Genomic DNA, 111619 nt, shown 5'->3' with positions numbered 1-111619 from the left:
GGAGGCGGCCGAGGCCACCCGGACGGCGACGATCAGCGGGTCCTCGTCCACGAAGATCAGGGTCACGCCGAGCCGTTCCGCCAGCACCTCGCCCGACCCCTCGCTCAGCCCGCCCGCCGGCGCGATCACGCACGCCGCCGCCTGTTCCCAGGCCCGGCGCATGGCCATCTCCACCGCCCAGCCGCCGCTGGCCGCCGGGCCGATCAGCACCACCGCCGTGTGCGGGGCGACCGTGGCGAACACCGACAGCTCGTCCACGATCCGCACGCCGCGCACGGGGTTCTCGCCCGCGCCGTACATGCGCGCGCCGGCCAGCGGCCCCGCGTCGACCAGCTCCGCCACCGTGACCGGCGCCTCCCACCCGGACGCCCGCACCGCACTCATCACAGCGGGAGGCCGAACGCGCGGGGGCCGCCCAGGGCCAGGCCCCGCTCCGTGTGCCACACCGGTGCCGCGCTGACCACCATGATGTCCACCTCCAGGCCCGGCTCGGCCTTGTCCACGTCCACGACCATCCCGTCGCCGGTCGAGATCATGCAGATCTGGTCCGGAACCGTCGCCACCACCGCCCCGTCGGCCAGGGCCAGGACGATCTCGTTGTGCGCCTCCAGCCGTACCAGCCGCCGCAGTCCCTCCGACTCGCGCAGCACGATGCTGGACGGCAGGGACGGCAACGACGGCAGGGCCGGCGACCCCGGGTCGGCGCCGTGCCCGGTGCTTCCCTCGACGCTCATGATCCGGGCCCGGCACAACGTGCGCACCCCGTACGGCGCCGCCGCCGACCGGGGCACGCCCGGCTCGCCCGCCCGCATGAGCAGGCTCACCGTCTCCGGCACCAGCACCCGCGCCAGCTCGCCCGCCGTCATCGGATAGCACGCCGCCACCGCCCAGCCGCCGACCGACAGCACCACGGGACGCAGCAGCTCCTCCACCCGGCCGGCCGCCGTCTCCAGCAGCACCAGCTCGCCCGATCCGCCAGCCAGCGCCAGCGGCGCCGGGCTGATTCCGCCCAGCGTGTACGTGGTCTGCTCCACCAGCGGGAACACCCTCCCGGTACCGTCTCCGTCCACCAGCGGCACCCCCAGGGCCGCCGCCGCGATCAGCGGGATGAGCGCGTTCTCCGCCGCCAGGTTGAGTCCCACGACCGCGCCCGCCCGCTCGCCCAGCCGGCGTTCCAGTGCCCGGACGGCCCGCTCTGGCTCGTCGCCGGCGGGCAGTTGCTCGCCCAGGGCCGTCGTCGAGCCGACCAGGCTGACCGCCACGCAGCGCGTCTCCGGCGCCAACTCGTCCGCCCGCACCAGCTCGACGCCCCGCCCGAGCACCGAGCGGGCCCAGTCGAGCGCCAGGTTGTACGACGACTCCGCGGCCCCCGTCGCGAACACCCGCGACCCCGCCGACAGCCGGTCGAGCCCGCCGGGGTCGATCAGCCGGCCCATGGCCGCCCGTCCGCCGTCACGCGCACCCGGTACAGCCCGTCCGGCAGGTACGACAGCGGGTTCACCGTGGTCTCCGTGATCGTCGCCGCGCCCGGGGCCGCGCCGGCGCTGACCGCCCGGGTCAGCGCCTCGTCCCTGGCGTCCTGGAGCGCCCGGTCCAGCTCGGCCCGGCCACGCGCCTGCACGATCCGCTCGACCTGCGCCCGCGGCCGCCCGAGCGCCGCCCCGTACGCGGCGACCACCCCGTCCGGCACCTCTCCGCCGCCCGACTCCACCCCGCCAAAACCCCCGCCGGGACCGCCGCACGAGCGCAGCCGTTCGAGTGCCGCGCGGCCGTGGGCCAGGCTCGCCGTCGCCCCCAGGTCGCAGGCCAGCGGATACCGCCGGAAGTAGTGGGCCGACACCACTCCGCTGTCCGACCTGGCGAAGTACACCGGCACCCCGGGCAGCTCGCCGGCCACCTCGTCGGCGATCCGCCCCGCCGCCGGCCCGAGCGCCGCGTTGCGGATCGCCTCCGTCTCCCGTTCGCGCAGCCCGGGATGCCCGAACTCGTACGACAACGTGATGCGCGCCCCCGGCACCTCGGCCGCGATGATCGCCGCCACGGCCAGCTCGTGATCGGTCAGCATCGGCGACCCGGTCGCCGTCACCGCGAAGTCCATCAGCCCGCACGTGCCCGCGAACCGGCGCACCGCCTCGGTGTCCAGTGGCGCCAGCGGCCGGCCCGTCACGCTGTGGCCGCCGCGCACGATGGTGGCGACCCCCGGACCGGCGGCCGGGCGCAGCACCTCTGGACACGGCCCGCCGACCCGGACGGCCGCGACCGCCGCCAGGGGCGCCCCGCTCAGGTCCACCGCCACGAAGGCCCGCTCGGCCGTACGGGCCGCGGTGCGGGGCACCGGCCAGGTGGGCGTGCCGTCACTGACCGCCACCATCGGCGGCGGTGACTCCCCGAGGGCGACGCCGAGGATCACTCCAGCTCGCGTCCTTCCGTCTCCGGCAGCGGCACCGCCAGCAGCGCCGTGGCCACCATGAACGCGTTGATGATCAGCATGGTAGCGGTGAAGCCCGTGGCGTTCGCGAGCAGCGCGCCCACCGCCGACGGCGCGACGGTGGTGGCGACGAGCTGCGCGGCCGTGGCCCACGAGTAGCCGGTGCCGCGCAGCGCGGTGGGGTAGAACTCGCCGTTCCAGGTGTTCCAGACGCCCCACGCGCCCAGGCTGAAGAACGACAGGACGAAGTTGCCCAGGTACAGCCCCGTCATGGAGTCGGCGGTGGCGAACCAGAGCCCGCCCAGCGCCGCCGCGACCACGTACACGAGGAAGACCTTCTTGCGGCCGAACCGGCCGGTCAGGAAGGAGGCGCTGACGTACCCGGGGATCATCATCAGGGCGCTCAGCGCGGCGAAGCCGAGCGAGGCCGACAACGTCAGCCCCTTCTCCTGCAGCAGCGTCGGCAGCCACGTCTGCAGGCCCCAGTAGCCCCAGTTGAAGACGAAGTTCAGCAGCAGCATGACGACGGTGATGCGGGCCAGCCCGCCCTTGAAGAGGTCCAGCGGCCGGCCCGCGCGGCCGCGCGCCACCGTGAACGTGGCCTGCGCGTCCGGGCTGCCCAGCGAGCGCAGCACCGCCCGCGCCTCCTCCTGCCGGCCGCGCCCGGCCAGCCAGTACGGCGACTCGGGCACCCACGCCCTGATCGCGAACGCCCACAGCCCCGCCGCCGCGCTGGCGACCACGACCACGTGCCAGCCCAGATCGCCGAGCGTCACCGACGCCCCGATCGCGGCCAGCATGCCGATCGGCCAGCCGATCGACAGGTAGACGGCGGCCCGCCCCCGGTGCCGGGTCGGCAGCAGTTCGAGGAAGAAGGGGAACGTGATCGTGTAGACGCCGGCCAGCGCCAGCCCCGAGACCACCCGTAGCGCCACCAGCACCTCCGCGTTCGGGGCGAACGCGGAGGCGAGGGCGACGATCCCGTACGCCAGCAGCGACCAGAACGCCGTGGGCCTGCGCCCGAGCCGGTCGGCCACCGGCCCCCACACCAGCACGCCGGGGATCATGCCGAACGCGACCGCCGACAGCACCAGGCCGACGCCCGCCTCGTCGATGCCCAGCTCGGCGCCGAGGTCGCCGGAGACGTAGACGAGGGCGAGCTGCTCCCACGACTCGATGACGAACGCGATGAACAGCGCGAGCGCGATGAGCACGTGCCGGCGGGTGAACGGCATGCGGTCGAACGCCTGGCCGATGGGCATCGTGCCGGAGTCGATGGCGGTCATGGCTGCTCCTCGGAGGGGGCGGAATCTGGGCCGCACCCTACGGCGGGCCCGCGGCGGCGCCCCTGTGCGGAGCGCCCGGCCCGGCCTCCCGCCCTGTGCGGCCCGCCCTGCTCCCCTGCGGGGCCGCCCTGTCCCTGCGGGGCCGCCCTGTCCCGGCGCGCCCTGTCCCGGCGAGGCCTGTCCCGGCGAGGCCGCCCCCACCGGCCCGGGGTCCTGCCCCGGGCCGGTGCAGGGCGCGGGGTAATAACGGTCCCAGCGGGGCGAGCCGCCTCGCCGCCCGCTCGGGCACGGTGGTCATGGCGATCCCCCGATCACTCGGCGCACACCTGCCTTGAGGTGTTCCTGCCTGAACTGCCGTCCAGGGGATCGCCCGAACACGTCAAATGTCGGCCAATGTCACTCGCGTTCGAGCTCGTGGGCCAGTTCCTCCAGCTCCGCCCCGCCCGCCATGAGCGCGGTCAGCTCCTGCGTGGTGATGTCGGCCTTGGCGTACTCACCCACGCTCGTGCCCCGGTTGAGCAGCAGGAACCGGTCCCCAACGGGGTAGGCGTGGTGGGGGTTGTGGGTGATGAAGACCACGCCGAGCCCCCGGTCGCGGGCGCGGGCGATGTAGCGCAGGACCACGCCCGCCTGCTTGACGCCGAGCGCCGACGTGGGCTCGTCGAGGATGAGGACCCGGGCGCCGAAGTGCACGGCCCTGGCGATGGCCACCGACTGGCGCTCGCCGCCGGACAGCGTGCCGACCGGCTGGTCCACGTCGCGGATGTCGATGCCCATCGCGCGCAGCTCCTCCCTGGCCACCCGCCTGGCCTTGGCCACGTCGAAGGCCAGGCCCTTGCGCGGCTCGGAGCCGAGGAAGAAGTTCCGCCAGACGGACATGAGCGGGATCATCGCCAGGTCCTGGTAGACGGTGGCGATGCCGCGGTCGAGCGCGTCGCGGGGGCTGGACAGGCGCACCTCCTGCCCGTCCACCAGGTAGCTGCCGGCGTCGTGCTGGTGCACTCCGGACAGGATCTTGATGAGCGTGGACTTGCCCGCGCCGTTGTCGCCGAGCACGCAGGTGACCTGCCCGGCCGCGACGCCCATCGACACGTCCCGCAGCGCCAGCACCGAGCCGAACGTCTTGCCGATGCCCCTGGTCTCCAGGATCAATGCTTCACCTCCTCGGCGTATCGCCTGACCAGGCGGTTGGCCAGCGTCGCCAGCAGCAGCATCGCGCCCAGGAAGAACTTGAACCAGTCGGCGTCCCAGCCCAGGAAGACGATGCCCTTGTCGGCCATGCCGAAGATGACCGCGCCGATGGCGGCCCCGATGGCGGAGCCGTACCCGCCGGTGAGCAGGCAGCCGCCGATCACGGCGGCGATGATGTAGATGAACTCCTGCCCGATGCCGATGTTGGCCTGCACGGACGTGTAGCGCAGCGCCAGGATCGAGCCGACCAGCCAGGCGGCGAACGCCGTCGTCATGAACAGCGCGATCTTCGTACGGGCCGCGGGCACGCCCACCGCCCGCGCGGCCTGCTCGTTGCCGCCCACCGCGAAGATCCAGTTGCCCACCCTCGACCGCATGAGCACCCACGTGGCCACGGCCGTCACCAGAATCCACCACAGGATGGCGATCCGGAACGAGGTGCCGCCGATCTCGATCGTCCCGGCCAGCACGGCGCTCGCGCCCTCGAACCCCTCAGCCCGGCGCAGCCCGCTGACCTGCACCGTCCCGGTGATGGCCTTGGTGACGCCGAGGTTGACGCCCTGCAGCATGAGGAACGTGCCCAGCGTCACGATGAAGCTGGGCAGCCTCGTCCTGGTCACGATCAGCCCGTTGGCCAGCCCGACGGCCAGCGCGACCACCAGCCCGGCCAGCATGGCCAGCCAGACGTTGAACCCGAACCGGGTGGCCAGCGTCACCAGGATCAGCCCGCTGGTGCCCGTGAGCACGCCCGCCGACAGGTCGAACTCCCCGCCGATCATCAGCAGCGCCACCGCGACCGCCATGATGCCGAGCGTGGCGGCCGGGTCGAGCCAGTTGGCGATGCCGGCCGGCGAGCGGAAGACCGGGGACTGCGCGGAGAAGAAGACGAACACCACCACGAGCCCGACGACCGCGCCGAGCTCCGGCCTGATGAGCAGGCGCCGGGCCATCCCGACGTCGGCGACCCGCTCATCCGCCGTCATCGTCATCGTGTGCCCGCCTCGGCCAGCTGGGCCACCTGCGCGGCGTTGTCCTTGGTGACGAAGCCGGGCCCGGTGTTGACGGGCAGGCCGCCGCCGACGGTGTTGAGGTTGGCCTTGTACAGGTTGAGGAAGGTGATCGGCAGGTAGCCCTGGAGGTACTGCTGCTGGTCCACCGCGAAGAGGATCTCGCCGTCGTTGATCGCGGTGACCACGTCGGCCGACAGGTCGAACGTGGCCAGCTTCGCCTGCGAGCCGGCGTCCTTGATCGCGTCCCTGGCGGCCACGGCGACGGCCGGGTTGAGCGCCAGCACGCCGTTGACCGCCTGGTCGGACTGGAGCTTGGCGGTGACCTTCGAGGTGACGTCGGCCAGGTTGCTCACGTCCACCTGCAGCCGTTCGACCGTGCCGCCCAGGGTCTCCTCGGCGCCCTTGCAGCGCTGGTCGAGGCCGACGTTGCCGGCCTCGTGGATGACGCACAGCAGTTTGCTGACGCCGGCCGTCTTGAGCTGCTCGCCGGCGCCGCGCCCGGCCACGTCCTCCGACTGGCCGACGTGGGTGATCGCGCCCAGCGCCTTGGAGGAGTCGGCGCCCGAGTTGATGGTGACGACGGGGATCTTGGCCGCGACGGCCTTGCCGATGGCCTCCTTCAGCGCGTCGGGGTTGGCCAGGGAGACCACGATGCCGTCCACCTTCTCGGAGACGGCCTGGTCGATGAGCTGCGACTGTTTGGCCGGGTCGCCGTCGCCCTGGTACGTCACGCTCACGCCGTACTGCTTGCCGGCGGCCTCCGCGCCGTTCTTGACCACGTCCCAGAAGGAGTCGCCAGGGGCTCCGTGGGTGATGACGGCGAAATCGCCCCCGCCTCCGGAGGCGGAGGCGGCGGCGGAGGTCGCGGGAGGGGCGCTCTGCCCGCTCTGACCTCCCGAGGATGAGCAGCCGGTCAGGGCCAGCGCGCCCAGCAGGGCCAGCACGATCGGGGTACGTCTCACAGGACACCTCCAAGACCAACGAGCTAGCCCTGGTTGTACCTCAATGTCATCTCTTTGTATAGACATGCTGACCTATGCCCGTCACGACCACCGATGCCCCGGTGAACGTGCCGTGTGTGCTTACCTATCCGCACCTCCCGCCCTTGTAACCCCGGCGGCCCCTTCCGTCACAACCCGGCGACGGCCACGCAGGGCGGTTCCGATCGTGCCCCGGCAGGGCGATGAACGTGATGACGCGGGGTAGGATGCACTCCCCCTGCAGCTTTCTCACAACGGCGCGGTGAGCCATTTTCGCTGACACGACCACGGCGGGCGATCACGCCCACGTCCCGCCGGCGTACCGGCTCCGGCCATGAACGCCGCCCGGCGCTGGGCCGGCCGGATGGCGGCGGGCTGGAAGCGGGCGAGGAGCCGGCACGGCTGGCTGGATCACACGGTGCGCGCCCTGATCCGCTACGACAAGTCCGACGCCGGCCGGCTCTCGGCCGCCCTCACCTACTACTCCTTCTTCGCCACGTTCGCCCTGGCCCTGCTCGGCTTCGCCATCCTCAGCCACTTCCTGGACTATCCGCCAGCGCTGGCCCAGGTGCAGCGCTACCTGAGCGACACCTTCCCGCGCCTCGACGTGCGGGCGCTGCGCGACGCCGGCGGGACGGCCGGGGCGGTGGCCTGCGTGGTGCTCCCGCTGACGGGCCTGTTCTGGATGGACACGCTGCGCTCGGCGACCAGGGCCATCTGGCGGCTGGAGGAGTATCCGGGCAACTTCTTCCTGCGTCAGGTCATCGACCTGGGCGTGGTGGCGGGGCTCGGGGTGCTGCTGTCGCTGTCGCTCAGCGTCGCCTTCGCCGCCGAATGGGTGCTGACCTGGATCGCGGTCAACACCGTCGGCGTGGAGGCCACCCCCGCCCGCGGGGTGCTGTCGGTGGCGGCGTTCGTGCTGGGCATCGGCGTCAACATGCTGCTGGCCATGGCGCTGCTGACCGCGCCCCCGCGGCTGCACCTGCCGCTGCGCCGGGTGGTCGGGCCGGCCCTCGTCATCACGATCGGCCTGGAGATCCTCAAGACCGTCGGCCAGGCCCTGCTCAACGTCACCGCCTCCAACCCCGCCTACCAGGTCGTGGCCGGAGCGGTGGCGATGCTGCTCTTCCTCAAGGTGCTCAACCAGCTCATCCTGTTCGCCACGGCGCTGGCGGCCACCAGCCTGACCGGCGACGTCAGGGATCTGGCCGGCCGCCCCGGCTGAACCCCGGGACGGCCGCCGCCGGACATCGGCGGTGACGTGTCCACGGGGGCGGCGTAACGTGAGGTGGTGGCAGACGATCTCGAGGTCCAGCGGGCCCTCACAGACCTCAACCTGGCGATCAAGGTCCTGCAGCAGTCTCCGGCGGACCTGAGGACGAAACGGCGTGCCGTCAAACGGGTGATGTGGGCGGCGTGGCGGGTGCAGCGCAGGTTGAAGCGGATCCGGCGGCGGCGCGACGAACGGGCACGGGAGCCGGCCGCCTAGCGGCGTTCCTGTCGAGAAGAAGGGTGACGGCCGATGCGTTCCCCCCTCGCGGTCGTCCTGGCCGCCGCGATGTGCGTGGTTTTGCCCCCGTCCGCCGCGTCGGCGACCCCCGGCGACCGGCCCTTACCGGGGTACACCATCGACAACCCGCCCCTGGCTCCGGCGCTCGTGGGCGGCCGGCCCAGCCGGGTCCACCAGGGCGTGCACGAGCACGCCGCCTTCACCGCCGAGGTGCCGCCGCGCTGGAACGGCGACCTGGTGATGTGGGCGCACGGCTACCGCGGCGACACGCGGGTGCTCACCGTGGACGGGCCCGCCTACGGGCTGCGGCAGCGGCTGCTCGACCAGGGCTACGCCTGGGCCGCCTCCTCCTACTACGCCAACGGGTACGACGTGCGCTCGGGCGTGCTCAGCACGCACGCGCTCACCGAACGCTTCGCGCGGACGGTGGGCCGGCCGCGCCGGACGTACCTCATGGGCGTGTCGATGGGCGGTCACGTCACCGCCCGCTCCATCGAGCAGTACCCCGGCCGGTACGCCGCCGCGCTGCCCATGTGCGGGGTGCTCGGCGACCACGAGCTGTTCGACTTCTTCCTCGACTTCCACCTCGTCGCGCAGGACCTGGCCGACATGCCCGCCTATCCGATCCCGGCCGACTACGCGGCCTCGGTCGTGCCCCGGATCAAGGAGCGGCTGGGGCTCACCGGCGGGGCCGATCCGTCCGGTGAGCTCGGCGGGCAGTTCCGCTCGATCGTCGTCGGCCTCGGCGGCGGGGAGCGTCCCGGGGCCGCGGCGGCGTTCGCGTACTGGCAGGACTTCCTGTTCGGGCTGGCCGGGCCGGACGAGGGCGGCGGCCTGGCGGAGGAGCCCGGCAGGGTGGCGACCAACCGCGGCACCGTCTACCGGCCCGCCACGCCCGTGAACGTCAACGCGACCGTCCAGCGGGTGGATCCGGCGGATCCGGTGGCCCGCCGCACGCGGGCGCTGAGCGCGGTGCCCGCCGTCTCGGGCCGGATCGACGTGCCCGTGCTGTCGCTGCACGGCCTGGGCGACAACTTCGTGCCGTTCTCGATGGAGCAGTACTATCGCGCCGACGTGGCCGCGCACGGCCGGTCCGAGCTGCTGGTGCAGCGGGCGATCCGCACGGCGGGGCACTGCGAGTTCAGCGCGGCCGAGGCCGGCGCGGCCTGGGACGACCTCGTACGCTGGCAGCGCACCGGCCGGCGGCCCGCGGGCGACGACGTGACCACCCCCGCCACGCTGGCCGCCCCCGCCTACGGCTGCCGCTTCACCGACGCCACCGCCTACCCCACCGGCACCCGGCCGCTCTATCCGCCCTGCCCGGCCTGATCGACGCGGACAGGGTTTCCGGCGTCACTCGTGTGAGGTCTTGGCGGGCGGGCCCGATCTGGCGTGCTCGCCGTCGTGGTGCCCGTCGTGCTCGCCGTCCAGGGGGATCTTCTCCCCGCCGTAGGCGCGGCTCATCCTGAGGCGGAGCCTGCCGAGCGGGCCCCTGGCGGTCTTCGGCGGGACGCCGGCCCCGTCCTGGGTGCTGCCCGGCAGCATCGGCACCGGGGTCTTGCCCTCCAGGTGGGCCTCGATGTCCTCCGATGGCGCCGCGTGGATCTCGACGAACTCGCCGTGCGGCAGGCGCTTGATCACGCCCGACTCGACGCCGTGGCCGATCGTGGCGGCGTCGGAGCGCTGCAGGCCCAGGCACATCCGGTAGGTGATCAGGTAGGCGAGGGCCGGGCCGAGGAAGATGAGCACCCGCCCGATGTACGTCGTCCAGTTGAGGCTGATGTGGAAGTTGGCCGCGATCAGGTCGTTGGCGCCCATCAGCCAGAGCAGGCCGTAGAAGGTGATGGCGGTGATGCCGATCGCGGTGCGGTGCGGGTTGTTGCGCGGGCGGTCGGCGATGTGGTGCTCGCGCCGGTCGCCGGTGACCCACTGTTCCAGGAACGGGAAGAGCACCAGCCCGGTGATGATCAGCCCCAGGGGCAGCAGCGCCGGGATGAGCACGCTCAGCGGCACCGTGCCGGCGTGGGCGGTGCCGAAGAGGTTGATCTCCCAGGACGGCATGAGCCGCAGCGAGCCTTCCAGGAAGCCCATGTACCAGTCCGGCTGGGAGCCGGCGGAGATGTCGGCCGGGGTGTAGGGGCCGAACAGCCAGATCGGGTTGATCTGGGCGAAGGTCGCGAGCCCGGCCGTGACGGCGGCCGTGAACATCAGGTACGCCCCCGACTTGGCCATGAAGGCCGGCAGCAGCGGGGCGCCCACCACGTTCTTCTCCGTGCGCCCCTTGCCCGGCATCTGCGTGTGCTTCTGCACCCACATCAGCACGAGGTGCGCGGTGATCAGCGCCAGCAGGATCCCCGGGATCAGCAGGATGTGCAGCGTGAAGAAGCGCGGGATGACGTCCTCGCCGGGGTACTCGCCGCCGAAGAGGAAGAACGACAGGTACGTGCCGATCAGCGGGATCGACAGCAGCACGCCCTGGGTGATGCGCAGGCCCGCGCCCGACAGCAGGTCGTCGGGCAGCGAGTAGCCGGTGAGCCCCTCGAACAGCGACAGCGCGAACAGCGCGATGCCGATCAGCCAGTTGATCTCGCGCGGCCTGCGGTAGGCGCCGGTGAAGAAGATCCGCAGCATGTGCACGACCAGGCCGGCGGTGAACAGCAGCGCGGCCCAGTGGTGGATCTGCCGGATCAGCAGGCCGCCGCGCACGTCGAAGCTGATCCGCAGCGCCGAGGCGTACGCGTCGGACATCTCCACGCCTTGGAGCGGAGCGTATGAGCCGTCGTACACCACGTGCCCCATGCCCGGCTCGAACCAGAAGGTGAGGAACGTTCCAGTCAGCAGCAGGATGATGAACGAGTAGAGCGCGATCTCGCCCAGCAGGAACGTCCAGTGGTCCGGGAAGATCTTGCGCAGGTTGCGCTTGAAGAAGCCGGCCGCCCCCAGGCGGTCGTCGAGATACCTGCTCGGCCCGCTGATGAATCTCGGCGGTGTGCTCATGCGTGACCTTCCGCGGGACGGCCCCGCGGCGCGGACAACCCCCCTTGTCCGCGCCGCGAACCGGCGTTTCCCGTGCGTGCTGAGATGGCGATGATCACCGGGACGCCGCCTCCCCGGCGAGGAGGCGGGTCGGGGCCGGCTGGGTCAGCGGTTGGCGGCCAGGCTGTGGACCGGGTGCTCGCCCTCGGTCTGCAGCCGGTACTCGTGGCCGGAGACAGCCCGGTTGTCGTCGATGACCCGCTCCGAGGGGGCCACTTCGCCGCCCATGAGGGCTTCCTGCATCTTCTCAAAGCGTTCGTGGGCCTCCTGCACGTAACCGGTGCCCAGCGTGGTGATGTCGATCTGAGTGGACAGCAGCTCACGCAGATAGGCCTTGTTCGGCTCGAACGTCACGGGCGCCGGCAGCTCCGGCGCGCAGACCTGCTCCGGGTCGCGGCCGTCGAGCCGCTTGAACAGCTCGGCGGCCAGGCGCAGGTGCTCCAGCTCCATGTTCAGGTGCAGCTCCCAGATCGCCTTGACCTTGGGATCGGACTCGGTCTCCATGAACGAGTGGTACAGGTAGCACTCGTTGTACTCGTGGTTGAGCAGCATCTCCCACCAGCTCTCGCCCGGGTCGACCAGCGACTCGTAGTGGGTGACGTGCTCCTCCTCGATCAGCCCGATCTCCTGGTACAGCTGCCGGGCGATCGGCTCCATCGCGGTCGGGCCGACGTTCATGTAGAAGTTCATCGTCTGCTGCTCGGCCGACATGATGGTCAGCGCGTGCAGCTTGGAGATCGGCGCCGTGCTGGAGCGGTCGTAGGGCTCGCGCACGTTGTCGATGGGGTTGCGGTGATGCAGGTACGTCGGCCGGCCCGGCATCACCTCGGTCAGCCCGTCGACGATCTTCTCCGCCTTGCGGTGCTCGATCATCTCGTACAGGTTGGCGTACCGGTAGAGGTGGTCGAAGTCCTCCAGCACGCCGAACTGGTAGGCCTGCTTGAGGTAGGAGTCCGGCTCCATCCGCGCCACCCAGGCGGTCAGGTCGACGGCCACCTGCTCGTAGGCGATCGTGGTCTCCAGCACCGAGGAAACCCCGGGCAGCAGCCAGTTGACCACCTTCTGCTGCTGCGCCTCGATGTAGCGAACCCGGGCCAGTTGCTGCTTGATCTCCAGATCCGGGCAGTGGCGGGCCAGGTGGTGGCTGAACATGATCGCCTCCACCTCGATCCCGTTCATCGTGATGATCCGGCACCTGGTGTACGGATCGGCGTGATCGGGATCGATCGGGACGACGTTCAGCTCGCGCCAGTTCCGTAGCTGCTTGTCCAGCGGGATGCCTCGTTCCCGCAACGGGTTGAAGGTCATGTGCATGCGCTCCTTCGCGCTCGTCCGGAAAATCGCGGTCCGCCCGCCTACCCGAGACTTCCCGGACGAACCTCTGCCCGCTCTCGCCGAAAGCTCCGCATTCGGTAAGGATCACGGCATGCCCCGGTTTCCGCCCGGTTCCGCTCATCGGTGCACGCGGAGTCCGAGCGGGCGCGGGAGACGGGCCTGAGCGCGGGCATCGGCGCCAGGGCGTGGCTCGGCGCGGGCACGCGCTGCGGCGCGGGAGCGCGGGCGCCGCCGGCGGACAGGACCAGGAGCACGGCCAGCGCGGCCAGGGCGAGGGCCAGCAGCAGCACGCACCAGAGCTCGCGCCAGGTGGTGTGGGCGGCGTAGCGTTGCGCCCCTGTCCGGCGGCAGGCGGCGTTGAGCGACTCGATGCGGCGGACGAAGGCACGGTCGCCGCGGCGGAGTTCCTGTTCGATCTCGCCCAGGATCCGGCGTTCGCGGTCCGACAGGTCCATCGCCCGGCACCCGCGTCAGCTGAACGAGGGGGACGGCGGCCGGTCGCCGGGTCTGGTCGTCGTCACATCAGGCTCCGTCCCATCAGGCCCAGTCGTATCGGGCTCAATCCGATCGGGCTCAGTCCGATCAGGCTCGGTCACCGGCGACGAACGGGGGTGAGGGCACGGATCATCGTCGATCAGTGCGTTCTCCTCACCGGGATGAATGCTGCATACCCAGCGATCCCGGGTTCATCCCCTGGGCCCGCCCTGCCCGGTGCTCGTGCGGCGGTCAGGCGGCTTCCGCGCTGAGTGCCCGCGCCACGGGGCGGCGGGCCGCCAGGCGGGCGGGCAGGGCGGTGAGCGCGGCCGTGGCCACGAGGGTCGCGAGCACCGCCGCGAGCAGCCAGGACGAGGGCGCCTCCACCGCGTTCCTGGCGGCGAAGAGGGAGAGCAGGCCGTCGCCCAGCGGGACGCCGAGGACGGCGCCGGGCAGGGTGGGCAGGAGCTGGGCGGCCGACAGCCCGGCCGAGATCTGACCGGGGGTGGCGCCGAGCGTGCGCGCGACGGCCATGTTCGCCTCGGCCTCCATGGCGGTGGTCCAGGTGAACGTGACGGTGTTCACCACGGCGAGCGTGATGAGCAGCACGGCGACGGCGAGCATGAGCCGGCGGTCGTGCTCGCCCCGCAGGTTGGGCAGGACGGAGGAGCCGCCCAGGCCGTACCCCCGCTCCGTCTGGGCGTGGAGGGTGAGCAGGGCGACGATCGCGATCACCGTGGTGGCGGTGGAGCACGCCTGCAGCACGGCGCGGCCCAGCCGGCGGGCGGTCAGCCGCAGCCCGAGCAGGAGCGGCGTGGGCAGCAGCGCGGACAGCGCGGTGAGGCGGGGACGGTGGCGGGGCTGATGGGTAGTGGCGGTCAGCGCCGTGACGGTCGCCGTGCGCATGGCCCGCAGCGTCGGGCGCAGCGTGGACAGCACCGCCACCGCCACGGCGAGCAGCGTCGCGGTGACGACGGCGGCCGTGCCCGGCCCGGCCGCGTCGCCGATCCGGCTGTCGGTGGGGCTGGCGATGGCGGGCACGCTCAGCCGGGCGATCAGCAGCCCCAGCGCGTCGCCGGCCAGCGCCAGGGCCAGGTATTCGGTGAGCAGCACGGTGGCGATCAGGCCGGGGCCGGCGCCGACGGCCTTGAGCAGCCCGGCCCTGCGTGTCTGCTCGGCGGCGCGCCCGGCGGCCAGCGCCGCCACCCCGGTGATCGCCAGGAAGCCGATCAGCCAGCTTCCGACGATGAGGATCGGCTGGCTGTCCTTGAGCAGGTTCAGGTCCTGGGCGGCGGTGAACCGCCAGGAGCGGAAGGAGAGCCGCAGATCGGGGTCGCGGTGGGCCTCGCGGAAGGCGTCGGCGCGGGCGGGGTCGCGCAGCGTGAGGTCGAGGGCGACGGTCACCGGCAGGTCATGGGCCGAGGCCAGCGCCTTGGCGTCCGACCGGGTCATCCAGGCCAGGCCGCTGTAGTCGCTGCCCGCGCCGCCGGGGCCGATCTGGGCCGCGCCCGGGTAGACGGAGGTTGCCGCGGTGACGGCGACCCCGACGACGGGGTACGGGCGGCCGGCGATGGTGACGCGGTCGCCCACGCCGACGCCGAGCGCGGTGGCGAAACCGCGTTCGAGTACGGTGCCGCCGGGGCGTACCCAGTGGCCCGAGGTCGTCAGCGGGCGGTTGACCGCACCCGGCTTCTCGGCGAAGCCGTGCACCACCACGTTGGAGGTGCGGCCGTGGACGGCGAGGTCGGCGTAGACGATGCGGTAGGGGCCGTGGTGGGCGGTGACCTCGGGGGCCCGCGCCAGGGAGGACAGGGCCGAGGTCGCGGCGGGACCCGGCTCGCCGGAGAGCACCACCACGTCCGGTCCGGCAGTGGCCGCGCGGGTCTGCTCGTACAGCGCGTCGCTGACGCCGTTCAGCGACAGGCCGAGGGCCATCGTGGCGGTGGCCACGGTCACCGCGAGCAGCAGCATCGCCGCCTGGAGCCGATGCCGGCGCACGTCGGCCAGGACCAGGCGCGGGACGAGCACGAGGGAGCCCATGACGTTCAGTCCCCCAGCCCGATCAGCCCGCCGAGCCCGCGCGGGCGGGCGGCGGCCATCCTGAGGTCGTCGACGAACATCCCGTCGCGCATCGAGATCAGCCGATCCGCCGTGGCGGCCACCCGCTCGTCGTGGGTGACGATCACGAACGTCTGCCCGGCGGAACGCAGCTCCCCGAAGATCCGCAGCACGTCGTGGGTGGCCGCGGTGTCGAGGTTGCCGGTGGGCTCGTCGGCCAGGACGACCAGGGGATCGTTGACCAGGGCGCGGGCGACGGCGACCCGCTGGCGCTGCCCGCCCGACAGCTGGGAGGGCAGGTGCCGGGCACGGGCGGTGAGCCCGACCTGCTCCAGCAGCCGGCCCGCGCGCCGTCTGGCCTGGCGGCGCGAGCGGCCGGCCAGCAGCGCGGGGAGTTCCACGTTCTCGGCCGCGGTCAGTTCCTCCATCAGGTGGAAGCCCTGGAAGACGAATCCCACCGACCGGCGGCGCATGCGCGCCAGGGCTCGTTCGCTCAGCGTGTCGATGCGCCGCCCGGCCAGCCACACCTCGCCGCCGTCGGGCCGCTCCAGGCCGCCCAGCAGGTGCAGCAGTGTGGACTTGCCGCAGCCGCTGGGACCCATGACCGCGAGCGTCTGCCCCTGGGGCACCTCCAGGTCGATCTCGTCGACCGCGCGGACCCCGCCGTGCCCCTGACCGTGCTGCTTCACCAGGCCGCGGGTCACGACCGCGGCGGCACTCGACCCGTTCATCCACCCTCGATCTCGTCGTCGGCCCTGGACCAGGCCCGTTCGCAGGCGTCCAGCCAGCGCAGGTCGGCGCGCAGCCGGAGCATGACCCCTTCCAGCAGCAGCCCGGCTCCCGGCCCCGCCGGTCCTGCGCCCGAATGTCCTGTTCGCGGGGGCCCTGTCACCGCCGGTTCTGGTTCCGCCGGTTCGGCCAGCGCCGCCTGCTGCGCCTCGCGCAGGCGGCGCAGCAGCTCGCGGCGCTGTGCCGCGATCAGTTCCACCGGGTCGGCCAGCCGTCCCGCCGCGGCGGCGGCGAGCTTGAGATGGAACTCCGCCAGGTCGGGTTTCGGCCAGCCCACCTCGGCCAGCCAGGCGGTCACCCGCTGCTGCCCGGCCGGCGTCAGCGCGTGGACCTTGCGCTCGGGCCGCTCGGGCAGGCCGTCCTCGCGCTCGGAGGTCACCAGGCCCGCTCGCTCCAGCCGGGCCAGCGTGACGTAGATCTGCCCCCGGTTCATCGACTCGCCCAGCGGACCGAGGCTGCGCCGCAGCCGCGCGTGCAGCTCGTAGCCGTGCGACGGCTCCTTGGCGAGCATCGCCAGCACCGCGTCCTGCATGACACCCCCTAACGGTTGGCCAATAGATAGCGGTTACCCATAGAAAGTGTCAAAACAGAGCGATTCGGAACGCTCCAAGAAGCCCTCAGGCGGGCGGCCACTGCCGCAGGGACAGGTCGGCCACCGACTGGAGCTCGTCGCGGGCGGCGCCGCCCGCGGCCTGGACGGCGATGCCGTTGGCCACGGTCATGAGATAGCGGGCGAGCAGCCCCGGACCGGACCCGGTAGGCAGGTCGCCCTCGTCCACGGCCCGCTGGAACCGTTCCCTGAGCAGCGTGACCCCGTTGTCGCGCCAGGCCGCCAGCGTGTCGCGGGCGGCGCGGCCCGGCTCTCCCGCCGCCAGCGAACCCTGGACGCCGAAGCAGCCTGCGGGGCAGTCGGGGCGGGTGGTGGCCTCGACCGCGCCGCCGAGGAACGCGGCGGCGACCTGCCGTGCGGCCGGCTGCTCCAGGGCCCGGAAGACGTACGCGGCGGGGCCGTCGCTGTAGCGCCGCAGGGCCAGGTGGAACAGGTTCTCCTTGCTGCCGAAGGCGGCGTACATGCTGGTGCGGCTGATGCCCATGGCCTGGGTCAGGTCGGTGAGGCTGGCGCCTTCGTAACCCTGCGCCCAGAAGACGCGCATGGCCCGGTCGAGCGCCTCGTCCGGGTCGAAGCCGCGCGGCCGGCCGATCGGCGCCTTCCCCTGCGTTTCCATGGGGCCGAGTCTACCGTCTTTTGTACCGGACGGTGCGGAACTGCTATCGTCGCATTCCGTACCGATCGATGCATAAATCTGACGAGGTGAAAGCCATGGGACAGCTGGAGAACAAGACCGCCGTCGTCACCGGCGGCGGCACGGGCATCGGCCTGGCCGCGACCCGGCGGCTGGTGGCCGAGGGCGCGCACGTGTTCATCACCGGACGCAGGAAGACCGTCCTCGACGCGGTGGTGGAGAGCCTGGGCCCCGCGGCGGTGACGGCTGTGCCCGGCGACATCGCGGCGCCGGGCGACCTGGACCGGCTCTACGCCGCCGTCGCGGACCGGGGCCGGGGCCTGGACGTGCTGTTCGCCAACGCCGCCGCCGCCTCGTTCGCGACCCTGGAGCAGACCACCGGGGAGCACCTCGAGCGCGTCTTCGGCGTCAACGTCCGCGGCACCCTGTTCACGGTGCAGAAGGCGCTGCCGCTGCTCAACGACGGCGCGTCGGTGATACTCAACTCCTCGGTACGGGCCGGCGACGGCGTCGCGGAGTTCGGCGCGTACGCGGCCTCCAAAGCGGCCATCCGCTCCTTCGCCAGGACCTGGGCCAACGAGCTCAAGGACCGCGGCATCCGGGTCAACGCGATCTCCCCCGGCACCATCGACACCCCCGGGCTCGACGGCGTGGCCGGCGGGGACGCCGGCGCCAAGGCGCGGTTCACCGAGGCCGTCCCGCTCGGCCGGATCGGCCGCCCGGAGGAGGTCGCCAACGTGGTGGCCTTCCTCGCCTCCGACCAGTCCGCCTTCTTCCTCGGCGCCGACCTGGTCGTGGACGGTGGCGAGGTGCACCTCTAGCATTACCTCACCTGAAATTGACGAATCCTCTTTCCTGTAACATAGTTCGGGCGTACTCTCGACAGTGACGGTGAAAGGCCGTCCGCATCAAGCCGACCTACTCCCCCAGGGACCCTCATGCCCGTCAACCTCGCACTCGCCGACCTGCTGAGGACAGCGGCCATGCCTACCGCGCTCAGCGTGACCTGCCACCCCTCCCCCGCCGGTGTGCTCGTCACCGTGGCGGGTGAGATCGACACCACCAACGCCGGCCTCCTGGAGTCCGCCATCGCCCGCGCGCTGCGGCCCGGCCGGCCGCTGATCCTGGATCTGCACGGGCTCACCTTCATGGACAGCAGCGGGCTGCACGTGCTGCTGCGGGTGCGGGCCGAGGTCCTGGCGCGGGCGGGCAGCCTGCACCTGGTCTCCGTACGGGAACGGCCGGCCCGGCTCCTCCGGATCACCGGCGTCTGGGACACCCTGGACATCCACGACAGCGTGGCGGAGGCCGTCGCCGCGCTCGTCCCGCCCCTGGCCGCCGACCTCGCCTGAGCCCTTCGCGCTCGACCTGGCCCGAGCCCCTCGCGCCGGTGGCCTTCAAGCCTCGTCCAGGCCGGTGCAGTGGGTGATCGTCGCGTCGTCCGGCCGGACGGCGTGACGGGCCTCCGCCCGCCGGACGCGGCGGATGATCTCGGCGGGCCCGCTCGACGCCAGGACGGCCAGGACCTCCGGCCAGCCGATCGGCTCAAGCTCGCCGGCGATGCGGGCGGCGCCGTTGCTGAGCAGGACGGCGCCGGACAGCTCCGGGATCGGACGGCTCCCGGTGACCGCCTCGCCGGCCGCCCGCGGGTCGTCCTTGGCCAGCCAGAAGCCGCCCGGCGCGTTCCGGTGGGCGCGCAGTTCGCCCAGGATCCGCTGGTATTCGTCGGTTCCCTGGCCCGCGGCCTCCAGGGCGGGCACGTACGAGCGGCTGATGACCACCTCGCGCGGGTCGGTGACGACGACCGGCGCGCCGTCCGCCCGGTCGAGCACGAGGTAGCAGTCGCCGAGCACGAGGTGGTCGAGGACGCCGCCGGACACGCGCAGCATGGCGACGGTCGCCGACGGGCCGATGGGGTCGGCGACGTCGCAGGTGCCGCGGTGGGCGTCCGTCACCTGCTCGATGGCCTCGGCGAGCAGGTCGCGCAGATCGCGGCCCGGCCCCGGCGCGAGGAGGGCGAGGAGGGCGCCGCCCAGGCGCGAGGCGTACCAGGCGACGCCGTGACGGCAGGTCGCCTCCCCGCCGGGGATGCCGGCGCCGTCGACCAGCACCGCTCCGGCCGGGACCGCGCCGGTGAAGTCCTCGTTGACGCGGCCGGCCCGCGCCGCGACGCTCGCCGTCGACACCCGCATGCCCACCACTCTCCCACCGCTCGACGTGCGGACCATCGGTGCAGGCCGTCGCCGGCGGTCAGCCGAGCATGCCGACGACGTACGCGCCCGGCACCAGGGCGACGGTGAGGGCGACGGCCCACCAGCGGGGGGCCGGGCCGTTGCGCAGCAGCCCGAGCCCGAAGGGCACCAGGGCGGCGGCGAGCCCGGCCAGGGCGAGCAGCGAGATCGGGTCGCTGCTGCCCTTCAGCACGCCCAGCGGCAGCGCGCACCCCAGCGCCAGCGCCCCGCACCTGGCCACGCCGAGCGGGCCCGCGCCGAACGCCCTGGCGCGGAAGGCGCCGGCGGCGAGCACGATCCAGCCGGCCATGATGCAGACGGAGGCCGCCTTGAAGACGTGGAAGGCGCCGTAGGTGTCCGCGACGGCCCGCCGCGCCGCCTCCAGCCCGAGCTCGTCCACCAGCTGGAACGCCAGGTGGCTCACGCCGGCGTGGAAGATCCGCCCGAACAGCCCGAGCACGACCAGCGTGGCGCCCCACCCGGCCCAGCCGGGACGCGTCACGGCGATGCGCCGGGCCAGCGCCGTGACGGCCGGCCAGAGCAGCACCACGCCGGCGGCGAACACCCCGTACGACACGGCCATCCGTCCCGGTTCGGCGGCGTAGGCGGCGAGCTGGCCGGGGAAGAAGTCGTCCGCGCCGATCCGGGTGAGGACCGCCGCGATGAGCAGCAGGGGCCCCAGCACCGCGCCGGCGCCTTCGACCCAACGGCCGGGAATCGAACGTGTGTCTGTCATGCCGACCATCCAAGTGCCGGCCGGGCCCGCGCACACGGGCGCGCGGGCGAGACCTGGAGGTACACCTGGCACTACCACGGCGCCTCACCAGGGGATGTTCGGGCCGTTTCGACGGGGTAGGCCCCAGGGTTTGCCCACGCGGCCGGAGCGGCTCCGGCCCACGGCATCCACCTCCGGGATGTCCGCGACTCGCCGGGCGTCCCGGTACGACCGCTCGAGGAGGAATTCCGATCTCGGCACTCGCTCGACGTCCGCTCAGGAAGATCGTCAACGCGGGCGCATGCACTCTCCTGTTCGCCACCGCCGCGATCGGCCTCACCGCGGGCCAGTGCGTACGCTTCTACGGGGCCGTCAGCAGCGGCGGCCACGGCGGCCCGCCGGCCGAGGGCGCCCGCGACAGCTGGGGCAACTGCCGCTGAGCACGGGTCCGGGCCTAGACGGGGTCTCCCCGGGTTTCCACCGTCCAGGCGGAGGGCCGTCAGCGCTTGGGGGCGGGAGGCAGGCGGAGGCCTCCCTTCTCCGGGTCCAGCTTCGTGGTCACCGCCGACCTGGGCGGCGCCTTGATGGACACCCTGGCGCCCCAGCCGGAGTAGGTGGTCTTCATCCCGGTCGCGCTCATGCCGACCTTCGCACTGGCCAGCTTGGTGGTCAGCGTACGGGGCAGGCCGGACGGGCTCACCACGAGCGTCCAGTGCACCTTGACGCCGGCGGCGAGCTGCCACCACAGGGTGTCCCTGGTCCACGCCGAGACGCGGCGCAAGTCCTTGACGCTCATGCTGCCCGTGTACGTCGTCCCCTTGCGGGCGGAACGGGCCAGCAGCGCCTTGAGGGTGCTCGGCTCGGCGGCGTTGACGAAGTCGCCGTACATGGCGGTCATGCCGCACGTCCAGCCCGGCGACTGCTTGAACCAGGATTTGCCCTTGGGCAGGGCCGGGCCGATGGGGCCGCCCTTGACGTAGGAGGTGCGGCCGACGCGCAGGGTGCGCTCCGGCTTGGTGATCGCCGCGGCCTGGCCGCCGTCGTCCTGTTCCGCGCCGTCGCCACCGGGCACGCTCAGCTTGCCGGTGAGGTCGGAGGCGGCGATGCCGCGCCGGTCGAACTGCACCCGCCCGGAGCGGGCCAGGGTGGAGGGCGACTTGCCGACGGTCTTCTGCTTGAGCGTCACGCCTCTGCCGGGCGAGAGCTGGGCGCGCAGGGCGGCGAGGGGGTCCTTGGGGGCGGCCAGCGCCGGCGTGCCGGTCGCCAGGACGACGCCGCCGGCGACGATGCATAAGATCACATGTTTCACGGCGATGATCATGCTGGTCCCGGATCACGAAGGGACAACGCTCCACGTCACGGCGACCGGCCGCGCTCGCTAAGGAGGCCTTTTCCGGAAACCGAGATTTACATGCAATTTTGTCTGATTTGTGGTGATTATCGCTAATTTGAGATATGTACGGCGATTTTCACATCCGCAATGATCCGACACCGGAGCGTGGTGGTCGGCTTCGGGTGACCTCCCGCGGGATGTCACTTCACGCAGAGGGGAAGTCCCATGGCGAAGCTTCTGTTCGTGATGACCGGTACGGCGTACTGGACGCTCAAGGACGGCACCAGGCACGCGACGGGGTACTGGGCCGAGGAGTTCGCGGCCCCGTACCGTGCGCTCACCGATGCCGGGCACGAGATCGTGGTCGCCACTCCGGGCGGGGTGGTGCCGTACGTGGACATGATGAGCCTGCAGCCCGACATGGCCGGCGGCGCGCAGGCGGCACTCGACCTGGAGGAGACGATCCGCTCGGCGGAGGTGCTGCGGCGGCCGCTCAGGCTGCCGGACGCCCGCCTCGACGACTACGACGCCGTCTACCTGCCCGGCGGCCACGGCCCCATGGAGGACCTGTGGCAGGACGCGGACGCCGGCCGGCTGCTGACGGCGGCGCTGGCCTCTGGCAGGCCGCTGGCCATCGTCTGCCACGCCCCGGCCGCGATGCTGGCCACCCGGATCCACGGCCGGTCGCCGTTCGCCGGCCGCCAGGTGACCGGGTTCACCAACGAGGAGGAGAACGCGGTCGGGCTGGCGCCGAAGGCGCGCTGGCTGCTGGAGGACGAGCTCGTCGCCCTCGGCGTGGACTTCGCCAAGGGCGAGATGTGGCAGCCGTACACGGTGGTCGACGGCAACCTGTTCACCGGGCAGAACCCCGCCTCGGCGGCGGAACTGGCCGGGCGGCTGCTCAAGGTGCTGTGAGCCGCCGCTGAGCGCCGCCGACCGGCCGCCGCCGCTATCCGTCCATCCTGGCCTGCCGGGTGCGCTGGTAGTGCCGGCGGGCCTTCATGCGGTTGCCGCAGCCGGCCATCGAGCACCAGCGGGCGTTGTTCGGCCTGCTGTGGTCGATCAGGAAGAGCCGGCACTCGTCGTTGGCGCAGGCGCGCAGCCGCCCCGGGCCGGAGACGCGCAGCGCGTCCCAGGTCAGCACGGCGCGTGCGGCCGCGACGCGGCCCTCCGGCAGTCGCGGGGTCCACTCGATCCCCTCCTCGCCGAGCGAGGCCAGGCGCAGCACGCCCTCGACGAAACGCGCGAGCGCGGCCGGTGGCGCGTCGCCGCGTACGACGTCCTGGAGCACCGCGCGGGCGTCACGCGCGGCGCGCCACTCCTCCGCCGACGCCGGCTGGCCGTGCTCGGCGAGCCAGCGCAGCCCGTCGTCGCGGTCGGCCAGCAGGTCGGAAGGCCGCCCGTCGTGCACGGGCGTGGTGTTCAGCAGGTCGAGCAGCAGCTTCTCGTCGACATCGAGCTCCATGACGAACCTAACCTCCAAAGTCTGTTTGACAGGTTACACCAAGCCGTGCTTTGGTCTAACCATCAAAACGAGTCGTAGGAGTTAGACATGACTGCCGTTCACCATCGCTACGCCACCGTCCAGGGCCGGCGGCTGTTCTACCGGGAGGCCGGTCCCGCGGACGCGCCGGCCGTCGTGCTCCTGCACGGCTACCCGACCAGCTCGTTCATGTTCCGCCACCTGATTCCGGCGCTCGCCGACCGCTACCACGTCATCGCTCCCGACCACCTCGGGTTCGGGCTGTCGGACGCCCCGCCGGCCGACGAGTTCGACTACACCTTCGACGCCCTCACCGGCCTCACCGCCGGCCTGCTCGACCAGCTGGGCGTGCGGCGCTACGCCGTCTACGTGCAGGACTACGGCGCCCCGATCGGCTGGCGGCTGGCCCTGGCCGGCCCTGAGGCCGTCACGGCGATCATCACGCAGAACGGCAACGGGTACGACGCCGGCTTCGTGCCGGGCTTCTGGCAGACCGTGTGGGACTACCACCGGGAGCAGACGCCCGAGACCGAGCGCGCGATCCGCACCGCGCTGAGCCTCGACGCCATCCGCTGGCAGTACCTCACCGGCGTCCCGGACGAGAGCCTGGTCAGCCCCGACACCTGGCACCACGACCACGCGCTGGTGTCCCGTCCCGGCAACGACGCGATCCAGCTCGCGCTGTTCCGCGACTACGCGACCAACCCGCCGCTGTACAAGGAGCTGCACGCCTACCTGCGGGCGAACCAGCCGCCGCTGCTCGCCGTGTGGGGCAGGGGCGATGAGATCTTCGGGCCGGACGGGGCCCGCGCGTTCTCCCAGGACGTCCCGAACGCGGAGATCCACCTGCTGGACGGCGGGCACTTCCTGCTGGAGAGCGCGGGCGACGAGGTGGCCGGCCTGATTCGCGACTTCCTGGCCCGCGCGACGAGCGCCCGCTGACGCGGGCGTTCGATGCCTGATCCGTCCGGTGTCACCTCGGCCTCCGCGACCCGCCGCGCGGGGCGGTCGTGGGGTCAGTTTCCGGCCGAGCGTTCCCGTTCGTACGCGGCGTTGATGCGCAGCGCCTCGGCGAGCTGGTCCTCCAGGATGATGATCCGGCAGGCGGCCTCGACGGGCGTGCCCTGGTCGACGAGCTCCCTGGCGCGGGCCGCCAGGCGCAGCTGATAGCGGGAGTAGCGGCGGTGGCCGCCGCTTGAGCGTCTCGGCTCGATCAGTTTGGCGGCGCCCAGGGCCCGCAAAAACGTCGGGGTGACGCCGAGCATCTCCGCCGCCGCGCCCATGCTGTAGGCGGGGTAGTCGTCATCGTCGAACCGGTCCTCGGCGCTGGGCGCACCGCTGAGACCGTCATCGTCGGCACCGGCGGGCGAAGCCTGCATGGCGCCGGGTATGTGCCCTTGACCCATAAATACCTTTCTTCACGCCAACAGGGGGCCCCGGCGCCATGTGCGCCGGGGCCCCGAAGAGGTTCAACACCATCTGCCGGCCTGGGGCCGGCTTGTTGTCATCCGCATCCGCCGCCCTGTTCGGCGGCGATGCGGGGATCGCGGATGCGTGACCGTAGACCACCTTCCAATCCTGTGGAACTGCGGTACCCGAGCGGCGAACGTCAGCCGGCGACGGGCGATCCTTCGATGGCGTTCAACGCTCCCTTCCCTATTCCTCTGGACGTGACGTCCACTTACATCAACGGCAGCGCGTCCACGATCTGGGCCCTTACCAACCGCGCTGGCCCTTCACGTCCGACCTTCTGCCTGACCCAACTGACTTCATCCTCATTCCGGGCAGTTCATCGTGTTGCCGGTGTTTCCGCTGCCCGGTGGATCCGTTCCTTGCGATGTCAGAAACTCTAGTACCCGAGCGCGCGAATGTCTACTACGGCGAACACAGATTTTCGCCTCCGCCCGTCGCAGCCTTCATCCCCCGCACGATCTCGGGCGATAGGTTCTGTCCCGATCATGACGGTCGAGGGCTGGGGAACGGTGTCGATGGACTTCGACGAGAAGGTGACAGCGCGGTCGGTCGTGGACGGTGTCCTGCCGCTGCGTCCGGGCGTGCCGCTCGGCCAGGCCACGTACTTCCATCGGGCGCTGCGGCGGTTCGGCGGCGAGCACGAGTTCGTCGCCTATCCGCGGGAAGGACACGTGATCCGGGAACGCCGGCACCAGATCGACGTGCTGGAACGCACCCGCGCCTGGTTCGACCGGTGGCTCGCCGGCCCCGCTCCCGCACCAGGGCGAAAAACGCGTTGCCCCCGATAGCTCGCGAAACGTAGAGTCTTGCGCTCGTGATCTCAGTGGTGGAGCGAGTCCTGCCGGCTCGATTGGGGACGGGATTCCGATGGTTGCTGGCGTCGAGCTGGCTGACGAATCTCGGTGACGGAGTCGCGGCCGCGGCGGGCCCGCTGCTGATCGCGTCGCTGACCCGCGACCCGCTGCTGATCTCGCTGTCGGCGCTGGTCAGCTGGGGGCCGCCGCTGCTGTTCGGCCTGTACGCGGGCGTCCTGTCCGACCGGTACGACCGGCGCAAGATCGTGATCGTCGCGAACGTGGCACGCGCCCTGGTGCTGGCGGCCCTCGTCGCGCTCATGGTGACCGGCACCGTGACGGTGGCGACGGCACTGGTGGCCCTTTCGCTGCGGTCCATCGCCGAGGTGTTCGCCGACAACACGACGGCCACGCTGACGCCCACGCTGGTCGACAGGGACGATCTCGTCATCGCCAACGCCCGCCTGGGCACCGGGTTCATCACGCTCAACCAGCTGGCCGGCCCGCCGCTCGGCGCGGCGCTGTTCGGGCTGGGCGTGACCTGGCCGTTCGCCGGGCAGTTGCTGCTGGTGCTGGCCGGGATCGTCCTGGTCTCCCGGATCACCCTGCCGCCGCGGGTCCGGCCGGACGGCGATCAGGCGCCCAACGCCGTACGGGAGCTGATCGCCGGGTTCAAGTGGACCATCCGGCACGCCGCCGTCCGTACGCTGGCGCTGACCATCCTGATCTTCAACTTCACGTTCGGCGCGGCCTGGTCGGTGCTCGTCCTCTACACCCAGGAGCAGCTCGGCCTCGGCGCCGTGGGTTTCGGCCTGATGACCACCATCGGCGGGATCGGCGGCCTGATCGGCACCGGTCTGTACGGGTACATCACCCGCAAGGTGAGCCTCGGCGCCCTGATGCGGATCGGACTCGTCATCGAGACGCTCACCCACCTCGGCCTGGCCCTGACGCATTCGCCGTGGGTGGCCGGCGGGATCTTCCTGGTCTTCGGCGCGCACGCGTTCATCTGGGGCACGACCTCGGTCACCATCCGCCAGCGTGCGGTTCCCAGTGAGCTGCAGGGGCGGGTGGGCAGCGTCAACACCGTCTGTGTCTACGCCGGTCTGGTGGTCGGCTCCCTGATCGGCGGCACCCTGGCCACGGCATTCGGGGTGGCGGCGCCGTTCTGGTTCGCCTTCGCCGGGTCCGCGGTGTTCGTGGTGCTGTTGTGGCGGCAGCTCATGCACATCGCCCACGACTGAGCCCGCCGGGAGCTGGTGCGCTCTATGTGCTGACTTGGTACGAAATTTCAGGCAAGGTCGGGCAAGATCGCTACGCTGCCCCCATGGACCGCGCAATCGCCGCCGTCGCGGTGCTCGTGCTGCTCGCGGGTCTGGCCGGCGGTCAGGAGGATCCGCGCGTCCCGTACCGGCCGTATGACGCGAGCTGCCCCGCGTGGACGGAGCGCGAGCGAGGGTTCGGCGACACGCGGGCGGAGCATCGGGAGCGCGCCTTCCTCTGTCTGGTACGGGACGCGGGCGGCCCCATGTTCCCCGCCGTCAGGTCGGACGCGGAACTGCTCGCGTACGGCAGGAGATTGTGCGCCCTGCCGTACTGGCGGCTGACCGAGGACTGGCTGCGCAGCGAGGACCGGACGATCAACCTGCGCGGGCTGGAGGAGGCCCTCGTCTTCCTGTGCCCCGATGCCATCAGGGGCCCGGACCAGGAGCCTTCCGACGACCATATGGTGAAGGCGAACGCCGAGTACTACGCCGCGAGCAACGCCACCTGCCGTGACCCCTGGCCCAAGATGCGGGGCCGCAGGCAGGGAACGGCCGCGGTGTTCACGTCCGAGGGCGGCGTCTACCACATCACCGACAGCGATAACCCGTACGCCGAGCCCAGGACCGGGCGGGCCCACGGGCTGATCACCGCCGAGGGAACCGGGGTGAGCGTCGACACGATCCTCCAGGGGAACGTCTGCGTGACCGTCAAGGCGTTCGACCACGCTCCGCCGCTGCGACTCAAGGGGTGGACGGAGGTGGCCGAAGTCGGGGTCACCAGCCGGACCGGCCGCCTGGTCATGCCCACCGTGGATCCGGGCGGCATGGAGGGCGCCGGGCGGCCCCTGCCCAACCTGGCATCGAGGGGCCGGGCCGCTACCGGGTGCGGGTCTACGCACGGGCCGAGGAGAACTTCCGCACCATCCTGCCCACCGAGTGGCACCTGGTCGTGGTCCATCCGGGACGGTCGAGGAAGGCGATCGTCCATCGGACCCGCGACTGACGTACAGCGCCGCCTCCCCTGGCGCCCGAACGGCGCCGACCTCGAAGGCCCGGGATCAGCCGGAGGCGGTGGAAGGGCCGGTGTGATCGAGCTCCGCCCGCAACTGCCCGAGCCACTCCGTGCCCAGCCGCCGCCCGTCAGGGAACTGGTCGGCGCGGTCCCAGCGCCACGCCGTGATCATCGCCAGGACGAGGATCCGGCACTGGCGCAGCAGCTCCCGATCGACGTCCGGATAGTGCTCGCCGACCTCCTCGGGCTGATGGGCGAGGTCGAACTCGACCGGCCCTCGGCAGCACGTCTCGAAGTCGATGAACAGCAGCCCGTCCTTCGTACTGAGCACGTTGCCGGGGTGCGGCTCGCCGTGCAGGAACTGCTCGGGGGCGCCGCGCTCGGTGATCGTCCGCCTCAGGTCGCGCAACGCGCCGGCGAGGACTTCGCGGTCGTCGTCGCCGAGCGCCGGGGAACGGTCGCGGTCCGCCACCAGGACCTGGGCCTCCTCGATCCGTTCCGTGAAGCGCCGCGCCGGGATGTCCGCCGCGCGCATGCCGGCGTGCAGCCGCCCGAGCGCGTCGGCGACCTCGGCCGCTGGGACGTCGCCGGACCCCACGGGCTCGTAGTAGGTCCACAGCGTGATCACGAAGCCGTCGCGTTCGTGGACGCGTGGCTCGGCCCGCGGCTCCAGTGCGGCCACCGGGCTGCCGCATTCGCCGAACCGCCGCGCCACCTCGATCTCGAAGGAGGCCATCGTCCCTTCGGCCGCGGGCGCCACCCTGGCCAGGACGTCACCGGGCAGCAGGCGCAGGGCGAGCTTGTTCGAGTCGTGCAGGACGATCGCGTCGTCCGCCGCCAGTCCGAGTGACGATGCGGTCGCCATGGCCGCGGCCATCGCCCGTTCGCGCTCCGCTGCCTGCATCGCCACCTGTCCCCTCTTCCGTACGCACCGTGCGCACGACAGGGGATTCTCCGAGATCGTCCACCCGCCCGGCAACCGGATATCCGCCCGGAGCCTTCGTACATAGAGACCGAACGTTCTATCCGGTATAGTGTTCGCATGGGGCGAAGTGAACCGCTGAGCCGGACCTCCGAAGCGCGGTCGCGGCTGCTCGCGACGGCGACCAGGATCTTCTACACCGAGGGCATCCACTCGGTCGGCATCGACCGGATCGTCACGGAAGCGCAGGTGACCAGGGCGACCCTCTATCGGCATTTTCCCGGCAAGGAAGAGCTCGTCCTCTCCTACCTCGACGGCGTCGACCAGGCGATCCGCGGCCAGGTGAACGGGGCTCTGGCCGAGGGCCGGCCGGCCGGGGAAAGCCTGCTGGCCATCGGCCGGTCCATCGCCGGTGACATCCGGTCCCCCGGATTCCGCGGCTGCGCCTTCCTCAACGCCGCGGCCGAATACCCCGACCCCGCGCATCCCGCCCACCAGGCGGTTCTCGCTCACCGCCAGTGGTTCCTCGAGACCGTCACCGGGCTGCTGGAGCAGGCCGGCCACACGCCGCCCGAGCCCGCCGGCCGGCACTTCGTCATGCTGCGGGACGGCGCCATGGCGGCCGGCTGCCTCTTCGACCCGGAGCTGATCGGCGAGACCTTCTTGCACGGGGTCGAAGGGCTCCTGCGCAACCCCGCCGGCGTGGCCGGATCACCGGCGTAGGGCCGCTCAGGTCGCCGTCGCCCAGAAGCCGCAGTGGTGGGTGGCGCCCGCGTCGACGCGGGAGATCCCCCAGCCGGCGTCCGTCCCCACGGCGAGTCACCTCGCGGGGGCGCAGGACGAGATCGTCCCGGCCGTCCCGGCCGCCGATCACGAGGCGGCCGTCGTACAGCGTTTTCGGCCGGTCCCGGCGTGCCGCAGTGGGCCGAAGTAGTCGCAGGGCGCGACCTCGGTCGGAGCCGGGCCGGGTTTTCGGATATCGGGGCAGGGTAGGCGGTCCGCCATGAGATTCGGGGGCTGGGACGTCAGACCGCTGGGCGGCTGGACGGGCTGCCTGATCATGATCGCCATCTCGGTGGTGCTGTCGATCCTGCTGACGGTCATCATCAACCTGCTCCTCTGAACGCAGGTCGCGGGCGTGCTCGTTCTGGCCGGGCAGCTGGTGGCGGCCGCCCTGCGCCTGCGACCGGCCCGGGTCGTGGGTGGCCCGTCCGGAGGCCGTGGGTGACGGGCCTCCGGACGTCCGGGTCAACGGTCAGAGCGCCAGCAGGTCGAATCCGCCGTCGGCCAGGCGGCCCGTGTTGGTGTCGTACACGTTGACGGTGATCGTGTTGTGGTGGTCGCAGGTCGCGGACGGGTTGCGGTAGGCGATGTGCGGCAGGCGCCGCGGGTCGCGCGGCGTGAGCTGGATGAGCGCGTCGGGCGCCTCCACCGAGTGGGAGAGCTGGACGCAGTACCGGCCGGTGGCCGCCAGCCACGACCTGACGACGTTCGTGCCCTTGTTCAGGCTGCCGTCGGCGTTGACGATGGCGGCGGCGCTGTCGTAGAACGTCGCCGGGCGCTGGTGCGCGCCACTCTGCTCGGCGTGCGCGGGCGAAACCGCTGCCGTGATGAGGCCGGCGACCGTCAGGGCGAAGGCCCCTGACACAGTACGACGAAGCATGAAAATTCCTTTCGATCGGGCCCTTACAGGGAGCAAGATTGAAAGTAATTCCGCATTCGACAGCACGCCGCGCGCCACCCCGGCAGGGACAATCAAGAAACTTTGATCGATCGAACCCGAACCCGTGACCGCGTGACGAGCGCCGCATCCGGGCCTGGTCACCGCCGGAAAAGCACGGAGAAATGCACCACCGAACCGCCGAGTCATCGGAAATGGTGGCCTTTACCGCGAAAGGCGGATAGACGGCCGGACGGCTGAAGATCTTATGGCCAAAGCCCTTTCCCGCGACCCGCTTCGGCCGTAGCGTCAACGGTGACGGCGTCGCCGACGTCACCATGAGGCCGGCCTACTGTGGGGATCGCTCGTGTTCATCTCTCTCGCGCACTCGTCGATCAGCTGAACGCCCGCGACGAGACCTCCATGTCTCCTCCCTTCGGTGTCCGCTGCCGCTCGGTGGCCGCCGGCGCGCTGATCGTCGTGTCGGGCGAGCTCGACGCCACCAACGTCGGCCGGCTCGAGTCCTTCATCAGCCGGGAGCGGCGGCGCGGCCGTCCCCTGATCCTCGATCTGGCCGGGCTGACGTTCATGGACAGCATGGGCCTGCAGGTGCTGCTGCTGGTGCACGCCGACATCCGCCGGGAGGGCGGCACGCTGCACCTGGCCGCCGTCCAGGATCTTCCGGCGCGGATCCTGCAGCTCACCGGCGTGTGGGACGCCCTGAACATCCACGCCGACGTGACGCAGGCCGTCGCGGCCGTACGCGACCTCGAAGCCGGCTCGAAACGGCTGCGGTCGTAGTCGGGCCGGAAACGCGATCGTCACCTGATGCCCGGCGCGAGCGTGCTGTGGGACAGTGTCGTGCACTGACGACAAGATCGAAAGGTGCGTGCTGTGGCAGTCCCCCTCGCCGCGTTCCTGCTGGCCTCGTTACTCACCGCCCCGTCGGCCGCGCTGCCCGCGTGCCCGCAGATCTTCGGGCACGGCGGCTACCCCACCGGCGCCGACGCCTGGGAACGGGACCAGATCCGCCAGCCCAACAACCCGGCCGCCATCCGCCAGTACAAGGCGTGGGGCGCGGCGGGCGTCGAGGCCGACCTGCAGCTCACCAGGGACGGCACCAAGGCCGTCATGTGGCACAACACATCGACCTGGGGGTTGACCGGCACGAAGAAGAACATCACCGAGATCTGGTGGGCCAGCGGCGACACCCGGCTCGACGGGCGCACCATCACGCGCGGCCCGTTCGAGGGCGAAAGGGTGCACACGTTCCGCCAGTGGCTGGCCGCGATGAGGTCGGCCGGCATGATCGGGATGGTGGAGGTCAAGCCGGAGGGCAAGCAGTCGCTGTTCCACGCGGACGCCGCGATCAAGGCGCGGGCCTGGGCCGAGGTGCTCGACCCCGTCAGGGAGAACTACCGGTCGCAGGAGATCATCCTGTATTCCCACGACAGCGGCGTCTCCGCCGAGCTGCGGCGGCGGGTGACCGCCGCGGGCATGACGCAGGTGCTGAGCGGCGGCCCCGTCTGGCCCGACGTCACCATGTGGGAGGAGCCGCCGCCCTCCTGGCGGCTGAACGAGAGCGCGTGGAACCAGGCGCTCCAGAGCGGCGCCAAGCGGATCGCCACCGACTACCCGTCCCAGCTGCGTTCATGGCTCGCGGGCAAGTGCCAGTGACGGGCCCGTCCGGTCACTGGCGGGTGGTGAGCGGGTAGCCGTCCTGGGCCGGTCGCGGGTCGGCCGTGGACAGGCGGTCGAGGCCCTGAGCGACGATCAGGCAGACGAACGCCGTGAGGGCGAGTGCCGTACGGACGAGGTGCAGGCTGGACCACCGGCGGCGGATCTCCTCCCAGCCGGCGGGCAGCAGGTCGGGATTCCAGCCGTCCACGATCCGGTTGACGGGCTCCAGGCCCGCCAGGGTGAGGGCGACCGTGAGGATCACCAGGACCAGGGCGGCCACGCTGAGGCCGAAGACGAGCCGGCCGCGAGACCACGACAGGGCCGACACGACGAGCGACGCGGCGATGCCGGCCAGCAGGAGCGGCGGCATGGCCCGGCCGTAGTCGACGTTGAGCGCCTGCCAGTACCTGACGTATGCGGGCCCCGGCAGCCGGCCCACGGACGGGGCCAGCACCACGAAGGCGACGCCGCCCGCGTACGAGCCGACCAGCAGCAACGCGATCATCCTGGACGCCGTGAGAACCGAGGACACCGTGGGCCCCTTTCGCGACGAAGGCTTGGTTAGATTGGACCATATTCATTAGAGAAGACTCTAGTCAATATGGTTCTGGAATCATGGCCTCCGATGACCGAGCAGAGAAAGCGCCGCCGCTACTCCAGCGCCCTGCGCCAGGAGCACGCCCAGGCCACCCGGCAGAAGATCGCGACGGCGGCGCACGAGCTGATGATCGGCAAGGGCTACGCCGCCACGACCATGGCCGACGTGGCCCGCGAGGCCGGGGTGGCCGTCCAGACGCTGTACACGTCGTGCCCCGGCGGCAAACCCGCGCTGGCCAAGCTCGTCTACGACGTCACGCTCGCCGGGGACGCCCGGCCCCTGCCGCAGAGCGACCGTCCCGAGGTGCGGGCGATCATCGACGAGCCGGATCCCGTACGCAAGCTGGCCCGCTACGCCGCCATGGCCACCGCGATCCTGCGGCGCGTCACGTCCGTGCACCGCGTCCTGCGCGACGCCGCAGCCGCGTCGCCGGGCGACCACGGGCTTCGGGACGTGCTGGACGGCATCGAACGTGAGCGGCTGACAGGCAGCCACGGCCCCGCCGCCCACCTCCACGAGCTCGGCGCGTTGCGTCCCGGCCTTTCCCCCGCCAGGGCGGCGGAGCAGATCTACGTCCTCACCGCGACGGAGAACTTCGAGAAGCTGACCGAGGTGTGCCGGTGGAGCGAGGCCGAGTACGAGGAGTGGCTCGCCACGATGCTCGCGTCCGCCCTCCTCGCCCGCCCGGACGGCGAGCGGGCGCCCGGACACTGACCCGGCCCGGCGCGGGCGCGGCCGGGCTCAGGCCGTCGGCGCGTCGGGGCCGCCGTCGAAGACCGCCGTGACGAGCTGCCGCTTCACCTGCTCCATCGCCTCGGCCATGGCGACCCAGCCCACCTGGGCGTCCCCGAACGTCAGCGAGCCGGTCATGGTCCTGCTGCCGTCAGGCGTGGCGTACATGAGCGTCGCCCAGCCCCAGAAGCCGCCGTTGTGCTGGACGATCGTGCCGCCGCCGTCCGTGCGCTCCACGAACACCCCGAGGCCGTAGCCCATGGTGGGGTCCGGCGTGCACATCTCGGCCAGCAGCGGCGCCGGCAGCAGCCGGCCGCCCATCAGCGCCGAGAAGAACGTGTGCAGGTCCTGGGTGGTCGAGATCATGTCGCCGGCGGCGGAGATCCACGAGGGGTTGAAGCGGGTGGTGTCGGCCACGTGCCAGCCGTCGCCGTCCTCGTACGGGTAGTAGCCGTGCGCGTGCGGCTCGGGGAGCTCCGGCGAGTCCTCGGGCACCACGGTGCCGATCAGCCCGAGCGGGTCGAGGATGCGCCGCCGCATCTCCTCCCCGTACGGGCGGCCGGTGACCTGCTCGATCAGCAGCCTGGCCAGCACGTAGTTGGTGTTGGAGTAGCTCCAGCCCGTTCCCGGCTCGAACCTGGCCGGCTTGGACAGCGCCATCCGTACCAGCTCTTCCGGCCGGTAGGTCCGGTCCCGGTTGTCCAGCCACTCCTTGCCCAGGCCGGCGACGCCGCCGGCCACCTGCGTCCCGTCCGGGTAGATCTCGCCGGTGAAGCTGAACAGGCCGCTGGTGTGCTGGAGCAGCATCCGCACCGTGATCCGCGGGTCCAGCTCGAACTCGGGCAGGTGGCCGGCCACCGGGGTGTCCAGCCCGATCCTGTCCTCGGCGACCAGCTGCAGCATCAGGGCGGCGGTGAAGGTCTTGGTGACGCTGCCGATCCTGAAGTGACCGTCGATCGGCGGCGCGGCGCTCCCGCCCAGCTCGCTCACCCCGGCGCTGCCGGCCCAGTGACCGCGCTCGTCGTGCACGCGCAGCTGCACGCCGGCGAAACCGTGGTCGACGATGGACTCGATCGCCTTGCGCAGGTCCGGGCGGTCCTGTGCGGCGGCGGTGTTCTCGACGGTACGGAGGGACTCGTTCATGATCAATCCTTGGCTGGTGGTAGTGGTGTCCGGCGCGGGCGGGAAGTGTGGCAGCGACCCCGGCCCTGTGCCGGCGGCCCCGTGGAGGCGGCCTGCGATCAGCGTGGGCCTTGACCTAGGGTCAAGGTCAACCGCCTCGCGCTCTGGCCTCCGGCGACGACGTGATGAAGCGGGCGGAAGCGGGCTATTCTCGACCCTGTGACCTGCCGCGACCCGTACTCGATGGCCCGCTGATGACCGGCGGGCTCACCATCGGCCAGGCGGCCGCGTTCGCCGGCGTCACGATCAAGACGGTGCGGCACTATCACCGGCTCGGCCTGGTCGCCGAGCCGGAACGCGACGGCTCCGGCTACCGGCGCTACCGGTCGGCCGACCTGCTCCGGCTGGTCCAGGCCCGCACCCTGGCCGGGGCGGGGGTGCCGCTGGCCGAGATCGGCGACCTGCTCGACGCCGATCCCGTACGGTTCACCGCCGCCCTGGACGACGTGGACCGGCGGCTCACCGAACGCATCGAGGACCTGATCGCGCGCCGCGACACGCTGCGCCGGCTCGACCAGGGCGACCGGGCCCTGCTGCCCGACCGGGCCTGCGCGCTCCTCGACCGGCTGACCGCCCTCGGCTTCGCCGCCGACTACGTGGACACGCAGCGCGAGGCCATGGTGCTGACGCGGGCGCTGATCCCGGAGATCTTCGACAGCTTCCTGTCCCGGCTCGAGGACTGGCTCGGCGATCCCGAGTTCGCCGAGCTGACCAAGCAGGGCTGGGACGCGAAATCCTGGGATCCCGAGGATCCGCGGATCGAGGAGCTGGCGGCCGCGATGGCGGGCCGGCTGCTGGCCGATCCCGCGCGGCTGGCGATGCCCGCCGAGCTGCGGCGGCGGCCCGACGCGGACGCCCGGTACGGGGTGATCGACCACCACGGGGAGGACCGGAAGCCGTCCCTCGCCCGGCTGAACGCGCTGATCGAGGCGCACCTGCGCGCGGCCGGCGTGGACGTTCCGCGCCCTCCGCACCAGTAGGCGGCCGCGGAGCGGCCGGCGGTGGCCTCGATACGATGGCGGGGTGATGATGTCCGCCGGCGAGACTCCCGCCCCCGCACCGCTGCGCCTGACGTCGTCCACGGCCGGCGACATCGCCGTGATCGCCGTGGAGGGAGTGCTGGACGCCACCACCCGCCAGCAGTTCGCCGACCACCTCGACCAGGCCGGCACCTCCATCATCCTCGACCTCGCCGGCGCCGTCTTCATGGACTCCCGCGCCCTCGGCCTGATCATCCACCACTGGTAGGCCAGCCAGGCCGCAGGCGGCAAGTTCGCCCTCATCGGCGTCGACTACCGCCGCGCGAAAATCATGTGGATCACCGGCCTGGCCAAGGTCCTGCCCCTCTACGACGACCTCGACGCAGCACTCGCCGCCCTCGCCTGACCGGAGCGAACGGCGTCCGCCACCTCGCGAGTGACTGCATACTGTTGCCATGAAAATACTCACAGTGATCGCCGCCGGCGCTCTCGCCATCCTGTTCACGTCGGCGGCTCCGGTCGACACCCGCTCCCTCAAGCGGCCCGCCCTCTGCTCGGTCACCTCCCTGGCGGTGGGTGAGCTGGTCGACAGTTGCCGTCTGGTGAAGTCGGCCGGTCTCTGACCGGAGGGGCCGAGGTGCGGCGCCGGCTCCGCTCAGCGCGATGAGCGCCGGCCGGCGTCCGCACGGCCCGTGGGGTGCCCAGCCGGACGGGCGGCGGGGCGTCTGAGGGGAACGAGTCCGGGCGGCGCGGCAGGACGTTCGTACCAGGGGAATCGCGGGCATGAGCTGCGAGGCAGCGACGGTAATTCGGGTGACATTTCCCACTTCATGCCTCATCGTTGGGCGCGGCCGATGAGTTTTGTCGGTGGGGCCGGTCAGTCTGTACATGACGACCACTTCTTGTGAAACCGAAGCCCGGCTCCCCGGCGACCACCGGTTCTCCCCCGACGACCCCGAACGAGGTTCCGTGACCATCTCAGAGCTCGACTCACCCGCCAAGCCCGCGGCCGCCGCGTCCGGCCGCACGCCGCCCGTGATCCGGCTGCTGGTGCTGGCCACGTTCGTGGTCATCCTCAACGAGACGATCATGATCAACGCCATTCCCGGGCTGATGGCGGCGTTGCACATCACCGAGCAGACCGCGCAGTGGCTTTCCACCGCCTTCATGCTGACCATGGCCGCGGTCATCCCGATCACCGGCTGGTTCCTCCAGCGGGTGTCCACCCGGGCCGCCTACGCCACCGCGATGGGGCTGTTCCTGCTCGGCACCGCGCTGGCCATGGCGGCGCCGTCGTTCGCCGTGCTGCTGGTCGCCCGGATCGTCCAGGCGTCCGGGACGGCCGTGATGATGCCGCTGCTGATGACCACCCTGATGCGCGTGGTGCCCGAGGAGGACCGCGGCCGGGTGATGGGCAACGTCACCCTGGCCATGTCGGTCGCGCCCGCGATGGGCCCGACGGTCTCCGGCGTGATCCTGCAGTTCGGGTCCTGGCGCCTGCTGTTCGCCGCGGTGCTGCCCATCGCCGCCCTGATCGCGTGGGGCGGCCTGAAGCGGCTGGAGAATGTCGGCGAGACCGAGCGCGGCAGCATCGACTGGTTCAGCGTGGTGACCGCCGCGGCCGGTTTCGGCGGCCTGGTCTACGGGCTCAGCCGGTTCGAGGGCGGCGACGCCGGTGTGGCCGTCGCGATCGTGGTGGGCGGGCTGGTCACCATCCTCGGCTTCGTCCTGCGCCAGCTGTGGCTGCAGAAGCACGGTGTGCCGCTGCTCGACCTGCGCACGCTGCGCCAGCGCACCTACACCGTCTCGCTGATCCTGCTGTCGGTGGCCTTCATGGCGATGCTCGGCTCGATGATCCTGCTGCCGCTCTACCTGCAGAGCCTGCGCGGGCTCAGCGCCCTGGAGACCGGGCTCCTGGTGATGCCGGGCGGCCTGGCGATGGGGCTGCTCGGCCCGACGGTCGGCCGCCTGTTCGACCGGTTCGGCGGCCGGGTGCTGGTGGTGCCCGGCGCGATCGGCATCATGCTCGCGCTCACCGGCTTCACCCAGGTGTCGATGACGATGCCGTTCTGGCAGATCCTGGGCCTGCACGCGCTGCTGATGGTGAGCCTGGCCGCGACCTTCACCCCCGTCTTCACCCTCGGGCTCGGCGCGGTCCCGCCGCGGCTCTACTCCCACGGCAGCTCGATCCTGAGCACGCTGCAGCAGGTGGCGGCGGCCTTCGGCACCGCGCTCGTGATCACCGTGATGAGCGCGCGAGCCGAGGCCCTGACCTCCGCCGGAGTCAGCGAGGGCCTGGCCGACCTGGGCGGCATGCGGCTGGCGTTCATCATCGGCGCGGCGCTGTCCGTGGCCGTGGTCGTCGCCGCCCTGCTCCTTCCGGCCCGCGCGTCGGACACCGGCGAACACGACGGACCCGCCTGGCCCGCCCACTGATCCGGCGAGCCCTCCCCCGCGGTCTTCGCACCGGCCGTCACCGCCACTCCAGGGCGGTGGCGGCCGTCGTCGTTCAGCGGCGCACGAGGGTTGCCGGGTGCTGGCCGGTACGCCAGGGCAACCAGCAGCGGTGCCACGTCCGGGCGCCCGTGTTTGACTTGCTGCATGGATCAGCGCCGGTACTTGGACCTCATCGAGCTGGACTACGCGCGGCTGCGCGACACCGCCACCCGTGATCTCGCCGCCCCGGTGCCCCACTGCCCCGGGTGGACCACCGCCGACCTGCTCAAACATGTCGGCGACACGTTCCTGCACAAGGTCGAGACGATGCGCCGGGGCGCCTGGCCGAAGCCCTGGCCACCCGAGCCGGATCCGAAGGGGCCGGCGGCATACCTGAACCGCGCCATGGCCGAGCTGCGTGGCGAGCTCGCCTCCCGGCCGCCGGAGGAGCCGGCACTGACGTGGTACGACCCCGACCAGACCGTCGGCTTCTGGGCCCGCAGGATGGCGCTGGAGACGGCGGTGCACCGGGTGGACGCCGAGCTGGCGGCCGGCGAACCCCTCATGCCGATCCCGGCCGACCTGGCGGTGGACGGCATCGACGAGATCCTCGTGACCTTCCTCGCCTTCGCCTCCCGCCAGTGGCCGGAGGACTTCGGCGATGCCCTGGCCGGCGCGGACGGTCGCGCGGTGTCGATCACCACGGGAGCGAACGGCTGGCTCGTCCGCCTGGCCGCCTCAGGCGTCGAGGTCGCCGGGGACGACGCGCCGGGAGAGGCGTCGATCTCGGGCGCGCCCCAGGATGTGCTGCTGTGGCTGTGGCGGCGGGCGGACGACGCGACGCTGACCTTCGACGGCGATCCCGGACTGGTGCGACGGCTGCGCGACCTGCTGAAGGAGGCGACGCAGTAGGCCGGACGCCGGGTTCCGTTCTCACGCGGGTCCGCCGACGGGGCGGGCGGCGTTGCGGGCGGTTTGCGGGCCGCGTTGCGGGCGGCGTTGCGGGCGGTTTGCGTGGTGCTGCGAATTTCTTGGGGCCGCGATTTTCTTGGTGCTGCGATGGACAGGGCGCGGGTTGGCGTCGAGATTGGTCGGCAGGCGCCGTCCTCTTCCGGGCGGCGCCGATCGGACGATGTGAGGAGCGCGCATGAGGATCGTGGAGCTCGCCTCGGTGGACGGGTACATCGCCTTCGACCTTGACTGCCCGACCAGCGCGGGCGGCACCCGGCTGGCCCCCGACGTGACCCCCGGCGAGGCGGGGCTGCTGGCGCGGGCGATGACGTACAAGCTGGCCGTGCTGGGCGAACGGATCGGCGGTGCCAAGGCGGTGCTGCGGGCCGAGCCCGCGGACCGGGAGGCCACCGTGGCCCGTTACTGCCGGGAGATCACCCCGCTGGTCGAGAAGGGGGACTTCCTGACGGCTTCCGACCTGGGCACGCGTACGCAGGACTTCGCGCCGCTGCCCGGTTACCGTCCCGACGCGGTGATGCACCAGGAGGTCGGCGGCGAGCTGGTGGACACGATGGTGACCGGGCTGGGGGTGGTGGTCGCGGCGGAGACGGCGCTCGGCGGTCTGGACGAGCGGACGCTCGCGGTCGAGGGGTTCGGCAAGGTGGGCGGCGCCGTCGTGCGGGAGGCCGTGCGGCGGGGCGCGCGGATCGTGGCGCTGTCGACGCTGCGCGGGTGCGTGACCGACCCGGCGGGGCTGGACGTGGCCGTTCTGGAGGACCTGCGGGCCGAGCACGGCGACGCCTGCGTGGAGCGGCTCGGGCTGCCCGTGCATCCGGCCGAGGCACTGTACGAGGTGGCGGCGGACGTGCTGGTGCCCGGCGCGCGCACCGGCACCCTGACCGCCGGGCGAGCCGCCGGGGTCCGCGCCCGTGTCGTCGCCCCGGCGGCGAACGTCCCGTACACGGACGGCGGCCTGCGTACGCTTCGGGAGCGTGGCGTCGTGACGCTGGCGGACTTCGTCTGCGGGGCCGGCGCCACGATCGGCTACATCTCGGAACGCACCCGCGAGGTCACCGACGCCACCTCCGCCCGTGCCCTGGTGGAGAAGCGGGTCGCCGGGCTCACCAGCACGGCGCTTGAGCATCCTGACGGGCCGTTCGCGGGTTCGTGCGCCGTGGCCGAGGGCTTCCTCGCCACCTGGCGCGCCCCTGACGGCCTCCCCGACGGCCCACCCCTCGCCCCCGAACCCGCCCCCCGCTAAGACACGCCACTCGGCGGGCCGGCGCGGCAGGGCGTCGCACCCCACCGCTCTCCGCACCGGCGCGCCGGCTGACCGTTTCTGTCGCTCCCGGCTGGCACCATGCCGGCATGATCGCGACTGCCGCCGACTACGCCTGGTTCACCTTCCGCCGGTTCACCTACGACGAATACACCGATCTGCGGGAGGCATACTGCTTCACCCTCGTTCGCGGCCTGACACCGGAGCAGGTCATCACCCGGACCGGGGCCGAGGCCGGCGATTTTCCGCCGATGGGGCTCAAGGAGCTGATCAGGACAGCGTTCTCCAGCTCCGTCAGACCCGATTCCGGGTACGGCCATTTCTTCGGGGTGGTCGCCGTCGATGACTGGGCGTTCATCGTCGAACCCAATGGCTTCATGGGCGTATGCCCGGACATCGCCGGGCGGCTGTCGGCGGGCACCCTGCTGGTCTCCCATTTTCTCAATGTCAACGGAGTGGAGGACTTCCTCTGTATGGAAGACGGCCGCGAGCGCATGGCCTTGGAGTCGAGCTCTCCTGACGCCGACTCCTCCATCAGATCAGCCGAGGAATTCGACGAGATCGCGCGGCTGGTCGGTTTCGACCTCGCGCACAGCAGTGAGTCGTTCTTGGCGATGGCCGAGTACCTGACCGGAGTCAAAGTAACGCCCGAATTGCTGGAACAGTCGCTCTACCTGTGCGGAGTCGCGCCCCCATCGCCGTGACCAGCGCTTTCAGGGGCGGTGGACGCGGTAGTGGAGGTGGGTGACGTCGGGGGTGGTCAGCTGGCGGACCTGCTCCAGCTCGACGACCTCGGCCGGCAGGTGGTCGAAGAGGCGGCGGCCCGCCCCCAGCAGGACCGGAACGACGTGCAGCTCCATCTCGTCCAGTTCCCCGGCCCGCAGCAGGGCCTGCGCCGCCCCGGCCCCGTGCACCAGCACGGTTCCGTCGCCGGCGGCGGCGCGGGCCTGGGCGGCGCATTCGGCGGCGTCGGTGACGTAGCGGACGCTGCCGGGCGGCGCCTCGCCGGGCACGTCGTGGGTCAGGACGAAGATCGGTACGCCGTCGTGGTGGTCACCCTGCCAGCGGCCGGCCAGCTCGTACGTACGACGTCCGGCGATGACCGCCCGGGTGGCCATCGCCTCGGCGTACACCTCCCCGCTGGGCCCCGGGTCGTTGCGCCGATCGAGCCAGTTGAACAGCCGGAACCCGCCGATGCCCATCGGCGCGTCCACGCTGTCGTCGGGCCCGGCCACGTAGCCGTCCAGCGACACGGTCATGTAGAGGACGATCTTGGCCATGGGTTCGTTCCCTTCGGGGGTGCGGGATGTCACCCGTACTTGACCTACCTGACGGGGAGAACTCATCGGTCCGCGGGCGGCGGTTCCCCGGTCGTCATGCGGTGCCGTACGTCGAGGGTGAGCCTTTCGAGGAGGGTCGCGAGCGTGGCCCGTTCCGCCGCCCTCAACCCCGTGACCAGGGAGGCCTCGCGGCCGAGCACCGAGTCGACGGAGCGCTCGATGAGCGCGTGCCCCTCGTCCGTCAGCGAGACCGCGACGCTCCTGCGGCCCGGCACGCCGGGCGACATCGCCGAGACCGTCTTCTTCCTCGCCTCACCCGGCGCCCGGCACATCAACGGCCAGACCGTCCACGTGAACGGCGGCGCGTTCACCACCCGGTGAGCGGGCGTCTGGGTCAGAACGCCGCCGGCCAAGGGGCGGCGGGGTCACTTGCCGCGCATCACCGCCGGCTCGTGGCGGCGCAGCATGCGGGCCACCAGGAAGGCGCAGACGACCGCGAGCGCGGCCAGCGCGCTCATGTCCAGGATCCACGTGCCGAAGTCCTGGCTCCACAGGGGGTCCGGCGGGTCCTGGATGTGCGGGATGAGCTGCCCCACGTCGAGCGTGGCCGCCAGCGCGGCGAGCGCCCAGCGCGCCGGTACGAGCCACGACAGCTGCTCCATCACCGGCTTGTCGTCCAGGTGCACCAGCGCCCCGCAGAAGACCAGCTGGACCAGGGTGACGAGGACGAGCAAGGGCATGGTGGTCTCGCTGGTCTTGGCCAGCGCGGAGATGAGCAGCCCCACGGTCATCGCGGTGAACGACAGCAGCGCGACGGCGAGCGAGAGTTCGATCATCGGCGCCGTGAACACGCCCGTGTCGTACGTCTTGACGTTCAGCATCGCCACGTACGTCAGCACCACGCCCTGCGCCACGGTGATCACGCCGAGGACGAGCATCTTGGAGCAGAGATAGGCCGAGCGGGACAGCCCGACCGCCCGTTCTCGCTGGTAGATGGCGCGTTCCTTGACCAGTTCGCGGACGGCGTTGGCGGAGCCGGTCAGGCAGCCGCCGATGCACAGGATCAGCAGCAGGTTCGCCGAGTTGCCGTTGCTGTTCGGCGGGCCCATCAGGTTGCCCGTCGGGACGACGCGGGCCAGCAGGCCCATCACGATGGGCAGCGCGACGGTGATGCCGAGGAAGAGGCGGTCGGCCACGATGCCGCGGCAGTAGCGGCGGACCAGCGTGCTGAGCTGCTCCGGCCAGCTCTGCTGCTTCGGCGGCAGCTCGCGCTGGACGGGCTGCCGCGCCGCGACCGGCTGGATCAGGTCGGCGGCGATGTACTGCTGGTACTGCGGGGACCGCGCGTACTCGCCGGCCCAGTCCCTGGCCGGGTCGTCGAAGGCGATGAACACGTCCGCCCAGTCGGTGAAGCCGAGGAACGGCAGCGCCTCGTCGGGCGGGCCGAAGTAGGCGATCTTCCCGCCGGGCGCCATCACGAGGAGCCGGTCGCAGATGTCCAGGTTGGCGACGCTGTGGGTGACGACGGCGACGGTACGGCCCTCGTCGGCCAGGCCGCGCAGCATCTGCATCACCGACTTGTCCAGCCCCGGGTCCAGGCCGGAGGTGGGCTCGTCGAGGAAGAGCAGGGACGGCTTGGTCAGCAGTTCGAGGGCGACGCTGACGCGCTTGCGCTGGCCGCCGGACAGCGACGAGATGCGGTTGTCCTTGCGGTTGGCCAGGCCGAGCTGCTGGAGCACCTCGTCGACGCGGGCCTTGCGCTCGTGCTGCCGGGTGTCGTCGGGGAAGCGCAGCTCGGCGGCGTAGATGAGGGCGCGGCGGACGGTGAGCTGGCTGTGCAGGATGTCGTCCTGCGGCACGAGGCCGATGCGGGAGCGCAGCTCGGCGTAGTCGCGGTAGAGGTCGCGCCCGTCGTACGTGACGACGCCCTGGTCGGCGGGGCGCAGGCCGGTGAGGGCGCGCAGCAGGGTGGACTTGCCCGAGCCGCTGGGGCCGATCACGGCCAGCAGGCACTTCTCGCCCACCGGGAACGACGCGTGGTCGAGCAGCACCTTGCCGTCCCCCACGGTGACGGTGAGGTCGTGGGCCTGGAGGCAGACCTCGCCCGTGTCGGCGTACTCCATGAGCGTGTCGCCCACGAGCTGGAACGACGAGGGACCGATGCCGATGAGATCGTCGGGCGTGACGCGGGCCCGCCGCACACGCTGTCCGTTGACGTAGGTGCCCATCCTGCTGCCCACGTCGACGATCTCGTGGCCGCCGGCGTCGATGCGCAGCTCGGCGTGCCGCCGAGACACCCTCAGGTCGGTGAGGACGATGTCGTTCTCGGGCGCCCGGCCGATGCTGACGATCTGCGCCCCGCCGAGGTCCCTGACCGTGGCCGGCTGACGCCACTGTCCGGAACGGGGCAGGCGGAGCGTCGGCGTGGGCCCGGCGCCGCCCGGCTGCGAGGGCCCTGAGGAGGGCGCGGCCAGCCGGAGCGTGGGTGTGGGCGTGGCCATGGGCACCGCACCGCCCGGCTGCGCGGGCTGCCGGCCGGACACGTAGGGCGCGGGCCGAGGCGGAGGAATGGGCGCCGGCGCGGACGCGGGCGGAGGGACGGCGGCGGGCGCGGACGCGGGCGGAGGCGGGGTCCAGGCGGCCGGCTGCGGCGGTGGGATCCGTGCGCCAGGCTGCGGGGACGGGGTCCGCGCACCGGGCTGAGGCGGGGGCTGTGCGCCTGGCGGCGAAGTCCGTGCGTCCGGCTGTGGCGGCGAGAGTCGTGCGCCCGGCGGTGGTGGCGGGGTCCAGGCGCCCGGTCGCCATGGGGTCTCCTGGGGCGGGGGCGCGGTCGGGGCCGCGGTGGGGGCGCGGAAGGTGATGGTGCCGCCGTCCGTCGGGTGGCCGAGGTCGATCCTGCTGCCCGGGGCGACGACGACCCGCTGCACCCGCCGGCCGCCCAGGTACGTGCCGCCGCGACTGCCCACGTCCTCCAGCATCCACTGGCCGCCCTCGAACCGCAGCTCGGCATGCGTCCGTGAGACCCGCTCGTCGCTGACGACGACGTCCGACCTCGGGTCGCGGCCCAGCCGGTACGCCCGGCCGGGATCGAGGGTCACGGACACGCCATGGCCTTCGACGACAAGCTGCGTCACGGAAGCGCCTTTCTCACGGAGAACCAGAGGCGACGATAGCCCCGAACAGCCGACCGTAGACAGACTTTTCCCGCTAAGAAGGACGTTTCAAAAATGCTCGTACCGACGGCGGGAGGCGGGCGGGCCCCTCCGACCTGGCCGGAGACGCCCGGCGTACACTCGCCGGAGAGATCACCGACTGGAACGGGCACGCGCATGACCGCTACCACCGACGCCGTCCTGGCCGGGCTCGACGACGCCACGTGCGACGAGCTCGCCGGCCTCTACCGTGACCTGCACCGCCACCCCGAGCTGTCCTTCCAGGAGGAGCGCACGGCGGGCGTCGCCGCCGACCGGCTGCGCGCGGCCGGGTTCGAGGTGCGCACCGGGGTCGGGGGCACGGGCGTCGTGGGCGTGCTGCGCAACGGCGACGGGCCTGCGGTGGTACTGCGCGCCGACATGGACGGGCTGCCGGTGGCCGAGGCGACCGGCCTGCCGTACGCGAGCACCGCGACCACCCAGGACGCCGAGGGCCGGCGGGTGCCGCTCATGCACGCCTGCGGCCACGACGTGCACGTGACCTGCCTGGCGGGCTCGGCCGCCGCGCTGGCCGCCGGGCGCGAGCGGTGGCGGGGCACGCTGGTGGCGGTGTTCCAGCCGGCGGAGGAGGTGGCGGGCGGGGCGCGGGCCATGGTGGACGACGGGCTGCTCGACCTGATCGGCCGCCCCGACGTCGTGCTCGGCCAGCACGTCTTCCCGCGGCCGGCGGGCAAGGTGCTGGTCAGCCCGGGCGAGGTCATGGCCGCCGCCGACAGCCTGGAGATCCGCCTGTACGGCCGGGGCGGCCACGGCTCGCAGCCCGAGCACACGGTGGACCCGGTGGTGCTGGCCGCGGCCACCGTGATGCGGCTGCAGACCGTCGTGTCGCGCGAGGTGTCGCCGTTCGACCGCGCCGTGCTGACCGTGGCCCAGATCCACGCGGGTCACAAGGAGAATGTCATCGCCGACGAGGCGAGCATCACCGTCAACCTCCGCTCGTTCTCGCCCGAGGTCAGGCGCAGGCTGCTGGACGGGGTGGAGCGGGTGGTGCGCGCCGAGGCCGCGGCGTCGGGGGCGCCCCGCCCGCCCGAGCTGCGCACCCTCAACTCCTTCCCGCTGACCGTGAACGATCCGGGCGCCACCGCCGTCGTCCGGCAGGCGTTCACCGCACGGTTCGGGGCGGAGCGGGTGACGGATCTGGCGCCGCTGATGGGCAGCGAGGACTTCGGCGTCATCGGCGCCGGGGCCGGGGCGCCCTCGGTCTTCTGGGGGCTGGGCTGCGCCGACCCTGAGACGTACGAGCGGGCGGTGCGGGAGGACCGGCTGGCCGAGGACGTGCCGGGCAATCACTCCCCCGCGTTCGCACCGGTGATCTCGCCGACGCTGCGCATGGGCGCCGAGGCGCTGGTCACGGCGGCACTGGCCTGGCTCACGCCCGGCGACCCGGCCTGACTCTCCCGGCCCGGCGCGACGCACCCGGACCGGCCCGGCGCGACGCTTCCGGACCCGGCCTCGATCCACGGCCGGGGTGATCGGAGCATGGGGGGGTATCGTCCCGTGTTGTGGCAGCTGAGAGCACGAAGCCGGTCGAATACCGGCAGGGCGGGTTCCGCACCCCGCCAGGGGCGACCGAGGTTCTCCTCGTCCGGCACGGCGAGTCCGAGCCCGCCCGCCCCGACCGCCCGTTCGCCCTGGTGGACGGCCAGGGCGATCCGGAGCTCGCGCCCGAGGGCCACGAGCACGCGCGCCAGGTGGGCCGGCGGCTGGCGACCGAGCGCGTGGACGCGATCTACGTGAGCCCGCTGCGGCGTACGTCCCAGACGGCCGCGCCGCTGGCCGCCCGGCTCGGCCTGACGCCGGTGGTGGATCCGGACCTGCGCGAGGTGCATCTCGGCGAGTGGGAGGGCGGGCTGTTCCGGCGCCTGGTCGCGGAGGGGCATCCGACCGCGAAACGCATGGCGGCCGAGGAGCGCTGGGACGTGATCCCGGGCGCCGAGCCCGCCGCGGACTTCTCCGACCGGGTGCGCAAGGCGCTCGGCAGGCTGGCCGCCGCCCACCCCGGCCGGCGGATCGTGGTCGTCACCCACGGCGGCGTGATCGCCGAGGCGCTGGCGGCGGCCACGGGGTCGCGGCCGTTCGCGTTCCTGGGCGCGGACAACGGGTCGGTGTCACATCTGGTGCTGACCGAGGCCCGGTGGATCCTGCGGCGCTTCAACGACACCGCGCACCTCGACCCCGCCTTCTCCACCACGGCCGCGCTGCCCACCTGACGCCTCGATCAGCAGGCGGTGCGACTCCAGCAGCCCTTCGGGCAGGTCGCCGGGGGCGCACCAGCGGGCCTCCAGGATCTCCGTCGGGTTGAGCCGCAGGGTGCCGCCGCCGGCGTAGCGGGCCTCGTACGCCACGTCCACCCGCAGCTGGAATCCGCTCCTGAGCTGCACCAGCCTGCCAACGGCGACCTCCAGCCCGGTCTCCTCCCGCACCTCGCGGGCGACCGTCTGCTCGAACGTCTCCCCGCGCTTCGCCCCGCCCGTCGGCAGCCCCCACGGCCGCCGCTCGGTCCAGAAGCGGTGCCGCAGCAGCAGCACGTTGCCGTCAGGGTCGCGTACGACGCCGGTCACCCCGATCATGAAGGTGGCCTGGGACAGGTAGAGCAGCCGCCATCGCAGCCGCGCGCCGAGGACGTGCCAGAGCCGGGCGAGCAGCCGCCTCACCGCCCGCTCCCCCGGCGGGCGCGGGCCGTCAGTCCCACCAGCCCTCGACCACCTCGACGTCCTCGCTCTCGATGGCGCCGTGCCACACCGGGTCACGCAGCAGCCGCGCCTCCCATGATCGTACGACGCCGTCCGGCCCTTCGACCGCGTCCTCGCGGGACGGGTGCAGGAACAGTTCACTGGTTCCCTCGGGCAGGGCGGCGAGCCGGCGGAGGTAGTCGTCCCTGAGCGTCTCGTACGTGCCCAGTTCGGCGGCCGTGTGCCGGTTGGTGGCGATCGTCTCCGGGATGGCCACGCCCAGCGCGTCGGCGTGGGCGACGGCGCGCTCGTGCGCCCCCGCGAACGGCGGCGGGAGCGGCCCGCCGAAATACGGCTCGGGGTCACGGGGCAGCCGGAAGGCCAGGCCGTGGCGCGCGCACCATTCGAGCGTCTCGGCCAGCCACGACCTGCCGTGCAGGCCGTACAGGGTGCCGGCGTGGGAGTCGGCCGCCACGGGCGCGAGGTCGCGCTCGCGCATCCAGCGCAGCTGCGCCTCCGCCTCCTCCATGACGTCGGGAGCCTCGCCGCGGGCGCCGAGGACCATCGGGTCGGCGCTGAGGGTCCCGTCCTGATCGGCGAGGCTGCCGGTGACGGCGAGCGGCTGCCAGCGCGGGAGGCCGCGCTCGCTGGTGAGCGTCACGTGCAGCCGGGGCAGCACGCCGAGCTCCCTGACCTGCTTCGCGGCCGCCTCCGCGACCGGTGAGACGCAGATGAGCGTGGTCGCGGAGACGTTCCCCTCGGCCAGCAGCTCGGCGATGACCTCCGTGGTCCCCTGCTCACGGCCGAGGTCGTCGGCCGTGATGACGAGCCGGCGGCTCATAGAGGCCGCTCCGCAGCCGGTCCCGCAGGCTCTGGACGCTCCTCGGCCGGTCCCGCGAGCTCATCCATCGGTTCCTCCTCAGCGCTGTTCGCCGGCCCGTCCTCGGGGCCCGGGTCAGGCGGCGGGACCGGGTCGGTCGCCTCGGGCGGCGTCTCGATCGGGACCGAGACGATCCGCGCCGCGATCGCGCCGATCGCCGTCAGCACGAACGGATACACGCACAGGTACATCCGGAACGCGAGCCCCGGGTCGGCGCCGGGGTCGGCGCCCGAGTTGTAGCCGAAGAACACGCCCAGCGAGGTGAGCGCGAGCCCGGTCACGATCCCGTTGAGCCGCCCGAAGAAGCCGAACGCCGACAGGAACAGCCCTTCGCGGTGCTCCCCGTTGCGGACCGCGTCCGCGTCCAGGACACGCGCGACGATCAGGTCGTTCGTCGCCAGCATGCCCGACCAGCCGGCGCCGACGAGCATGCCCGCCGCGATCGCGGTGACCAGGCCGGTGGCGAAGAACAGGGCGGCGAAGCCGGCCGCGAGGACCGCGAAGGCGATCCGCCAGGCCCACAGCGCGCCCCGCCGGGCGACCAGGCGGGTCCACACGACGAGGCCGCCCGCGGTGACGAGGATGACGATGCCCTGGAGGTAGAGGGCGTTCACGACCGGGAGCCCGAGCGAGTAGCGCACGTACAGCTGGATGCCCGACAGCACCAGCGCCATGGCGATGCCGTAGCAGGCGCCGATGAGCCCGACCGACCAGAACATCGGGTTGCGCACGATCGACCACAGGCTCGGCAGCAGCCGCGGCCGCTCGCGCGTGGAGTAGCGCGGCCGCTCGCGCGCGCTGAGCGCCATGAACGCGATCACGACGAGCGCGACCGCGCCGTAGATGATCGCCGTGGTGCGGAAGCCCTCGGTGGACTCCTCGGTGCCGAACACGCTCGTCGTGAGCAGCGGGGTGACCGCCAGCGAGAGCACGAGCGCCACCAGCTGAAAGCCCTGGCGCAGGCCGTTGGCGACCGCGCGGTCGCGCTCGCGCGGGTAGAGCTCGGGCAGCAGCGCGCCGTAGTTGGCGTTGATCATCGAGTCGAAGGCCTCGCACAGGATCGCGAACACCGCGAACCACAGGACGAGCCCCATGCCCCGCAGCGAGGACGGCGCGGAGAAGAACGCGATCATGCAGGCCACCAGCATCGGCGCGCCGACGAGCAGCCACGGGCGGCGCCTGCCGAAGCGGCTGCGGGTGCGGTCGGACAGATGGCCGAGCAGCGGGTTGTCGACCGCGTCGATGACCGCGTAGATCACCATGACCACGCCGTAGGCGCGTACGTCGAGCCCGAGGATGTCGACGTAGTAAAGGATCATCGATCCTTTGATCATGTTGATCGGGATGGAGGTGCCCAGCATCCCGATGGCGTAGCGCCACGCGGGGGTCCGCCCCGGGGCGGGGGTCGTACGGGGCTCGGACACGCGATCACTACCTTTCCCTGAGCTTCCCTGAGCCTGGGGGCGGGGGGGTCAGCTCGCCCAGGACTCCGTACCCGTGGTGACCGGGCCGCCGGTCTTGGTGGACTCGCCGATGGCGAGCCCGATGAGGTGGTCCTGGCAGGCCTCGGCCAGCGGGTACGGCGCCGGCCCCTCCTGCCGTGCCCAGGCGCCCGTGCGTTCGAGCAGGTCCGCGACCGCGATGTCGTCGTCGGACAGGCCCGACCCGGCGAACGGGTTGCGATAGATCACCCGCCCGTCGAAGCTGATGTGCCGCAGGTCGCGTGCCTCCAGGTCGAGGTCCACGCCGGTGTCGCGGCGGATCAGCCGTGACTCCACCGGCGTGACCGGGTCGGCCAGCCGGACCACCCGGTCGTCGGCCAGCTCACCGGTCGAGCCGCGCACGACGATGCGCCGCGACAGCAGCGGGTTCCACCACTGGTTGTCGGTGAAGTCGTACAGGCCCATCCGGCCGCCGAAGCCGATCGTGGCGATGGTGGTGGACATCTGGCGGGGCGTGCCGTCCCCGCGCCAGCCGGCGGAGGTCAGCGGGTCGGCCAGCGGCGCCTCGAACGCTCCCGCGCGGACCTCGGCGGGCTCGAACCCGACGCCGAGCAGGCCGCGGATCATCGACACCGCGTGGTAGAGGTGCGTGGAGGAGACCTGGACCGAGGTCGGCTCGCCGATCACGCCGTCGCGCACGATCGCCAGCCGGGCCGCGTGCCCGGGCATCAGCAGGTACTGCTCGGCCACCTGCACCAGCCCGGTGCCGCCGACGTCGGCCCAGAGCGAGCGCAGCCCGGCCAGGTCGGGCGCGGGCGGCGTCTCGGCGAGCACGGGCAGCCCGAGCGCGGCCACCTCGCGGACGGCGCCCGGCATCGCGTCCCAGGTCACCGCCGCGGCGAGGTAGTCGGGCCGCTCGTGAGCGAGCAACTCGCCGATCGAGCCGAAGGCAGGCACGCCCCACTCCGCGGTGATCGCGGCGCCCCGGCCGGTGCTGCGGGTCACGATGCCGGCCACCCGCAGCCGGTCCGGCATCGCCTTCGCCAGCCGCAGGAAGAACCGGGTCCGCCGCCCGCTGCCGATCACACCGAACGTCGTGGTCATCGAAGCCGGACCTCCCTGGGGGAACGCTGGAACGATTCCGCGTGGGGCGAAACCGGCAACAGCGTACTTCGCCGGAGATCAGGACGGGAGGGAGGGGACGGGACGGGTCACAAGGTGCGGCGGAAGTCCCGCACCTTCGTCCAGACCGCCTTGTGCTCCGCCCGGCGCACGGTCCCGATCTCCTTCGCGTTGACGGCGGTCGTCGTATTGGTGCGCACCTTGCTCCGCATGGCCTTCAGCCGCCCGATCGAGGCGCGGGCGGCGTTGGCCAGCGCGGAGTTCGACGCCCATCCGGACGGCGGCTTCCCGGCGAGGAACGCCTCCAGTTCCTGGATGGCCGCCGTCAGCTTCCTGTCGGCGTCGTGGTGCTGCGGGTCGGCCGGCTCGTCGCCTTCGAGGCCGATCGCGTGCTGGAGCGAGGCGGTGCCGAAGGTGTCGCTCTCCTTGCCGTTCTCGTCCTCCCCGTGGAAGGTGCGGTCGCCGGCGTCGACGGTCGCGTACGGCAGGGCGTTGCGGAAGGTGAGGTAGGCCGTGGTCGCCTGCTCGCCGTTCTCGTCGTGTGCGAGCCCATTCCCCGATGCCGGCCGGAGTGGCCGGCCGGCCGTCGGTCTTCACCTCCGGTTTGGCCTGCGGCTTGAACTCGACGGTCAGTTCCGTGCGGGCGGCGTGCGCGGCCCAGTCGTTGGGCGGCGGGACCACGATCGGGGGGTTTGCCCCTTCTGGGCAGCGACGCGCGGGTCTTGGGCGGCGTCCTCACCTCGACATCGGATCCCGGCTCCGGCGCCGAGAGGTCCGGCTTCTTTCCTCTCGGGCCGGGTGACCTCTGCTTCTTCGTCGGGCTCTTCTGCCTGTCGCGCTTGCTCATCGCTCCCCCTCAGGTCGGCGTACCGGGAAGGCCAGAGGGTCGGAGGCCGCCCCGGGGCGTTAAATACGTTGCGCCCGCACGAGTGGCCGAGCAGCATCTAGATCGGACGCTGCGAAGGGGAACCCATGAACACGGTCCTGCTCGACACGATCCGCCACAACGCCTGGGCGACCGGGCGGCTCATCGAGTTCTGCCGGGATCAGCGGCTCTCGGCGGAGCAGCTGGAGGTGCGCGGGGTCGGCACGTTCGGCGGCATCCTCTCCACGCTGCGGCACATCGTCGACGCCGACGGGAGCTACGTGCGGCGCCTGGCCGCGACCGAGATCCCCTGGGTGGACGACGAGCGCGAGGCCGACCTGGACGAGCTGCTGAAACGGGCGTCGGAGGCCGCGCGGCTGTGGGAGGAGGTGCTGGCCCGGCCGATCGACGTCGAGGCCGTGCTCGTCATCGACGAGGGCACGCGCGAGACCCGCACGGGCATCTTCCTGGCCCAGGCCGTCAACCACGCCAACCACCACCGCGAGCAGGTCTGCGCCATCCTGACCGGCCTCGGCATCCAGCCGCCTGACATCCAGGCCTGGGAGTACGCCTGGGTCACCGGGCGCATCTGGGACCGTCCCGCCGGCTCGTAGCCATCCGGGGCCGGAGAGACGACCATGTGAATACGGCGGAGCTGATCCGCCAGCCGCCGAGCGCGACGACCAGGAGCAGGCGAACGGCCATCGGAGGCCTCATGACGACGCGACCCCCGCGCGTGATCATCGCAGGAGCCGGCATCGCCGGGCTGACGGCGGCCCTGAGCCTGCACGCGGCGGGCATCACGGACGTGACCGTCCACGAGGCGGTGGCGGAGCCGCACCCGCTCGGGGTCGGCATCAACATCCTCCCGCACGCCGTGCGCGAACTCATCGAGCTCGGCCTGGGCGAGCGGCTGGCCGCGATCGGCGTGGCGACCGCCGACCTGACCTTCCTCACCCACCGCGGGCAGCGGATCTGGTCCGAGCCGCGCGGGCTGCGGGCCGGCTACCGGTGGCCGCAGTACTCGATCCATCGCGGCCGGCTGCAGATGATGCTGCTGGAGGCGGTACGCGAGCGCCTCGGCCCGGAGTCGGTCGTCCTCGGCTCCCCCGTCACCGGCCTCGACCATGACGCCGACCTGCTCGTCGGCGCCGACGGCATCCGCTCCAGCGTCAGGCAGGCCCTGTTCCCCGGTGAGGGCGAGCCGGTGCCGGGCGGCGACGTGCTGTGGCGCGGCACCACGTACGCCAAGCCGTTCCTGACCGGCGGCTCCATGCTGATGATCGGCGACAGCACGCAGAAGCTGGTCATCTACCCCGTCGCGCCGCCCGGCGACGACGGCACCCAGCTGATCAACTGGGCCGTCCAGCACCGGGCGCGGGTCGAGGGCGTGCCCACGGGCGACTGGAACCAGCCCGTCGAGGTGGAGCGCGTGCTGCCCCACGTGCGCGGCTGGCACTGCGACGAGCTGGACGTGCAGGCGCTCATCGAGGGCGCGGAGCAGGTGTTCCAGTACCCGCTGGTCGATCGTGACCCGTTACCCCGCTGGTCGGCGGAGCGGGTGACGCTGATGGGCGACGCGGCGCACCCGATGTACCCGACCGGCTCCAACGGCGGCACCCAGGCCGTCATCGACGCCCGCGTCCTGGCGTACGCGCTGGCCCACGGCCTGGGCCTGGAGTTCTACGAGGAGCAGCGCCGGCCGGTCACGAACAACATCGTGCTGGCCAACCGGAAGGACGGGCCCGAGGTCATCCTGCGGCTGGCCTGCGAACGCGCCCCGGGCGGCTTCGCCGACGTCGAGCAGGTCCTGCCGCTGGCCGAGCGCGAGGAGATCGCCCTGCGCTACAAGCAACTGGCCGGTTTCGAGCCCGCCACCCTGAACGCCCGCCGCAGCTGGACGGTGCACCCGTAACCCCTCCCCTGAGCTTCGGTGATCGAACCGCGCGGGCGGGCGCCGCGTATCCCCTGCCGTAACGCAGGCGCCTTTTCAACGAGCGGGAAGAGAGCCACGCCCATGTCTGATGCCACCGTCACCCGGATCGCGATCAAGGACGTGACCCCGGACGTCTCCAGCGCGATGAGCGCGCTGCACGAGGCGGCCCTGGCCGCGGCGCGGGCCGCCGGCATCGAGCCGGAGTTGCTGCAGCTGGTCAGGATCCGCGCGTCCCAGATCAACGGTTGCTCCCTCTCGCTCACCCGGCACCTCCGGGACGCGCGCGCCATGGGCCAGAGTGAGCAGCGCATCCGCGACGTGCGGGCCTGGCGCAACAGCAAGGTGCTCACTCCCCGGGAGCGGGCCGCGTTGTCGCTGACGGAGGCGATCACGCTGGTCTTCGCCGGTCAGGTGCCGAACTCCGTGTACGCCGAGGCGGCGAGCCTCTTCGACGAGACCCAGCTGGCGGCGCTGATCTGGGCCGCGACCGTGATCAACACGCACAACCGGATCGCGATCACCACCCGGCTGGAGGGCAGCGGCGCGCCACCGATCGCGGCCGCCGGATGAACCGCGGGTTCCGGGCGGCGTCCCGGGCCGTGGCCGGGACGCCGCTTCCTGACGCGTCAGCCGTACACGCCGAACTCCCACAGCGAGTAGCCGTACGCGGTGCCGCGCCGGGTGAGGTTCAGCCGGACGTAGCGGGCGGAGGTGTTCAGCGCGATCTCGTCGAAGCCGCCGTCACCGCTCGCGGTGCTGTACGCGGTCGTCCAGCCGGCCCCGTCGACCGAGGTCTGCACCTCGTAGGCCGCGCCGTAGGCGTCCTCCCAGCCGAGCTGGACGTGCTTGATCGCGGCGGTCCGCCCCAGGTCCACCTGTATCCACTGCGGATCGGCCCACTCGCTGGCCCAGCGGGTGGTGAAGCTGCCGTCGGTGGCCCGGTCAGGGGTGAACGGGCCGCCGTCGCCGTTCGCCTGGTAGGTCGAGGCGGTGGTCGGCCGGCCCCTGGCCAGGTCGGTGCCCGGGACGACCGGCGGCACCACGCGGAACGAGCGCTGCTCGATGCCGGCGTTGCCGTGGCCGTCGTAGGCGTAGACGTACACCTTCCACACGCCCATCCGCTCCGGCGCCGTCACCGCGAACCTGCCCGGGCCCGTCTCGGTGAAGCGCGCCTGGGTCAGGCCGCGGTTGCCGGTGATGTGCTTGTCGCCGACCATGACGTTGTAGCGGATCAGGTCGCCGTCCGGGTCGGACGCGGCGACCTCGACGGCGAACTCCTTGCCCGCCTGCACGGCGGTCTGCGAGCCGACCGTCATCGAGGTGATCGCCGGTGGTGTGTTGCCGGTGGCCTGGCCGGTGTAGGCGCGTTTGAGCGCGTGGTAGCCGTGCCGGCGCCAGCCCCCGGTCGTGGTGTTGAGCCAGACGCCGCCGAAGTCGTTCTCCAGGCCGTAGTGGAACTCGGTGGCGCCGAGCGCGACGCCGGCGTGGCCCGTGACGGCGTTCCAGCTCGCCAGGTACATGTCCCGTTTCTCCAGGTCGCCCGGCTCGTCGGGCACGCCGTTGACGTCGTCCGGGACCTCCCACTCGCCGTCGGGTCCCGCCTCGGTGACGATGTACGGCCGGGTGTGCCCGCCGGCGATCCAGTCCTGCCTGACGGTGTGGATGGCGCCGTAGGAGTTGACCGCCAGCAGGTCGAGGGCAGGGGCGTGCGCCTTGTAGGTAGGTCCAGGCGTGCGTGTAGGCGTCGGTCGAGGTGACCGGGTGGTTCGGGTCGGCGGCGTGGATCGCCTGCGCCACCTCGTTGACGAATGTCGCGTAGGCGACCCGCCGCTGCTCGACCACGTCGGCCGGCAGGCCGTGGTCCTGCATGGTGAGGATCACCTCGTTGCCGACGTCCCACATCAGCACGCCCTGGCGGTTCTTCAGCGCGTTGACGCGGGCCACGATCTCGTTCTTCACGCTCGTCTTGTACGCGGTGTCGCCGACGTAGTCGGCACCCTGGTTCAGCCAGTGCCCGACGATGACCTTGACGCCGTGCCGGGCCGCGGTGTCCAGCAGCGCGGGGGTGTGCGCGTCGTCGACGCCCCAGGTGCGGATCGTGTTGACCCCCATGGCCTTCAGGTCGCGCATGTACCCGTCGGCCGCGGCCTGCGGCGGGCCGTAGGTCACCCCCTTGATCAGGTACGGCGAGCCGTTCACGGTCAGCCGCCAGTCGCCCTGCGAGCCGGTCACCCGCACGACGCTCGGCCCGGCGGGGACGGGCGGGTCGCTCATCTCGGCGGGGACGGAGCCGGCCTGCCGGGAGACCGCGACCCAGTCCACACTGAGCTCGCCGCCGGAGGTGGTGGCGGCGGTGGGCGTGGTGACGCCGGCCAGGGTGTTCGGCAGCGAGCCGCCGACGGCCAGGTCGAGGCGGAGGTAGAAGCCGTGGTGCACGGCGGCCTTCCAGGCGGCCACGCCGACCTGGCTCTCGCGGACGACCCAGGTCTGCCTGCCGTCGAGGTAGAAGCGGATCTCCTCGTCGGTCTTCGTCCGGTCGACGACCTGGGTGTACTCGTGGTAGCCGGTGCGGCAGCCGGCACAACTGGCGAAGCCGCTGGTGCGGCCGTTGTACTCGTTGCACACGCCGTCGGGGGCGGTGCCGCAGTGCAGGGTGTTGGCGAGCTGGTCGCGGCCGTTGACGGCGGTCATGATGTCGGTCTCGCCGATGCCCGGCCAGTTCGTGTGGTCGCCGCGGAAGGCGGCGCCGGTCGCCCGGAAGCCGGGCCAGTAGCCGAGCCCGTTCGCGACGTCCGGCTGTTTGATCATCGCGCTGAACTTCAGCAGCTCGCCCGGCCTCGGCTCGAAGTCGGCGCGCCGGGTCTCGATCCGGGCGGAGGTCCAGCGGCCCGCGCCGTCCCTGATCGCCTTGATGGTCAGGCGGCCGTCGCCGAGGTGCACGTTGGCCGGCGCGTCGGTCATGGTCTCGACCTCGCCGGTGCCCCAGTCGGCCGGGCCACCGGGGTAGGAGGTGCCGGTGCGCGGGATCCAGTTCGCGGCCGACGGCGGGCTGCCGGCCGGGCCGGTGAAGTCGTCCCGCCAGACCTCGCTCCACGTGCCCGGGTCTGTTCCGGTTTCGCCATAGATTTGCATCTCCCAGAGGGAGTAGCCGTAGCCGGTCGCGCGGGTCGTGCCGTGCAGGCGGACGTGGCGTCCGGTGGCGGTGAGGTCGATGGTCTGGGTCCCGCCGGTGCCGGTGGTGGTGGTGTGGGCGTCGGTCCAGGTGCTGCCGTCGTTCGAGGTCTGGATCTTGAACGCGGTGGCGTACGCGCTCTCCCAGGTCAGCACGACGCGGCTGATGCGGGCGGAGGCGCCCAGATCGACCCGCAACCACTGCGGATCGCTGAACGAGCTGGACCACCGGGTGCCGGTCAGGTCCCCGTCGAACGCGGCCGCCGCGGCGTAGGCGGCCCCTTCCTGCGAGGAGGCGGTCGCCGGACGGCCCTGGGACAGCAGGCTGTCGGCCGCCGCCGGAGCGGGGAAGCCCAGCAGGGACACGATCAGGCCCGCCAGGGCGACGGCGACCGCCGTCAACCGGCGCGGGCCCGGACTGCGAGTGGGGTGCACGAGCTCTCCTACCGACGGGGGTGCCGGGCCGCGGGCACGGCTCAGGTGGGAGAGCGCTCTCCGTAGTGGAGAGTCCTCCCGCCCGGCCACGGAGTCAAGACCCATTTCTTCACCGGAGTGAAACACCCTGCTCATCCACCGGAAACGCGGCAGGCCAGGACACCCGCGGCCCCTCCCCCGCTTGACAACGGGTCACCGCGACGGTCACTCTTTTGGAGAGCGCTCTCCTACGTGTCGTGCCCGACCCGTCGGAGGAGAGACCCATGCCCCCTTCCCGCAGTCCCGCCACGTTCCCTCTCAGAGCGTTGTGCGTCGCACTCGCCGCAGTGGCCGCGCTGGTCGCGGCCGGCCTGACCACGCTCGTCCCCGCCTCCGCCGCCGACGGCCTGCTCTCGCAGGGGCGGCCGGCGACCGCCTCCTCCGTCGAGGGCACGGGTTACAGCGCCGGCGCCGCCGTGGACGGCAGCACCACCACGCGCTGGTCGAGCGCCGTCGCCGATCCGCAGTGGCTGCGGGTGGACCTCGGCGCCCCCGCCGCCATCAGCCGCGTCGTGCTCATCTGGGAGAACGCGTACGCCACCGCGTTCAGGATCCAGACCTCGAACGACGGCACCAGCTGGACCGACGCCTACGCCACCACCACCGGCACCGGCGGCGCCCAGACCATCGACCTCACCGCCACCGGACGCCACGTCCGCATGTACGGCACCAGCAGAGGCACCGGCTACGGCTACTCCCTGTGGGAGATGCGCGCCTACGGCACCGGCGGCTCGCCTGCCACGCCGAGACCCAGCCCGACGTACACCGACGAGGTGACCCACCACGAGTTCCAGGCCAACTGCTCGTGGACGGCGAACCGGCCCGACGACCCCATCGTCTACCCCGGCCTGCCCGGCGCCTCGCACATGCACACGTTCGTCGGCAACCGGACCACCCACGCGGGCAGCACGGCCGCCTCGCTGCTCGGCGGCGGCACCTCGTGCACCAATCCGCACGACCGGTCGGCGTACTGGTTCCCCAGCTTCTACAAGGGCGACCAGCTGATCCAGCCGACCGGCGACCAGGTCATCTACTACAAGTCGGGCATCCTGGAGTACTGGCGGGTGCAGCCGTTCCCGCAGGGCCTGCGCTTCGTCGTCGGCAGCCCGTACGCGAGCCTGGAGGAGTTCCGCGACGCGCCCGGCGCCGTGGAGGGCTTCGAATGCGGCGACCTGTCGCGCAGCTGGGACATCCCCCGCTCGTGCGCGACCGGCACCCAGGTCAACGTCCGCTATCAGGCGCCGAGCTGCTGGGACGGGGTCAACCTGGACAGCGCCGACCACAAGAGCCACATGGCCTACCCCGTCGGCGGCTACTGCCCGGCCGGGCATCCGGTGGCGGTGCCGATGCTGGAGTTCAAGATCGCCTTCCCGGCGGACGGCGACCTGTCCCAGGCCCGGCTGTCCAGCGGGCGCGGCTACACCTGGCACTACGACTTCTTCAACGCCTGGGACGACCCGGCGATCCTCGACGCGCTGGTGACCCACTGCATCAACGGCGGCCTCCAGTGCAACCCGCGCGGCTACGACCTGTACAAACCGCATCGCGGCGCCGCGCTGACCGAGGACTTCCAGCTTCCCCGGCCATGAGAGGAGAGTCCGGAGAGCGCTCTCCGAGCGCTGTGCTATAAAGGGCGGATGAGGCAAGATCCCTCGCCGTCATCAGGCTCGTCCATCACGCTGGAAGACGTGGCCCGCGCGGCGGGAGTCTCGCGGTCCACGGTCTCCCGGGTGATCAACGGCATCCGCAACGTCGACCCGGCGATCCAGGAGACCGTCAGACAGGCCATCGCCACCACCGGCTACGTGCCCAACCACGCCGCCCGTTCCCTCGTCACCCGGCGCACCGGCGCGATCGCGCTCGTCGTCTCGGGGGCGGGCGGCGAGGGCGCCGACGCCCCCTTTCCCGGCCAGGTCTTCGCCGACCCGTTCTTCGGCCGCGTCGTCGGCGGCATCGTGCGTTTCCTGCGGCCCCGGGGCATCCATCCGATCCTGATGTTCGCCGAGACCGCCGAGATCCACGCCCAGGTCCTCACCCACCTGCGTCACGGCAACGCCGACGGGGCGCTGCTGGTCTCCACCCACGCGGCCGACCCACTGCCCCGGCTGCTGGTCGAGGCGCGGGTGCCGGCCGTGCTGTTCGCCAGGCCGGCCGAGCCGATCCCGATCAGCTACGTCGACGTCGACCATCGGGCCGGGGCCAAGCTCGCCGCCGACCACCTCGTCGCCCGCGGCCGCCGCCGCGTCGCGACCGTCTCCGGCCCACTCGACGTGCTGGCCGGGCAGTCCCGGCTGACCGGCTTCCTGGACGCGATGGCCGCCCACGGCCACGCCTACGTGCCCCACGCCGAGGGCGGCTTCACCCATCACAGCGGCGAGGCGGCCATGGAGCGGCTGCTGACCGAGCAGCCCGGTCTCGACGGCGTGTTCGTGGCCAACGACCTGATGGCCCAGGGCGCGCTGGTCGCCCTGCGCCACCACGGGCGCCGGGTGCCCGAGGACGTGGCCGTGGTCGGCTTCGACGACAGCAGCGCGGCGACCGCGTGCCGGCCGCCGCTCACCACCGTCCGCCATCCGGTGGAGGACATGGCCGGGGCGATGGCGCGGATGTTGCTGGCCCACGTCGAACAGCCCGGACGCCCCGCCACCGCGAAGATCTTCGACCCCGTCCTCGTCGTCCGAGACTCCGCCTGACCCGCCCTCCCAGAGCTCGCCGCCGGGTTCTCCGGAACGGCCGGCCGCGCGCCGGGGATCCGGGAGAGCGAGCGCCGGGCGGAGGGCGGGTCGCTAGACTTGGCGATCTTCGTTGACGACGGGAGCGCTCCCTTGAGACTGGAGATCAGGTGCCTCGGGCCCTGGGAGGTCGAGGCGGACGGCGAACCGGTGCAGGTCGCCGGGGCCCGGCGGGTGGGGGTGCTGGCCCGGCTCGCGCTGGCCGCGGGGCGGTCCGTACCCGCCGAGCGGCTGCTGTCCGACGTGTGGGAGAGCAGTTCCGCCGCGACCGCGGGCAAGCAGGTGCACATCGTGATCTCCAAGCTCCGTGAGGCGTTCGCCGCCCACGGCGGCGCGGAGCTCATCGAGACCGTGCCCGGCGGCTACCGGCTGGCGATCGAGCCCGACCACGTGGACGCGCACGCCTTCACCAGCCTGGCCGGGCGGGCCAGGGCCGCTCACGCCGAAGGCTCTCTCGCCACCGCGGACGCGTTGTTCCGCGGGGCGCTCGGGCTGTGGCGCGGCACGGCGCTGGCCGAGGTGGACGCGACCTGGGCGCGGATCGAGTCCGCCCGCCTGGGGGCGGAGCGGCTGGCCGTCCTGGAGGACCACGCCGACCTGCGCCTGTCCGCCGGTGAGCACCGCGCCCTGGCCGGCGAGCTCGCCGCGTACGTCAGTACGCACCCGCTCCGGGAACGGCCGGCCGCCCAGCTCATGCTCGCCCTCTACCGCGACGGCCGGGCGCCCGAGGCGCTCGAGGTCTACCAGCGCCTGCGCCGGATCATGGTCGAGGAACTGGGCATCGAGCCCGGCACCGAGATCCGCGAGCTCCAGCAGGCCGTACTCGTCAAGGATCCCGAGCTCGACCTGCCACCGGAGCACCGGGCCGCGACGGGCCGGCCCGTCGCCCCCGCCGAACTGCCCGCCCGCACCCAGGCGTTCACGGCGCGCGCGGCCGAGATCGCCCGGCTCAGAACCGACCTGACCGGCGACTCCGAGACCGAGCAGCCGGGATCGGGCCCGACCGGCGGCTTCAAGGCCGAGCCGCCTGGAACGGCCCCGACCGGCCCCGCCCGGGGCGAGCCGCCCAGGGCCGGTGCGGCGGGTGGGGGTGCGGTCACCGTGATCAGCGGGCCGGGCGGCATCGGCAAGTCCGCCCTCGCCGTCCACGTCGCCCACGCCGTCGCCGGACGTTTCACCGACGGTGTCATCTACGTCGACCTGCACGGATCCACCGCCGGGCTCACCCCCTTGACGCCCGTCGAAGCCCTCCGCCACCTGCTGCGCTCCCTGGGCCTGGACGGCACCGCCGTTCCCGTGGACGCCGAGGAGGCGGCCGCCCGCTACCGCTCGCTCACCGCGGCGGGTCACCTGCTGGTGATCCTCGACAACGCCCGCGACGCCCGCCAGGTCCGCTCGCTGCTGCCCGCGGGGCCGGGCTGCCGCGTCCTGGTCACCAGCCGCGATCCGCTGGTCACCCTGGACAACGCCCGGCACCTGCGGCTCGGCCGGCTCGACGACACCGAAGCCGTCGCGCTGCTCGCCCGGGTCGCCGGAGCCGGCCGGGTGGAGGCCGAGCCGGAGGCGGCGCTGGAGATCGCCCGGCTCTGCGGCGGTTTCCCGCTCGCCCTGCGCATCATGGGAGCCCGCCTGGCGGCCCGGCCCGACTGGTCGCCGGCCGATCTCGCGGGCCGGCTGGCCGACGCCACCCGGCGGCTCGACCTGCTGGAGTACGCCGACCTGGCCGTACGCGCCAGTATCGCGGTCAGCCACGAGCAGTTGCGCGAGGAACCAGGAAGGCGGGACGCGGCGCGGCTGCTCGCCCTGCTGGGGCTGGTGGACCTGCCCACGCACACCCCGGCCACCACCGCCGCGCTGACGGACTGGACCGAGCACCGCGCCGAGACGGCACTGGAGCACCTGACGGACGCCCGCCTGCTCGAACCCGCCGAAGCCGGCCGTTACCGGATGCACGACCTCGTCCGGCTGTACGCCCGCGAACAGCGGCCCCCCGACGACGACCCGGCCGGCGCGGCCCACCGTGTGCTGGACCACTACCTGGCCACCGCGCAGCAGGCGTGCACCCTGCTCTTCGGCGGAGGTGTGGTCAATGGCGTGGTTCCCACCGAGCGGCCCGGGGAGGAACTCACCACGCTGGCGGACGCCAACGACTGGGTGCGGCGCGAGCGGGACAACCTCCTGGCGGCGGCACGGCAGGCGGTGCGCGACTCCGACCCCTCGACGGCGGGCCTCGCGAACGCCATCATCTGGCTGTTCGAGAGCCGGGGCTGGTTCCCCGAGCTCATCGAGGTGACCGAGGAGGCGTTGCGGCTGACCGAGGAAGAGCAGGACTGGACGGCCCGCGCGTACCTGTTGCAGGGGCTCGGCAGCATCCACCAGCAACTCGGGGGCTTCCAGACGGGGGTGACCTACCTGGAGGAGGGGCTGGCCTGCTGGGACCGGGCGGGACAGCCGGACAACAAGGCGGGGATGCTCAACGACCTCGGCATCACCTACACCGTGATGGGCCGCTACGACGACGCGCACGCCGCTCTGGAGGAGGCTCTCGCCATCATCGAGCGGACGAAGCGCAAGGTCCACGAGTCCTATGTGCGCAACAACCGGGTACACGTCTTCTGCCGTCAGGGGAGACACGAGGAGGCCGTGAGCGAGGCGCGGCACGCCCTGGCGCTGACAGAGGAAACGGGCGACACCGGCCAGCTCGGCATCAACTACGACACCCTGGCCGACGCCTACCGGGCCTGCGGGATGGCGCAGGAGGCCGTCGAGAAGTACCGGCGGGCGATCGAACTCCAGCGCACGGCCGGGTTCACGATGGGCGTCGCGGTGTCGTGCTGGTGGCTCGGCCACACGCTGTACGACCTCGGGCGGCACGAGGAGGCACGGCGGTCCTGGCAGGAGTCGCTGGAGGTCCTGCGCGAGGCGCGCCTGCTCACCCCGGCCGAGGTGGCAGGATACCTCGCCCAGCCGATCCCGGACACGCCCGTGCCGATCAGGAACCAGCTGTGACCATGCGCGGCCACGACGACGTACCGGACGGCGTCCTGCGGGAACGGCTGCGCCACGTCCACTGGATCGGCGGCGGCAGCGGGGCCGGCAAGTCCACCGCGGCCCGCCGCCTCGCCGGCCGCCACGGGATGCGCCTGTACGACACCGACGCGGCCATGCCCGATCATGCCCGCCGCCTGCCCCCGGACCGGGCTCCGCACCTGGGCCGGTTCGCCGCCATGGACATGGACGAGCGCTGGGTGACCAGGAGCCCGGCCGAGATGCTGGACACCTTCCACTGGTACCGCGGCGAAGGCTTCGAGCTGATCGTCGAGGACCTGCTCGCCCTGCCCGCCGACCGCCCGCTGCTCGCCGAGGGCTTCCGGCTGCTCCCGGCCCTGGTCCGGCCGCTGCTCGCCGACGTGAGCCGGGCGGTGTGGCTGCTGCCGACGCCCGCTTTCCGCCGGGCGGTGTTCGACGGCCGCGGCGGGCCGGACTGGAGCTTCCTGGCCAGGACCGGCGATCCGCGGCGGGCGCTGCGGAACGTGCTGGAGCGCGACGCCCTCTTCACCGACCGGCTCGCCGGGCAGCTCCGGCGCCTGGGGCTGCACGGGATCGAGGTCGCGGTCGGCGACGCCGAGGACGACCTCGTCCGGCGGGTGGCCGTGACTTTCGGCCTGGAGCGCTAGAGGGTTCCCGCTCCACCGCCCGTCCTCCACCGCCCATCCTCCACCGCCCGTTCCCCGCCGCGCGCTCCGCCGATCCGGCGTGCTAACTTGGTCGTATGACCAACTTGGCCGATCGACCAACTTCGTCGCGAGGCGACCGACGGCGCGAGCAACTGGTGCTCACCGGCATCGCGCTGCTGGGCCAGGAAGGATGGCAGGGGGTCACCACGCGCGCCGTGGCCGAGCGGGCGGGCACCAACCCGGGGCTGATCCACTACCACTTCGGCGGGCTGGCCGGGCTGCACACCGCGATCTTCCGCCGGGCCACCGACCTGGTCATCAGCCCGCTGCTCGCCGAGCTGCTCGGCGTCGAGGACGAACGGGCGGCGCTGCGCATGATGCGCGACACGCTGCCGCACGCGAGCGGCGACGAGCGGACGACCCGCCTGGCCGCGGAGCTGATCGTGGGAGCCACCCGCGACCCCGCGCTCGGCGCGGTGCTGCGCGACGAGCTGCGTCTGGTGCGCGCCCAGGTGGCCGACCGGCTCGGCCTGCTGCATCCCGGCTGGCCCGCTGCCCGGCGGGAGGGCGCGGCCACCCTGATCGTCGCCGCGATCGACGGGCTGATGCTGCACCGCATGGTCGACGCGGACCTGCCCATGGACCAGGCGCTGTCCGCGGCGGAAGACCTGCTGGGGGACGACGCCCCCTGAGGCCCTCCCCCATCCCCCCACGAGAAAGGCCGACACCATGGAGATCGTCAACCGCCCCGCACCGCCGACCGGGCTGCGCCGCAGGCTGTGGCGCCTGCCCATCCTGCTCTACCGCCTGCGCCTGGGGCGGCTGCTGGGCGGCCGGGTCATGCTGCTCACCCACACCGGCCGCGTCTCGGGCCTGCCCCGCCGGGCCGTCATCGAGGTCGTCCAGCACGACGAACAGGGTTACGTCGCCGCCTCGGGCTTCGGGGTGCGAGCGGACTGGTACCGCAACGTCATGGCCGCCCCCGAGGTGGTCCTCCAGGTGGGCGGGAAGACGCTCAGGGCGACCGCGGCGCCGATCTCCGCCGACGACGGCGCGGAGCTCATGGCCCGGTACGCGCCCCGTCATCCGGTCGCCGCCCGCCGGCTCTGCCAGATCATGGGCTTCGCCGTGGACGGCAGCGAGGCCGACTACCGCGAAGTTGGGCGGCGCATCCCCTTCGTCCGCTTCACCCCGGCCTGATCAGCCACCCCGCCAGAGTTCACCCACCTGAAAGGCGGTCTCCGGCGCGCCGGAGGACGGCTTTCCCGATGAACGATTCGCGGCCACACGGTGAGGGGCCGGAAACTTTCAGGCGACAGGCATTGATGAAGAGAAGTTTCGGATATATCTTCACGATCAATCCGCCCGGGCGCCCGACCTCCACCCCCCTGTTCAGAGGTGAGCATGCCTATGCCCGCAAAGCCGGCACGATCGACGGCCATGAAGCCCACGATCCTCGCCCTCTCCGTCATCCTGGCGGCGGCGTCGTTCCCGCAGGCCGCCTCGGCTGCCTCGTCCGCTGCCGGCTCCACGCAGGTGATGGCCTCGCACAAGAGCCCGTTCAACTGCGGCAAGACGTTCTACGCCAACAACTGGATCGACACTCCGCCGCACAACCCTGAGGGCTCCATCGACTGGCAGACGTACGGGAGCGACGCCATCGACGGCGAGCCCGTGCGCGCCACCGCGGCCGGCACCGCGTACTTCAACGACGCGGGCAGCACGAGCTACGGCAAGTGGGTCGAGGTCCGGCACGGTGACGGCACCAGGACCCGCTACGCCCACCTGGCGACCATGGTGCGGGCGGCCGGCGGCTCGATGAGCGTCAGCCAGGGCACCCAGATCGGCACGGTCGGCTCCACGGGCGGCTCCAACGCGCCCCACCTGCACTACGAGCAGCGCACCTCCGGCGGAGCGGTCGACACCAGCCCCACGGTCGAGGGCGTGACCGTGTCCCTGGGCCAGAAGAAGGCCGTGACCAGCACGAACGCCTGCGGTGGCAACCCGTACACGCCTGAAGAGGTCTGCGGCAGCGGCTACGCGACCATCGACTCGGCCGCCGTGACCGGCGGGCGCGTCTATCTGCTCTTCAACTCCGGCAACGGCTACAACTGCGTCACCACGCTGAAGACGACGAACGTCGGGTCGCCGTCGTCGATGTCGGCCTTCCTGGAGCCGGAGGGCTCCAACCGGACGACGAACTCGGGCAGCTTCGGTTACTACGCCGGGCCGGTGAAGCGGTCCGCGCCCGGGACGTGCGTCAAGTGGGGCGGCTCCATCGGGAGCGACTCGTACACCAGTCCCTTCGAGCACTGCGGCTCCTGACGGCCGGGCCCCCGCACCAGCACCGGTGCGGGGGCTCGCCGCCGGCCGGCACGCGCACGACCGGCAGCACGACCGGCGCCGCGGCACGACCGGCGCGGCCGGTCAGGTGAAGGCGGGCATGATGCGGTCGTGGATCAGCCGGAGCTGGGTGTCCACGTCCGCCACCTCGGGCAGCTCCCGTCCCATGAACTGCCTGACCAGCGTCGCGTCCGTGACGGCGAGGATCATGTGGTTCACGCCGGACGGCTCGATCTCGCGCTTGATCTTGGCCACGCACTCCTCCGGCGTGCCGGAGATCGACAGCCGCTCCCCCAGCTCGGGCGTGGTCAGCTCGACCGCCCTGGCCAGGTCGCCGGCGCCGAGGGCGTCCACGATCGGCTTCATCGCGCCCGGATCGACGCCGTTGCGTTCGAGCTGCTCGGCGGGCATGGACGAGGCGTACAGGCCGACCATGCTGCGGGCGGCCTCCTTGGCCACGGCCGAGTCGGGGCCGGTGGCGAAGACGACCCAGGCGCCGATGTCCATCGACGAGGGGTCCTTGCCCGCCTTCTCCGCGCCGGCCCGGAAGTTCTCGACCAGGTAGTCGTAGGCCTCGCGGGTGTAGCTGAGCGCGTGGTGCACGCCGTCGGAGAGTTCGCCGGCCGCGCGGAAGGAGCGCGGGCCGCGCATCGCGCCGAGCTTGACCGGCACCCGTTCCTGGACCGGGCGGGCGAAGGTGAACAGGCCGCTGTACCGGAAGAACTCGCCGTCGAAGGTGATCGCGCCGTCGTCCAGCAGCGTACGGACGACGTGCGCCGCCTCCTTGACCCGCGACAGCGGCTTGGTGACCGCCCAGTCGATGCCGTACTGGGCGAGCAGCCCGAAGTTGCCGCTGGACAGGACCACCTCGGCCCGGCCGTCGCTGAGCTCGTCGAGCGTGGCCGCCGCCTGGGCGATCAGGGTCGGCTCGCGCAGCACCACCGAGGAGACGCTGGGCCCGAACCTGATCCGCGACGTCTGCTGCGCGGCGGCGGCGAACAGCAGCCACAGGTCCTTGTGCCAGGTCTCGTCGGCGGCGTAGCAGGCGTGGAAGCCGAGTTCGTCGGCCAGGCGGATGGAAGCCAGCGACTCGCGCAGCGGGTAGTCGGGCAGCATCACGTAGCTGAACTTCATTGGGGGACCTCCTGTGGGATGGCGTCGCCCGAGGGGGCTCCGCCCTTGTCGTACGGCCGGGCGGCCAGCAGGTAGGCCAGCCCGGCGGCGATCACCACCAGCCCGGACAGGGCGACCAGGTAGTCGTCGTACCAGGGGGCGTCGGGCGTTCTCGGCCAAGCCATGTTGACGATGGCGAGCACCCCGTAGACCAGCGCGGCCACGTTGACGGCCAGGCCCGCGCGGCCCAGCGTGAACGGGCCGGACGGGCGCCAGCCGCGCAGCCTGGCCCGCAGCGCCGCCAGCACCACCATCTGGAAACCCAGGTAGATGCCGAGCACCGCGAATGAGATGATCTTGATGAGGGCGTCCTCCGACACGATCGAGCCGAGCACGACCACGGCGGGGACGACCGCGGCGACCAGCAGCGCGTTCGGCGGGATGCGCCTGGCCCGGGAGAACCTCCTGAACACGCGGCTGCCCGCGATCATGTCGTCGCGGGCGTAGGAGTACAGCAGCCGGCTCGCCGCCGCCTGCAGGCTGAGCGCGCACGACAGGAACGACAGCAGCACCACGCCGAACACGACCTTGAGACCGACCGGGCCGAAGGCGGCGGTCAGCACGTTCGTGACCGGGTCGGGGTCGGCGCCGGAGACGACGGCGGCGAAGTCGGGCACGGCCAGCAGCAGCGCCAGGCAGACGAACGTGGCGGCGGCGCCGCCCACGTAGATGGTCATGCGCATGGCCTTGGGGATGCGCCGGGTGGGGTCGGGCACCTCCTCGGCCACGTCACCGCACGCCTCGAACCCGTAGTACTGAAAAATCCCGATAAGTCCGGCAGCCAGGAAGGCCACGAAATAGCCGGACTCCGACCCGGCGCCGAACGAGTCGAACAGCGCCCCGAGCCCGTGGTGCCGCTCGGTGAGCAGCAGCCACCCGCCCACCGCCAGCGCCCCGACCAGCTCGGCGGCGAACCCGATGATCGCCGCCACCGCCAGCGCCCTGGTCCCGGCCAGGTTGATCGCCAGCGCCACGGCCAGGATGACCAGCGCGCACAGGATCGTGTTGCCGGTGCTCACCCCGATCCCGAGGAAGGCCGACAGGTACGGCCCCGCCCCGTACGCCACGCTCGCGATCGTCACCAGCAGCGCGACCAGGTACACCCAGCCCGTCATCCAGGCCCAGCGCCGCCCCCACAGCCGCCTGGCCCACGGGTAGATGCCGCCGGTCAGCGGATACTGAGAGACGATCTCGCCGAAGACGAGCGCCACCAGGAACTGCCCGGCGCCCACGAGGACCAGGCTCCAGATCATCGGCGGCCCGCCGACGGCCAGCGACGAGGCGAACAGGGTGTAGACGCCGACCACGGGCGACAGGTACGTGAACCCGAGCGAGAAGTTGGCCCACAGGCTCATGTCCCTGCGGAACTCCGAGGTGTAGCCGAGGTCGGCCAGCCTGGTGTCGTCGCCCCGGCTCACCGGCACGTCATTCGTCGAGGTCATGGAGCAGCTCCTCGCCGGAGATCACCTTGCCGGCGAAGTGCCGGTGCATCCAGGCCAGGTGGTCAGCCCGGGACCGGACCAGGCGCAGCGTGTCCCAGTTGGGGAAGCTCTGCTGGGTCACGTGCTCGGTCATGAGCGCGGGCTCGACCTCGTAGACGTGCTCGAAGCGGGTGATCGCCACGTCGGTCACCCGCCGGGCGGGTGGCGGCGACATCTCCTCCTGATGGCGATAGGTCATGGCTCCTCCGCGTACGCCTGGTCGAGCAGGTACTTGCCGGGGTTCATGATGTTGTTCGGGTCGATGGCCCGCTTGACCGCGAGCATCACGTCGTACCCGCCGCCGAGCTCGTCCGGGACCAGGTCCACCTCGCCCTCGCGGCAGGAGCCGTGGCAGGCGCTGATCGAGCCCCCGTACTCCAGCGTCACCGCGGCGAGATCGCGCTTGGCCCGCACCCACGCCGCCCAGGCGGTGTCGTCGAGCCGCTGCTCCCAGATGCCGATGTCGATCTCGGTGAGGTAGTCGGCGCCGGTCGCGCCGTTGGTGTAGGCGAACATGCCCCAGTCGTCGAACACGTCGCTCTCCCGCCTGAGCCGGGCGGCGATCTCGTGCCAGGCCAGCCGGACGGCGGGCAGGCGGGTGTAGTTGATCGAGGCGTCCTCGCAGTGCCAGCTCATCGGCACGACCTGCCCCGACTTGGTACGGCCGTGCAGCGGCGTGGCGTACCTGTCGTGCCGGGCCGCCCAGTCGCCCTTGGAGATCTCGTCGCCCAGGTAGCGGGCGCCGAGCGAGCGGGCGATGCGCAGCAGCCGCCGGCCGCCGGCCCTGACCTCGTCCTCGTAGCCGTACAGCGCGGCGCACACCAGCGCCTTCACCGACGACGGCTGCGGGATGTAGGCCTCGTCGTCGCGCCGCAGGTAGTCGACCTTCCACTCGTCGAACAGCACGGCCCCGGCGAACGTGGCCACACCCGCCCGCGCCAGCGCCCCCACCGCGCGGTAGGCGCTGTCGTAGTCCTCGAACGCCCAGAACGGCGAGAACTCCGCCTCCGGCTTCGGGAACAGCTTCAGCGTCGCCTCGGTGGCGATCCCCAGCGTGCCCTGATGGCCCATGAACAGGTGCTTGAGCTGGTACCCGCTGGAACTCTTGGTGATCTTCCCGCCGATGCCGTCGCCGACGTGGATGACCCGGCCGCCCGGCAGCACGTGGTCGAAGCTGAGCACCAGGTCGCGGGTGTGGCCGTACCGGGAGCCGATCAGGGACCAGCCGCTGGTGCCGATCCGGCCGCCGACGAGCGAGCACGGGTAGGACGCCGGGTCGTCGGGGTAGATCAGGCCGTGCCGGGCCAGGACCTCGTTCAGCTTGAGCGCGTTGATGCCGGTGCCGACCGTGCAGGTGCGGTTGCCGAGGTCGATCTCCTTGATCTGGTTGATCCGCTTGACGTCCACGACGATGCCGCCGCGCAGCGGCACCGCGCCGTCGGTCAGCCCCGTGCCGCCGTCGCGCGGCACGACCGGGATGCGCAGGGCGTCGGCCAGCCTGAGCACCTCCGCGACCTCCTCGGTGGAGGCCGGCAGCACCACCAGGTCGGGCATGCGCTCCGCCCACCGGTGCACGGGGAACGGGGCGGGCACGCGGGCCCGGTTGAGCCGGTCGGCCTTGCCGGTCAGCACGTGCTCGGGGCCGAGGATCCCTCTGAGCTCCTCCAGTACGGGATCGCCGATCAGCACCGTCATGACGTCACCTCCGGCTCCCTGTCACCGGCCACGGGGCTGGTCATGGGGCTGGTCATGGGGCTGGTCATGGGGCCGGTCATGGGGCCGGTCATGGGGCCGGTCATGGGGCCGGTCATGGGGCCGGTCATGGGGCCACCCCCAGCGACTCGGCCAGCAGCTCGTGCAGGTCCACGACGTCGATCGAGCGCACCCGGCCCGCCTCCGACAGCGGCCGCTCCGCCCACGGACAGGCGCTGACCAGCGTGTCCACGCCCAGCTCGGCCGCCTTGCCGACCCGCTGCTCGCTGATCTTCGCGGTCAGCTCCGGCTTCTCGACGGGCAGCCCGCCGCCCCCGCCCGAGCAGTACGACCACTGCGAAACCCGGTCCACGTCGTGGAAGGTCAGCCCCGGGATCGCGCGCAGGATCTCCCGCGGCTCCCGCCAGACGCCCTTGCGCTTGTTGAGCCGGCACGGGTCGTGGTAGGTCACCGTGCGCTCGACCGGGACGTGCGGCGTCAGCCTGCCCTCCCTGATCAGCTCCGCCAGCAGCTCCACGACCAGCACGATCTCGATGTCGTAGGCGTCGCCGAAGTAGCGGGGATAGTCCTCGGTGAACGTGATGTAGTCGTGCGGGTCGAGCACCAGCACCCGCCGCACCCCGGCCGCCCGCCAGTCGTCCAGGTTGTGCCGGGCGAAGCGGCGGGCCTGCTCGTCGTAGCCCATCTCGGCCGCCGGGCCGCCGCAGCACCACTGCTCGTTCATCAGCCCGAACTTGTAGCCGGCCAGGCTGAGGATCCGGGCCACCGAGCGCGGCACCGAAGTCCGGACGAAGGCCGCCTCGCAGTCCACGAACAGGATGCTCTCCCCGCCGATCGGCAGGTCGAGCCCTTCGGCCCAGTCGCGTACCCGCGCCTGGTCCACGGGGGTGCCGTCGAGCACCGGCTCGTGCCGGCGCTCGTCGGTCAGCTGGTTCCAGCGCCGCCAGCCCGGCTGGTGCACGCCCTGCTCGACGGCGAGGCCGCGCACGGCCTTGACCAGATCGACCGTACGGGTGCGGAAGCGGTAGAAGTCGCCGGTGAACAGCGAGTTGGGGCAGCGGACCTCGCACGCGCCGCATCCGGTGCAGTTGACGTAGTCGGCCGCGACGTCCGCGACCTCCAGCTCCCCCTTCTCCATCGCCACGACGTTGGCGTGGAAGGCGGTGGGGCTCCAGGACTCGTTCCGCGTGACCTGCATGACGGGGCAGACCTCGCGGCAGAACTTGTGGCCTGAGGAGAAGCAGTTGTAGGCGGCGTCGCGCCACTCCTCGGCGAACTCTTTCTCGGGCCTCTCGTCGGGATCCGGCATGTGGCCTCCCAGGCAAGCGGGATCGCGCGTTGCGCTTAAAAATATGAGTTCATATTTCATAAGGCAATATGCTGGAGCGCGTGAGTCAGCTTCCCAGGGCGGCCGTCTTCGCCCCGCTCGACGACGGTTCCGGCCGGGTGGAGGTCGTGGTGCGCCGGCTGGCCGAGGCCATCGCGCTCGGCCTCATCGCCGACGGCGACCAGCTGCCCGCCGAGCTGGAGCTGGCCAACGCGCTCAAGGTCTCCACCGTGACGTTGCGCGCCGCGCTGGCCGCCCTGCGCGAGCGCGGCCTGGTCGAGACCCGCAGGGGGCGGGGCGGCGGCACGTTCGTGCTCGCGCCCGCCGACCCGTCCACGGCCCGGCTCCGGCGCCGCCTGCGCGAGCTCAGCACGTCCGAGCTGCGCGAGATCGGCGACTACCGCTGCGCCATCGCCGGCACCGCCGCCCGGCTGGCCGCCCTGCGCGCCTCCGCCGACAACGTCGCCCGCCTGCGGCAGCTCGTCGGCCGCCTCGACGCGGCCACTTCCGTGGGCGAGCGCCGCCGGGCCGACGGCCGCTTCCACATCGAGGTCGCCGCCGCCGCCCAGTCCGTACGGCTGACCCGCGCCGAGATCGACATCCAGTCCGAGGTGGGCGAGCTGCTCTGGCTCCCGTACGGCGAGGCCGTCGATCCGCGTGACGTCGTACGCAGCCACACCCGGGTGATCGACGCCATAGAGGCCCGCGACCCGCACACGGCCAGGGCGCTCACCGAGGAACACCTCGACAAGGGGACGACGCGTCTGATGGAGTTCCATTGGCGGCTCGTCGCATCCGAATGAGGAGGCAACGATGAGCGATCGGCACGTCGACCAGGTGGCCGACCGGGTGCACACGATCGTCGCGGACATCTTCGACTCGCTGGATCGCATCCTCGGCAGCGTCGTGGCCTGCTACCGCGCCTCCGGCTCGTTCGCCTGCGCCGACCTGGCCGGGGTCCGGCCGGAGATCTTCGCCTGCCTGAGCAGGGCGCACGACGTGGTCGCGGGGGCCGGGGTGATCGTCGCGCCCGGCGTGCTGGCCGACCGGCGGCGGTGGCTGGAGTGGTGGCAGGCGCCGCCCGAGCAGGATCCGATCTTCCTCGACGTGGACCTCGACCCGGAGAGTCTCGACTTCTACGACTACACGCACGCCGAATGGTTCGCCGTGCCCGAGCGCACCCGCCGCCGTCACATCGTCGGCCCGTACGTCGACTACGGCGGCACGGACACGTACATGCTGACCTTCACCGCGCCCGCCGAGGTGAACGGCCGCTTCCTCGGCGTGGTCGGCGCCGACGTGCGAGCGGCCACGTTCGAGGCGCTGCTGCTCGGGGTGCTGGCCGCGAGCCCGACCACGATCACGCTGGTGAACGGCGAGGACCGGGTGGTGGCGACCAACTCACCCCGCCTGCCGGCCGGCTCCCTGCTCCCGCAGCCGGCCCCGCACCGGCTCCCGCTGACCGGCTCACCGTGGAGCATCGTCACGACCACCGGGGACCGCGCGATCAGCACTTTGTGACGGCTCGGACCGCGTATCCGGCCCACCGGCTCGAGCCGGGCACCTGGTCCTGCCGGGGTTCGGCCGGTGTGCAGGGCCGGGAGGGTCCTCAGCCCGTGGGCTCGGGTTCGGCGGCGCCGGTCGCCGCGTCCTCTTCGGGGGTTTCGGCCGCCTCGCGTCGTTCCTCCTCGACCTTCTGCTCCGGGTCCGGTGGCGGCTCGACCGGTTCCAACGGGATCGGGCGGGGTGTCTGCCTGATCTCCACGCCGGCACGCTCGGCGATCGTGTCGCTCTCTCCGTTGACCCGTCCCACGGCCTCAGGCATGTCCTCGGGGGTTTCGTCCTGTCCGTTCATGCCCCGCACCTGCCCGCAGTTCGCCGTCCGATGCGGCCGCCACCGTTTCGACGACGGTTTCCACGACTGTTTCGGCGACCGGATCGGCACCCGGGTCGGACACCGGATCGGTGAGTGGATCGGCGCCGGGTTCCTCGGCCGGTTCCGCGTCGGCCGGCAGCCGCATGCTCAGCCGGACGACCGTCCCGCCGGGACCGGTGGAGAAGCGCACCTCGTCGCTCAGACGGCGCATCAGCCAGATCCCCCGGCCGCCGGGAGCCGCGCACGGGGGCAGGCTCTCCGTGTCGAGCACGAGGTCGGGGATGCCCGGCCCGGTGTCACGGACCTCGCACAGCAGCGCGCCGTCCGCCCGCCACATGCGCAGCCTGCCCCGCCCGCCGCCGTGCTGGACGGCGTTGACCACGCCCTCGTTGACCGCCGCGAGGAAGTCCTCGAGCCGCTCGCCCGCCAGCCCCTGCCCCCGGGCCCGGCCGGAGACGGCATGGCGCGTGGCCTGCAGGCGAGCTCCGTCGAACCCCATGCTGAGCAGGGGAAGGGTCTCCATGATCGCGCCCCTTCGGGAAGCGGTTCTCGTAGGACAGGACACTCCTCGCATAGAGAGCCGCCAGGTACGTCCGGTGATCAGGCCCGTCCGCCGTCGCAGGCGAACGAGGCATCGTGACCACCGGCCCCCGCGATCCGCGGTTCCGTGATCCGCGGCCCCCCGGTCCGCCGCGTCTGATCCGCCGCAGGGGAATCCGGCACCGCAAGCCCTCGCCGAGCCAGTGCGCGCACACCCGCATGCCCGAACTTTAGGCGGACGCCTCTGGGGCGTCGAGACACAATCCCGGACCTGCGGCGGCCGGCTCGAAAACGCCGCAGCTGATCGTTAATATGCGGGAATGACGCGTACGGACGCCATGCCGGTCTCGCCGGTGGGCACACTGTTCGGAGTCCCCGCCGGTCAGGACCTGTCCGCGAGCAGCCTCGTGGTGATGGGCGTGCCGTTCGACATGGGCTACCACCCCACCCGCGTCGGCGCGCGCTCCGGCCCCGCGCACGTGCGGGCGCACTCCGCCCTGGTCGCCGAGCACCTTGACGGGTTCGGCACGGACCTGCTGCGCGAGCTCGGCGTGATCGACGCGGGCGACGCGGACGTCCTGCCGGGCGACGCCGGGAAGAGTTTTCCCGCCATCGAAGCCGCTGTGTCGCGCATCCTCGCGGCCGGCGCGGTGCCGCTGACCCTGGGCGGCGACGGGGCGGTGACGTTGCCCCAGCTCCGGGCGCTGAAGCGGCATCGGGACGGCTTCGCCGTGCTCCACTTCGACGCCCACACCGACGCGTACGAGGGCATCTACCCCTACGAGTACAACAACGCCAACACGTTCGTGCACGCCGTGACCGAGGGGCTGATCGACCCGGCGGCGTCGCTGCACGTGGGGATGCGCGACACCGACCACCGGGGCCGTCCCGGGATCGTGGGCGTGGCCAGGGACCTCGGCTACGAGGTCGTCACCATGGACGAGTTCACCGCCATGGGCGTGCCCGCGCTCGTCGAGCGGATCCGCACCCGGTTGGCCGGCGTCCCGGTCTACCTCTGCTGGGACATGGACGTGTTCGACCCGTCCGCGGCGCCCGGTGTGGTCACCCCTTCCTGGGGCGGGATCACGGTGCGGGAGGGGCTGAGCATCCTGCGCGGGCTGCGCGGGCTCGACTTCGCCGCCTTCGACGTCAACACCGTGAGCCCGCCGCACGACCACGCGGGCCTGACCGGCAGTCTCGCCGCGCAGGTCGCGATGGAGTGCGTGTTCCTCCTCGACGCCTGCCGTCCGCAGCCGGGCTGAGCGGCCCGCTCCCGGCGGCGGATGCGGCGACCGCGAGCAGAAGGATCAGAAGCCTCGTGGGCGTAGGCGCCGGGTCTACAGTGCGCAGAACGGGAGATTTCCAGACTCACGGGGGTGAAGTCTTGTGACGGTCTCGACCATAGTGGCAGCCGTGATGGTGCTCGCGATCGCGGTCATCATCGTACGGACGGTGTTGTCGCTGCTCAGCGGCTCACCCGCCCTGCGCAGAGGATCCGGTAACCCCGGCAATCCGTTCATCCACGGCTCGTCGACACCCGGCGCCGGCTCCTACAGCGGCGACAACTGCTCGGGCGGCGACGGGGGTGGCGGGGGCGGCGGGGGCGGCGGGGGCGGCGACGGGTGCTCCTGACGACCACCGGCCCCCCTGCGACGGGCCCGGCCGGCAGCTGAGGCCAGGCGATCAGGACCGGTCCCCGCGCTGGTGAAAGTGCCAAGCGTTGGGGACCGGCCCCCACGCGCTGGTGGAAGTACCGCAACCGAGCGGGACCGGTCCCCGCGCGGGTGCGGTTGAGTGCCCGCATGGACTGCTCGCGCCCGCTGGCCCGCGTTCTGCTCGGTACGGCCGCCGCCGTCGTGCTCGTCTCGTGCTCCGCGCAGGAGCCGCCACCCGGCGACGCCGCCGCGTCCGGGACGCCCGCCACCGCCTCCCCCACGTCCTCCGGCGGCTCCCCCGCCACGTCCACCACCTCGTCCGCGACCGTGACCGCATCCCCGTCCGCGTCTCCGTCCGCGTCTCCGTCCGCGACCCCGTCGCCGCGGCCGTCGCTGCCCGACGCGGCCGACGGTGGCAATCGCCGGGCGTGTGCGGACGGCAGGTGCGAGATCCGGGTGAAGCGGCGGGCCCAGATCCCGCTGCCGGCGCGCTACGGCATCGGCCCGATCCAGGTGACCGGCGTCAACTCCCGCGAAGTCACGTTGTTCGCACCGCTGAACACCTCGAAATTCTCCAGTGACGGCGGCTGCTCGCCCACCATCACGGGACCGTCGCTGGGCGCCCCCGGCTACGTCAGCCTGACCTGCCCCGTCAGCGCGAAGGCGGTCATCAACAAAATGCGCCTGGAGGTGCTCGGCGCCGTCGGCAAGACCGCCGTCCTCCGCATCCGCCCCGCGAAGTGACCACGGGCGACCGCAGGCGAACGCGAAACGACCGCGGGCGACCGTGTGAGAACGCAAGCCGACCGCGAGCAACCCGCGACGGCGCCGCGCCCGCCACGCGCGCGATGGCCACGCGATGGCCGGGGCGGGGACGGCGTGGCCGGCGGCCCGCCCCGGCTCTGGGGTGGGCTAGCCGCCGGTGATCACGAAGCCGGTGCCCGGTTCTCTGACGATGTCGCCGGTCGCCGAGTTGGTGATGGTGACGCCGCTCAGGGTCGCGCTGCCCCGGGCGCCGCCGTGGGCCAGGATGCCCGCGCCGTTGTTGGACTTGTCGATGCGGACGTTCGTGATGACGACGCCGGGCATGTTGCCGCCGCCCGCCTTGAATTGGATGCCGTCATAGGTCGAGTCGTGGATGTCGGTGTCGCGGATGGTCACGCCGGTGATGTCGCGGTTCTGGGCGAACAGGGTGATGGCGCCGAACTTCTGCGCCTCGCCCCAGAAGACGCCGCCGCAGCGGTACAGCGCGTTGCCGGCGATCAGTGTCTGGCCGGAGAACGGCAGCGGGTTGTGGTCGGTGGCGAGCATGATGCCGGGGTAGTTCATGGTGTCGTACACCAGATTGTTCTCGATCTTGTTGCCGTAGCCGCCGTAGATCGCGATGCCGTTGGCCCGCCACGGCAGCTGGACGGTGTTGTTGACGAACGTGTTGTCGTGGGCGATGTCCACCGACGGGTCCTTGACGAACGGGTTGGCCCAGACGGCCAGGGAGTCGTCCCCGGTGGTGCGGAAGCTGGAGTTGACCACGCGCGAGTTCCGCGTCCCGTTGCTGAAGTTGATGCCGTCGGCGTAGGTGTCGCGGATGCGCATGCCGCTGAACTGCAGCCCGTCGGCCGGCCCCCACAGGTCGGGGATGTTGTCGTAGTCGCGGCCGACCCAGACGCCCACGTTGGCGTGCTCGATCCACACGTTGCTGATCTTCGTGTTGCGGCCGAAGCGGCCGTTCAGCCCGACTCCGCCCTCCGCGCCGCCGGGGCCGCCGCGGATCCGGCCGGAGCCGAAGACGGCCAGGTCGGAGATCTGCACGTTGTCGTCGATGTCGAAACCGAAGTTGCCCTCGTGCGGATGGTTGATGCCGCCCGTGGCCAGGTGCGGCTCGGTCAGGGTGTAGAACTGCGAGTGCCACATGCCCGCGCCGCGGATCGTCACGTTCCTGATGCCGACCTGGTTGTACTGGCCGCGGTTCAGCGGGTCGTCGGTGAGGATCTTCTTCTCCTGCCGCCACTGCCCCGGCGGGATCCAGACGCAGGCGATGACGCCGTTCTGGTCGTCGGTGACGGCGCGCTGGATCGCGTCCGTGTCGTCGCCGCCGTCGTCGGGGACGGCGCCGTACGCGGTGATGGAGGTGCACTCGGCCGGTTTGCCCGCCGCGGGCGCGACCTGCTCCAGGTCGATCAGGTCGATGATGTAGAACGCGGCGTCGTCGCCGGCGTCGCGCTGGAGGCGGAACTTGGTGCCGGCCGGGTAAGAGCGCGCCAGCAGCGCGTGCGACTCGTCGAACAGCCGGCGCGCGTCGGCCTGCGGGGTGTTGGTCAGCGACTCCGGGTCGTCGCCGCTGCCGTACAGCCAGCTGTGCTTGGAGGAGAGGGTGAGCTTCCGGACGAAGACGCCGTCGGCGTACAGGCTGATCGTGGCCTCGATGCCGCCGCCGCCCGGCGCGTCCGGGATGGAGTTGCGCACCACGATCGAGTTGGCCTGGTTCACGGAGGTGAACTCGACGTACTGGCCGGTCGAGTTGAGCCGGACCGACGCGCGGCCGGACGACTCGGTGGCGAAGTTGGTGTGCCCGAACGTGCGCAGCGGGTCCGTCCGCAGCAGGGTGCCCTGGTAGGAGGCCGCTTCGGCCTCGTACTCGATGTACGGCAGCGAGGCGCCGCGGCCGACGGTGATCGGCTGCGACAGCGTGTTGTTGCCCTCGTCGGTCTCGGCCACGACGCCGGTCGCGTCCGCGGTGGCGACGGCGGTGGCGCCGCCGCTGGTGGCGGTCCAGCCGCCGGTCACGGCCACGTCGGCCGTCGCGCCCGCGGCGATGGGCGGGGTCGGGGTGTCGAGCGTGGTGCCGCCGATGGCGACCCGGGTGACCGTGGTGGCGCCGGTCGTGGTGGTGCCGCGGTTCCTGACGGCCACGGCGAAGGTGACGCGGGTGCCGGCGGCGGGGTTCGGCGGGGTGGCGGTCAGGCTGAGGATCTGCAGGTCGGGGCCGGGCGCGTCGGCGACGACCAGGGGTGCGGGCGCGGTGTGGCCGTTGTTGGCCTCGTTCTGCTCGGGGACGGCGTTCTGCTCGTCCACTCTGGCTTCGAGCTGGTACGTGCCCGCGCTCCTGGTGCCGATGTTCGCCGACACGGTCGCGGTGGCTCCGGCGGCCAGCGCGCCGACGGCGGCGGTGCCGACCTTGGTCCCGCCGGCGTAGAAGGCGACCGAGGTGGCGGCGGAGGCGGCGGTGCCGGCGTTACTGACCGTGGCCGACAGCGTGATCGCGCTCGCCGCGGTCGGCGCGGCGGGCGTCCAGCCGAGTGCCGTCACCGTGAGGTCGGGGTTGGGGGCCGGGGTGCCGGAGATCTGGAACTCGGCGACCTGGCCGCCGGGGGCGCCGGTGTTGGCGGTGAACTGCAGGCGGACGTCGGCTGCGGTGGCGGTGAGCGGGATGGTGACGGTGTTGCCGGTGGCGGGCTCGAAGGTGTAGGTCGTGCTGGGGACGAGGGTGGTGTAGGTGGTGGCGTTCTGGGTGCGGCCGAGGACCTGGAGGGTTTGGGTGCGGCGGGTCCAGGCGGGGTCGGGGTTGAGTTTGAGGGTGATGGCGGTGAGGGTGGCGTCGGCGCCGAGGGGGGCGGTCAGGGTGGCGGGGTAGGCGGCGCTTTCCCAGTAGGTCTGGGTGGTGTCGTCGTTGGCGTTGGCGGCGACGTAGGTGTGGGTGTGGGAGGAGGCGGTGAGGGTTTTGCCGAGGGCGAGGTTGGTGGTGTCGCCGGGGGTGTCTGGGGCGGGGCCCCAGAGTTCGGCTTCGGACAGCTGGGCGGCGGGCCAGCCGGTGTTGGCGGTGATGGTGATGCGGACGTGGCGGGTGGTGGCGGGGCTGGCGAGGGTGAGGGTGGCGGCCGGGTTGAAGGTGTGGGTGGCGGAGGGGAGCAGGGTGGTGAAGGTGGTGCCGTTGGTGCTGCCTTGGACGGTCAGGGTCTGGGTGCGGGTGGGCCAGCCGGTGGGGAGTTTGAGGACGATCTTGTTGATGGTGTGGGTGGCGCCGAGGTCGATCTGGACCCATTGGGGGAAGGCGTTGCTGGTGGATTCCCAGTAGGTGGCCTGGTTGGCGTCGGTGACGTGGGCGGCGCGGTAGACGTCGTGGACGCTGCTGGCGGTGGCGTTCTTGCCGGCGGCCAGGTTGGTGTCGGCCGCTGCGTGGGCGGGTGGTGGGGTGATGAGGACTCCGGCGAGTAACGCAAGGGCGGCAAGCAGTGCTCTCATGGGGGTGGCCCTTCGGGTCAGGCGGATGGCCGAACCATAAGATGTCGGGCAGATAGCCGCAATATTTCGACGAGATTGCGCAAGGAAATAACTATCAGGCCGCACGCGGTCGGCGTCTTTCGCCTGTTCGGCGCAGGTGGCATGGCCTCTGTGCAGGAGTCGCCGTACGCAAGGGACGACGTCGGCTGAGCGCAAACGGCCGCAAGACTTACGTTCGGCCACGGTCCGATCTTGCGCGCGAATACGAGCCCCACTCCGTACGGTGGAGGCATGTTCTTCGAACCGCCACCCGCGCAAGAGGAGGACGCCTCCGCGGCACCACCCGGATTACCGATCTGGTATGCCCCGCCCGCCGCCCAGGCCGGCACGATGACGCTGACGGGACTGGAGCTGGCCCGCACCCCCAACGTCGTCGTCACCCTGCCGTCGATCACGGCCTACCGCGCCGGCTGCCTGCTCAACGTGGAGGTCGCCATGCGGCGGCACACGCTGTCGGCCGACGACTACCAGGCCCTGCAGATGTCCGTCTTCCCGGTCATGGTGCCGGGGGTGACCTCCGGCCGGCCGTTGCCGGACACCCTGCTGCGCTTCGGCGTCCGCTTCGCCGACGGCACCAAGACCACCACCGTCGGGCAACGGTTCGAGCGGCTCAACATCCCGCAGGAGGCGCCGCCGGGACCGCGCATGTCCTGGCTGCTCGGCGGCATGTCGATGCGCAGCGGCGGCGAGGACGCCGGCATCGTCACCCCGGTGGGACTGTGGCTGTGGCCGCTGCCACCCAGGGAACCCTTCGAGCTCGCCCTGGAGTGGCCGGCCGGCGGGATCGAGCTGGGCTTCACCTCCCTGGACGGCTCGGCCATCGGCTCCGCCGCCGACCGGTCGGCCCCGCACTGGCCCCAGCAACCCTGACGGTGACCGCCCGCACCGGCGTGTGGCAGGGTGTCCCGATGCTGCGAATCACCGGACCGGCGAAGCGGGGCCCGGCGTGAACGTGGGAGTCGCCGGGCAGGCGGCGGGCCTGTTCGCGGTCACCAACGTGGACGACCTGCTGATCCTGGCCCTCTTCTTCGCCCAGGGCGCCGGACGCCGGGGTGCGGCGGCGCGGGTGGTCGCCGGCCAGTACCTCGGGTTCCTGGCCATCCTCGCGGTGGCCGCGGCCGCCGCCTTCGGCGCGAGCTTCCTGCCCGACCCGGTCCTGCCCTACCTGGGCCTGCTCCCGCTCGCGCTGGGACTCAAGGCGGCCTGGCAGGCGTGGCGGAACCATCGCGACGGCGACGAGGACGCGCCCGCGGGCGACCGTGCCGGCGGGCCGAAGGCGCTGGAGGTCGCCGCGGTCACCTTCGCCAACGGCGGCGACAACCTCGGCGTGTACGTGCCGGTGTTCGCCACCGCGGGCGCAGGCGCGATGAGCGTCTACGTCGCCGTGTTCCTCGCCCTGGTCGGCGTGTGGTGCGCCGCGGGCAGGTACTTCGCCACCCGCCCGGTCGTCGCCAGGGTGCTGGGCCGGTGGGGGCACCTGCTGCTGCCGTTCGTCCTGATCGGCGTCGGAGCCCTCATCCTCGTCGAGGGCGGCGCCTTCGGCCTGTGAGCATGGACGCGCTCATCCGCGTGGTTGGACAGCGCCGCCGACCTGAGCACGTGCCGCGCCCCTTCGAGCAGGCGTTCGCGGCGGCCCCGGCCTTCGGGGGCCTGTCACCCCCGGAGGCGCCGGAACCCGATGTAGGTGATGACCAGCGCGACGACGACCACCAACGGACCGACGACGGCCCAGGTGGTGACGCCGCTCATCGCGCTGCCGCCGACGATGCCCAGCCCTTGGAGCGTCCACAGGACGCCGGTCGCGGCGAGGAGCAACCCGATCGCGACGATGATCCGTGCCTTCATGTCCCTACTCCCAGCTCGCCGATCACCTGTGCGGTGCTCGATACCGGCCACCGGAGCCGTAAGGTACAGCCTGCACCACCGCCCCGGCGCCCGTCCGGCCGCGGGACGAATTCACCGTTAGGAGATCTTCCCGCGGTTGCGGGGCCTCCCAGCTCGAACTCCGCCGGTTCACCGGGTCAGGGGCCGCGGAACGTGGCGCGGTAGGCGCTGGGTGAGACCCCCAGTTCGTCTTTCAGATGCAGGCGCATCGAGCCGGCGGTGCCGAAGCCCGCGGTGACGGCGATCTCGTCGATGGGCAGGTCGGTGCGCTCCAGCAGGGTGCGGGCCCGCTCGATGCGCTGCTGGGTGAGCCACCGCCCCGGCGAGGTGCCGATCTCGTCTCGGAAGCGCCGGGTGAACGTCCGCGTGCTGGTCGATTCCTGGGCCGCCAGTTCCTGGAGCGTGACGGGCCGGTGCAGGTTCTCCAGTGCCCATCGGCGGGCCCTGCCGGTCGAGGAGGTCCTCGGGTCCGGCATCGGGCGCTTCACGTATTGCGCCTGCCCGCCCTCGCGGTGCGGCGGGACGACGGAGCCGCGCGCCACCTCGTTGGCGACCGCCGCGCCGTGGTCGGTGCGGATCATGTGCAGGCACAGGTCGATGCCCGAGGCCCCGCCGGCGGAGGTGAGGACGCCGTCGTCGTCGGTGTAGAGGACGTCCGGGTCGAAGGCGACGTCCGGGAATCGCTCGCGGAACCGGGCGGACGAGCGCCAGTGCGCGGTCGCCCGCCGCCCGGCGAGCAGGCCGGCCGCGGCCAGCACGAACGATCCCGAGCAGATCGAGGCGATCCGCGTGCCGGGCCGGATCCGCGCCAGCGCGGCGGCGAGCGAGGGGTCGAGCGGCTCGTTCCGGGGCTCGAAGTCGTCCGCCGAAGCCGGGACGACGACGGTTTCGGCCTCGGCCAGCGCCTCGGGGCCGTGCGCGACGGCGAGGGTGAAGTCGGCGTCGGTGCGGACGTCCCCGGGCTCGGGCGCGCAGGTCACGACCTCGTAGAGGGCGGCGCCGGCGGCCGAGCGCGCCTGACCGAAGATCCGGTGCACGATGCTGAGCTCGAAGGACAGAACCCGGTCACGGGCCAGGACCGCCACTCGGTGGCGCGCGTCACCGCTGAAAGCAGCCATGGCCCGATCTTCGCACATGTTGTCCATCAGGCCAGTCGTCGGGGCGGTGCCGCCCGGAGCAGCCTTGACGTCATGAACGTGCTCTGGATTCTCGCCCACCCCGAACCGCGCTCGCTCAACGGCTTTCTGGCCACGGAGGGGCGGCGCACGCTCCGTGGCGAAGGTCACCGGGTCGAGGTGTCGGACCTGTACGCGATGGGCTGGAACCCCGTCGTCGACGCCGCCGGCTACGCCCACCCCCCGGCGGAGCGGTTCCAGGTCGCCGCCGCCGCGAAGCAGGCGTACGAGAGCGGCGCGCTGGGCGCCGACATCCGGGCCGAGCAGGAGAAGATCGACCGGGCGGACACCATCGTCGTCCAGTTCCCGATGTGGTGGTTCGGCATGCCCGCCATCCTCAAGGGCTGGTTCGACCGGGTCTGGCACCAGGGTTACGCGTACGGGTCACGCGGCCCGAACGGCGAGTGGATCGGCTACGGGGACGGGTTCCTCGCGGGCAAGCGTGCGCTGGCGGTGGTGACCATGGGCGGCCCGGCGTGGTTCTACGGCGAGCGGGGCATCCACGGAGCCGTCGGCGAACTGCTCTTCCCGTTGCAGCACGGCACCCTGTTCTACGCGGGCGCGGAGGTGCTGCCCCCGGTGCTGATCACGGGTGCCGACAGGTTCACACCCGAGGAGGGCGAGGCGGCGGCCAAGGAGCTGCGTGAGCGCCTGCTCGCGATTCCGGCGACCCGGCCGATCGCGTACCGGAGGCAGAACGGCGGGGACTACGACGACGACTTCGTGCTGCGACCGGACGTGGCACCGGGCCTGACCGGGCTGGGAGCGCATGTGGCCTGACGCCCGGCAGGGGTGTGCGGGCGCCCGTCCCCTGGGCGGGCGCCCGCGGTCCCAGGGGTCAGCAGTTGGTCTTCTTCTTGGTCAGGACGACCTTGTCCGGCATGGAGTAGCCGACCTTCTTCTTGCCGCTGGTCTTCGCGTTGACCCCGACGCACTTCCAGAAGAAGTCGTGGTTCTGCTTGACGAACTTCAGCTCGATCCACCGCTTCTGGTTGCAGTGGTTGTTGAAGTACACGGTGGTGGAGACGTTGCCGTCGCCCCAGGAGACGTTGATCTTGTTTCCCTTGGGCGAGGTGCACGAGGCCGACTTGCGGTGCACGCTGAGCGTCCCCGCCTCGGCCGTCGCGGCGGGCGAGGACGGGGCGGCGGCGTTCGCCGGGGCGGACACGGTCAGCATCGCGAGGGCGGCGCCGGCTCCGGCCAGCGCGGGAACGAGCTTCGAGTACCTCATGATCCTCTTCCTGTCTCGGTGACGTGGCGATCCGGGCCCCGGACCGGCTTCGCCTGCCGCTCCCGTCGGGCGGCGACCTCGGCGCCGGGGCTCGTTCACCACGCTGACCGCCGGCTCCGCGAGACGGCAAGGGATCTTTGTCCGGAGTACGTCCAGCGAAGTCTGGACGAACTCCGGACATTGGATCAGCGCACGTCAGCGGGTTCCGGCTCCGGCGAAGGGCATGTGGGTGCCCGGCACGTACGCGGGGAAGGGCTGGTAGACGTTCACGCCCGGGTCGCCGCGCAGCAGCGGGGCGGAGACGAACGGCTGCTCCCGCTGGTGATCCTGGTCGAGGTCGGGATGTAGCGGATGGTCAGGCCGCAGCGGCGCCTGGGCGAGGTGTCGGCGTCGGAGGCGTGCAGGATGTTGCTGCACCTCCACGTCACCCGGCGCCGGCACCAGGCCCACGGTCTTCGACTCGTCCACCGTCACCGCGCTCTCCGAGCCGAGCACGTTGTCGACGTCGTCGCGCTCTGGACGGCGGTGGTCCCGGTGCTGGAGCGGGCGGACGGCACGGCCGTGGACCGGCGGCCGGCATGAAGTACCTCAAGTGGTGGGTGGGCGCCTCCGCGCAGGAGAGGTGGGCCATGGCCAGGGGCGACGTCTCGGCCGGCCCGAAGCTCGCCATCGCCGACCAGGCCATCGCCGAGGTCGGCAAGGCGGCGGGCAACGGCGAGCACCGGCTGGTCAACCGCTACTTCGAGGCCGCGCCGCCCCCGGTGCTGACGGCCGCGCTCGACGGCTTCAGCGCCTTCGTCGTCGACCCGGCCGGCTACCGGGAGGTCCTGGCCGGCATCCAGTCCGCGGCCGACGAGTACTGGAGCACCCACAAACCGATCGGCTGACCTGGGGCGGGTGCGCTTCTGAGCCCGGCGGCCTAGCGGTCGGCGCCCGCGGGGACCGGGGTGAAGTCGCGGTGGCCCACGACGTCGGAGGCGGCGGAGGCTAGGTGGTCCAGGTCGCCGGAGGTCAGCTCGACGCCGAGGGCCGCCACGTTCTCGTCGAGCCGTTCGCGCCGGCGGGTGCCGGGGATCGGCACCACCCCCTGGGCCAGCAGCCAGGCCAGGGCGAGCTGCGCCACGGTGACGCCCTTGGCGGCGGCGAGGGTCTCGATCCGTCCCACCAGGGCGCGGTTCGCGGCGAACGCGGCGGGCTGGAAGCGGGGCAGCCCTCTGCGGGCGTCGTCGGGGGCCAGCTCGTCCAGGCTGCGCAGGCGGTCGGTGAGCACGCCGCGCCCGAGCGGGGAGAAGGCGACGAAGCCGATGCCGAGCTCGTCCATGACCGCCTTCTCGCCGTTGTGCAGCACGTCCGGCGAGAACAGGGAGAACTCCGACTGCACGGCGGCGAGCGGATGCACGGCGTGCGCCCGCCTGATGGTCGCCGCCGAGGCCTCCGACAGCCCGATGTGGCGCACCTTGCCGGCCTTGACCAGCTCGGACATCGCCCCGACCGACTCCTCGATCGGCACGTCCGGGTCCACCCGGTGCAGGTAGTACAGGTCGATGACGTCGGTGCCGAGGTGGCGCAGCGACCGGTCGGCGGCGCGCCGGATGTAGGCGGGGGTGCCGTTGCGGCCGTGCACGGTGCCGTCGTCGTCGGTCTCCGCGGACGCCTTCGTGGCCAGCACGATCTCGTCGCGGCGGTCGCCGAGGGCGCGGGCGATCAGCTTCTCGTTCTCGAACGGCCCGTACGCCTCCGCCGTGTCGATGAAGGTGACGCCGGAGTCGACGGCGTGCCGCAGCGTCGCCACGGACTCCCGCTCGTCGGCGCCGCCGTAGAAGGCGCTCATGCCCATCGCGCCGAAGCCGAGCGCGGACACGGTCAGCCCGTCGCCGAGTGGGATGGTTCTCATGGTTGCTCCTGTTCGGTGACCGCCCGGTAGGCGGCGATCTTGGCGTCGATGGCGGCGAGGTGCTGTTTGGTACGTTCCAGTTGTTCGATCACGCGCTCCCGGTGCCGGGAGAAGAACGCCAGCCGTTCGGCCTCGGTCCCCTCACGCCGGCTCAGGTCGGCGATCACGCGCAGGTCGGCGATCGACATCCCCGTCTCGCGCAGCATGACCAGGCCGGCGATCCAGGCCAGGTCGCCGGCGCGGTAGCGGCGCCGGCCGCCGGGGTCGCGCGGGGCGGGGTCGAGCAGCAGGCCCTCGCGCTCGTAGTAGCGCAGCGCCTCGATGCCGACGCCGGTGACGCGCGCGACCTCGCCGATCGACAGGCCCTCCGGCGGGATCTCGACGTCGAGCTGGGGTAGCAGCAACTCGCTCATGCCCACCATCGTGCGACCTGTAGCGCGCTACAGGTCAAATCCGCCACGCACACGCGAGGGCGTGCCCTGGGCTTTCCTGCCCCGCACACGCGAAGGCGGTGCGCGCGCCGGGATTTCGCACACGAGCTCTCCACGCAGATCATCCGCGACAAGCAAGCGGTGTACGTGGAGAACCTTGCCGTGAAGGGTCTGGCAGGCACGAAACCGGCCAAGAGCGTGCACGACGCGGGCTGGACCCAGTTCGTGAACATGCTGGGGTACAAGGCGAAACGGTACGGCCGGAGCTTCGCCGAGATCGACCGGGTCTTCCCGTCGTCGAAGCTGTGCTCGACGTGCGGGACGCGAGCCGAGTCCATGCCGTTGAACGTCCTTCACGCCGGGGAGGACGTCAACGCAGGTGCCTCCCGCACCTCGGTGGTGGCCACCCGCCCGGCCGCCAGTCCGTCCGGCCGGTGAGCGGGTGCCGGAGCGCCGTCACATCGGATGACGCTTCAGGAACGTGTGCGCCGCCTCCCCCACGGCCAGCGGGTTCATGCTCTGCAGCCCGTGCGTGGCGTTGGGGATGCCGCACCGCTCGGCCTGCGGGAGCCAGTCCATGAGGAAGCGCTGCGTCGCGCGGAAGCCGGGCATGACGGACTCGCTGTCCAGGCCCATCACGGCGAGCACGGGCATGGCGGGCTTCCGCTCGGCCAGGCTGTCAGCCTCGGACGGCTTGAACCCCCACTGGGAGATCGCGGGGAAGTCCACGGTGAACGTCGTGTCGACGCACTCCTCGACCCGGTTCCACACGTCGAGCGGGCCGGTCATCTCGACGGCGGGCAGGAAGCTGGGCCCGCACACCGCCTCCATGTAGAGCTGCGCCGCGCCGAGCTTGTCGCCCGTCTCGTACACCTTCATGGCGTTCATGAAGGCGTCGATGTTCGCGGTGATCGCGTCGGGCTCCTCGCGCGGCAGGTACGGCTCCAGCAGGATCGCGCTGTGCGCCCGCTCGGGGTGGGACAGCAGGAACTGGAAGGCGATCACCCCGCCGAAGGAGAAGGCCATGATGTGGGCCTTGTCGATGCCGAGGTGGTCGAGCAGTTCGCGGACGTGCTCGGCACCGCCCTCGATGCTGAGCGCGTCGCCGTCCAGGGTGCTGCCGTTGTAGCCGGCCCGGTAGTAGCTGATGAGCTGGTAGTCGTTCAGCAGCGGCGGGTAGAACCGCATCGGCGTGATGAGGCTGTCGGCGATGCTGGTGCCGTGGATGCACAGCACGGGCTCGCCCTCGCCGAGCACCGTGTACCTGAGCTCGCCGCCGGTGACCTTGGCCCGGCGGTCGTGCTCGACGTTCCATTCGCGCCCGATGTACAACGCGTCTCGCATCATGTCGTGGGCTCCAATCCGACCAGGAGGCCGGTCTCGTCGAGGCTGGGGACGAGGTCGAAGACGAGGAATTCGAGGTAGTGGCGGCCCCACAGCAGGTCCCAGAGCGGGAAGCGCTCGTTGAACTCCTCGCCGCGCTCGCGCGCCAGCCGCTCCTCCAGGTCCCAGATGAGGGTGTTGAACTCCTGGGCGGTGAACGGGTAGCCGGCTCCGGCCGCGGCCGCGACGACCTCGTCCTTGGGCTTGTCCTTGAGCCGTTCGCACAGTTCCGGCCGCTGCGCCAGGGCGCGCAGGAAGTCGATGACGTTCGTCTCGCTCACGACAGCTCCTCGCCGGTGTATCGGGCGGTCACGTGGTGGACCAGGTAGTCGAGATATCGGGTGCCCCACATGTGCCGCCACAGGGTGGCGTCCCCGTCGAACGGCTCCCTGTCCTTCTCGATGATCACGCCCGCCTCCAGCCGGCCCACGACCCGGTCCGCGTCGGCCTCGGTGAAGTCGAAGCCCTCGTTGCGGGCGTGGAACAACATCCGGGACAGGTCCATGGGCGAGTAGCGGGCCAGGAACTCGGGGCTCGACCCGGCCGTCTTGAGAAAGCGGACGAACTCCACCTCTGACACAGGGATCTCCTAGCTGTCCAGCGCGTGCCTGATCACGTCGTCGATGGCCTTCACGTCCTGCTCGGACAGGCCGAAGGTGGCCAGGTGGCCGAAGATGCTGTCGATCTCGCGGAAGGTGGCGCCGGGGATCGCCTCGGCGTACCGGCTGAGCTCACCGGGCGGGAAGAGGGCGTCGCCGGTGAAGGCGGCGATCGTGGTGGCCGGCCGCACCCGGGACAGGACGTCCGGCAGCGACTCGCCCGGCTCGCCCGGCCAGGCCGCGCGTGCCTTGCGGGCCTGGGCGAGCACGTCGTTCGGGTCCTGCGGGAGCCAGAAGTTCTCCCAGAAGCCGGCCACGAACGCGTCCACGCTGTCGAAGCCCAGGTTGCGCCAGACCTCGGCGCTGTCGTAGTAGAAGGTGCGCGGCGGGGCGGTGAGCGCGGAGCCGTGCCCGACGCGGGCCAGGCCGCCGCTCACGTCGGCCGCCTCCGCGTAGGCGCCGCCGGCGTAGTTCGGGTCGGAGGTGATGGGCTCCTCCACCACGGTCTTGAGCCAGAGCTTGGTCCAGGCGGGCGGGGTGGGGGCGCCGGCGATGGGGGCGATGGCGCGGACGCGGTCGCCGAAGCGCAGCGCCCACTCGTACACCTGGATCGCGCCGATGGACCAGCCGAGCACCAGCTTGACCTCGCTCACCCCGAACTCCTCGGCCAGCAGGCGCTGCTGGGCGATGACGTCGTCGGCGATGGAGACCTCGGGGAAGGGACCGGGGGTGTTGCTCGGCGCCGACGACGGCGGCAGGCCGAAGTGGCCGGGCAGCACGATGAAGCTGGTACGGGGGTCGAGCGCGCGGTTCTCGCCGATCCACCCGTTGAGCACCTCGGGGGGCGCGCCGAGGAAGGTCGGGAAGACGACCACGTTGTCCTTGGCCGCGTTGAGCTCACCGAAGGTCTGGTAGGCCAGTTTGGCGCCGGGAAGGGTGGCGCCCGAGGTGAGCTGGAAGTCGCCGAGCTCGAAGGTGTTCATGTGGGGGGCTCCTGACGTCTTCACGTGTCGAATCGGAGGATGGTCTTGATGTTCCTGCCTGCCTTGAAGTCCTCGGCCGCCCGCTGGATGTCGGTGAAGGCGTACTCCTTGATCAGCGGCTGGACCGGGAGCCGGCCGCCGCGGATCAGGCGGGCCAGCAGCGGGATCAGGCGGTCGGGGTCGCTGTCGCCCTCGCAGACGCCGAGCACGCGGCGGCCGGGCAGCAGCCGGTGCACGTCCACGGAGACCTCCACCCCGTACGGGGGCGCGCCCACGACGGCGACGGCGCCGCGCGGCGCGAGCGCGTCGATGCCGGCCTTCAGCACGTCGGGGTTGCCGACGGCCTCGACGACGTAGTCGACGCCGGCTCCGCCGGTGGCCTCGCGCAGGGCGGCGGCCAGGTCCACGCCGGTCGAGTCGATCGTCATGGTGGCGCCGATCTTGGCGGCCAGCTCCAGCTGGGAGGCCCGGCGGCCGACGGCGATGATCTCGTTGACGGGGGTGAGCGCGGCGCCCATGACGGCGGCCAGGCCGACGGCGCCCACGCCGATCACGGCGATCGAGGTGCCGGGCTCGGGCCGCAGCGTGTTCCAGACCGCGCCGGTGCCCGTCTGGACGCTGCAGGCCAGCGGGGCGAGCAGCTCGAACGGCACGTCGTCGGCGATCTTGACCACGCTGCGTTCGTCGGCGATGGAGTGGCGGGCGAACGACGACTGGCCGAAGAAGCGCCCGCCGAGCGCGGCGCCGTTCCTGCTGATCGGGGAGGTGCCGTCCGCGCGCTTGCCGCCGATGAGGTTCTGCGGGATCCAGGTGGTGCAGTACGCCGGATGGCCGAGGCGGCAGGAGGCGCAGGCGCCGCAGGAGGTGAACGTGAGCACGACGTGATCGCCGGGGGCGACCTTCGTCACGCCCGGCCCCACCTCCTCCACCACGCCGGCGCCCTCGTGGCCGAGCACGCCCGGCAGGGGGAAGGGGATGTGGCCCGCGGCCATGGTGAGGTCGGTGTGGCAGATGCCGGCCGCCTCCATGCGGACCAGGACCTCTCCCCGGCGCGGGTCGTCCAGCTCGACGTCCTGAAGGGTGAAGGGCGCGCCTGGCGATTCGACGACGGCGGCCTGGGTGGTGGTGGTCACGGGGTCCTCCGATCGGCGAAGGCCAGGGGGTGGGCGGTGATCACGACGTGCCCCGTCCGGCGGAGGTGCCGGCGGGAGTGCCGACGGGGGTCAGGGTGTTGGAGCTCGTGACGCGGAACCACTCGCCGGGGCCCCACTCCGCGCCGTGCCCGATCGGCGGGGGCGCGCCCACGACGCGGGTGACGTAGTAGTCGAGCAGGCCGGGGGCGCGGCGGGTCCAGATCGAGCCGAGCTCGTCGTGGTGCCGCTGGCCGAAGTAGAGCCGGTCGGCGCCGCGGTCGCCGGAGCGGGCCAGGCCCAGCAGGTCGTACTCGAGCGGGCAGTCGTCCACGCCCGGCAGGTCGAGCGGCGGGCAGCCGCCGTACGAGACGTCCTGCCACTCGCCGGCGCGCCAGTTGCCGTCGCCGGACTTCGCCTCGTCGGCGGCGGCGACGAGGCCCGGGTCGAACAGCCGCAGGCAGACTTTGACCCGGGAGAAATCGGCGTCGCGCGCGCCGGGGGTGACCGGGCTGGGCCCGCGCAGCTCGAACATTCCCATGATGATGAGTTCGAAGAGCCGGCCGTCGCAGCCGGGGTCCTTGTAGGCGTTGAAGTGAATGGCCCAGAAAGGACTGTGCAGCCAGAAGTCGTCGATGCCGAATATTCCGGGGAACACTTCGGCGGGCTCCGGGCTGCGCCACCGGCCGGACAGTTCCTCGACCGTGAAGTCAGCGCTGATGTTCATCGGACCTCGCATATTCGATTCTTTTCCCGCAGCCCCGGCCGGCGTCAAAACAATGGCGCGTACAATGGCAAGTCGGCCGGGGACGGCGATTCATGTGGGAAGCAGTTCCGGCGGCACGTGCGCGCGTACCTCGGCGGCGAGTTCGGCCACCCGCGCGCCCGCGGCGGCGACCACCGGATCGCCGCCCGCGCGCCCGGCCTCGCGGCAGCGTTCCACGAGGATGAGCATGCGCTCGTGCAGCAGCGCCCACGCGGGCTCGCGCCAGGGCACGAAGTTGCTCATCGCGTAGTACATCTCGTACGCGAACCCGGCCGTGCGCCCCGGATGCTCGGGCCCGGCGGGCAGCGCGGTCATGGCGTGGGCCAGCGGCCGCAGGACGTCCGCCATCATGCCGATGGACAGGCGGATGAGCAGGCCGAGCTGCTCCTCGCTCTCGTCGGTGTGGGTGAAGAAGCGGGTGAGCGCGTGCAGGACCAGCTCGTAGGCCACCGCCGCGGGCTCGGCGAGCCGCCGGGCCGCGGGGTCGGTGATCAGCGGCTGGGGCGCGGCGATGTCGAACGGCTGCCGCAGGTAGCCGGCCAGCGCGGGCCTGGCGGGTTCGAAGCCGGGGTCGCGGGCGCGCAGGTCGGCGTACTGCTCCCAGATGGCCAGGAAGCGGCCGTAGTGGGCCTGCCGCCAGTCGCCGCGCGCGCCCTCGCCCTGCTCGATGATCAGGTCGATCGCGGCCTGCGCGGACTTCAGGTCCGTGACCGCGACGAGCTGCGGCCAGCGGAACCGTTCCGGCGTGGCCTGGGCGCGCGGGGGCCCGACGAACACCGCGCGCTCCCCCAGCCGGTCGCAGAGGGCGCGCAGCCCCTGCTCCAGGCCCCGGTACAGGTGCCCGATGGTCTGGTACTCCTGGCCGCGCGGCATGAGCTCGCCGGGGTCGAGGCCGGTGCGGGAGGGCGGGATCGGCTGGAACGACTCGGCGTCCTGCAGCTCCATGCCCTCGGGCCGCTCCAGGTACAGGAAGTGGCGCAGCGCCTGCTCGCCGAAGGGCAGCAGGTCGAGCTGGATGCCGGCGGGGAAGTAGCCGGAGCGCTGCGGGAAGTTCGGCCGGCCGAGCGTGGGCGCCGCCCCGATCGACGCCAGCAGGTTGGTGACCAGCGCCAGGTGCAGCATCTCCTCCACCGCGATGGAGCGCAGCACCCCGCCCCATTCGGTGACGGCCGCGGCCTGCTCGGGCGTGAGCCCCTCCTCCGTCCCGCTCTTCAGGCTGGCCTCGGCGAAGAGGTACTGGCACAGGATCATGTGCTCCAGCTGTGAGGCCTCATTGAGCAGCCACCACAGGTGTTCCCGGTTCGCGACCACGATGGGGGGCTCGGTCGGGGCCTGGGACATGCGCGGGTCCTCCTTCAGTCGTGCTGCAGTACGGCGCGGTAGCGCACCTGGCCGGCCTCCACGCGCTTCAGCACCTCGTTGATCTCGCCGAACGGGTAGCGCTCCACCCGCGGTGTGACCTTGCCCGCCGCCATCAGGTTGAGCACCTCGACCAGGTCGGCCCGGTTGTTGTGCGTGCTGCCCTTGATCGAGCACTGCTTGAACAGCAGCGTCGTCATGTCCTCGATGCGCAGCGGGCCGGTGACGCCCATGGTGACCAGCCGGCCGCCGTAACGCAGGCCGGACACCACGCGGGCGACGAGGTCGGCCGAGGTGGTGGTGGCCAGGATGACGTCGGCGCCGCCGGCGTCGGTCAGGGCCTGGCCGGGGTCGTCGGTCACCACGATGCCCTCGGACGCGCCCAGCTCCCTGGCGTACTCGGCCTTGTCGGGCGAGGTCGTGAGCACCACCGTCTCCAGGCCGTTCGCGGCGGCGAGCTGCACCGCCATGTGCCCGAGCCCGCCGACGCCGAGCACGCAGACGCGCTCGCCCGGCTTGGGGTCGGCGTTGCGCAGGCCGCTCATCGAGGTGAACCCGGCGCAGAAGGCCACGGCGGCGTCGGCGTAGTCGAGGCCGTCGGGCAGCAGCGTGCAGCCGGACTCCCAGGCCAGCATCAGGTCGCTGTAGCCGCCGCCGAGGTCCATCCAGGTCTGCGTGTGCGCGCAGGCCGTCGGATGCCAGCTCTGGCAGTGGACGCAACGCCCTTCGCCGCGCTGCATCCACGCGACGCCGACCCGGTCGCCCACCCTGAGCGTGGTGACGCCGGGGCCGAGCGCGACGACCTCGCCGACCGGTTCGTGTCCCGGCACGATCGGCAGCTGGACGGGCCAGTGGCCGCGGTGCACCAGGACGTCGCTGAAGCACATCCCGCACGCATGAATGCGTACGACGACCTGGGCAGGGCCCGGGGCCGGGTCGGGGAGGTCCTGGAACTCCCACGGTGCGTTGAGTCGGGTGATCACCGCTGCGCGCACGGTCTCCTCCTTCGCGCGGACAGATCAGGAGGCCACGATAAAGAGCGCGCCCGCGTCCCCGGCACCCCGACTTAACGCAGCCGGTGCGGTAATTCGGAGCCCGCCGGTCAGGGTGGTTCCGGGGGCGTGCGGACCTGACGAAATCCCGTCCGAAATGCTTCGGGGGCGGACCGAGAATGGTACGAATGGGGGTCACTGGTCGCGTCGGTCGTTTCTGCGGGGATTTCATGCTTGTCGGTATCGCGCTGGCCGGCGGCCGAGGCGTGCGCGCCCGGCCGCTCACTCTTGAGTCACCCGGGCACATTCGGAGCAAGGCGGCCGTGTCCTTTCTCGGCCGGCCGCTCATCGAATGGCTCGTGCGGGCGTTCCGGGCCCAGGGGATAACGAGCTTCCATATGGCCGCGAATGGCCGGGAGAATCGTTATCAAGTCAAGGAGGCGGTGGGTTACGGCGAGCGTTTCGGCGTGTCCGTACGCTATTCGCGCCCCCGCTCCGACCGGCTGAACACCGGTTCGGGCCAGGCCACCCTGGCCATCCTCGACGAGCACGACCTGCGCGGCCACGCCGTGGTGTTCCCCACCGACTCGCTGTTCGAGCTGGACCTGGCGGCGCTGGCGCGCGAGCACGTGGCCAGCGGCGCCGTCGTAACGGTCGGCACGGTGTACCGGACGGCGGAGCAGGTGGCGGGCACCTACGGCACGCTGGTCGCCGACGAGTCGGGCCGGATCGAGCGGTTCGTGGAGAAACCGGGGATCGAGACCGTGGCGTCGATGTTCGCCGACCTGTCCCGGGTGCCGATCAACGCCGGCCTGTACGTGATCGACTGCGCGCGGCTGCGCGGGCTGGGCGCGACGCCGGAGCTGGCCGCGCTGGCCCGGCACGGCCTCGACTGGGGCGGCGACCTGCTGCCGTGGCTGGTCGCGCACGGCCATCTCGTCCGCTGCGCGCCGATCGCGAAGGCGGGCGACCTGGGCAACCCGCGCGATTACCTGCTCACCATGGCCGAGGCGATGGCCGGGGGTCATCCCAGCCTCGAACTGCCCCGCGCGCCGGTCATCCACCCGTCCACGCTGGCACGGCGCGACGAGGTCAGCGGGCTGACGCTGGCGGAGAAGCTGGCCGGCGGGCTCGTGCACATCGGCCCGGGCGCGTGGATCGGCAGGGACGTGGAGATCGGGCCGGGGGTCGTGCTGCGCGACTCGTACGTCGGCGACGAGGCCGACCTGCACTCCTGGTGCCGCCTGGAGCGGGTGGCCTGCCTGGACGGCGCGATCATCGGCCCCGGCGCCCGGCTGAGCGACACCCACGTCGGGCTGATGGGGCAGGTGGAGTCGTCATTGCGGCGGCCCACGGTCATCGACGGCTTCAGCGCGCTCGGTCACGAGGCGCGGGTCATGGAGGGGGCCCGGTTGAGCGGGGTCATCGCCCTCCCGGGCGAGATCGTGGAGGCGGGGCTGCTTCAGCCGCCGGCCTCGCCGGCCTCGCCGGCCTCATCGGCCTCATCGACGTCCCCGACCTCGTCGACCTCGCCGACGTCGTCGGGCTCGTCCAGCCGGTCGTAGCGCAGGCGGGTCTCGATCGCGTAGGCGTGCGGCGCGTACGCGGTGCGCAGGCCCTGGAAGACCGTCCACGCCTCCTGCGGGTCGCGCTCGTCGGGCAGGCCCGCCTCCATCGCCACCCGCAGCGTGTCGGAGAAGTTGCGTTCCTCGCGCCCCTGGAGGCTGACCACGATGGGCGGCAGCCTGATGCACAGCCCGTCGGCCAGCCGGCGCACGCAGCGGGTGCCCGTGGCCAGCAGGGCGCGCGTGTGCGCGGGTGCCCAGTTCGGCGCGATCGCCTCGGTGAGCGCGGCCACGTCGAGCACGATGACGGCGGCCTTGAGCCAGTCGAGGTCGCCCGCAGGCCGGCGGAAGGTGAGCGCGGGATGGGCCCGGTGTGAGCTCTCCACCTCGGTCATCCAGCCCGTCCATTCGGCGAACAGGGAGTCGAGGTGGTCGCGCGAGCCGGTCCTGAGGTAGACGGCGAGCAGGTTGTCGGCGTCCCTGGGGTTGCAGACGCTGCCGCCGAGCCTGGCGACCAGCCGCTCGCGCCTGCCGTAGGCGTGCATGAAGCGGACGAGGTACGCGGTGATGGCGGCGAGCAGCAGCAGCCGGGAACTCCATTCGGCCTCGCGCAGCGGCGTGCCCGCCATCAGGGCGAAGCCGGCGTGCGAGACGCCGAGCCAGATCGCCGCCACGGCGAAGACGGCCAGCGGCCCGCACAGGTCGAGCAGCGGCTCCCGCGCGGCCGGCGGGAGGCGCCCGGAGATCGCGAGGAGGGGGGAGGCGACACCGCGCAGGGTGCCACGGACGAGCCGGGTGGGTTTGCCCCGGGGCGTGAACACGGTCAGCATCACGCTCAGCCAGACGGCCGCCACGAGCGCGACGCCGGCTGAAGCTGTCAAGACGGCTGTCACCATGTGATGTATCCTCCAGCCCCTGACAAACCCACCCAAGAATCAGTTAATACTGGTAGTCGGAATACCACTTAGCGCGATATTTCGATATGAGCAGTATTTTTGGCGATATACGGTTTTTCGGGCGGTTTTATCTATCAGGCGTTCGCCGAAGCGCGTAACCGGGTGGCGAGTTCGAGCAGGGTGTCCGGGCCCAGCAGGTCGCGCAGGGGCACGTCCACGCCCAGGTCGCGCCTCATCCGCTCCTTGAACCTGGTGGCGAGCACGGAGTCGAGGCCGAGCAGGGTGAGCGGCACGTCGACGCCGATCTCGTGGCCGGGCAGCGACAGGACCTGGGCCGCCAGATCGGCCACCCGACCGGCCACCTCGCTCTCCGACAGCGCGGCCAGATCCGGCTTCGCCCCGGCGCCGGCCGCGGCGGCGGGACTCGCCCCGGCGATGACGGCGGAGTCCTCCGCGCCCACGCCGGCGGGACCTCCCGAGACTGCGCCGGCGTCCGCGAGGGCGCTGATGCCGGCACCGGTCCCGATTCCGGCGGCGGTGGCGGTGGCGGTGCTGGTGCGTGCCGTGGTCTTGGGGCCGTCCGGCCAGAAGCGGCGGCGCTGCCACGGGTAGCCGGGCAGTGGCACGCCGGCGCCGGGCTGGACGCGGTCCCACCGCGGCCGGCAGCCCAGCTCGTACGCGCGGGCGAGCGCCGCGGTCAGGGCGGCGCAGTCGGGCTCGTCCCGGTGCAGCGACGTCACCACGTCGGCCCTGGCGCCCGTGGCCTCGATCTCCTCCTCCAGCGCGGAGCCCAGCACGGGATGCGGGCTCAGCTCGACGAACAGCGTGGGGCGGCCGTCGGCGAGCGCGGCGCGGGCGGCGTCGGCGAAGCGGACGGGCAGCCGCAGGTTCTCGAACCAGTAGGAGGCGTCGAGCTCCTCTCCCCCTACGACCCGGTCCCAGGCACTGGAGTGCACGGGGATGGCGCACGGGCCGGGGCGGAGGCCGGCCAGCTCGCCGAGCAGCCGCTCGCGTACGGGCTCCACCTGGGGAGCGTGCGAGGCGTAGTCCACCTCCACCCGGCGGCAGAACACACCCCGGGCCCGCAGCGGCTCGACGATCCGCTCCAGCGCGGCGGGGTCGCCGGACAGCACGGTGGAGTGCCTGCTGTTGACCACGCCCACACACGCCCGCCCGGCCTCCTCGCCGATGGCCGCGCGGACCTGCTCCTCGCCGAGACCGACCACCCACATGGCGCCGGGGACCTCCAGCCGGCTCAGCACCCGGCTCCTCCTGGCGACGACGGCCGCGCCGTCGGCCACGCTCAGCGCGCCCGCGGTCACCGCGGCCGCGATCTCGCCCATGCTGTGGCCGATGAGCAGGTCGGGCTCGATGCCCCACTCCCGCCACAGGGCGGCCAGGGCGACCTGCACAGCCCACAGGGCCGGCTGGATCCGGTCCACGCGGGTCAGCGGCTCGCCGTCGAGCAGCGCGTCCGCCGGCGACCAGCCCAGCTCGGCGTGCACGGCCTGCGAGCAGGCGCGCAGGTGGGCGGCGAAGCCGGGCTCGGTGGCCAGCAGCCGCCGCCCCATCCCCGCCCACTGGCCGCCCTGCCCGGGGAAGACGAAGACCACCTTGGGCGCTCCGGTGACGCGGCGCACGTCCCCGCCGTCGCGGACGAACCCGCGCAGGGCCGCCGCCAGCGACCGGGCGTCCTCCCCCGTCACGGCGAGCCGGTGATCGTGGTGCGACCGCCGCGCCCCCGCGCTGAAGCACACGTCGCCCACCTCGGGGGTGGAGCCGAGCAGGCCGGCGGGCACCGCCGGGTCGGCGCGGACGGCGGGCGCGACCGGGTCGAGCAGGTCGGCGTAGGCGGTGGCCAGGGCGCGGAGGGCGTGCGGGTCGCGGGCCGACAGCGGGAGCACGCGGCTGGGCCGGGGCCGGGCCGGTACGGGCGGGGCGGCCTGGGGCGCTTCCGAGAGCACGAGGTGGATGTTGGTGCCCGACATCCCGAACGAGCTGACCCCGGCCACGGCGGGCGCCGCCCGGTCCGGCCAGTCCTGCGTGCACAGGGCCAGTTCGACGGCCGTGCCGGGGTCGAGCAGGACCGCGTGCGGCTCCTCGACGTGCAGGGTCGCCGGCACTATCCGGTGCCGCACCGCCAGGGCCGTCTTGAGCAGCCCGGCCAGCCCGGCCGCGAACTCGGTGTGCCCGATGTTGGACTTGACCGAGCCCACCAGGCAGCGCCTGCCGTCCTCCCGGCCCTCGCCCATGATCGCGTCGAGCGCGGCCAGCTCGGTGCTGTCGCCGGTGTGCGTGCCTGGCCCGTGCGCCTCGACGTAGTCGACGTCGGCCGGCGCGACCCCCGCGTCGCGGTAGGCGGCGCGCAGCATCTGCTTGTGCCCTTCGAGGCCGGGCGCGACGAGGGACGGGCCCGTGCGGCCGTCGTGCGTGGCGGCGCCGCCCAGGATCACCGCGTACGGCCGGTCCCCGTCGGCCAGCGCGCGGGCCAGCGGCTTGAGGATCAGGGACACGACCCCTTCGCTGCGTACGTACCCGTCGCCGGACACGTCGCCGAACCGGCACTTGCCCGAGCCGGAGATCACTCCCGCGTCGCCGAGCGAGAAGTACAGGTCGGGGACGAGCTGCAGGTTGGAGCCGCCCACGATGGCCAGCTCCACCTCGCCCGACCACAGCGCCCGGCAGGCCACGTGCACCGCGAGCAGGGAGGTCGCGCACGCGGCGTCCAGGCCCATACTGGGCCCGCGCAGGTCGAGCAGGGTGGAGACGCGGCCGGGGAAGATCCCGGCGACGGCCGCGCCGAGCGCCGCGTGCATGTCGTACATGCCCGAGCGGCGCAGCAGGTCCCAGTAGCCCGAGGGCTGCAGACTGGCGTAGACCCCCGTGTCGCTGCCCGCCAGGCTCTCCGCCGGGATGCCGGCGTCGTCCAGGGCCTCCCAGATGACTTCGAGCAGGACGCGCTGCTGCGGGTCGAGCCGGAGCGCCTCGAACGGCGTGACGCCGAAGAAGCGCGCGTCGAACCCGGCGACGTCGTCGAGATAGCCGCCCGCGCCGCTGAGCACGTCGCGGCGCCTGCGGGCGGCGCCGTGCTCGACGTCGAACCGGTCCTGGGGGATCGTGCCGAGCACGTCCCTGCCCTCGCTGACGATCCGCCAGAGCTCACCGGGAGTTCGCGCGCCGGGTAACCGGCAGCCGGCGCCGACAATGGCGATGGGATCTCGCCCATGCTTGACGTTCATGCGCCCATTCCCATCCGCGCGCGAGACCATCGGAAATACCGGCGACGCACCCGCGCACCCCTGTTGATTGGGTGTTCACGACATCACCTAAGGTCGGAGCGAGCACTCTGGTTGTCAATTATGAAATAACGCAATGCCGAATCCTGGACCCGGTTATGCATATGCCGTTCACAACGGGCAGTGCACGACGAGCCCCACGAGCGGGTCGTCCGGGGTGATCATCAGGGCCATCCGCAGGGTCTGCTCGCCCAGGCGGGGATGGCGGAAGCGCCGGGTGAGGCTGCGGTGCTCCTGCACGTCGTGCTTGCGCCACAGACCGGCGAACAGGGGGCTGAGCCGGGCGAACTCGGCGATCTTCCTGGTGACCCGCTCGTCGTGCGGCCACTTGGCCAGCTCGGAGCGCCACCGCGCGATGATGTCGCGGGTGTCGCTCTCCCAGTCGGGCAGCCGCTCCTTGGCCAGCGGCGAGCAGAGCATCCAGTGCAGCATGTTCTGGTGGCCGGGCGGCAGGCGCGACCAGTCCTCGTACCATTCGGCGGCGGCCTCGTTCCAGGCGAGCAGGTCGCAGTAGATGTCGGTGGCGTAGACCGGATATTCGCTGTGCCCCATCAGCTCGACCACCAGGTCGATCACGCCGCCGGTCCAGCCCTGCCCCGCCAGCGGCTGCGGGTTGGTGACCTGGCCGTGGACCAGGGTGTGCAGGTAGCGGCGCTCGTCCTCGGTGAGGTCGAGCACCCGCGCCAGGCTGTCGAGCACCTGGACCGAGGGCTTGATGTCCCGGCCCTGTTCGAGGTAGGTGTACCAGGTCGGGCTGAGCCCGGCCAGCACGGCCACCTCCTCCCTGCGCAGTCCCTTCGTCCGGCGCGACGTGCCCGCCGGCAGCCCCACCTGCTCCGGCGTGACCCGGGCCCGGCGGCTCTTCAAGAACCGGGCGAGCTCCTGCCGGCTCCAGATGTCCCCTGACACGTAACCCCCGTACGACCCCCTAGGCATCACTGATCGGATCCGCCCCCAGAGTCTAGGAGCCGCACGGGCGATTTGTCACCGTCGCCGTTTTCTTATTCGGGCACGGTCTGACGGGATTCGGAAAGGCGAATTCGGCGTGCCTTAACCGATTATTGACATCACCTCCGCGTGACGACGGCATTTCGTCCGGCGGCGGCCGCGGACGCGGTGATTCGGACGCGGTTCCCGGCCGCTCAGTCAAGGCCTCATGACCGGACGTTCACCGGGCGTTCCGCGAATGTCCGGTCAGATCAGGCATCTCACCGCCGAATGTTTCATGGCGTGCGTCTCATGACCGGCCGGTTCACCGCGGTGTCCTGCGCAGTGCCAGCGTGGTGATGTCGTCGGACTGCTCGGCGGTCCCCACGAAGTGGCGTACGGCGCTGTCCACCGCCTCCAGCAGATCCCCCGCGTTCACGCCCGGCCTGGCCAGCACCTCCTGGAGCCGGGCGGTGCCGTACAGGCCGTGGTCGGCGTTCCTGGCCTCGACCACGCCGTCGGTGTAGGTGAAGAGCGCGTCGCCGGGCCCGAGCCGCACGTGCCCCAGCGTGTACGAGCTGTCCGGCAGGATCCCCACGGCCGGCCCCGTCGGCGGGAGCAGGGTCTGCCGCCCGTCGGCGCGGACCATGACAGGAGGGTTGTGCCCGCCGTTGATGTAGACCAGGTCGCCCGACCCGGGGTCGAGCACGCCGAAGAACATCGTGGCGAAGTAGCCCTGTTTCAGATGGTTGCGGGCCATGTACCGGTTGGTCCCGACCACGGCCTGCACCAGCGGCCCCGCCCCCAAAGACAGCAGCGGCAGCGGCGCCGGGTACGAGGCGCCGCCGACGACGGCGGTGAGGTCGTCGCCGGAGAGCTGGACCAGCCCCGTGTGCTCGGCGGTGTGCCGCAGCAGGGTCCTGATCAGCGCCATGAACAGCGCCGCGCCCACCCCCTTGTCGCACACGTCGGCCACCACGAACGCCAGCCTGCGCCCGTTGACCAGGGTGAACACGTCGTAGAAGTCGCCGGCCACCTGCCTGGCCGGGCGGAAGCTGGCCGCGATCTCCCAGCCGTCCAGCTCCGGCATCGACTCGGGCAGGAACCCGGCCTGGATCTCTCGGGCGATGCTCAGCTCGCGTTCGTACTCGCGCAGGCTGGCCAGTGCGGCCATCTCCTCCACGGTGCTGCTGAGCTGCCACCGCTCGAAGCAGGAGTTGACCCGGCTGCGCAGCAGGCTGGGCAGGAACGGCCGGGTGACGTAGTCGAAGCCGCCGCGCACGCACTCCTCCAGCGCCCCGATGTCGTCGTCGGGGAAGGCCACGACGGTGGGTGTGCGCCCGTCGACCACGAAGCGCTGGCACAGCAGGGCCACCCGCTGCAGCCCGAGCGCGGCCGAGACGAGCAGCAGGTCGGGGCTGGGCCGGTTCAGCATCAGGTCGTCGGGCACGGCGTGCTCGACCTCGAAGCCCTCCAGGCGCAGCGCCCCGTCGAGCTCCAGCACGGCCGTGGAGCCGGTGTTGCCCGGCTCAGCGACGACCAGGGCCGTCGGCATCGGAGCCTCCTCGCAGTCGCATGATCAACGTGTTGCGGTTACGGCCGTCGGCGAACTCGTAGTGGAACTCATCGACCTTGCCCATGGCCAGGAGCAGGCCGTAGCCGCCTTCGTCGCGCTGGTGCGGCGGCACGGACAGCCGCGGCTCCGGGTCGTAGCCGCCCGGGTCGAAGGGCGGCGCGTCGTCCTCGATGCGCACCCGTACCTCGTCCTGGTCGACCTCGCCCGCGATGTCCACCACGCCCGCCGCTCCCCGGTAGCCGTGCTGGACGATGTTCGTGGTGATCTCGTCGGTGGCCAGCCGCAGCCAGTAGGTCTGGCGGGGGTCGAGCCCCGCCTCCCCCGCCAGCACCTCCACGAAGTCGGCCACCACGCCCGCCATGGACGCGTGCTGGCCGTCAATCCTGAGCCGGCAGGCGAGCATCACCGCATCATGATGCTGCGGTCGAAGCCGGTGAGCCGGATGGTCTCGGCGACCTCCGGCTGCGTGCCCACCAGGGTGATCTCCGAGCCGCGCGGCAACTTCTGGTGCGCGAACACCAGGCAGCGCACGCCCGCGGACGACATGTACGTCAGCTCGTCGAGCAGCAGGACCAGCTTGGCCACCTGGCGGCCCACGGCCTGGCTGACCAGGTCGTTGAGCTCGGGCGCCGAGCGGCCGTCCAGTTCGCCGGCCAGCCGGATCGTGGCGGTGTCGCCTTCCACGTTCATGTTGATCTTGAAACTCATGACACTTCCTCTTCCTCCAACTAGTGCGTGACCAGGATCGCGACGCTTCTGGGGCCGATCACGAACCGCGTCTGGTCGGCCAGGGCCGGCTCGCGGCCCGGCTCGTACGCGGCCTCCGGCGGCGCGGCGGCGGTGTCGGCGAACAGGTGCCAGGTCAGGCCGCGCGGCGGCGCCGGCAGTTCGAGGGCGTGCGCCTCCCAGTGGGAGTTGGCGGCGACGTACACGCAGTCGTCGCCGCCGCCGTCGAACATGGCGACCAGCACCCGGCAGTGCCCCGACCAGTCCGGCGACCAGGCGCGCACGCCGTGCCAGTGGACCGAGCCCGGCGAGCCGCCCCTGAGCACCGGATGGGCGCGCCGGAAGGCGATGGCGCGCCGGGTGAAGCGGAACAGGTCGGCGTTCTCCTCGCGCAGCCCCCAGTCGAACCACGTCAGCGGCCCGTCGTGGCAGTAGGCGTTGTTGTTGCCGAGCTGGGTGCGGCCGATCTCGTCGCCGGCCAGCAACATGGGCACGCCCCTGCTGGCCAGCAGGAGCAGCAGCGCGTTCCGGGTCAGGCGGGCGCGGGTGGCCAGCACGGCCGGGTCGTCCGTCTCGCCCTCCTGCCCGCAGTTCCACGAGTGGTTGGTGTCGTCGCCGTCCCTGTTGCCCTCGCCGTTGGCCTCGTTGTGCTTGTGGTCGTAGGAGACCAGGTCACGCAGGGTGAAGCCGTCGTGCGAGGTGATGAAATTCACCGTGGCCGCGGTCCCCCTGCGGCTGTAGAGGTCGGGCGAGCCGACCATCCGGGTGGCCATCTCGCCGGTGACGCCGAGGTCGCCCTTGATGTACCTGCGTACGGTGTCGCGGTAGCGGCCGTTCCACTCCGACCATCTGCTGTAGTCGGGGAAGCTGCCCACCTGGTAGAGCCCGGCGGCGTCCCACGCCTCGGCGATCAGCTTGCAGTCGCGCAGGATCGGGTCGTAGGCCAGCGACTCCAGCAGCGGCGGGTTGTGCAGCAGCTCGCCGTCGGGGCCGCGGCCGAGGATCGCGGCCAGGTCGAACCTGAACCCGTCCACATGGAACTCCGAGGCCCAGTAGCGCAGGCAGTCGAGCACGAACCCGCGCACGACCGGATGGTTGCAGTTGAGCGTGTTGCCGGTGCCGCTGAAGTTGTAGTAGTGCCGATCCGGCGTGAGCATGTAGTACGTGGCGTTGTCCAGGCCCTTGAAGCTGATCGAAGGGCCGCGTTCGTCGCCCTCGGCGGTGTGGTTGAACACCACGTCGAGCAGCACCTCGATGCCGGCCCTGTGCAGCTCCTTCACCAGGTGCTTGAACTCGTCCACCTGCATGTGCTCGCGCCCGGTCGTCGCGTACGACGCCTTCGGGGCGAAGAACCCGATCGGGCTGTAACCCCAGTAGTTCACGCCGGTGAAGATGTTGTCGCTCTCGTCGAACTCGAAGACCGGCATCAGCTCCACGCAGTTGACGCCCAGCTCCTTCAGGTAGGGGATCTTCTCCACGAGCCCGGCGTAGGTGCCTGGCGCCGACACCCCCGAGGAGGGATGCCGGGTGAAGCCGCGCACGTGCAGCTCGTAGATCACCAGGTCCTCGTGCGGCAGGCGCGGCGGGCGGTCGTCCTCCCAGTCGAAGTCGTCGAGGGCGACGCGGGAGCGGTGCCGGTAGGGGCCGGCGCCGGTCAGCATCCGCGCGTACGGGTCGCTGAGCACCCTCGTGGCGTCGAACCGGTGGCCGAGCCAGGGCTGGTGCGGGCCATCCACGCGGTAGCCGTACTCGAGGTTCTCCACGTCGAGGTCGAAGACGGTCATCGCGTAGACGCTGCCCACCCGGAACGCCTCGGGGAAGGGCAGCTCGGCCATGGGCTCGGCCTCGCCCGAGCGGTACAGCACGAGCGTCACGGAGGTGGCGTGGTTGGAGAAGACGGAGAAGTTGACGCCTCCGGGCACCCGCGTGGCGCCGAACGGCAGCGACCGCCCCGCGCGGACGGAGAATCCGGAGATCCGCTGCGTGGGGTAGGCGTCGATCGGCTCCAGGGTGGTCATACGGTCAACGCCTCCACACCCTCGTCGACGGACTCCACCACGGTGAAGAAGCCGAGGAAGCCCGTCGCGTCCATGATCGCGCGTACGTCGGGGGTGAGCCCGGTGAGCGCCAACCGCAGCGAGCCGCTCTGCGCGTGCCGGTAGATCAGCAGCAGCACCCGCAGGCCCGCGCTGGACATGTAGACCGTGCCGCTCAGGTCGAGCACGACCTGGCCCTCGCCGGGCAGCAGCGCGCGCAGGTCCTGCTGGACGCGCGGCGCGGTCTCGCTGTCGAGGCGGCCGTCGAGGGCGACGACCGTGACCCCGTTCCTGATCTGGTGCCGTAGTTCCATGCTCATGTCAGTCCTCCACCGGCGCGAGATGCGCGCGCACGGTCACCGGTGACGCGGAGTCGGGCAGTTTGACCGTCATCGCCGCGGCGTCGAACAGCTGGTACGGCGTGCCGTCCACCTCCACCCAGTCCAGCCGGACCCGGCCGGGGGGCAGCGCGTCGGGCGCCACCCGCAGCACCCGGTCGGTGAACCCGTCGGGCCGCGGGCGGAAGTGCAGCGTCAGCGGCTTCCTGTCCAGCAGCAGCCGCTGGTAGACGGTCGCCAGGAAGCACAGCTCGGCGGCGTGGCACATGCTCATCGAGTGGCTGCCCTTGAACCGCTCGGTGCCGAGCAGGTACGGGTGGCCGTCGGCGAGCACGTTGAAGTAGACGCCGCCCTCGTCGTGGTCGAGGAAGAAGGCGTTGTAGAAGGCGGCCGACTCGCGCGCCCGGCGCTCGAACTCCGCACCGCCGGCCGTCCCGGCCAGGATCTGGTAGGCGAGGATGGCCTGCTCCTGCTGCCACCAGGCCTTCCTGTCGTGCCAGACGAAGCGGTGGATGTGCTCCCCCGGGCCCAGTTTGCGCTCGACCACGTCGTACCAGCCGCCGCGCTGCGGGTCGCTGCCGAAGGGCGGCATCTTCTCGCCGATCTCGACGGCCAGGTCGCGGTAGCGCTCCTTGGGCCTGATGGACATCATCCGCATCAGGTTCCAGGCGATCTTGAGGTTGTGGCCGACGACCGCGCGGTCCTGCTGCCAGTGCCAGGTGGTGTCCGGCGTCCAGTCGGCGTAGAAGCGCTCCTGCACGTACGGGCTGTCCTTGCGCGGCATGTGCTCGGCGATCAGGTCGAACGTCTCCTCCAGCATGTCGGCGTGCCGCTCGTCGCCGGTGGCCAGCAGCAGGTTGATCAGGTACGCGGGCGCGTGGTCGCCGACGGAGTTCCAGTTCTTCCTGGACCGGTTGGGGCCCAGGGACTCGTGGTGCGGGCTGAGCAGGATCGGGTCGATGTGGGAGTAGTAGCCGCCCAGCTCGGGATCGCGGAAGAAGCGCTGGAACAGGCGCAGGGTGCCGTCGATGTCGGCGGCGATGCGCGGGTCGCCGGTCAGCCGGTAGAGCTGGGTGGGGCCGGCCAGGGCGTAGATCTGCTCGTACATCGGGATGGCGTCGTAGTCGTCGCCGAACTCGGAGGTGAACAGCTTGCGCTCGGCCCCGTCGCGCACCTCGACGCCGTGGTACCAGTACACGACGTCCTCGTCGCGGTCCACGAAGCGCATGTGGTCGCGCAGGTAGGCGGCGCCCTGCTCGGCGACGTCGAGGAAGTCCTCCTCGCCGGTGAGCATGTACGCCGACGACATGCCGTAGACCATGCGGGAGATCGTGTCGGTCTCCTGCACGACCTGCTCGCCCTTCTCCCCGCCGAGCCGCAGCTGCGTCCGGTAGGCGGCGTAGTCGATCGGGCCGTCGCCGAACTGGGCCTTGCGGTAGAAGCGGCCCAGCTCGCGGATCTGGCGCACCCACCAGTCGGGCTGCTCGAAGGTGTACTGTCCCGGCTGCTTGCCGAGGAAGGTCAGCGCCTTGGCCTCGACGGTGTACGCGCCGCCCTCGGGATAGAAGATGCCGTGCGCGAACACGTAGCCGCCCGGGGTGAGCAGCTGGTCAAGGTGGCCCGAGGCGTCCAGGTACGGCTCGGCCAGGTTGCGCAGGAACTGGGCGGAGGTGGTGTCGGTGAGCCGGACCTTGACCGCGCGGCCGTCGTTGGTGCGCAGGCCGATCACGCCGTCCGCGAAGCTCGTCACGTACCCGGCCACCAGGTCGGAGAAGGTGAAGTCGGGCCGGTAGGCGCGCTCGGCGGTCGAGTCGGCGGCGACCAGGTCGATGATCATGCGGGCGAACTCGGCGCAGTGGCCGGCCGTGCGGCCGGTGACGAGGTCGCGGTCCACCACCACGTCCTGGTCGGTGTAGAGCGCGCCCATGTTGCGGGCGTCGCCGACCAGGTTGTTGTGGCAGGTGACGCGGCGGCCCTTGACCACCTCGGCGATGGGGGCCGCCAGCCACAGGCCGTGGCAGATGATGCCCTTGACGATGCGGCGGTCCGCGAAGGCCGCCTGCAGCAGGCGTACCGCGGGGGCGAGCTCGTGCACGTCCTCGGTGTAGCGCAACCGGTCCGACACCATGCCCGACGGCACGATCAGCACGTCGATGCCGGACAGATCGGCACGTTCCAGGTCTCCCGTCACGGTGAACGGCTCCTGGAACTCGTGCCCGTGGAAGGTGAGGGCGTCCTGGCCCCACAACCGGGTGAGGAACTCCACCCGGGCGCCCTCCTCGGTGAAGCGCCGCTCGTAGTAGTGCAACTCCTGCTCGACGAAGTCGCTCTCCATCAGGATCGCGACGGTGCGGCCCGCCAGTCGCTTCTCACTCACGGTGTCCCTCTCACGTCGTCATCAAATGCACCAGAAACGGCCCCGGCTCGGCCAGCATGCGCCCGACGGCGGACTCCACCTGGGCGGGTTTGCTCACCTTGACGCCGGGGACCCCGAGGCTCCTGGCCAGCCGGACGAAGTCGATCTCCGGGTGGGCCAGGTCGAAGCCTTCGGGGTGGGGATGCGAGGCGATGCCGCGCTCGCGCCAGTACTGCTCCAAGTTGTCGTCGAGAAGCTGGTAGCGGCGGTTGTCGCAGATCACGAACCGGGCGGCGACGCCGTACCTGGCGGCGCTCCACAGGGCCTGGATCGTGTACATGCTGCCGCCGTCGCCGGTGAAGCCGACCACCTCGCTGCCGGGGCGGGCCAGCTTGATCCCGATCGCGCCGGGCAGGCCGACCCCGAGCGAGCCTCCCCTGGTCTGGAAGTAGGAGCCGGGCCGGCGCGGGGGGAGGTGCCGCAGCAGGGCGGGCGAGGCGGTCAGCGCCTCGTCGAAGAGCACCAGGTCCGCCGGGGCCCGCCGGGCCAGCTCGGCGGCGAACAGGTCCATCATGCCCGCCCCGTACGGCTCGGCCGGCGCCCGTCCGGGCAGGGGGCGCGCCGGGCCGAGCCGGGCGGCCAGGGCCGCCAGGGTGGGCTTCGGGTCGGCGGCGAGGGCGACCTCGGCGGGGAAGTTCTTGGCGATCTCGTAGTCGTCAAGGTCGACGTGGACGATCCGGCACCCCTCCGCGAAGGGGCTGCGCAGCAGCGGGAACACCTCGGGGAAGAGGTAGGTGCCGACGACCAGCACGGCGTCGGCGTCCGCCACGGCGGCGGCGCTGTGCTCGCCGAACATGTGGCCGAGGTCACCCCGGTGCAGCGGGTGGGTGGTGTCGATGACCAGCTCGGAGCAGTTCACCGTCCACACCGGGGCGCCCAGCGCCTCGGCGAGCGCGGCCAGCTCCGGCTGCGCGCCGGACACCGCGACGCCGTCCCCGGCCAGCACCACCGGGCGCCGGGCCGCGCGCAGCACGGCGGCGGCCCGGTCCAGCTCCTCAGGCACGGGCACCGTCGCCCGGCTGGGGATGGTGCTGGGCAGCGCGGGCTCGTCGGTCTCCGCGTCCAGCACGTCCATGGGCAGCGCCACGAAGACCGGGCCGCGCGGCGGCGTCATCGCCGTCTTGACCGCGCGGCGCAGCACCCGCAGCACCGAGCCCGGATGGGTGACCCTGGTGGCGTACTTGGTCACGGGCGTGGCCATCGCCACCAGGTCCACGGCCATCTGGCCGTCCATCGCCTCGTAGCGCACGCCCGCCTCGCCGGCGATCACGACGAGCGGCGAGTGGCCGCGCTTGGCCTGGTAGAGCATGCCGACGCCGTTGCCGAGGCCCACGCCGGTGTGCAGCTGAACCAGCGCGGGGCCGGCCGTCGCCCTGGCGTAGCCGTCGGCGATGCCGAGCGCGGCGGACTCCTGCAGGGCCAGCACGTACCGGAAGTCGGGCAGTTCCTCCAGGACGTCGAGGAAGCCCTGCTCCACCGTCCCCGGGTTGCCGAACATCACGGTGATGCCGTCGGCGGCGAACTGCTCGAAGACGGCCCTCTTGGCCGGGCGGCTGCTCACGGGTTCACCAGCCGTAGCGGCGCAGGCCGGTTTCGAGCACCTCGACCAGCTTCTCGCCGGACAGGTACGAGTCCGGCGTGGAGCGCCCCGTCACGAACGGGTAGTCGACGATGACCGAGGTCTCCTTGCCCACGTTGCCGTGGTAGCGCCCGTCCGGCGCGGTGGCGTCGCGCAGGATGTACTCCAGCGGGTACGGCGGCGGCCCCATGTTGAAGTCCACGCCGAGGAACCCCGTGCCGTCCTTGTAGTCGTACTCCTTGCAGTGGCCGGTGACGTGCTTGCCCCGCAGGATGCTCATGCGGTCCTCCCAGTCGCGGGCGAAGGCGAGGCAGGCGATGCCGTAGCACTCGGCCAGGATCGGCTTGTCCGCCCGGACGAAGGCGAGGATGAGGTCGTGCACGCGGCCGTTGTTGGCCAGGTCGACGATCGGCCCGCTGCCGCCCACGATGACGAGGGCGTCGTAGCGGCCGATGTCCCGTTCCACCCGGCCGAGCTCGCGGTGGTAGGCCTCGACCTTGCGCAGGTGGCCGTCCTCGCTGTCGTACGGCCGTTCCGGGATCCACTCGGCCAGGCTGAGCGGATCGTCCAGCCGGTCGGACTCGTCCACCTGCCTGGCGGCGACGGCCACCTCAGGCGTGGTCACCGAGCGGCCGAGCGGCGGGTCCACGTAACCGGGATCGAGGCTGGGCGGCAGGGCCTGGGGCCGCTTGCCGGTGGGAGTGGCGAACACGCTCCGGTAACCCTGCCGGTCGAAGGCGGTCAGCGGCCCGACGAGCTCTTCTCCCCAATATCCGAACTCGGAGAGAATAATAAGAATGGTGCGCGTCATACAGCGAATTGAAACAATCGCCGGGTTTCACGGACAAGGCCGGCCCACCTATTCCGTCAAGTCCGGCAAATGACCTGATACTTCGTCAGGTGTCCCGGGCCTGCTTACGGAAAAGGCGGCAGAATGGTCGTCAGCCGATTCTGGAGGGTCGTGATGCCCGAGCAGCACCGGCCGGTCCTGCTGGCCGTGGACGACGACGACCATGTGCTCCGCGCGGTCCGGCGCGATCTGTCCCACGCCTACCAGCAGCGCTACCGCGTGCTCGCGTCGAGATCGCCGGCCGAGGCCGTGCGCCTGCTCGACACGCTGCTCGACCGCCGCGCGGAGGTGGCGCTGATCCTGTCGGACCAGCGGATGCCGGGGATGACGGGGATCGAGTTCCTGGCCGCCGCGGCCGAGCGCTTCCCCACTGCCCGCCGCGTGCTCCTGACCGCCTACGCCGACACCAGCGTCGCGATCTCCGCGATCAACGAGGTGCGGCTCGACCACTACCTCGTCAAGCCGTGGGAGCCGCCGGAGGAGCGGCTCTATCCGGTGCTCGACGAGCTGCTGGCCGACTGGGAGTCCGGCTACGAGCCCCCGTACCAGGGGATCCGGCTGGTCGGCCACCGGTTCGCGCCGGCCACCCACCGGCTGCGCGACCTGCTCACCCGCCATCGCCTGCCGTTCAGGTTCGAGGAGGGGACGGGCGGCGAGGCCGACCTGCCCGTGGTGGCGCTGCCCGACGGGCGTTCCCTGGTCCGGCCCGGGCACGCCGAGGTGGTCGAGGCGCTGGGCCTGTCCAGCCGGCTCAGCCATCCCCACTACGACGTGGCCATCGTCGGCGGCGGTCCCTCCGGGCTGGCCGCCTCGGTCTACGCCTCCTCCGAGGGCCTGGCCACGTTGCTGATCGAGGCGTACGTGCCGGGCGGCCAGGCGGGCACCTCCAGCAGGATCGAGAACTACCTGGGCTTCCCCTCCGGCATCTCCGGGGTCGACCTGACCAGCCGGGCGGTCACGCAGGCGCGCAGGTTCGGCGTCGACGTGCTCGCCCCGGTCGAGGCCGAGCGGCTGAGCCGGGCCGGCCGGGCGTGCGTGCTGCACCTGTCCGACGGCAAGGAGATCACGGCGGCCACCGTGCTGCTGTCGACCGGCCTGTCCTACCGCAGTCTCGACGCCGCCGGCGCCGGCCGCTTCGAGGGCGCGGGCATCTACTACGGCGCCACGCTGACCGAGACCGAGTCGTGCGTCGGCCGGCCCGTGTGGATCGTCGGCGGCGCCAACTCCGCCGGTCAGGCCGCCCTGCACTTCGCCAAGCACGCCGGCCACGTCACCATGGTCGTCCGCGCCGCGAGCCTGTCCCACGGCATGTCGGCCTACCTGGTCGACGAGATCCAGGCGGATCCGGCCATCACCGTCATGACGAACACGCACCTGGTCGGCGCCGAGGGCTCCGAGCGGCTGGAGCGCATCGTGCTGCGCGACGGCGCGACCGGCGCGCTCCGCACGCACGAGGCCGAGCACCTGTTCGTCTTCATCGGCGCCAGGCCCAGGACGGAGTGGCTGGACGGCATGGTGCGCAGGGACGAGCGCGGCTTCGTGCTGACCGGGCCCGACCTGGGGCCGGCCGCCGAGCTGCCCGCGTGGGACCTGCCGCGCCAGCCGCTGCTGCTGGAGACCAGCGTGCCCGGCGTGTTCGCGGCGGGGGACGCGCGGGCGGGCTCGGTCAAG

112 protein-coding genes (2 of these 112 only partly in view) are annotated in these 111619 nt (G+C 72.0%); 46 read left to right on the top strand and 66 right to left on the bottom strand.

All coding sequences use genetic code 11. The features are described from left to right. From OIE67_RS14405 to OIE67_RS14375, 7 genes are all read right to left on the bottom strand, one after another. Window positions 1-375 carry the beginning of a PucR family transcriptional regulator gene (locus OIE67_RS14405; protein ID WP_326640406.1) on the bottom strand. It extends 1116 nt beyond the left edge of the window, so the window shows 375 of its 1491 coding nt (coding positions 1-375); it begins with the start codon at window positions 373-375; its stop codon lies off the left edge, out of view. Window positions 376-383: 8 nt separating this feature from the next. Beyond that, window positions 384-1436 carry a DUF917 domain-containing protein gene (locus OIE67_RS14400; protein WP_326640404.1) on the bottom strand — a complete coding sequence of 351 codons (1053 nt, stop codon included), beginning with the start codon at window positions 1434-1436 and terminating at the stop codon, window positions 384-386. Continuing rightward, window positions 1424-2410 (bottom strand): hypothetical protein, encoded by a 987-nt coding sequence (locus tag OIE67_RS14395; protein ID WP_326640402.1) that lies wholly within the window; start codon window positions 2408-2410, stop codon window positions 1424-1426. The genes OIE67_RS14400 and OIE67_RS14395 overlap by 13 nt, the downstream gene beginning before the upstream one ends. After that, on the bottom strand, window positions 2407-3714 hold the full coding sequence (locus OIE67_RS14390) for an MFS transporter (RefSeq protein ID WP_106251193.1): 1308 nt from the start codon (window positions 3712-3714) through the stop codon (window positions 2407-2409). The genes OIE67_RS14395 and OIE67_RS14390 overlap by 4 nt, the downstream gene beginning before the upstream one ends. A 396-nt stretch (window positions 3715-4110) precedes the next feature. Next, window positions 4111-4887 carry an ATP-binding cassette domain-containing protein gene (locus OIE67_RS14385; RefSeq protein WP_407674894.1) on the bottom strand — a complete coding sequence of 259 codons (777 nt, stop codon included), beginning with the start codon at window positions 4885-4887 and terminating at the stop codon, window positions 4111-4113. Then, the gene (locus OIE67_RS14380; RefSeq protein ID WP_407674845.1) at window positions 4863-5888 is read right to left on the bottom strand and encodes an ABC transporter permease; all 1026 of its coding nucleotides are present in this window, start codon (window positions 5886-5888) and stop codon (window positions 4863-4865) included. Before OIE67_RS14380 ends, OIE67_RS14385 begins: the two co-directional genes overlap by 25 nt. Before the next feature lie 2 nt (window positions 5889-5890). Beyond that, window positions 5891-6877: a sugar ABC transporter substrate-binding protein gene (locus OIE67_RS14375; protein WP_326640396.1), complete on the bottom strand. Its 987-nt coding sequence runs from the start codon at window positions 6875-6877 to the stop codon at window positions 5891-5893. 352 nt (window positions 6878-7229) lie between these two features. Between OIE67_RS14375 and OIE67_RS14370 the strand changes: the two genes are divergently transcribed. The 3 genes from OIE67_RS14370 (at window position 7230) to OIE67_RS14360 (ending at window position 9734) form a co-directional block, all read left to right on the top strand. Then, a complete protein-coding gene (locus OIE67_RS14370) occupies window positions 7230-8120 on the top strand; it encodes a YihY/virulence factor BrkB family protein (RefSeq protein WP_326640394.1) in 891 nt (296 codons plus the stop codon). Window positions 8121-8186: 66 nt separating this feature from the next. After that, window positions 8187-8384, top strand: a complete 198-nt coding sequence (locus tag OIE67_RS14365) for a hypothetical protein (protein WP_146178573.1) — start codon at window positions 8187-8189, stop codon at window positions 8382-8384. Window positions 8385-8417: 33 nt separating this feature from the next. Further along, window positions 8418-9734, top strand: coding sequence for a hypothetical protein (locus tag OIE67_RS14360; protein ID WP_326640392.1), 1317 nt, complete (start codon window positions 8418-8420; stop codon window positions 9732-9734). A 24-nt stretch (window positions 9735-9758) separates the two neighbouring features. Here the strand turns inward: OIE67_RS14360 and qcrB are convergent, their stop codons facing one another. The 7 genes from qcrB to OIE67_RS14325 all read right to left on the bottom strand — a co-directional run bounded on the left by qcrB (window position 9759) and on the right by OIE67_RS14325 (window position 17323). Next, window positions 9759-11402 carry a cytochrome bc1 complex cytochrome b subunit gene (gene qcrB, locus OIE67_RS14355; RefSeq protein ID WP_326640390.1) on the bottom strand — a complete coding sequence of 548 codons (1644 nt, stop codon included), beginning with the start codon at window positions 11400-11402 and terminating at the stop codon, window positions 9759-9761. Window positions 11403-11546: 144 nt separating this feature from the next. Beyond that, on the bottom strand, window positions 11547-12749 hold the full coding sequence (locus tag OIE67_RS14350) for a ferritin-like domain-containing protein (protein WP_106251344.1): 1203 nt from the start codon (window positions 12747-12749) through the stop codon (window positions 11547-11549). 47 nt (window positions 12750-12796) lie between these two features. After that, window positions 12797-13231 (bottom strand): DUF3040 domain-containing protein, encoded by a 435-nt coding sequence (locus OIE67_RS14345; protein ID WP_326640387.1) that lies wholly within the window; start codon window positions 13229-13231, stop codon window positions 12797-12799. Window positions 13232-13502: 271 nt separating this feature from the next. After that, the gene (locus tag OIE67_RS14340; RefSeq protein WP_326640385.1) at window positions 13503-15290 is read right to left on the bottom strand and encodes an ABC transporter permease; all 1788 of its coding nucleotides are present in this window, start codon (window positions 15288-15290) and stop codon (window positions 13503-13505) included. A 5-nt stretch (window positions 15291-15295) separates the two neighbouring features. Continuing rightward, on the bottom strand, window positions 15296-16039 hold the full coding sequence (locus tag OIE67_RS14335; RefSeq protein WP_326640383.1) for an ABC transporter ATP-binding protein: 744 nt from the start codon (window positions 16037-16039) through the stop codon (window positions 15296-15298). Then, a complete protein-coding gene (locus OIE67_RS14330; protein ID WP_326640381.1) occupies window positions 16036-16629 on the bottom strand; it encodes a PadR family transcriptional regulator in 594 nt (197 codons plus the stop codon). The genes OIE67_RS14335 and OIE67_RS14330 overlap by 4 nt, the downstream gene beginning before the upstream one ends. 85 nt (window positions 16630-16714) lie before the next feature. Then, window positions 16715-17323 carry a TetR/AcrR family transcriptional regulator gene (locus tag OIE67_RS14325; RefSeq protein WP_326640379.1) on the bottom strand — a complete coding sequence of 203 codons (609 nt, stop codon included), beginning with the start codon at window positions 17321-17323 and terminating at the stop codon, window positions 16715-16717. Window positions 17324-17418: 95 nt separating this feature from the next. On the opposite strand from OIE67_RS14325, the gene OIE67_RS14320 reads away from it, so the two are divergent. Both OIE67_RS14320 and OIE67_RS14315 read left to right on the top strand, forming a co-directional pair. After that, window positions 17419-18162: an SDR family NAD(P)-dependent oxidoreductase gene (locus tag OIE67_RS14320; protein WP_326640377.1), complete on the top strand. Its 744-nt coding sequence runs from the start codon at window positions 17419-17421 to the stop codon at window positions 18160-18162. A 117-nt stretch (window positions 18163-18279) separates the two neighbouring features. Beyond that, entirely contained in the window at window positions 18280-18693 is a 414-nt protein-coding gene (locus OIE67_RS14315) for an STAS domain-containing protein (RefSeq protein WP_326640375.1), read from the top strand. 45 nt (window positions 18694-18738) lie between these two features. On the opposite strand, the gene OIE67_RS14310 is transcribed toward OIE67_RS14315, so the two are convergent. The 3 genes from OIE67_RS14310 to OIE67_RS14300 all read right to left on the bottom strand — a co-directional run bounded on the left by OIE67_RS14310 (window position 18739) and on the right by OIE67_RS14300 (window position 21596). After that, a complete protein-coding gene (locus OIE67_RS14310) occupies window positions 18739-19533 on the bottom strand; it encodes an integrase (RefSeq protein ID WP_326640373.1) in 795 nt (264 codons plus the stop codon). Between the two features lie 58 nt (window positions 19534-19591). Then, window positions 19592-20308, bottom strand: coding sequence for a hypothetical protein (locus tag OIE67_RS14305; protein ID WP_326640371.1), 717 nt, complete (start codon window positions 20306-20308; stop codon window positions 19592-19594). Window positions 20309-20786: 478 nt separating this feature from the next. Then, window positions 20787-21596: a hypothetical protein gene (locus OIE67_RS14300; RefSeq protein ID WP_326640369.1), complete on the bottom strand. Its 810-nt coding sequence runs from the start codon at window positions 21594-21596 to the stop codon at window positions 20787-20789. Window positions 21597-21845: 249 nt separating this feature from the next. Between OIE67_RS14300 and OIE67_RS14295 the strand changes: the two genes are divergently transcribed. Beyond that, complete coding sequence (locus tag OIE67_RS14295) at window positions 21846-22535, top strand: type 1 glutamine amidotransferase domain-containing protein (RefSeq protein WP_326640367.1); 690 nt, start codon at window positions 21846-21848, stop codon at window positions 22533-22535. Window positions 22536-22569: 34 nt separating this feature from the next. On the opposite strand, the gene OIE67_RS14290 is transcribed toward OIE67_RS14295, so the two are convergent. Next, window positions 22570-23085: a CGNR zinc finger domain-containing protein gene (locus OIE67_RS14290; protein ID WP_326640365.1), complete on the bottom strand. Its 516-nt coding sequence runs from the start codon at window positions 23083-23085 to the stop codon at window positions 22570-22572. An 87-nt stretch (window positions 23086-23172) separates the two neighbouring features. Here OIE67_RS14290 and OIE67_RS14285 point away from each other — a divergent pair, with 87 nt between their 5' ends. Further along, window positions 23173-24045 carry an alpha/beta fold hydrolase gene (locus tag OIE67_RS14285; RefSeq protein ID WP_326640363.1) on the top strand — a complete coding sequence of 291 codons (873 nt, stop codon included), beginning with the start codon at window positions 23173-23175 and terminating at the stop codon, window positions 24043-24045. Window positions 24046-24119: 74 nt separating this feature from the next. Here OIE67_RS14285 and OIE67_RS14280 read toward each other — a convergent pair whose 3' ends face one another. Further along, window positions 24120-24482: a helix-turn-helix domain-containing protein gene (locus OIE67_RS14280; protein WP_326640361.1), complete on the bottom strand. Its 363-nt coding sequence runs from the start codon at window positions 24480-24482 to the stop codon at window positions 24120-24122. A gap of 579 nt (window positions 24483-25061) precedes the next feature. Here OIE67_RS14280 and OIE67_RS14275 point away from each other — a divergent pair. Together OIE67_RS14275 and OIE67_RS14270 are read left to right on the top strand one after the other, a co-directional pair. After that, window positions 25062-25364, top strand: coding sequence for a prolyl oligopeptidase family serine peptidase (locus OIE67_RS14275; protein ID WP_326640359.1), 303 nt, complete (start codon window positions 25062-25064; stop codon window positions 25362-25364). Window positions 25365-25447: 83 nt separating this feature from the next. After that, window positions 25448-26614 carry an MFS transporter gene (locus tag OIE67_RS14270; RefSeq protein ID WP_326640358.1) on the top strand — a complete coding sequence of 389 codons (1167 nt, stop codon included), beginning with the start codon at window positions 25448-25450 and terminating at the stop codon, window positions 26612-26614. Window positions 26615-27693: 1079 nt separating this feature from the next. On the opposite strand, the gene OIE67_RS14265 is transcribed toward OIE67_RS14270, so the two are convergent. Then, window positions 27694-28551, bottom strand: coding sequence for a phosphotransferase family protein (locus OIE67_RS14265; RefSeq protein WP_326645354.1), 858 nt, complete (start codon window positions 28549-28551; stop codon window positions 27694-27696). A gap of 138 nt (window positions 28552-28689) precedes the next feature. Between OIE67_RS14265 and OIE67_RS14260 the strand changes: the two genes are divergently transcribed. Further along, window positions 28690-29292 (top strand): TetR/AcrR family transcriptional regulator, encoded by a 603-nt coding sequence (locus tag OIE67_RS14260; protein WP_326640356.1) that lies wholly within the window; start codon window positions 28690-28692, stop codon window positions 29290-29292. A gap of 532 nt (window positions 29293-29824) precedes the next feature. Here the strand turns inward: OIE67_RS14260 and OIE67_RS14255 are convergent. Then, window positions 29825-30232 (bottom strand): hypothetical protein, encoded by a 408-nt coding sequence (locus OIE67_RS14255; protein ID WP_326640354.1) that lies wholly within the window; start codon window positions 30230-30232, stop codon window positions 29825-29827. Between the two features lie 420 nt (window positions 30233-30652). On the opposite strand from OIE67_RS14255, the gene OIE67_RS14250 reads away from it, so the two are divergent. Next, window positions 30653-31030: an STAS domain-containing protein gene (locus OIE67_RS14250; protein WP_326640352.1), complete on the top strand. Its 378-nt coding sequence runs from the start codon at window positions 30653-30655 to the stop codon at window positions 31028-31030. A 93-nt stretch (window positions 31031-31123) separates the two neighbouring features. After that, a complete protein-coding gene (locus OIE67_RS14245) occupies window positions 31124-31906 on the top strand; it encodes a glycerophosphodiester phosphodiesterase (protein WP_326640350.1) in 783 nt (260 codons plus the stop codon). Window positions 31907-31919: 13 nt separating this feature from the next. Here the strand turns inward: OIE67_RS14245 and OIE67_RS14240 are convergent, their stop codons facing one another. Next, a complete protein-coding gene (locus OIE67_RS14240; RefSeq protein ID WP_326640348.1) occupies window positions 31920-32441 on the bottom strand; it encodes a DUF1772 domain-containing protein in 522 nt (173 codons plus the stop codon). A 93-nt stretch (window positions 32442-32534) separates the two neighbouring features. Between OIE67_RS14240 and OIE67_RS14235 the strand changes: the two genes are divergently transcribed. Then, complete coding sequence (locus tag OIE67_RS14235) at window positions 32535-33221, top strand: TetR/AcrR family transcriptional regulator (RefSeq protein WP_326640346.1); 687 nt, start codon at window positions 32535-32537, stop codon at window positions 33219-33221. 27 nt (window positions 33222-33248) lie between these two features. On the opposite strand, the gene OIE67_RS14230 is transcribed toward OIE67_RS14235, so the two are convergent. Then, a complete protein-coding gene (locus OIE67_RS14230) occupies window positions 33249-34382 on the bottom strand; it encodes a serine hydrolase domain-containing protein (RefSeq protein ID WP_326640344.1) in 1134 nt (377 codons plus the stop codon). Window positions 34383-34615: 233 nt separating this feature from the next. On the opposite strand from OIE67_RS14230, the gene OIE67_RS14225 reads away from it, so the two are divergent. The 7 genes from OIE67_RS14225 to OIE67_RS14195 all read left to right on the top strand — a co-directional run bounded on the left by OIE67_RS14225 (window position 34616) and on the right by OIE67_RS14195 (window position 40771). Further along, window positions 34616-35401, top strand: a complete 786-nt coding sequence (locus OIE67_RS14225) for a MerR family transcriptional regulator (RefSeq protein ID WP_326640342.1) — start codon at window positions 34616-34618, stop codon at window positions 35399-35401. 43 nt (window positions 35402-35444) lie between these two features. Continuing rightward, a complete protein-coding gene (locus OIE67_RS14220; protein WP_326640340.1) occupies window positions 35445-35669 on the top strand; it encodes an STAS domain-containing protein in 225 nt (74 codons plus the stop codon). A 187-nt stretch (window positions 35670-35856) separates the two neighbouring features. Next, entirely contained in the window at window positions 35857-36024 is a 168-nt protein-coding gene (locus tag OIE67_RS14215; protein WP_326640338.1) for a hypothetical protein, read from the top strand. Window positions 36025-36370: 346 nt separating this feature from the next. Further along, complete coding sequence (locus tag OIE67_RS14210) at window positions 36371-37837, top strand: MDR family MFS transporter (protein WP_326640336.1); 1467 nt, start codon at window positions 36371-36373, stop codon at window positions 37835-37837. A 165-nt stretch (window positions 37838-38002) separates the two neighbouring features. Beyond that, window positions 38003-38749: a maleylpyruvate isomerase family mycothiol-dependent enzyme gene (locus tag OIE67_RS14205; protein WP_326640334.1), complete on the top strand. Its 747-nt coding sequence runs from the start codon at window positions 38003-38005 to the stop codon at window positions 38747-38749. Between the two features lie 235 nt (window positions 38750-38984). Next, a complete protein-coding gene (locus tag OIE67_RS14200) occupies window positions 38985-40049 on the top strand; it encodes a Glu/Leu/Phe/Val dehydrogenase dimerization domain-containing protein (RefSeq protein WP_326640332.1) in 1065 nt (354 codons plus the stop codon). Window positions 40050-40156: 107 nt separating this feature from the next. Then, complete coding sequence (locus OIE67_RS14195) at window positions 40157-40771, top strand: DUF6461 domain-containing protein (RefSeq protein WP_326640331.1); 615 nt, start codon at window positions 40157-40159, stop codon at window positions 40769-40771. Between the two features lie 9 nt (window positions 40772-40780). Here OIE67_RS14195 and OIE67_RS14190 read toward each other — a convergent pair whose 3' ends face one another. Beyond that, complete coding sequence (locus OIE67_RS14190) at window positions 40781-41347, bottom strand: dihydrofolate reductase family protein (RefSeq protein ID WP_326640330.1); 567 nt, start codon at window positions 41345-41347, stop codon at window positions 40781-40783. A 144-nt stretch (window positions 41348-41491) separates the two neighbouring features. Between OIE67_RS14190 and OIE67_RS14185 the strand changes: the two genes are divergently transcribed. Next, on the top strand, window positions 41492-41728 hold the full coding sequence (locus tag OIE67_RS14185; RefSeq protein ID WP_326640328.1) for an SDR family oxidoreductase: 237 nt from the start codon (window positions 41492-41494) through the stop codon (window positions 41726-41728). A gap of 44 nt (window positions 41729-41772) precedes the next feature. Here OIE67_RS14185 and OIE67_RS14180 read toward each other — a convergent pair whose 3' ends face one another. After that, window positions 41773-44481, bottom strand: a complete 2709-nt coding sequence (locus OIE67_RS14180; protein WP_326640326.1) for an FHA domain-containing protein — start codon at window positions 44479-44481, stop codon at window positions 41773-41775. 195 nt (window positions 44482-44676) lie between these two features. Between OIE67_RS14180 and OIE67_RS14175 the strand changes: the two genes are divergently transcribed. Both OIE67_RS14175 and OIE67_RS14170 read left to right on the top strand, forming a co-directional pair. After that, entirely contained in the window at window positions 44677-45951 is a 1275-nt protein-coding gene (locus tag OIE67_RS14175; protein WP_326640324.1) for an amidohydrolase, read from the top strand. A 110-nt stretch (window positions 45952-46061) separates the two neighbouring features. Further along, on the top strand, window positions 46062-46769 hold the full coding sequence (locus tag OIE67_RS14170) for a histidine phosphatase family protein (RefSeq protein ID WP_326640322.1): 708 nt from the start codon (window positions 46062-46064) through the stop codon (window positions 46767-46769). Here OIE67_RS14170 and OIE67_RS14165 read toward each other — a convergent pair. The 5 genes from OIE67_RS14165 to OIE67_RS14145 form a co-directional block, all read right to left on the bottom strand. Beyond that, window positions 46668-47213 (bottom strand): NUDIX domain-containing protein, encoded by a 546-nt coding sequence (locus tag OIE67_RS14165; RefSeq protein WP_326640320.1) that lies wholly within the window; start codon window positions 47211-47213, stop codon window positions 46668-46670. The two genes, OIE67_RS14170 and OIE67_RS14165, sit on opposite strands and share 102 nt — an antisense overlap. Window positions 47214-47241: 28 nt before the next feature. Next, window positions 47242-48072 carry a carbohydrate deacetylase gene (locus tag OIE67_RS14160; RefSeq protein ID WP_326640318.1) on the bottom strand — a complete coding sequence of 277 codons (831 nt, stop codon included), beginning with the start codon at window positions 48070-48072 and terminating at the stop codon, window positions 47242-47244. Then, window positions 48069-49535 (bottom strand): MFS transporter, encoded by a 1467-nt coding sequence (locus OIE67_RS14155; RefSeq protein ID WP_326640316.1) that lies wholly within the window; start codon window positions 49533-49535, stop codon window positions 48069-48071. Before OIE67_RS14155 ends, OIE67_RS14160 begins: the two co-directional genes overlap by 4 nt. Window positions 49536-49583: 48 nt before the next feature. Continuing rightward, window positions 49584-50657: a Gfo/Idh/MocA family protein gene (locus OIE67_RS14150; RefSeq protein ID WP_326640314.1), complete on the bottom strand. Its 1074-nt coding sequence runs from the start codon at window positions 50655-50657 to the stop codon at window positions 49584-49586. Between the two features lie 107 nt (window positions 50658-50764). Next, window positions 50765-50887, bottom strand: a complete 123-nt coding sequence (locus tag OIE67_RS14145; RefSeq protein WP_326640312.1) for a hypothetical protein — start codon at window positions 50885-50887, stop codon at window positions 50765-50767. Between OIE67_RS14145 and OIE67_RS14140 the strand changes: the two genes are divergently transcribed. The 4 genes from OIE67_RS14140 (at window position 50886) to OIE67_RS14125 (ending at window position 54046) form a co-directional block, all read left to right on the top strand. Continuing rightward, window positions 50886-51185, top strand: coding sequence for a hypothetical protein (locus OIE67_RS14140; RefSeq protein WP_326640310.1), 300 nt, complete (start codon window positions 50886-50888; stop codon window positions 51183-51185). The two genes, OIE67_RS14145 and OIE67_RS14140, sit on opposite strands and share 2 nt — an antisense overlap. Before the next feature lie 462 nt (window positions 51186-51647). After that, window positions 51648-52154: a DinB family protein gene (locus tag OIE67_RS14135; protein ID WP_326640308.1), complete on the top strand. Its 507-nt coding sequence runs from the start codon at window positions 51648-51650 to the stop codon at window positions 52152-52154. A gap of 101 nt (window positions 52155-52255) precedes the next feature. Then, window positions 52256-53455 carry a flavin-dependent oxidoreductase gene (locus tag OIE67_RS14130; protein ID WP_106251109.1) on the top strand — a complete coding sequence of 400 codons (1200 nt, stop codon included), beginning with the start codon at window positions 52256-52258 and terminating at the stop codon, window positions 53453-53455. Between the two features lie 102 nt (window positions 53456-53557). Continuing rightward, the gene (locus OIE67_RS14125) at window positions 53558-54046 is read left to right on the top strand and encodes a carboxymuconolactone decarboxylase family protein (protein ID WP_106251108.1); all 489 of its coding nucleotides are present in this window, start codon (window positions 53558-53560) and stop codon (window positions 54044-54046) included. 56 nt (window positions 54047-54102) lie between these two features. Here the strand turns inward: OIE67_RS14125 and OIE67_RS14120 are convergent, their stop codons facing one another. After that, window positions 54103-54516, bottom strand: coding sequence for a discoidin domain-containing protein (locus OIE67_RS14120; RefSeq protein WP_326640300.1), 414 nt, complete (start codon window positions 54514-54516; stop codon window positions 54103-54105). Next, window positions 54419-57082 (bottom strand): discoidin domain-containing protein, encoded by a 2664-nt coding sequence (locus tag OIE67_RS14115; RefSeq protein ID WP_326640298.1) that lies wholly within the window; start codon window positions 57080-57082, stop codon window positions 54419-54421. Before OIE67_RS14115 ends, OIE67_RS14120 begins: the two co-directional genes overlap by 98 nt. Before the next feature lie 263 nt (window positions 57083-57345). Here OIE67_RS14115 and OIE67_RS14110 point away from each other — a divergent pair, with 263 nt between their 5' ends. The 7 genes from OIE67_RS14110 to OIE67_RS14080 all read left to right on the top strand — a co-directional run bounded on the left by OIE67_RS14110 (window position 57346) and on the right by OIE67_RS14080 (window position 65855). Beyond that, the gene (locus OIE67_RS14110; protein ID WP_326640296.1) at window positions 57346-58710 is read left to right on the top strand and encodes a DUF1996 domain-containing protein; all 1365 of its coding nucleotides are present in this window, start codon (window positions 57346-57348) and stop codon (window positions 58708-58710) included. Window positions 58711-58758: 48 nt separating this feature from the next. After that, on the top strand, window positions 58759-59814 hold the full coding sequence (locus OIE67_RS14105) for a LacI family DNA-binding transcriptional regulator (RefSeq protein WP_326640295.1): 1056 nt from the start codon (window positions 58759-58761) through the stop codon (window positions 59812-59814). Window positions 59815-59946: 132 nt separating this feature from the next. After that, window positions 59947-62862, top strand: a complete 2916-nt coding sequence (locus OIE67_RS14100; RefSeq protein ID WP_326640293.1) for an AfsR/SARP family transcriptional regulator — start codon at window positions 59947-59949, stop codon at window positions 62860-62862. Beyond that, entirely contained in the window at window positions 62859-63530 is a 672-nt protein-coding gene (locus OIE67_RS14095; protein WP_326640291.1) for a hypothetical protein, read from the top strand. The genes OIE67_RS14100 and OIE67_RS14095 overlap by 4 nt, the downstream gene beginning before the upstream one ends. Before the next feature lie 95 nt (window positions 63531-63625). Then, window positions 63626-64222: a TetR/AcrR family transcriptional regulator gene (locus OIE67_RS14090; protein WP_326640289.1), complete on the top strand. Its 597-nt coding sequence runs from the start codon at window positions 63626-63628 to the stop codon at window positions 64220-64222. 37 nt (window positions 64223-64259) lie between these two features. Continuing rightward, complete coding sequence (locus tag OIE67_RS14085; protein WP_326640287.1) at window positions 64260-64730, top strand: nitroreductase family deazaflavin-dependent oxidoreductase; 471 nt, start codon at window positions 64260-64262, stop codon at window positions 64728-64730. A gap of 240 nt (window positions 64731-64970) precedes the next feature. After that, window positions 64971-65855 (top strand): M23 family metallopeptidase, encoded by an 885-nt coding sequence (locus OIE67_RS14080; protein ID WP_326640285.1) that lies wholly within the window; start codon window positions 64971-64973, stop codon window positions 65853-65855. A gap of 102 nt (window positions 65856-65957) precedes the next feature. Here the strand turns inward: OIE67_RS14080 and OIE67_RS14075 are convergent, their stop codons facing one another. The 6 genes from OIE67_RS14075 to OIE67_RS14050 are packed head-to-tail and all read right to left on the bottom strand — an operon-like array spanning window position 65958 to window position 71549. After that, entirely contained in the window at window positions 65958-67007 is a 1050-nt protein-coding gene (locus OIE67_RS14075; RefSeq protein WP_106253439.1) for an LLM class flavin-dependent oxidoreductase, read from the bottom strand. Next, the gene (locus OIE67_RS14070) at window positions 67004-68488 is read right to left on the bottom strand and encodes an APC family permease (protein WP_326640281.1); all 1485 of its coding nucleotides are present in this window, start codon (window positions 68486-68488) and stop codon (window positions 67004-67006) included. The genes OIE67_RS14075 and OIE67_RS14070 overlap by 4 nt, the downstream gene beginning before the upstream one ends. Further along, a complete protein-coding gene (locus OIE67_RS14065; protein ID WP_106253442.1) occupies window positions 68472-68726 on the bottom strand; it encodes a hypothetical protein in 255 nt (84 codons plus the stop codon). Before OIE67_RS14065 ends, OIE67_RS14070 begins: the two co-directional genes overlap by 17 nt. Continuing rightward, window positions 68723-70222 (bottom strand): FAD-binding oxidoreductase, encoded by a 1500-nt coding sequence (locus tag OIE67_RS14060; protein ID WP_326640278.1) that lies wholly within the window; start codon window positions 70220-70222, stop codon window positions 68723-68725. The genes OIE67_RS14065 and OIE67_RS14060 overlap by 4 nt, the downstream gene beginning before the upstream one ends. Beyond that, complete coding sequence (locus OIE67_RS14055) at window positions 70219-70350, bottom strand: hypothetical protein (protein ID WP_326640276.1); 132 nt, start codon at window positions 70348-70350, stop codon at window positions 70219-70221. The genes OIE67_RS14060 and OIE67_RS14055 overlap by 4 nt, the downstream gene beginning before the upstream one ends. Then, a complete protein-coding gene (locus OIE67_RS14050) occupies window positions 70347-71549 on the bottom strand; it encodes a (Fe-S)-binding protein (protein ID WP_326640274.1) in 1203 nt (400 codons plus the stop codon). The genes OIE67_RS14055 and OIE67_RS14050 overlap by 4 nt, the downstream gene beginning before the upstream one ends. Before the next feature lie 80 nt (window positions 71550-71629). On the opposite strand from OIE67_RS14050, the gene OIE67_RS14045 reads away from it, so the two are divergent. Both OIE67_RS14045 and OIE67_RS14040 read left to right on the top strand, forming a co-directional pair. Next, on the top strand, window positions 71630-72370 hold the full coding sequence (locus OIE67_RS14045; protein ID WP_326640272.1) for a FadR/GntR family transcriptional regulator: 741 nt from the start codon (window positions 71630-71632) through the stop codon (window positions 72368-72370). Between the two features lie 10 nt (window positions 72371-72380). Next, window positions 72381-73088, top strand: a complete 708-nt coding sequence (locus tag OIE67_RS14040; protein WP_326640270.1) for a cache domain-containing protein — start codon at window positions 72381-72383, stop codon at window positions 73086-73088. A gap of 88 nt (window positions 73089-73176) precedes the next feature. On the opposite strand, the gene OIE67_RS14035 is transcribed toward OIE67_RS14040, so the two are convergent. Both OIE67_RS14035 and OIE67_RS14030 read right to left on the bottom strand, forming a co-directional pair. Further along, a complete protein-coding gene (locus OIE67_RS14035; RefSeq protein WP_326640268.1) occupies window positions 73177-73422 on the bottom strand; it encodes a hypothetical protein in 246 nt (81 codons plus the stop codon). Next, a complete protein-coding gene (locus tag OIE67_RS14030; protein WP_326640266.1) occupies window positions 73385-73966 on the bottom strand; it encodes an ATP-binding protein in 582 nt (193 codons plus the stop codon). The genes OIE67_RS14035 and OIE67_RS14030 overlap by 38 nt, the downstream gene beginning before the upstream one ends. A gap of 337 nt (window positions 73967-74303) precedes the next feature. On the opposite strand from OIE67_RS14030, the gene OIE67_RS14025 reads away from it, so the two are divergent. The 3 genes from OIE67_RS14025 to OIE67_RS14015 all read left to right on the top strand — a co-directional run bounded on the left by OIE67_RS14025 (window position 74304) and on the right by OIE67_RS14015 (window position 76382). Next, window positions 74304-75245: an arginase family protein gene (locus OIE67_RS14025; protein ID WP_326640264.1), complete on the top strand. Its 942-nt coding sequence runs from the start codon at window positions 74304-74306 to the stop codon at window positions 75243-75245. A gap of 151 nt (window positions 75246-75396) precedes the next feature. Next, the gene (locus OIE67_RS14020; protein ID WP_326640261.1) at window positions 75397-75615 is read left to right on the top strand and encodes a hypothetical protein; all 219 of its coding nucleotides are present in this window, start codon (window positions 75397-75399) and stop codon (window positions 75613-75615) included. 170 nt (window positions 75616-75785) lie between these two features. Next, entirely contained in the window at window positions 75786-76382 is a 597-nt protein-coding gene (locus tag OIE67_RS14015; RefSeq protein WP_326640259.1) for a hypothetical protein, read from the top strand. A gap of 168 nt (window positions 76383-76550) precedes the next feature. On the opposite strand, the gene OIE67_RS14010 is transcribed toward OIE67_RS14015, so the two are convergent. Further along, the gene (locus OIE67_RS14010) at window positions 76551-79877 is read right to left on the bottom strand and encodes a CARDB domain-containing protein (protein ID WP_326640257.1); all 3327 of its coding nucleotides are present in this window, start codon (window positions 79875-79877) and stop codon (window positions 76551-76553) included. Between the two features lie 270 nt (window positions 79878-80147). Here OIE67_RS14010 and OIE67_RS14005 point away from each other — a divergent pair, with 270 nt between their 5' ends. Both OIE67_RS14005 and OIE67_RS14000 read left to right on the top strand, forming a co-directional pair. Continuing rightward, window positions 80148-80786 (top strand): hypothetical protein, encoded by a 639-nt coding sequence (locus tag OIE67_RS14005; RefSeq protein ID WP_326640255.1) that lies wholly within the window; start codon window positions 80148-80150, stop codon window positions 80784-80786. Between the two features lie 76 nt (window positions 80787-80862). Further along, window positions 80863-81465, top strand: a complete 603-nt coding sequence (locus OIE67_RS14000; protein WP_106249876.1) for a cadmium resistance transporter — start codon at window positions 80863-80865, stop codon at window positions 81463-81465. Window positions 81466-81569: 104 nt separating this feature from the next. On the opposite strand, the gene OIE67_RS13995 is transcribed toward OIE67_RS14000, so the two are convergent. Then, a complete protein-coding gene (locus OIE67_RS13995; RefSeq protein ID WP_326640252.1) occupies window positions 81570-81761 on the bottom strand; it encodes a hypothetical protein in 192 nt (63 codons plus the stop codon). Between the two features lie 176 nt (window positions 81762-81937). After that, window positions 81938-82918, bottom strand: coding sequence for a GlxA family transcriptional regulator (locus tag OIE67_RS13990; RefSeq protein ID WP_219912325.1), 981 nt, complete (start codon window positions 82916-82918; stop codon window positions 81938-81940). 72 nt (window positions 82919-82990) lie between these two features. Between OIE67_RS13990 and OIE67_RS13985 the strand changes: the two genes are divergently transcribed. Then, on the top strand, window positions 82991-83755 hold the full coding sequence (locus OIE67_RS13985; RefSeq protein WP_326640249.1) for an NAD(P)H-dependent oxidoreductase: 765 nt from the start codon (window positions 82991-82993) through the stop codon (window positions 83753-83755). A gap of 58 nt (window positions 83756-83813) precedes the next feature. On the opposite strand, the gene OIE67_RS13980 is transcribed toward OIE67_RS13985, so the two are convergent. Together OIE67_RS13980 and OIE67_RS13975 are read right to left on the bottom strand one after the other, a co-directional pair. After that, window positions 83814-84206, bottom strand: coding sequence for a hypothetical protein (locus OIE67_RS13980; protein WP_326640247.1), 393 nt, complete (start codon window positions 84204-84206; stop codon window positions 83814-83816). Window positions 84207-84401: 195 nt separating this feature from the next. After that, entirely contained in the window at window positions 84402-84701 is a 300-nt protein-coding gene (locus OIE67_RS13975) for a hypothetical protein (RefSeq protein WP_326640245.1), read from the bottom strand. 83 nt (window positions 84702-84784) lie between these two features. On the opposite strand from OIE67_RS13975, the gene OIE67_RS13970 reads away from it, so the two are divergent. Further along, the gene (locus OIE67_RS13970; RefSeq protein WP_326640243.1) at window positions 84785-85093 is read left to right on the top strand and encodes a hypothetical protein; all 309 of its coding nucleotides are present in this window, start codon (window positions 84785-84787) and stop codon (window positions 85091-85093) included. Window positions 85094-85125: 32 nt separating this feature from the next. On the opposite strand, the gene OIE67_RS13965 is transcribed toward OIE67_RS13970, so the two are convergent. After that, window positions 85126-86100 (bottom strand): aldo/keto reductase, encoded by a 975-nt coding sequence (locus OIE67_RS13965; RefSeq protein ID WP_326640241.1) that lies wholly within the window; start codon window positions 86098-86100, stop codon window positions 85126-85128. Next, window positions 86097-86513 (bottom strand): MerR family transcriptional regulator, encoded by a 417-nt coding sequence (locus OIE67_RS13960; RefSeq protein ID WP_106249887.1) that lies wholly within the window; start codon window positions 86511-86513, stop codon window positions 86097-86099. The genes OIE67_RS13965 and OIE67_RS13960 overlap by 4 nt, the downstream gene beginning before the upstream one ends. Window positions 86514-86693: 180 nt before the next feature. Between OIE67_RS13960 and OIE67_RS13955 the strand changes: the two genes are divergently transcribed. Further along, window positions 86694-86969 (top strand): transposase, encoded by a 276-nt coding sequence (locus OIE67_RS13955; RefSeq protein WP_326640238.1) that lies wholly within the window; start codon window positions 86694-86696, stop codon window positions 86967-86969. A gap of 18 nt (window positions 86970-86987) precedes the next feature. Here the strand turns inward: OIE67_RS13955 and OIE67_RS13950 are convergent, their stop codons facing one another. From OIE67_RS13950 to OIE67_RS13915, 8 genes are all read right to left on the bottom strand, one after another. Next, complete coding sequence (locus tag OIE67_RS13950; RefSeq protein ID WP_219912326.1) at window positions 86988-87878, bottom strand: alpha/beta fold hydrolase; 891 nt, start codon at window positions 87876-87878, stop codon at window positions 86988-86990. Then, window positions 87875-88195, bottom strand: coding sequence for a Nif11 family protein (locus OIE67_RS13945; RefSeq protein ID WP_326640235.1), 321 nt, complete (start codon window positions 88193-88195; stop codon window positions 87875-87877). Before OIE67_RS13945 ends, OIE67_RS13950 begins: the two co-directional genes overlap by 4 nt. Beyond that, window positions 88192-88494 (bottom strand): hypothetical protein, encoded by a 303-nt coding sequence (locus tag OIE67_RS13940; protein ID WP_326640233.1) that lies wholly within the window; start codon window positions 88492-88494, stop codon window positions 88192-88194. Before OIE67_RS13940 ends, OIE67_RS13945 begins: the two co-directional genes overlap by 4 nt. A 9-nt stretch (window positions 88495-88503) precedes the next feature. After that, the gene (locus tag OIE67_RS13935) at window positions 88504-89496 is read right to left on the bottom strand and encodes an alpha/beta fold hydrolase (RefSeq protein WP_326640231.1); all 993 of its coding nucleotides are present in this window, start codon (window positions 89494-89496) and stop codon (window positions 88504-88506) included. A gap of 20 nt (window positions 89497-89516) precedes the next feature. Next, window positions 89517-90629, bottom strand: coding sequence for an NAD(P)-dependent alcohol dehydrogenase (locus OIE67_RS13930; protein ID WP_106249892.1), 1113 nt, complete (start codon window positions 90627-90629; stop codon window positions 89517-89519). Between the two features lie 40 nt (window positions 90630-90669). Beyond that, the gene (locus tag OIE67_RS13925) at window positions 90670-91353 is read right to left on the bottom strand and encodes a hypothetical protein (protein ID WP_326640228.1); all 684 of its coding nucleotides are present in this window, start codon (window positions 91351-91353) and stop codon (window positions 90670-90672) included. Window positions 91354-91443: 90 nt separating this feature from the next. Continuing rightward, entirely contained in the window at window positions 91444-92733 is a 1290-nt protein-coding gene (locus OIE67_RS13920; RefSeq protein ID WP_106249896.1) for a ferritin-like domain-containing protein, read from the bottom strand. Between the two features lie 14 nt (window positions 92734-92747). Beyond that, a complete protein-coding gene (locus tag OIE67_RS13915; RefSeq protein WP_326640225.1) occupies window positions 92748-93746 on the bottom strand; it encodes an alcohol dehydrogenase catalytic domain-containing protein in 999 nt (332 codons plus the stop codon). 176 nt (window positions 93747-93922) lie between these two features. On the opposite strand from OIE67_RS13915, the gene OIE67_RS13910 reads away from it, so the two are divergent. Then, window positions 93923-95308, top strand: a complete 1386-nt coding sequence (locus OIE67_RS13910; protein ID WP_326640222.1) for an NDP-sugar synthase — start codon at window positions 93923-93925, stop codon at window positions 95306-95308. Here the strand turns inward: OIE67_RS13910 and OIE67_RS13905 are convergent. The 11 genes from OIE67_RS13905 to OIE67_RS13855 all read right to left on the bottom strand — a co-directional run bounded on the left by OIE67_RS13905 (window position 95206) and on the right by OIE67_RS13855 (window position 109909). Further along, window positions 95206-96189 carry a hypothetical protein gene (locus OIE67_RS13905; protein ID WP_326640220.1) on the bottom strand — a complete coding sequence of 328 codons (984 nt, stop codon included), beginning with the start codon at window positions 96187-96189 and terminating at the stop codon, window positions 95206-95208. The two genes, OIE67_RS13910 and OIE67_RS13905, sit on opposite strands and share 103 nt — an antisense overlap. 149 nt (window positions 96190-96338) lie before the next feature. After that, window positions 96339-99443 carry a type I polyketide synthase gene (locus OIE67_RS13900; RefSeq protein ID WP_326640218.1) on the bottom strand — a complete coding sequence of 1035 codons (3105 nt, stop codon included), beginning with the start codon at window positions 99441-99443 and terminating at the stop codon, window positions 96339-96341. A 168-nt stretch (window positions 99444-99611) separates the two neighbouring features. Then, window positions 99612-100409: a helix-turn-helix transcriptional regulator gene (locus OIE67_RS13895; RefSeq protein ID WP_326640216.1), complete on the bottom strand. Its 798-nt coding sequence runs from the start codon at window positions 100407-100409 to the stop codon at window positions 99612-99614. A 343-nt stretch (window positions 100410-100752) separates the two neighbouring features. Beyond that, on the bottom strand, window positions 100753-101982 hold the full coding sequence (locus OIE67_RS13890; protein ID WP_326640214.1) for a PP2C family protein-serine/threonine phosphatase: 1230 nt from the start codon (window positions 101980-101982) through the stop codon (window positions 100753-100755). Further along, on the bottom strand, window positions 101957-102406 hold the full coding sequence (locus OIE67_RS13885) for an ATP-binding protein (RefSeq protein ID WP_326645351.1): 450 nt from the start codon (window positions 102404-102406) through the stop codon (window positions 101957-101959). The genes OIE67_RS13890 and OIE67_RS13885 overlap by 26 nt, the downstream gene beginning before the upstream one ends. Then, window positions 102406-102711: an anti-sigma factor antagonist gene (locus OIE67_RS13880; RefSeq protein ID WP_106249939.1), complete on the bottom strand. Its 306-nt coding sequence runs from the start codon at window positions 102709-102711 to the stop codon at window positions 102406-102408. The genes OIE67_RS13885 and OIE67_RS13880 overlap by 1 nt, the downstream gene beginning before the upstream one ends. Window positions 102712-102731: 20 nt before the next feature. Beyond that, entirely contained in the window at window positions 102732-104747 is a 2016-nt protein-coding gene (locus OIE67_RS13875; RefSeq protein WP_326640211.1) for a glycogen debranching protein, read from the bottom strand. Next, entirely contained in the window at window positions 104744-105085 is a 342-nt protein-coding gene (locus OIE67_RS13870) for an STAS domain-containing protein (protein ID WP_326640209.1), read from the bottom strand. The genes OIE67_RS13875 and OIE67_RS13870 overlap by 4 nt, the downstream gene beginning before the upstream one ends. Window position 105086: 1 nt before the next feature. Further along, on the bottom strand, window positions 105087-107480 hold the full coding sequence (locus OIE67_RS13865) for an AGE family epimerase/isomerase (RefSeq protein WP_326640208.1): 2394 nt from the start codon (window positions 107478-107480) through the stop codon (window positions 105087-105089). Window positions 107481-107490: 10 nt separating this feature from the next. Next, on the bottom strand, window positions 107491-109080 hold the full coding sequence (locus OIE67_RS13860) for a thiamine pyrophosphate-binding protein (RefSeq protein WP_326640206.1): 1590 nt from the start codon (window positions 109078-109080) through the stop codon (window positions 107491-107493). Between the two features lie 4 nt (window positions 109081-109084). Next, the gene (locus tag OIE67_RS13855; protein ID WP_326640204.1) at window positions 109085-109909 is read right to left on the bottom strand and encodes a type 1 glutamine amidotransferase domain-containing protein; all 825 of its coding nucleotides are present in this window, start codon (window positions 109907-109909) and stop codon (window positions 109085-109087) included. A gap of 153 nt (window positions 109910-110062) precedes the next feature. Here OIE67_RS13855 and OIE67_RS13850 point away from each other — a divergent pair, with 153 nt between their 5' ends. Continuing rightward, window positions 110063-111619, top strand: the 5' portion of a protein-coding gene (locus OIE67_RS13850; protein WP_326640202.1) for an FAD-dependent oxidoreductase. The gene runs 72 nt beyond the window's last position; the window shows 1557 of its 1629 coding nt (coding positions 1-1557); its start codon is at window positions 110063-110065; its stop codon lies beyond the right edge, outside the window.

Origin of the sequence: Nonomuraea fuscirosea (assembly GCF_035917475.1) — a bacterium.
GTDB lineage: Bacteria > Actinomycetota > Actinomycetes > Streptosporangiales > Streptosporangiaceae > Nonomuraea > Nonomuraea fuscirosea.
Note: the sequence above shows the minus strand (reverse complement) of the source record. Positions and strands in the feature narration are given on the sequence as shown.

Bases quoted from the DNA above. Each gene is read 5' to 3' on its own strand.
- OIE67_RS14080 (WP_326640285.1), top strand. From the start codon at position 64,971: ATGAAGCCCACGATCCTCGCCCTCTCCGTCATCCTGGCGGCGGCGTCG.
- OIE67_RS14255 (WP_326640354.1), bottom strand. From the start codon at position 30,232: ATGCTTCGTCGTACTGTGTCAGGGGCCTTCGCCCTGACGGTCGCCGGC.
- OIE67_RS14335 (WP_326640383.1), bottom strand. From the start codon at position 16,039: ATGAACGGGTCGAGTGCCGCCGCGGTCGTGACCCGCGGCCTGGTGAAG.
- OIE67_RS14125 (WP_106251108.1), top strand. From the start codon at position 53,558: ATGTCTGATGCCACCGTCACCCGGATCGCGATCAAGGACGTGACCCCG.
- OIE67_RS14035 (WP_326640268.1), bottom strand. From the start codon at position 73,422: ATGAACGGACAGGACGAAACCCCCGAGGACATGCCTGAGGCCGTGGGA.
- OIE67_RS14360 (WP_326640392.1), top strand. From the start codon at position 8,418: ATGCGTTCCCCCCTCGCGGTCGTCCTGGCCGCCGCGATGTGCGTGGTT.
- OIE67_RS14025 (WP_326640264.1), top strand. From the start codon at position 74,304: ATGACGCGTACGGACGCCATGCCGGTCTCGCCGGTGGGCACACTGTTC.
- OIE67_RS13900 (WP_326640218.1), bottom strand. From the start codon at position 99,443: ATGAACGTCAAGCATGGGCGAGATCCCATCGCCATTGTCGGCGCCGGC.
- OIE67_RS14030 (WP_326640266.1), bottom strand. From the start codon at position 73,966: ATGGAGACCCTTCCCCTGCTCAGCATGGGGTTCGACGGAGCTCGCCTG.
- OIE67_RS14135 (WP_326640308.1), top strand. From the start codon at position 51,648: ATGAACACGGTCCTGCTCGACACGATCCGCCACAACGCCTGGGCGACC.
- OIE67_RS14085 (WP_326640287.1), top strand. From the start codon at position 64,260: ATGGAGATCGTCAACCGCCCCGCACCGCCGACCGGGCTGCGCCGCAGG.
- OIE67_RS14330 (WP_326640381.1), bottom strand. From the start codon at position 16,629: ATGCAGGACGCGGTGCTGGCGATGCTCGCCAAGGAGCCGTCGCACGGC.
- OIE67_RS13920 (WP_106249896.1), bottom strand. From the start codon at position 92,733: ATGTCCCAGGCCCCGACCGAGCCCCCCATCGTGGTCGCGAACCGGGAA.
- OIE67_RS14105 (WP_326640295.1), top strand. From the start codon at position 58,759: ATGAGGCAAGATCCCTCGCCGTCATCAGGCTCGTCCATCACGCTGGAA.
- OIE67_RS14305 (WP_326640371.1), bottom strand. From the start codon at position 20,308: ATGACAGACACACGTTCGATTCCCGGCCGTTGGGTCGAAGGCGCCGGC.
- OIE67_RS14190 (WP_326640330.1), bottom strand. From the start codon at position 41,347: ATGGCCAAGATCGTCCTCTACATGACCGTGTCGCTGGACGGCTACGTG.
- OIE67_RS13880 (WP_106249939.1), bottom strand. From the start codon at position 102,711: ATGAGTTTCAAGATCAACATGAACGTGGAAGGCGACACCGCCACGATC.
- OIE67_RS14265 (WP_326645354.1), bottom strand. From the start codon at position 28,551: ATGCAGGCAGCGGAGCGCGAACGGGCGATGGCCGCGGCCATGGCGACC.
- OIE67_RS14370 (WP_326640394.1), top strand. From the start codon at position 7,230: ATGAACGCCGCCCGGCGCTGGGCCGGCCGGATGGCGGCGGGCTGGAAG.
- OIE67_RS14175 (WP_326640324.1), top strand. From the start codon at position 44,677: ATGACCGCTACCACCGACGCCGTCCTGGCCGGGCTCGACGACGCCACG.
- OIE67_RS13950 (WP_219912326.1), bottom strand. From the start codon at position 87,878: ATGATGCGAGACGCGTTGTACATCGGGCGCGAATGGAACGTCGAGCAC.
- OIE67_RS13890 (WP_326640214.1), bottom strand. From the start codon at position 101,982: ATGCCGACGGCCCTGGTCGTCGCTGAGCCGGGCAACACCGGCTCCACG.
- OIE67_RS14260 (WP_326640356.1), top strand. From the start codon at position 28,690: ATGGGGCGAAGTGAACCGCTGAGCCGGACCTCCGAAGCGCGGTCGCGG.
- OIE67_RS14280 (WP_326640361.1), bottom strand. From the start codon at position 24,482: ATGCAGGCTTCGCCCGCCGGTGCCGACGATGACGGTCTCAGCGGTGCG.
- OIE67_RS13960 (WP_106249887.1), bottom strand. From the start codon at position 86,513: ATGAGCGAGTTGCTGCTACCCCAGCTCGACGTCGAGATCCCGCCGGAG.
- OIE67_RS14060 (WP_326640278.1), bottom strand. From the start codon at position 70,222: ATGACGGTGCTGATCGGCGATCCCGTACTGGAGGAGCTCAGAGGGATC.
- OIE67_RS14005 (WP_326640255.1), top strand. From the start codon at position 80,148: ATGTTCTTCGAACCGCCACCCGCGCAAGAGGAGGACGCCTCCGCGGCA.
- OIE67_RS14225 (WP_326640342.1), top strand. From the start codon at position 34,616: ATGACCGGCGGGCTCACCATCGGCCAGGCGGCCGCGTTCGCCGGCGTC.
- OIE67_RS13925 (WP_326640228.1), bottom strand. From the start codon at position 91,353: ATGAACATCAGCGCTGACTTCACGGTCGAGGAACTGTCCGGCCGGTGG.
- OIE67_RS13970 (WP_326640243.1), top strand. From the start codon at position 84,785: ATGAAGTACCTCAAGTGGTGGGTGGGCGCCTCCGCGCAGGAGAGGTGG.
- OIE67_RS14070 (WP_326640281.1), bottom strand. From the start codon at position 68,488: ATGACCTCGACGAATGACGTGCCGGTGAGCCGGGGCGACGACACCAGG.
- OIE67_RS14250 (WP_326640352.1), top strand. From the start codon at position 30,653: ATGTCTCCTCCCTTCGGTGTCCGCTGCCGCTCGGTGGCCGCCGGCGCG.
- OIE67_RS13910 (WP_326640222.1), top strand. From the start codon at position 93,923: ATGGTACGAATGGGGGTCACTGGTCGCGTCGGTCGTTTCTGCGGGGAT.
- OIE67_RS14340 (WP_326640385.1), bottom strand. From the start codon at position 15,290: ATGGGCTCCCTCGTGCTCGTCCCGCGCCTGGTCCTGGCCGACGTGCGC.
- OIE67_RS14160 (WP_326640318.1), bottom strand. From the start codon at position 48,072: ATGAGCCGCCGGCTCGTCATCACGGCCGACGACCTCGGCCGTGAGCAG.
- OIE67_RS13985 (WP_326640249.1), top strand. From the start codon at position 82,991: ATGAACGTGCTCTGGATTCTCGCCCACCCCGAACCGCGCTCGCTCAAC.
- OIE67_RS14015 (WP_326640259.1), top strand. From the start codon at position 75,786: ATGGACTGCTCGCGCCCGCTGGCCCGCGTTCTGCTCGGTACGGCCGCC.
- OIE67_RS14130 (WP_106251109.1), top strand. From the start codon at position 52,256: ATGACGACGCGACCCCCGCGCGTGATCATCGCAGGAGCCGGCATCGCC.
- OIE67_RS14145 (WP_326640312.1), bottom strand. From the start codon at position 50,887: ATGCGGAGCAAGGTGCGCACCAATACGACGACCGCCGTCAACGCGAAG.
- OIE67_RS14040 (WP_326640270.1), top strand. From the start codon at position 72,381: ATGAGCGATCGGCACGTCGACCAGGTGGCCGACCGGGTGCACACGATC.
- OIE67_RS14310 (WP_326640373.1), bottom strand. From the start codon at position 19,533: ATGCGGGTGTCGACGGCGAGCGTCGCGGCGCGGGCCGGCCGCGTCAAC.
- OIE67_RS14380 (WP_407674845.1), bottom strand. From the start codon at position 5,888: ATGACGGCGGATGAGCGGGTCGCCGACGTCGGGATGGCCCGGCGCCTG.
- OIE67_RS14050 (WP_326640274.1), bottom strand. From the start codon at position 71,549: ATGCCGGATCCCGACGAGAGGCCCGAGAAAGAGTTCGCCGAGGAGTGG.
- OIE67_RS13990 (WP_219912325.1), bottom strand. From the start codon at position 82,918: ATGGCTGCTTTCAGCGGTGACGCGCGCCACCGAGTGGCGGTCCTGGCC.
- OIE67_RS14140 (WP_326640310.1), top strand. From the start codon at position 50,886: ATGGCCTTCAGCCGCCCGATCGAGGCGCGGGCGGCGTTGGCCAGCGCG.
- OIE67_RS14400 (WP_326640404.1), bottom strand. From the start codon at position 1,436: ATGGGCCGGCTGATCGACCCCGGCGGGCTCGACCGGCTGTCGGCGGGG.
- OIE67_RS14315 (WP_326640375.1), top strand. From the start codon at position 18,280: ATGCCCGTCAACCTCGCACTCGCCGACCTGCTGAGGACAGCGGCCATG.
- OIE67_RS14195 (WP_326640331.1), top strand. From the start codon at position 40,157: ATGATCGCGACTGCCGCCGACTACGCCTGGTTCACCTTCCGCCGGTTC.
- OIE67_RS14110 (WP_326640296.1), top strand. From the start codon at position 57,346: ATGCCCCCTTCCCGCAGTCCCGCCACGTTCCCTCTCAGAGCGTTGTGC.
- OIE67_RS14275 (WP_326640359.1), top strand. From the start codon at position 25,062: ATGACGGTCGAGGGCTGGGGAACGGTGTCGATGGACTTCGACGAGAAG.
- OIE67_RS14090 (WP_326640289.1), top strand. From the start codon at position 63,626: ATGACCAACTTGGCCGATCGACCAACTTCGTCGCGAGGCGACCGACGG.
- OIE67_RS13885 (WP_326645351.1), bottom strand. From the start codon at position 102,406: ATGCTCGCCTGCCGGCTCAGGATTGACGGCCAGCACGCGTCCATGGCG.
- OIE67_RS14200 (WP_326640332.1), top strand. From the start codon at position 38,985: ATGAGGATCGTGGAGCTCGCCTCGGTGGACGGGTACATCGCCTTCGAC.
- OIE67_RS14230 (WP_326640344.1), bottom strand. From the start codon at position 34,382: ATGAACGAGTCCCTCCGTACCGTCGAGAACACCGCCGCCGCACAGGAC.
- OIE67_RS14390 (WP_106251193.1), bottom strand. From the start codon at position 3,714: ATGACCGCCATCGACTCCGGCACGATGCCCATCGGCCAGGCGTTCGAC.
- OIE67_RS14065 (WP_106253442.1), bottom strand. From the start codon at position 68,726: ATGACCTATCGCCATCAGGAGGAGATGTCGCCGCCACCCGCCCGGCGG.
- OIE67_RS14290 (WP_326640365.1), bottom strand. From the start codon at position 23,085: ATGGAGCTCGATGTCGACGAGAAGCTGCTGCTCGACCTGCTGAACACC.
- qcrB (WP_326640390.1), bottom strand. From the start codon at position 11,402: ATGAGCACACCGCCGAGATTCATCAGCGGGCCGAGCAGGTATCTCGAC.
- OIE67_RS13870 (WP_326640209.1), bottom strand. From the start codon at position 105,085: ATGAGCATGGAACTACGGCACCAGATCAGGAACGGGGTCACGGTCGTC.
- OIE67_RS14325 (WP_326640379.1), bottom strand. From the start codon at position 17,323: ATGGAAACGCAGGGGAAGGCGCCGATCGGCCGGCCGCGCGGCTTCGAC.
- OIE67_RS14350 (WP_106251344.1), bottom strand. From the start codon at position 12,749: ATGACCTTCAACCCGTTGCGGGAACGAGGCATCCCGCTGGACAAGCAG.
- OIE67_RS14075 (WP_106253439.1), bottom strand. From the start codon at position 67,007: ATGAAGTTCAGCTACGTGATGCTGCCCGACTACCCGCTGCGCGAGTCG.
- OIE67_RS14010 (WP_326640257.1), bottom strand. From the start codon at position 79,877: ATGAGAGCACTGCTTGCCGCCCTTGCGTTACTCGCCGGAGTCCTCATC.
- OIE67_RS14235 (WP_326640346.1), top strand. From the start codon at position 32,535: ATGACCGAGCAGAGAAAGCGCCGCCGCTACTCCAGCGCCCTGCGCCAG.
- OIE67_RS13935 (WP_326640231.1), bottom strand. From the start codon at position 89,496: ATGAACACCTTCGAGCTCGGCGACTTCCAGCTCACCTCGGGCGCCACC.
- OIE67_RS13965 (WP_326640241.1), bottom strand. From the start codon at position 86,100: ATGAGAACCATCCCACTCGGCGACGGGCTGACCGTGTCCGCGCTCGGC.
- OIE67_RS14285 (WP_326640363.1), top strand. From the start codon at position 23,173: ATGACTGCCGTTCACCATCGCTACGCCACCGTCCAGGGCCGGCGGCTG.
- OIE67_RS13855 (WP_326640204.1), bottom strand. From the start codon at position 109,909: ATGACGCGCACCATTCTTATTATTCTCTCCGAGTTCGGATATTGGGGA.
- OIE67_RS14215 (WP_326640338.1), top strand. From the start codon at position 35,857: ATGAAAATACTCACAGTGATCGCCGCCGGCGCTCTCGCCATCCTGTTC.
- OIE67_RS14055 (WP_326640276.1), bottom strand. From the start codon at position 70,350: ATGACCGGCCCCATGACCGGCCCCATGACCGGCCCCATGACCGGCCCC.
- OIE67_RS14345 (WP_326640387.1), bottom strand. From the start codon at position 13,231: ATGGACCTGTCGGACCGCGAACGCCGGATCCTGGGCGAGATCGAACAG.
- OIE67_RS14295 (WP_326640367.1), top strand. From the start codon at position 21,846: ATGGCGAAGCTTCTGTTCGTGATGACCGGTACGGCGTACTGGACGCTC.
- OIE67_RS14320 (WP_326640377.1), top strand. From the start codon at position 17,419: ATGGGACAGCTGGAGAACAAGACCGCCGTCGTCACCGGCGGCGGCACG.
- OIE67_RS13980 (WP_326640247.1), bottom strand. From the start codon at position 84,206: ATGAGGTACTCGAAGCTCGTTCCCGCGCTGGCCGGAGCCGGCGCCGCC.
- OIE67_RS13875 (WP_326640211.1), bottom strand. From the start codon at position 104,747: ATGACCACCCTGGAGCCGATCGACGCCTACCCCACGCAGCGGATCTCC.
- OIE67_RS14205 (WP_326640334.1), top strand. From the start codon at position 38,003: ATGGATCAGCGCCGGTACTTGGACCTCATCGAGCTGGACTACGCGCGG.
- OIE67_RS13995 (WP_326640252.1), bottom strand. From the start codon at position 81,761: ATGAAGGCACGGATCATCGTCGCGATCGGGTTGCTCCTCGCCGCGACC.
- OIE67_RS14150 (WP_326640314.1), bottom strand. From the start codon at position 50,657: ATGACCACGACGTTCGGTGTGATCGGCAGCGGGCGGCGGACCCGGTTC.